This is a genomic window from Streptomyces sp. NBC_01352 (genome assembly GCF_036237295.1).
Classification (GTDB): domain Bacteria; phylum Actinomycetota; class Actinomycetes; order Streptomycetales; family Streptomycetaceae; genus Streptomyces; species Streptomyces plumbiresistens.
In genome coordinates this window covers 10,566,167-10,681,509 of sequence record NZ_CP108354.1, presented here as the reverse complement: position 1 = coordinate 10,681,509, position 115,343 = coordinate 10,566,167, and the positions used below count along the sequence as shown (strand labels likewise).

Here is a 115,343-nt window from a genome sequence, read left to right as displayed (position 1 = left end):
CCCTGGATGGTGGTGAGGCGGATACTGGTGCCGTACATGATCACGAGGAACGCGAACATACCGATCAGGGTGACCACCGAGTTCATGGCGAACGCCCGGTTCCTGAACACGCTCAGGAGAAGCAGCGGTTCGGCCGCACGGCTCTCGGCGAAGACGAACAGGACGAGGAAGACGACCGCGACGAGGAACGCGATGACGATCTGCGGGCTCCCCCAGCCACTCTCTGGGCCCTGGATCACGGCGTACATCAGAGCGAACAGGCCGAGCGCGGCAGTGATCTGACCCGGCCAGTCGATGGATCGGCCCTCCGGCGAGGCGGAGTTCTGGGCGCGGGCCAGCGACAGGGCCGCGCTCACCGCGGCGATGACAAGGACGCCGACGAAGGCCCAGCGCCAGTTCGCGTTCCCGGACCAGCCGAGTTCGATCTTGGCGGCGACACCTGCCAGCAGCGGTCCCAGGAAGCCGCCGACCGAGAGCGCGGTGGCCCAGATCGCCACGCCACGCGCGCGGGTGGCGGTCGTGTGCGTACCGGCCGCCACCATGGCGAGGCTCGTCGGGAAGATGGCCGCGGCCCCGATGCCGTTGAGGACCTGGGCAAGGATCAGCAACGTCACCCGAGTGTCGGTCGAGGATCCCTCAGCCGGCACCAGGACCGCGAGAGCCGAGCCCACGACAATGAGCGCGGCGCCCCCGATGAGCAGGCGCTTACGGCCGAACAGGTCACCGAACACACCGAAGCCCAGCCCCAACGCGGCGACGGGAAGCATGAAGGCCTCGGTGATCCAGGTCAGTTGGGCCGAGGACGGCGCGAGATCCTGCTGGATCAGCCCGTTGATGAGCGAGGGAACGGACAGGGCGATCTGTGCGAGGCACACGGCGAGAACCACCGCCGCGAGAGTGCCTGAGCTCAGGGTGTATCTGCCGCCCTCTCCCTTTGACGCACTGGGTGAATCGATCTGGACCATGGACGACTCCTTGCGCACAAAGCGCTGCCATCGGACCGGCGTTCGCCGCCGGACCCAGCTGTGGGTGCTTCTGTCTCGGTCGTCCGGCAACACCGCTGCCGAACGACCCAGGAGCCTTCGCGGACCGCCTCCGCGTGACTCTTCGACCGGACCTGATTCAGGACGCGCGGCCTGGTGGCCAACCCATCGAGCAGCGACAAAATAGGGTGTGGTCCCCGTCACGCCCAATGGGCATGTTCATTGGACGAACAGGTCACCACTCATCCGCAGCTCCGATACCCAAGGTCCATGAGCCACGGCTTCGCCGGGGCGGGGCCGGGCTCGGTTGGTGCCAAGAGGCACTTCGCTTCAGAAGGGCCACCGTTGAATGACCAACGGGCCTCGACGAGCTCCAGCGTCGGCCGGCGCACCGTGGCATGGGGCAGCCCGGTCCCCAGGGTCAGGTCGGCGAGGGGGATTCGGGAGCGGGCGGGCCGGAACGCGAAGCGAACCTTGAACATCCCTGAGCTCACGCTGCGACCGGCGTGACCGGCGTAACCGGGCTGACCGGAACGGGGCGTCGGACCTCAGCTCCTCGTGGCGGCTGCCCGAAGAAGGTGTCCATTGAACGAACATAGCCGTTCTCGGCTGTACCGGACATCGGTCAGGATCGAGGTCTGACCAGGTTGTTCCCTTCGAGACAGAGGAGTGGGTCCATGCCCGCCCTTGTGCACGGCCCGCGGATCGCCATCATCGGGGGTGGCATCGGTGGTCTCGCCGCCGGCGCCTTCCTGCGCCGCGCCGGGCTGACCGCCACCGTCTACGAGCAGGCGCCCGCACTCGCCGAGGTCGGCGCGGGGCTGGTCGTGGCTCCCAATGCCGCACGGCTGCTGCGTCGGCTCGACGTCATGGAGCAGTTTCTGCGCCGGGCCGTGCCGCTGGACTGGGGCTGGGAGTTCCGGCGCTGGACGGACGGCAGCGTACTGTCGGTGGAGAAGCTGAGCGGTGTGTGCGAGCGGCTCTACGGCGAGCGCACCTACGTCGTTCACCGAGCCGATCTGTTCGACACCCTCAGAACGGCCGTGCCCGGCGAGTGGATTCGTCTGGGCGCCCGGTGCACGGCGGTCGACCCGGGCCCGGACGGCGCGCTGCTGCGCTTCGCCGACGGCAGCCAGGTCGAGGCCGACATCGTCATCGGTGCCGACGGCGTGCACTCCGTCGTCCGCGGCGCGGTGGCCGAACCCGAACCGCCGGAGTACTCCGGCATCTGCGCCTTCCGCACCATCGTGCCGGCCCACGCGGCGCCCGACTTCGCCCTTCGCCCGGCCCAGACCCTCTGGCTCGGGCCCGGACGGCACTTCGTGCACTACCCGATCGGCGACGGGAGCGCCGTCAACGTCGTGGCCTTCACCCCCGCCGGCGATTTCACCGACGAGTCGTGGAGCACGACGGCCACGATCGAGGAGTTCCACGCCGAGTTCGCCGACTGGGACCCGCGGGTGACGGACCTCATCGCCGCGGGCAGCGTCCCCGGACGCTGGGCACTGCTGGACCGCACACCCCTGCGTCACTGGAGCCGGGGCAGGATCACGCTGCTCGGCGACGCCGCGCACCCCATGTTCCCCTTCTTCGCCCAGGGCGCCGCCCAGTCCATCGAGGACGCCGCCGTACTGGCGCGCTGCCTGGCCGGTTCCCTGGACGACCCCGAGCAGGCGCTGAAGCAGTACGAGTCGGCACGCATCGAACGCACCACGCGCCTCCAGCAGGTCAGTCGTGCCCGCAGAGACGTCAACCATCTGCCCGACGGGCCCGAGCAGCAAGCTCGTGATGCGGCGCTGGCCGGGTCCGACCCCCTGGTGAGCAATGGCTGGATCTACGGTCACGACGCCGAGGAGGTCTCCGCCGCGTGAACACCCATGCCGAAGCCAGGAAGAACCTGAGGATGACCACCACCACTTCCGCAGTGTCGGACGAGCAGCGTCAGATCGAGGACGAGCTGGTCCGCACGGTGCTCGCATCGTTTCGGAACACGCCTGACCCCCGGCTCAAGGAGGTGATGCAGGCACTGGTGCGGCACCTGCACGCCTTCATCCGTGACGTCCGCCTGACCGAGGCCGAATGGCAGCATGCCATCGACTTCCTCACCGCGGCCGGACACATCACCACCGACCGTCGCCAGGAGTTCGTCCTGCTCTCCGACGTACTCGGCGCATCCATGCAGACCATCAACATCAATCACGAAGCCACCGCCGACGCCACCGAAGCCACAGTCGTCGGCCCCTTCTTCGTCGAAGGCTCCCCCGAGATCCCCCTCGGCGGCGACATGGCCGCCGGCGCCCCGGGCGAACCGTGCTGGGTCGAGGGCACCGTCACCGACACGGACGGCAATCCCGTCCCCGGGGCGCGCCTGGAGGTCTGGGAAGCCGACGAGGACGGCCTCTACGACGTGCAGTACGACGACGGCCACCTGGCCGGCCGGGCACATCTGTACACCGACGACAAGGGCGGCTACGCCTTCTGGGGCCTCACTCCCACGCCGTATCCCATCCCCCACGACGGTCCCGTCGGAGCCCTGCTCGACAAGACCGCACGCTCGCCCCTGCGCGCCTCCCACCTGCACTTCATGGCCACCGCACCCGGCCTGCGCACCCTCGTCACCCACATCTTCGTCGAGGGCGACAGCCTGCTGGACTCCGACGCCGTGTTCGGCGTCAAGGACTCGCTGATCAAGCGGTTCGAACGGCAGCCGGCCGGCACCCCGACCCCCGACGGGCGCGATCTGTCCGGAAAGAGCTGGTCCCGCGTGCGATTCGACATCGTGCTCCCTCCGCAGCAGACCTGACCGCCAGCAGACATGACGGCCCGCACATCCGGCCCCGCAACTCCGGTCAATCTGGCTGGGAGGGCAGGATCACGTCACGCTGGTCGACGATCCCGTCGCTCTCCAGGCGTCACCCCGTGGCGCGGCGCGGTGGCCTCGTACGGTCGGTTGGATGGTTGCCGCTCATCCCGGAACGCCAGGCCCTGCGGACCGTCGGCGACTACGTCAGCGGGACTCATGCGTCCTCCGGGTGCGGATTCAGCCAGGGCCATGCAGCTCCTCCAACTGGCTCGGTAGGGCCCGGCCGGCGGGGCCATGGGCGAGGAGGACCAGGCCGTTGGAGGAGGCGTGCAGCGGGAGGCGGCCCGCGATGCGGGTGTAGTTGACGATCGCGCCCGGTGCCGTCAGCCGCTCCAGGAACAGCGCCTCGTCACCGTCCAGCACGCCGAGCTGGACATGGTGGCCGACGACGTCGTGGACGCCTTCCATGAACGGCATGGCCGCGTTGCGCAGGGACAGGGTGGGCGAGGCCCGGGTGGCCAGTTCCCACATGCGCATGCCGATTCGGATCCGGCGGTCGGCATCCCGGGTCAGGAACCCGTACGGGGCTGCACGTGGCCACCAGCCGCGACGCGGTGGCCACGTGCAGCCCCGTACGCCGGGAGATCTCCGAGACGGTCAGCGCCGATTCCTCCGGCGTGAACGCCTCGAAGATCCGTACGACCCTGGCCAGAACCGACTCGCCGTTCCGTGTTCTCACCTCGCCATCATCTGATTCCCTCCAGGTACGTCAAGCTTGCGGTTCGCTGTCGCCATCAGGCGCGGAGGTCGGCAGCGGCCTCAGCGCCGACGTCGGCACCGGCACCGGCACCGGAGCAAGCGGTCTCGTCGGCCGCGGCACGGTATTCGCCAGTGCCGGCGGCCATACGGCGGCTCACTTCACCGAGAACGTCGGCGAGCGCCCGCACCTGGTCGGGCATGAGCACATCGATGAGCAGGTCCCGGACCATCTCCACATGGCCGGGCGCCGGCTGCTCCAGCAAGCCCGAAGCCCTGGACGCCCGCCCGGTCCGCGCAACCGTCCGACACCACCGCACCCGAGCGCACGTTCGGACTGGAGGTGGGGAACGCGGTCACGCTGACCAATGAACCGGCCCAGCCCGACGCCTTCCTGAACGCACCGGCCGAGTGGTGGCTGCGCCTCACCACCGGGCGTCACGCACCCGCTCGTTCTCTCAAGCGGGCGCGGGCGCCTGCTCCCGTAGGACCGGGAAGACCACATCGACGCGCGTGCCCTTGCTCGACGTACTGTCGAGTTCGACGCGCGCGTGATGGACTTCGGCGATGGCCGCGACGATGGCCAGGCCGAGGCCGCTGCCGCCGCCGGCTCGGCTGCGGCTCTTGTCCGCCCGGTAGAAGCGGTCGAAGACGTGGGGGACGGCGTCCGAGGGGATACCCGGTCCCTCGTCCTGGACGCGGAGCGTCACGTCGTCGCCGCTGGTACCAAGTGTCACGACGCATCGCGCGGTGGCGGGGGTGTGCATGCGCACGTTGCCCAGCAGGTTGGCCAGCAGACCGTGCAGTTGTGCCTCGTCGCCCAGCACACTCACGCCCGGGTCGACGTGTACCTCCAGCGGGCGTTCCGGTTCGGCCGCGGATGCGTCGCGGCAGGACTCGCCCACGATCCTGCTGAGATCCACAGGCTCCAGGTCCGCCGTGCCCTCTTCGTTCTCCTCGTCGAAGCGAGCGAGCATGAGGAGGGCCTCGACGAGCCGGGTCATGCGGTGCACCTCGGACAGGATGCGGGCCATGGCTTCGTCGACTGCCGCCGCGTCCGGCAGGGCACCGCGCTGGTGGAGTTCGGCGTAGCCGCGCAAGGACTGCAAGGGGGTACGGAGTTCATGGGAGGCGTCGGCGACGAACTGGCGCATCCGGGATTCCGAACGCTCGCGCGCAGTCAGGGCGGCCTGGATCTGGTCGACCATCCGGTTCAGGGCTTCGCCGAGGCGGCCGACTTCGGTGGTGGAGGCGGTGACGGCTTCGGGCAGGCGATGGGCGAGGTCTCCGGCCGCGATCGAGTCGGCCATCACCGCCGCCTGCTCCAGGGGCCGCAGCTCACGACGTATCAGCGACGTGGTGACCAGTGCCACCACGCACAGCCCCACCAGCTCCGCGGTCACGATGGCGACAGGATCGGCCCCGCTCGCGAGCCAGGTCAGGGCGACGACGGCGATCGCCCCCGCGCACAAGGCGGTGACGATCACGCCGACCCGGGTACGCAGCGGCCACCGCCGCGGACGGCGGCTCATCGGTGCGGCTCCCTGATGCTGTAGCCGACGCCCCGCTGCGTGTGGATGAGACCGGGCCCCAGGGCGTCGATCTTCCGGCGCAGATAGCTGATGTACGTGGCCACCACCGTGTCGTCGCCGTTGAAGTCGTACGACCAGATGTGCTCCAGGAGTTGGGCGCGGGGTATGACCCGCCCGCTGTGCAGCATCAGGTAGCGCAGGAGGCGGAACTCGGTGGGCGAGAGGTCGACCGGTGTGCCGGAGCGCCGCACGGAGTAGGTGGCCGTGTCGAGTTCGAGGTCGGCGACGCGCAGGACCGGGTCGGCGTTCCGGGGGCGGCGCGTGCGGCGCAGTACGGCACTGATGCGGGCGGCCACCTCGTCGAGCCCGAAGGGTTTGGTGATGTAGTCGTCTCCGCCCTCGGTCAGTCCTCTGACCAGGTCCTTGCGGGTGTCGCGGGCGGTGAGGAAGACGACGGCGTGCGGGAGCCCGTCCGCGCGGAGGCGGTGCATGACCTCGAAGCCGTCGCCGTCCGGCAGCATCACGTCGAGCAGGATCAGGTCGGGCAGGAAGTCGCGGGCAGAGGCGAGCGCTTCGTGAGCGGTGGCCGCCGTGCGCACGTCGTATCCGATGAACCGCAGGAACCGGCTGACGGTGTCCAGGATGGCCGGTTCGTCGTCGACCACCAGCAGTCGGTCGCGGACCGTGTCGGCGCTGCCAGGCGTCGTGGGGGGCTCGTCGGCCATCCGGCTGTTCCAGTCCTTTCCTGGTCCGTCACTCGATCATGGCCGACGCGACGCCCTTCCTCCATGGGAGTTCCATGTGAACATCCGCCGCCAGGGCGCTTTTCGTCGGGCCGGGTGTCAGGGCGTTCCTAGCGTGGGCGTTCCTCCGTTTCCCTGTCTCTCTCGGGAGTCTGTGCGTGTCCACGCTCTTGTATCGTCTCGGCCGCTTCTCCTACCGGCGCAAAGGGACCGTCTTCGGTGCCTGGTTCATCGTGCTCCTCGTGGCAGTGGCGGCGGCGGTGGGGCTGATGAAGCCGTTCGAGTCCTCCACGACCATTCCCGGCACGGAGGCGCAGCGCGCCCTCGACGTCGTGGAGAGCAGGTTCCCGACCGACGACCATCTCGCCGGGAAGATGGTCTTCCGGGCGCCGGACGGGGCGACGATCGCCTCGGGGGCTCCAGGGGACGCTGTCGCGAAGGCGGTCGCACAGGCCGAATCCGTGCCGGGCGTGAGGTCGGCGAGTGCTCCGTCGACACGCGCCGGCACGGTCTCGTCCGACGGCCGGACGGGGATCGCCCAACTCGCCTTCACCGTGGACAAGGGCGAGAAGATCACCGAGGGCACGAAGCACCGCATGGAGACGATCGCTGAGCAGGCCCGGGGTGCGGGGCTGACCGTGGAGCTCGGCGGTGACGCCTTCCCGGGCGCCGAGGTCAAGGTGCTCGGTCCGGGCGAGGCGGTCGGTGTGCTGATCGCGCTGGGCGTGCTGGTGTTCGTCTTCCGCTCGCTGCGTACGGCGATCGTGCCGATCGCCACCGCGCTCGTCGGTGTCGCCGTCGGTGTGCTCGGCCTGATGGCCATGACCAGTGTCGTCACCATGGACAGCACGTCGATCATCCTCGCGGTGATGCTGGGCATGGCCGTCGGCATCGACTACGCGCTGTTCATCGTCTCCCGCCACCAGACCCAGGTGCGGGACGGGATGGAACCGGAGGCGTCGGCCGGGCTGGCGACCGGTACGGCGGGCGGCGCGGTGGTGTTCGCCGGCGCCACCGTGGTGATCGCACTGGCCGCGCTGGCCGTGGTGAACATCCCCTTCCTCACCGTCATGGGTCTGGGCGCCGCAGCCACGGTGGCGGTCTCCGTACTGATCGCCGTCACACTGCTTCCGGCCGTGCTCGGCCTGCGGGGCCGCAAGATCGCCGGCAGTTCGATCCCCGTACTGCGCCGCTCCGCGGAGCGGGGCCATCTGCGCGCCTCCGGTCAGGAACAAGGGACCACGGCAGGCCGGCGCTGGGCTGCGATGACAGCGCGGCGACGCTGGAGCGTCCTGACCGTGACCGTCCTCGGGCTGGGCCTCATGGCCGTTCCGGCGGCCGACCTGCAGCTCGGGCTCGGCGGCGGGAAGGACCCGGACACCTCGGCGGCCCGCGCCCAGAAGATGATCGACGACAGCTTCGGCCCCGGCTACAGCGGCACCCTGGTCGTCCTGGTCCAGGGCGCGCAGCAGGACGTGATGCCCGCCGCGAAGGAACTCGCCGCCACCGTGAAGGACCTGCCCGGCGTGGCCTCCGTGGCCCCTGCGGTCACTGCCGCGTCCGGTGACGCGGCTCTGGTCGGTGTCACCCCCACGAGCGGCCCCGAGACCGAGCGGACCAAGCAGGTCCTGGCAGAGATACGTGACGCCCGGGGCGGAGTCGAGCAGCGCACCGGCACGCAGATCGACGTCACCGGCACCACCGCGGTCAACATCGACGTGGCCGACAAGCTCTCCGCCGCGTTGCCCGTGTACTGCCTGCTGGTGATGGGCTTGGCGCTGCTCCTGCTGGTCGTGGTCTTCCGGTCGATCGCCGTGCCGGTGAAGGCGGCGCTCGGGTTTTTGCTCTCCGTCGGCGCATCCCTGGGGGCGATGGTCGCGGTCTTCCAGTGGGGGTGGCTCTCCGGTCTCCTCGGCATCAAGGACACCGGCCCGGTGCTCAGCTTCCTGCCGATGCTCCTCGTCGGCATCCTGTTCGGCCTGGCCATGGACTACGAGGTCTTCCTCGTCTCCCGGATGCGCGAGGAGTACGCCCACGGTGCTTCCCCGACCGACGCGATGGTCCGGGGCTTCGGGCACGGCGCGAAGGTCGTCACCGCCGCCGCCCTCATCATGATCGCGGTCTTCGGTTCCTTCGTACTCGCCGATATGCAGGTCATCAAGGGCATGGGCTTCGCACTGGGCATCGGCGTCCTCCTGGACGCGTTCGTCGTCCGAATGGCCCTGGTACCCGCCGTCATGGCGATCCTCGGCGAGCGGGCCTGGTGGCTGCCGCGCTTCCTCCATCGGGCGCTCCCCAACGTGGACATCGAAGGCGAACGGCTCACCCGTCACTTGGCCACCACGCAGGCGCCGCCCCGGACCGTGCCGGAAAGCGCACTCGCCGGGCACCGGTCGGACGCTGTCTAACCAGTGGGTCAGTCATGCGTGAAGAGTGCCCGGTCTGAGCCCAGCTCCCACGCCGGGCTGTCAGGGCAGCGGCCATGACCGGCACACCGCACTGTGCCGAGCACAACAGCTCGGCACAGTGCGGTCGTTCACGCAGTCAGGTCGTCGTCAGGCGTTGAAGCGGTACGAGCCCGCCCGTGCGCGGTAGACCTCGTAGGCCGCACCGCCGGAGGCGTCGTCACGGACGTGAGCGACGTCCCGGGGCGCGCTGACGGGCTTGCCCTGGGTGGGCACCCAGATCTCGGCCTCGGTGTTGTACGGAATGGTGACCGCGAGGTCGATCCTGCCGTCCGGGCGGCGGCGCCATTCCGAGGAGACCGTGCCGCGCACGGTGTCGATCGAGGCGCTGACGTGGTCGAGGGTCGCGGGCGCCAGGTCGGTGTCCTCGGGGTTCTTCGGGACTTGACTGTTGACGGCGGCCGAGGGAATGTACGGGCGGATGCGCAGCGACTCGTAGGCGGTCGAGGTCGGCTTGATGCCGGCCAGGCCCTGGTAGAACCAGGTGGCCACGTTGGAGCGGTAGTGGTGGTTGACCGAGAGCCGGTCGGTCCACTGTTCCCACAGCGACGTGGCGCCCTTGGCGATCTGGTGGACGTAGCCGGGCTGGCCGGTCTGGGTGACGGCCCTGAGCGCGATGTCCGTGTAGCCGTATTCGCTGAGGACGTTGAACTCGTAGCGCGAGCCGTACATGTCGTTCTGGATGTGCTGGTCCGCTGCCACGATGCGGTCGGCGAGCAGCTTCGCGAGGGCCTTCTTGTTCTCCTCGACCGTCTTCGTGCCGGCCAGGTAGCGGGGGTCGTTGGACTTCAGGTCCGAGCCGGGCACCAGGTCGAAGGCGATGGCCAGGGCGTTCTCGCTGGAGATGCTGCCCTGGGTGAAGTGGCCCTGGGACGCGTCCCAGTAGTTGGCGATGAACGCCTTGCGCAGGGTGCGCGCCAACTTGGCGTAGTGGGCTGCGCGTTCGGTCCGGCCGAGCCTGCGGCCCGCCTCGTCCATGTAGTCGCAGAAGTGGATGTAGAAGGCGAGGCTGATGACGGCGTTGCTGCCGGGGCTCTCGGCGCCGGAGTAGGCGCCGAGGGAGGCTTCGAACTTGTAGTCGTTCTCGGCGGTGAAGAGTGTCTCGTAGTACTTCAGGAGCGTGTCCTGGTGGTCGTAGAGCTCGGCGAACAGGCTGCTGTTGCCGTAGTACGTGTACAGCTCCCTGGGCATCACGAAGTACGCCGAGTCCCAGGCGGGCACCGCCTTCCAGGCGGCGTTCCAGCCGGGGGTGTGGTCGTAGCCGTAGCCGCCCTTGGCGATGGGGACGAACATGGGCAGCTGGCCGGTGGAGATCTGGGTGTCGGGGAATTGGCGCAGCCAGTTGGTGAAGACTCCGTTGACGTCCCAGGTGAGGGACTCCGACTCGGAGCTGGCCATGGCGTCGCCGGTCCAGCCGTTCTTCTCCCGTGACGGGGTGTCGGTGGGCTTCTGCACGAGGTTGTTCTGCTCGGCCCACTCCAGGTTGCGCTGGAGGCGGTTGAGCAGCGCGTTGTCGGTGGTGAAGGTGCCAGTTCGGGCAAAGCCCGTGCGGGCGACGCCGACCGTCAGCAGGTCCTCGTCCCGCTTCCGGTCGGGGGCCCGTCCGAGGACGGCCTCGAGGTTCATCACTTCCAGGTAGCGGAAGCCGAAGTGGCTGAACTGCTGCTCCCAGGTCTGCGTCGACCGCCTGCCGAGGGTGTAGTAGTGCGTCTGGAGGTTGGCATCGTGCTGGAAGTTCTCCTCCTCGACCGAGAGGGGAGAGGCAGCCGTGCCGTCACCGCCGACGATGCGGTTGCCGCCGCGGATGCGCAGGGTGAGGCCTTCCTTGTCGGGGCGTATGCCGGTGAGCGCCAGGCGGACCAAGCCCGTCATGATCTGGCCGTAGTCCAGGACCCAGACACCGGAGCCGGGAGCCGTCTCGGTGAGGGAAACCGGGCGCAGCGTCTGGTTGACCAGCACCGGCTCCGCCTCATGAGCCCTCAGGACGGCCGGCCTGAAGCCCTCGGGAACCGTCGTGGCGGGCAGCGCGCCGTGGTACTTCGGCGAGGGGCCCGCGCAACTGCCCGGGGGAATCAGCACGGTGGCCGGCCGCCACTCGCGGCCGGTCCTGTGGCCGACCGAGCGCCACTCCCCCAGCTCGTCCGCGCGCCGGGCGTCGTACTTCTCCCCCGAGTACACGGAGTCGAACGTCGTGGGTCCGTCCGCGCTGAGCCACTCCTTGTCCGTGACGAGGGTGGTGGTGGAGCCGTCGGTGTAGGTCACCACGAGCTTCGCGCGCATGCGCGGCTGGCCGGCGTACGGGGCGAGCTGCCAGTACCACTCCTGGGGTGTGGTCACCCCGTACCAGCCGCGGCCCAGCTCGGCGGCGACGACGTTCTCCCGGCCGGCCTCGAGCAGCGCGGTGACGTCGAAGGTGTCGTAGAGCACCGTGCGGTCGTACGTGCTCTGGTCGGTGAGCAGCCGGGGCACGTTGGTACGGCCACGGTTCGCCTGCTTGCCGTCGACGGTGATCGGGGCGCCGTTGACGCTGAAGGTGACGTTGCCGGCGGCGCTCAGGTGCAGGCGTGCCTTGGCGATGCGGCGTCCTCGGGGCAGTGTGAACGCGCGGCGCAGCACCGGGGCCGGGTTGGCGATGGGCAGCACGGCGTTCCTGCCGGGGATGTAGGGGTTCTTGGGCGGGAAGGTCAGGCCGTCGAGGGTGGCGATGCCCGCCTCGAAGGGGTTGGCGCCGGTGGTGAGGTCGACGGAGAAGTCGGGGGCACCGGTGCCGGTCACCTTGGCGCTGCGGACGGTGGCGGAGGTAGCGCCGCCGAAGCCGAAGCTTCCGTGGCGGCGGATCTGGTCGCCGGTGAGCGTGCGGCTGTCGACCTCGACGCCGTTGATGGTGGTGGTCACGGTGAGCCCGTGGGCCGCGACCCGCACGGTGTGGTCGCGGGTGGCCCAGGTGTCCTTGGTCAGTCCGGTCGACGCCGGGAGGGTGACCGTGCCGACCGGGACGCTACGGGTACCGGCGGCGGTGGGGTTGGTCTCGCTCTGGGGGTCGTAGTAGTTGACGCCCCAGTTCGGCTTCGAGGTCCCGTCGTCCACCCATGTATTGCCGGCGTAGTGGCTGGTCTTCATTACCAACTGCATATCGTCGCCGGACTGCCGGACGGTCCAGTTGAGCCCCTCACCCCAGGTCTTGCCGATGGGTTCGGCTCGGAGCAGCAGGGACAGACCACCGGCGGTGTCGGGCCCGCCGCGGAAGACGACGGTCGCGGTCAGGTCCTTCCAGTCGTGGCCCTGCGCCTCGCGGCCGCCGATCCACCGTGCACCCGACCAGTCCTTCTCTCCCTTCAGCAGGCCGGTCTCCCACATCGCGGGCTCGCTCCAGGGACCGGCCGCGCCCTTCTCGTCCCAGGTCCGCACCCGCCAGAAGTACGCCCGCTCCGACCGCAGCGCGCCGCCGCCACAGGCCACTTCGGTGCTGTTGGAACCCGCCGCGCCCGCCACCTTGCCACTGCGCCAGACGTCCCACGTTCCGGGTCTGGTGCCGACCTGGATCTCGTACGCGGTCTGCCTGGCCACCGGGGGCACCCAGCTGAACGCAGGAGCGGTCTCCGTGCCCAGGGGTTCGACCCGGGAGTTGACCTGCAGATGCGTGGGAGTGGAACCGTGTCGGCCGGATACCGCACCGCTCGCCGCCACGGCGTTCGGCGCGGCCGCGAGCGGGAGGGAGGCCCCGGCTGTCGCCGCCGTCATGATGCCGAGCATGTGTCGGCGGCTCAACGCACTTCTGTTCGCCTCGGCCACGGCTCTTTCCTTTCGTTTGCGCACAACGAGATGCGCAGGCAAGGGACAGCGATTGACGGTCCCGTGAGGTATTGCCGCGCCGGAACGGCCGGGGGTCCCTCCCCACCGCATCAAGCGAGTTGAAACGTTTCAATACCTTCCAAGTGGAAAGCTTACGAACAACCTCGGTGAAAGCACAATGGTTTGGACTGAGGGCGACGCCCGCCGGAAGGATCCGTCCTGGTCAGCGCCCCGCCGGAACCGCGGAAGCCGGTCAGGGCGTCGGCCTCGTGGCACCACAGGGCGGAGCAGACGTCGTACGCGGGCTGCTCCACTGCGGCTTTGAAATACGCGGCTGCGTGCCTACCCTTTCGGGGTGCCTTGGCCGGCGAGGTGGTCGGTGAACCAGTCTCCGGTGAGCGCGTCGCGTGCGGCCGCGCGGTTGTAGATGGTGTGCTCGCCGTCGGGCCGGATCCGCACCGTGGAGGTGGCGGGGTCGGCGGCGCGCAGGAACGGCTCCTGGTCCTCGTAGCGGGCGAGGGGGTCGCGGCCGCCGTGCAGCAGGGGCAGCGGGCAGGTGATGCGGTGCTTGTCCGGGTCGAAGCGCAGGCCGTCCATGACCTCGGCAACCCGGTCCAGGTCGTCGGTGCCGGCCACGGCGGCCAGAGGGTGGAGTGGACGCGCTCACCGTGGCTGCCGTCGCCGAGCGGGCCGGGTATGGCCGTCGGCAGCATCTACCGTCGGTTCGGCGGCAAGGAAGGACTCCTGCTGGCCATCCAGCACGCCTTCACGGGAAACCTCCAGGCCGAGATCACGGAGCGCATGGCCGTGGAGCGGTTGAGCATCCTGCGCCGACTGCCGACGCGGCCGCGGGCTCGGGCTCGGGCTCGGGCTCGGGCTCGTTCAGACTCCAGGCTGTTCTTGGTCTTGCGGACAATGTCGGCGCCGGTCCTCGGCGAGCGCGAGCGCCAAGTCCAGGATCAGGGAACGTTCGGGAACCGTCACGGCGATGCTGCTGAGTCGAGGGCGTCGTGCCGGCGCTGGGTCTTCTGCTTGTCGGTGCTGACGTTTGATGAACGAGGTAGGGCTGTGGCACTCATCCGGCCGGTCCGGGCTGGGACCGGGCTGTGCTGTGAACGGCCGCGGGCCCGGCCGTAATTCGCTTGCCTTGTCCACGAGTCAAAGCATGCACTGTGGCCGGACACCACGAGTCGTGGTGCCGGTATTTCGAGGAGGCAGCGGCGCAATGGAGATCCGTTCCACGACCGATGAGGACCTTGACGTCTTCGTCGACACAGTCCATGCCGCGTTCGGGCACTTCCGGGAAACTCCGGTCGAGGGCGGCGGTCTTTGGTGGTCGGCGCTCGAAACGGACCGCTGCCTGCTCGCCCTGACGGAGGACGGGCGGCCCGTGGGCACCGCCGCCGCGCACTCCTTCGAGCTCACCCTGCCCGGCGAGACCCTCGTCCCGGCCTCCGGGGTGACCGCCGTCGGCGTCCTGCCCTCGCACCGGCGCCAGGGCGTGCTCAGCGCGATGATGCGTCATCAGCTCGCCGAGCTCCGGGCCCGCGGGGAGTTCCTCTCCGTGCTGTTGGCCTCTGAGGCCCCGATCTACGGCAGGTTCGGCTACGGACCGGCGACCTACACGGCGCGGCTGACGGTGCCGCGCCGCGTTGCCGCCCTCGCCGTTCCTCGGGCGCGCGGAGTGACCGACGCGCCGGCGACCGGCTCGGGCAACGGCTCGGTCGAGGTGCTGCGACGTGCCGAGTGCGGCGAGATTCTGGAAGAGGTCTACGACAGGTATCGCCGCGCACAGCCCGGCGCGCTGTCCCGGCCGCACCGCTGGTGGGCCTTGCGCGCGGGGCAGCCCCCGATCTCGCCGGCGCCGCGCTATGTCGTCGTTCACCGGGACGCCGACGGCGTCCCGGACGGGTACGCCAGCTACTCGATCGAGTCCGGCACCCTGACGGTCGACGAGACCATCGCCACCGACGACTCCGTCTTCACGGCCCTGGCCCGGTTCGTACTCGGACACGACCTGGTCTCTCAGATCGTGTTCCAGCACGTCCCGCCCGAGCACCCGCTGCGCTGGCAGCTTGCGGACTTCCGCGCCGGCGAGGTGAGCGGTGCCATGGACTGGCTCTACGTGCGGCTGCTGGACGTCCCGCGAGCGCTGACGGCACGCGGCTGGTTCACGGACGGCGAGCTCGTCCTCGACGTCGAGGACCCGTTCCTCGGCGAGCACGGCCGCTACCTGCTGACCGTCCGGGACGGCAAGGCGGAGTGCGTTCCGACGGATCGGGAGCCCGACCTGTCCCTGGACACCAGCGACTTGGGTTCGGTCTACCTCGGCGGCACCGCCCCGAGCACGCTCGTGCGTGCCGGACACATCCGGGCCCACCGCCCGGGTGCGGCCACCCTCGCTGACGCACTCTTCCGCGCCGAGCGTTCCCCGCACTGCCTGCACTGGTTCTGACCGCGCGCTCGCCGCCCCTGGACAAGTCTCGTCAGCCGGGCAAGCTGGTCGCCCTCCAGGGGCGCGAGGTGCTCGCCGATCATGAAGTTCAAGCACCAGGACCCGACTTCGAGGAAGTCGAGTGCCAGGTCGCGCTCCGGGCCGATGGCCTCACGGACCGCCGAAATCCCGTCCACGATGGCGTTGATCGCGGCGGGCGTGGCGAGGGGCTCCAGCCGGCCGCAGGGGTTGAGCTTGACCGCCGTCATGCCCTTGGCGACCTGCGCGGCCGCCAATTCGGCCAGTTCCTCGGGGGTTTCGCCGCCGACCAAGCCGTAGACGCGCACCCGATGAACTCCTCCGCGCCGCGCTTGAACCACTCGTCCCCATTGCCGGGACCGAGTGTGTCGTGACGGTCATCGGAGCAGGTTTCGCATGCGCAAATCCCAACCATATGGTAACTTTTCTTGGCTCAGCCGCCGCGCAGGACCAGCCGGGACCGGCGTCGTCGAGGAGAGTGAGCGCACCGTGGGTCAGGACAAGGCGCGTGGGCCGTACGCCAAGACGCCGGCCCGCAAGGCGGAGATCGTACGGGCGGCACGCGACAGTTTCGCCGAGAACGGCTACGCCAACGCCTCCCTGCGCGACATTGCGGAACGAGCCGGCATTACCCACGCCGGCCTCCTGCATCACTTCCGCAACAAGGAAGAGCTCCTCACCGAGGTACTCGCCGAACGCGACGCGAAGGAATGGCAACAGGGCCTGGAAGAGGTGGACAGCCCGGATCAGCTCGCCCCCTACCTCGGCGAGTTGATGCGTCACCACCAGAAGGCACCAGAGCTGATGCGCCTGTGGATCGAACTCGCCGCCGCGGCCTCACGGCCGGATCATCCGGCCCACGCCTACTTCGTCGAACGCTATGAGCGCGGGCGCACCCAGTTCGCCGAGGGTATCCAGGAGAAGGCAGAGCGCAGCAGGCTGCGTGAGGGCATCAGTCCCGAGAGCGCCGCGGTCCTCTTCCATGCCGTGCTCAACGGGCTCCAACTGCAGTGGGTACTCGACCAGGACCTCGACATCGTCGGACCCGTCACCGACTTCGTAGGCCTGCTCTTCGACCAGCGCGCCGACGAGTGAGCGGATCGTCGCCGGGCGGCCTCAGGGGAGCGATCACGGACGACGGCGACGAGCCGTTCGTGTTCCTCGCACCACCAGCGGTGCCGTCCGGGCTGAACGTGCGCGACGGCGAAGCTGCGGTGCAGGTCAGGAACTGGACCCGCACGTCATGAGCAGTGCCATGACGCAGACTCACCGGTGTGGCCGGCAGCCGGCGACAGCCCGGTGACCTGGCACTCCGCCACGATCAAGGGGCAGCCAAAGGCCACGGAGGCGAAGCCCATGACAGGCGATCGCAGCGGCGAGGCCGAAACGTGAATCCCCGCCTGCCACCGCGACACACCCCCGGACGACTGCGGCCCGTCATTCACCACTCCTCAACTCCCTTTCCACGTAAGCACCGTTGTCCGGTAGACGGACTCGTGTTCCACTGATTGTTTTCTGGCGCATTGGTCACCGGTCATCCGCTCACGGGCGGGAGAGTTCTTCCATGGGGGGTCCGTGGGTGAAGACCTGGGGTTCGAGAAACTCCTCGACGAGGACGGCTTCTTCGCGCACCTGTTCGCGCGGTCGCCGTCGGGAGCCGACCGGAAGCCGCTGTACGGCCCCGACCTGCCCGTGGTGCTGCTCACCGGCGGCCCGGGCATGGGCAAGGGACGGCTGCTGCGTGCGGTGCGGGACGGTTTCGCCGCCAAGGTGCCGGTGATCCACCTGGACTGCGCCTCCCCGGTGTACGCGGACCGGGCCGGGCCGGAGCCGGACGCCCGCTCGGATGCGACCGAGGCCCTGTTCGAGATCGCCCAGCGGCTGTACACCTGGCAGGGGACGGGCGGCTCGTTCGCCTTCCCGCGCTTCTTCACGGGCCTCGCGATGATCGCCACGGGGGCCGGGGAGGGCGCCCCCGAAGCTGTCGCGACGGAGGTCGAACGGTACGAGCATCTGTCCCAGAAACCGCGCCTCCGCGGCCTGGGCGCGGGTGACTTCTGGCGGGGCGTCCTCCATGGAGCCGTCCGCAACCTGCTGTCGACCCTGTTCGGGCAGACGCTCGACCCGTACTCGGCGGCCGTGAGCAACGCACTCCTGGACGCCCTCTTCGCACGCCTGGCACCCCGGGGCAGGGCGGAACTGGAGCGGCTGTACGGCGCGTATCCCGGCGCGGCCGATCAGCCCAGGCACGGACTGCGCAATCTCGCCGCCGACTTCCTGGCCGGCGACGAGGGCCGGGAGCTGGCGGAGAGCTTCCTCTTCCGGGCGCTGCGCGAGGACCTCGAAGCGGCATACGCCGGGACGGCGGGCTGGCTGTTCCGGGTCGGCCGCCCGGGGCTGCTGCTGGACCACGCCGAGTCGCCCCTGGGCGAGCGGCTGCTGAGCGCCGTACTCGACGATCGCAGGGGCGGACAGCGCGACCGCGTGGTGATCGTGGGCACGGCGCGCCGGGCGGACGGCGGCGCCTTCCTGCACGGCGGGCTGCCGGCCCAGGCTCCCCCGGCGGAGTTCCGGCCCGCGGACGGCGGCCCTCCCGCCTGGTCCCGGCGCACGGGCTCACGAGCGGACGGGGCACCGCTGGCGGACGGGGTGCTGCTGCTGCGCATGCCCCTTCTCACCGGCGACCAGCTCCGCGACGAGACCCAGCGAAGACAGCAGCGCGGGGAGCCGGAGGGCGGCGCGCACCGCCGCCGTATCGATGCCGCCGTGGCCCGGCTGAGCGGCGGACGGCCGCACATGGTGATCCGGCTGGCCGCTGCTGCCGCCGCCTTCCGCATGCCGGCGGACGCCAACGACCGGGACCTCCTGGACGCCCCGCTGCGTCTGCCCGGCGGCGACCCCGAGCGGCCGGTGGCGGACGTACTGCTTCAGGATCTGGTCCTGGATCAGTTGCCGGTGCGGCTCCCGGATGTGCACCACGACCAGTGGCTCGATCTGCTCACGCATCTGTCGGTGGCGCACGACGAGGAGTGCGCCGGCGTCCTGCTCCGCCACCATCAGGCGGACCGCACCCACCACTTGACGGCACATCAGGTCTCCCAACTGCTCACCGACACCGGGTGGCCCGGCTGCGAACGGCACTTCATCGGGGACTTCGGGCTGCGCCAGCTGCTGGTGCACCGGCTGTACGGCCTGCGCCCCGACGGCGCCGCCTGGTACGCCGACCACCACCTGCTGCGGGACCACTACACGACCCGCACGGCCGACGAGGAGGCGCCGCACGGCGCGGCGTTCCGCTCGGTCACGGCGCACCGGATGAACCACCACCTGGTCTCCGGCGGCGTGGACGACGTGGTCCGCCATCTGACCGCCACGCTGCCCGGCCGCCCCCAGGAGTGGTGCGCGGAGCTGCTGGAGATCGCCCAGGCGCCGTATCCGGGCGGAGCGGACACCCGGCGGGCACGCGCCCAGGGATTGGTGCCCGTGGCCGGACCCGCGCTGCGCCGCACCGTCGACCAGCTGCTGCACGCGGTGTGGCTGTGCGAGGAGCGGACCAGATCGACCGGCAAGACGGCCGAGACCCTGTCCACGTTGCTGGAGCGACTCGTGGCCATGGACTTCGACGGCGCCGGACAACTCGACAGGACCGCCACGGAGTGGAAAGCCCTGGCGGCGAACGAGCAGCCGTTGCTGCACTGCACCTGTACCCGACGGCTCGGGCGACGGAGGTAACGGGGATGCCCAGATGGAAGAAGTTCCTCATCGCGCTGCTGGGTCTGGGACTGATCGGGGCGGCCGTCTTCACCGGTTGCCGAATCTCCCAGCAGGAGGACACCTGCGCCGACGGCGTCGAGCGGACCGGCGGCGAGTGCATCGGCCTCAACGGTGAGGGCTACGACTTCGGCAACCCCGAGATCGGCGACGTCGCCCGGGCCATCGCACGCGAGAACGAGCGGATCGACGGCCAGCCCCACGTCACGGTGGCGATGATGCTGCCGCTGCAGTCGGACAAGGCGGCGCTGCGCCGGCAGATGCGCAGCGACCTCCAGGGCGCGTACCTGGGGCAGCGGCAGGCCAACGAGGGCGAGGGAGAACCGCCGAAGATCCGTCTGGTGCTGGCCAACCCCGGGCGGAACTACGAGCAACAGGAGAAGGTCGTGGACACCCTGCTGCGGATGGCCGACTCGCCGGACGACCGGCTGCGCGCCGTCACAGGGTTCAACCTCAGCCTCGACACGACAGAAGCAGCCGTCAAGCGACTGACGGAGCACAAGATCCCGGTGCTCGCCTCCCGGATCAGCGGGGACCGGATCGCCAACGAGGACACATCGGACGGGATGGCCCGACAGCGGTTCCCCGGCCTGGCCCGGATCATCCCCACCAACCACGACGCGGCCCAGGCCCTGGCCAACTTCAACGGCGAACGGGGCCGGGAGAACCTCAAGACGGTGCTGGTCTACGACAAGCGCCCCGACAGCTACAACGAGTCGCTGGCGAAAGCGTTCAGCGGGATCGACGAGAAGGGCCCGGCCGGGCCCGCGCCGATGCCCTTCGAGTCCCCCGCGATCGACGAGGCCGGCTCGACCGGCAACCAGTTCACCCAGCTGGCCAACAACATCTGCGACTCCCGGGCCGACATCGTCTACTTCGCGGGACGCACGCTGCACCTGCGGATCTTCGCGCTCCAGCTGGCCCAGGTGGGCTGCAAGGACCGGCACTACACCATCGTCAGCGGTTCCGACGCCGCCTCGCTGCGGCAGGACATGACGGAGCAGGACTGGGCGCAGCTGCGCGGCGAGGACGGCACGGTGAAGGTGACGGTGCAGTACGCCGCCCCCGCGCACCCGGACGCCTGGAACACCGAACTGGCCCGCTGGAACAAGCAGTGGGACACGGACCACGACCGCAAGCCCACCGCCGAGGAACTCCCCCAGTACCTCACCGAGCCCAAGACCGCCCTGGACACCCTGAAGAAGCGGATCGAGACCACGCGCAGCGAGGGAACGAGCCTCGGCTCGGCCCCGGACCTGGAGGACTCCCGGACGATGCTCGTGTACGACGGCCTCGTCACCATCGGCAAGGCACTGCACCAGACGCAGAGCGGCGGTCCCGAGGCGGTGCCCGGCCTTGAGGACGTCGGGGGACAGTGGTCGCTGCTCCAGTCCCGGCACCGCGTGCAGGGCACGAGCGGCCTGATCTGCCTGACCAGCGGTGGAAACGCATACGACAAGCCGGTCGCGGTCGTCGACCTGGACCCGGGCCTGGCGGGCGCCGGCAAGCTGAGGTTCGTCGGCCTGGGCTGGCCCACCGGCCGGGAACAGCCGAAGAACTGTGTGATTCCCAGCAGTACGCCCTGACCGGCCCGGGTCCTGGAGATCTCCACCGTCGTTCCCTACGTGCTGCCGTACATCATCACCAGCCGACTCCTGGCCCGCCGGAATACGCAACTGCGCGGCCGCGACCTGGAATCCGGCGAAGAGCGCACGTCACTGGCTGCTCCGTGGACGGTAGGGCTGGAGGAGCTGGTCGACGGGTGCGTAGTCGTCGGTGAGCAGTTGGGCATCGCCGATCCAGGAGGTGAGGTCGTCGCCGCCAGTGATCTTCCAGCCGATCTGCCGGGCGTCCAGCGCCTCCTGGGTCGCGCGTAGGTCGACTGGTCGGTCGGAGGCGACGACCACCAGATTGCCGCCGTCGGAGCTGGCGGTCGGGTCGAGACCGATGTCGGCGGGAGCGCCGACGAGGGCGACGTGCTCGAAGGTCTCGCTGAGGGTGGCTACTTCGGCACGTGCGAAGGCGAGACCACCGTGATCGATGAGGTTGGCGACGTACAGGCCGCCCTCGTTGAGCACCCGCCGTACGTCTGTCAGCGCCTCCACCGTAGTGAGGTGCCACGGCACGCTGACGCCCCCGAAGGCGTCACCGACGACGAGGTCACGGCTGCCGGCGTCCAGTCGCCGCAGGCCGAGCCTGCCGTCCTCGGCACGTACGTCGATACCGGCTTGTGATCTCAGACCGAGCTGGTCGCGGTCGATGCGTACGACCCCGCTGTCGATCTCGGACACCAGGCTGCGCGTCCCGGGCCGCGTGGCGGCGAGGTAACGGGGAAACGTGAGCCCGCCGCCGCCCAGGTGGTGAGCGGCAAGTGGCTCACCTTCGGGAAAGGCAGCATCCACCACCGACGCGATGGCGCGCACATACTCGAACTTCAGGAAGGTCGGGTCGTCGATGTCGACGTAGGAGTGCCGCACGCCGTCCAGCACGAGTGTCCGGCCGCTGTCCCGGTCGGGGTCTGCGACGACCCGTGCGCAGTGGTACCTGGTCTCCGCGTCGCAGCCGCCGGGCGCGACGGTGATGGCGAGGCTGCCGGCCACGACCACGAGTGTCAGGGCAGGGGTGCCGCTCCATCCGCGCGTTCGCCACTCGACCAGCGCCGCGCCGACCACCAGCAGTGTTCCGAGGCCGATCAGGATGCCGCTGACCGGCAACCGCGATACGAGGACGAAGCCGGTGAGGACGGTGCCGACGATGGCACCGACCGTGCCGACGCCGGACAGTCGGCCGACAACCGTTCCGGTCTCGGCGAGGCTGGTCAGACGCAGCTTGGTCACGATCGGCGTCACCGCGGAGAGCAGCGCGCCCGGCACCAGGATGGTCAGCGACGCGATGAACAAGAGAATCGGTGGTGCCCACTCCCCAGTGGTGCGCAGCACGGCAGGGGTGAGCGCCACGACCGCTCCTGACACGCCGAGCGAGGGGCCGATGAGCCTGCGTGGATTGACCTGGTCGGCGAGACGCCCACCCAGCCAGGAGCCGGCTGCGATCGCGGTGAGGGCGATGCCGATCACCATGGTGCTGGTCTCGAGGGTGAGGCCGAGGTAGGGGGCCAGCAGCCGCAGAGCGACGATCTCGACCACCAGGACTGCGGCCGAGGACCCGAACACAAGCACGGCAGCGGCCCGGGGACCCAGTCCGTGGTGGTGTTGCGTGCCGTCGGCGGCGGGCGACGAAGACGATCTGGTCACGGGCAACATCCTTGCATGCAAGCCGGGTTCGGCCGAGTGGCTGGAGCAGTACACCGGCCGGGCACGACCCCGCCCCTGTCGCACGACCGGCGTTTCGTCAGGGAGCGGTGAGTACGGAGATCGTCTCCACCACGAGGTCCTCGGATGTGACGTCGACGTCGACGTGGGCGTGCAGGTCGCCGCCGATGTCGAGGGATGCGGCTCCGTGCACGACCGACCAGAGCGAGCCGGCGAGTGCGCGGGCGTCCTTGGTCCGCAGCGCCCGGTCGAATCTGGCGGCGTCGACCGCCTCGAGCAGGACAGCGAAAGCGACCTCGGCAGCGCGGCCGAGGCCAGGATGGCCGACCCGCTGGACCTCGGCGCCGAACAACACACGGTAGAAGTCGGGGGTGTCGAGCGCCCGGCGCAGGTAAGCGCCCCCCGACTCGACGACGTGGTCGCGGCCGTTGTGGCCGCCCACAGCGGGCAAGAGGCCGTCCCGCAGACGCTGGAAGCCGAGTTCGGCCACCGTCGCCACCAGTTCCGACCTGTCGGCGACGTGACGGTAGGGCGCGGCCGTGCTCACCCCGGCGCGCCGCGCGACCTCGGGGAGCGGCGTCGGTCAGCGCCCGTTCGCAGGTCGCCATGGTGATACGAGGCCGATTTCCCGGCCCCGGGCCGGTCGGCGGATGAAGAGCGAACGGTGAGTGGCGAACAACCCCCGAACGAGGCCCTGCCGTTCGGATCAGCCGGCATAACGGCGCGGATGGAGCACCGAGGGCAGTGGCGCCGGATGCGGCAGCTGTGGGTGGCGGTCCCGTCGCCGTGCCGGTTTCATCGGGACAAGGGGCCGGACAGCTCCTCCGTGGCCCACCTACCGCTTCGACGCCACTGTGTCAGTCCCTGCCTCTACCGTTTGCCCATGACTCCTGAGACGTGGAACCGGTTAGGTCCCTTCCGTGACGAGGCGATCGCGCGGGGCATACCAGCCGAGGACGTGGAGCGGTGGCTGGCCACCGCCCGTCCCTGCGCGACGCTGACGCAGGACGGGGACGGGCCGGTCGTGGGCCAATTCGGCGGTCCGCTCCTGCTGCCGGCCGATGCCCCGGACCCCGCCCACCCCTTCGTCGCCTCCATCGACCTAGCGGCCCTGCCCTCCGACGCGACGGACCTGCCCCTGCCTCCCGACGGCCACCTGCTGCTCTTCGCCTTCCCCGAGACCGCCGACTATGACGAACCCATGGGCAGTGTGGTGTACGTCCCCGTGGGCACTGCCGTGACGGAACGGGACAGGCACGCTTGGAACTCCTCCGAATTCCAGGACTACGAGGCGATGTTCAAGGCGTTCCCGCAGGGTCCGCTGCGGGCGACGACCAATGTGTCGCTGCCCTGCCACGAGGCGGTCGAACTCCCCGGGAGAGCGGGGAGCGGGCCGCTTTCCGGGCATCCCCGCTCGGAGGAACTCGTCGAGGTCTGGGAGAGCACCCATGACGACATCGCCCCCGAGGGGCCGCTGCAGATCGGGGGATACGCCGATGAGGAGGCCGTCTACTACGACCCGGTCGCCGTTGCCGTGTCCACGGCCGTGAGAGCGGCGGAAACGGGCCGGTGGGACGGACCGGTTTCGGACGACGTCTCGGACTGGGTGCTCCTGGCGGACTGGCATGCCGGCATGGACGTGCAGGGCTGGGAGAGCGCCACCGTTCATTGGGTGATCCAACGCGAGGACCTGGCCGCGCGGCGCTTCGACCGTGCGTTCACTTCGGTCTACTGGAACCCCTGACCTGTTCCTGGGCAATTTCTTCGGGGCAGTCGGACGTAGGTCCGGATGTGTCGTCGGCTGAGGCGCAGTGAGCGCGGATTCAGCACAGGCCAGGTCCTCGTCGGCATCGGCCTGGGCCATCAGCACGCGGCCTGGGCCCGAACAGAACGGCTCCGGTCGGCGAACCGGACGACCACGCAAGCCGCCGCTCGCGCGGCGGGCTGCCGAGTAGCCGGGCGTGCCCGCACGACGGTCGGGCCGGTCGCTCGCCCTCGGATCGCCGGCGGCAGACCCACCTGGCAGGTCTCGCCGGGCGATCTTGGCGCAGGTCTTGCAGGATGGTCCCGGTTGCCCGGCCACGGAGGCTGCTGAGGGCAGCCGCTTCCCCTGCGCGGCGGACCGCCGCCCCATCGTTCACTCAGGAGCCCGCATGGCAGTTGTGGCGGAGGAACTGGAACCGGCACTGGAGGACGCACGCCAGGCTCACACGGCGGTCCTGGACCGGCTCCGGGCGGATGCGGCGGTCACGCCACCGGGTCCGTACCGGCAGATGCTGGAAGGCCAGGCGGCGCAGGTGCAGGTCGGTCTCCAGCGCATCCAGCACCGGGTTGACGATCTGCGGCCCCGGGGGATTCTCGGCAACGCAGCCGACGTGACGCGGTTCGTCTCGCATGGTGCGATGCGCACGGTCATGCTGCCGCTGACGATCGGGACGGGGATCGTGCGGCGCGTGCTGCCCGGCGGCGGCCCGGCCGATGCGCGGCAGCTGCTGAGGAACGCGGAGGACGAGTACGCCGCTGCGGCACGGGCGCTGGCCGCCTGCCGGGCCGGAGAGGTCCTCGCCGAGCAGGTGGACGACGAGGGCACCGCCGAGTTGCTCGGCTCGCTGCGCCGCCAGGACGAGGAACTGCTGCAGGCGCTGGAGGACAGCCTCGCCGAACAGGCACGGGCCGTCGTGGCATCCGCCAACGGTTCCGGCCCACCCGAGAACCAGCAGGGCGGTGTGGCCGACGCGGCCGGCCGGACCATGCGGACCGCTGTCGATCGGGCACGTCATGTCGCTCGCAGCGGCGTCCGATACGCCAGAGGCGGCGACTCCGGGGAGACGCTACGGGGTGTGCCCGAGCCCGGCCCCATGGCCGAGGAGGTCCTGGGGGCGGTCAGACGGGAGGAGGACCTGCCGATTCCCGGGTTCAGCCAGCTCAGCACCGAGCAGATCCAGCGCCGGCTGCGCTCGCTGTCCCAGTTGGACCTGACGGTGATCGAGGGCTACGAGCGCGCCCATGCGCGCCGCAGGAGAGTCCTGGACGCCATCGAACAGCTGCGCGGAGCCGAGCCGTGGACCGGCTATGACGCCATGAACACGGGCGATGTCGTCGCGAGCCTTCAGGACGCTCCCACCGACCAGGCCCGTCAGGTTCTGGAGCACGAACAGCGTCATCGCCGGCGCCAGGAGGTCATCTCCGCCGCGAAGGCACGCGTCTCCGGCTGACGAGGAACCGTCCCGGACCTGGTGCAGCGGGGCGACGCCTATGCGGTAGGAGCCGCCTAGGGTGGAGTTGTGGGCGACGGCGTGGTGACGCTGTTCCTGTGCGGGGACGTGATGCTCGGGCGCGGCGTCGATCAGATTCTCCCCAACCCCGGTGCCCCGGTGTTGCGGGAGGGCTACGTCGTGGACGCCCGGTCCTACGTCCGGATGGCGGAGGCGGCCGGCGGCCCGATTCCGGCTCCGGTCGATCCGTCCTGGCCGTGGGGTGAGGCGCTGCGGCTGCTGGAGGAGGCCGACCCGGACGTCCGGATCGTGAATCTGGAGACGTCCGTCACCTGCGCGGACGCGTTCGCGCCGGGCAAGGAGGTCCACTACCGCATGCACCCCGACAACCTGCCCGCCCTCACGGTTGCCCGGCCGGACGTCTGCGTCCTGGCCAACAACCACGTGCTGGACTTCGGCCGCGGGGGCCTGGACGAAACGCTCGGCTCGCTGGACCGTGCGGGTCTGCGGACGGCGGGCGCGGGCCGGAACACGAACGAGGCGCACGCACCCGCGGCGGTCCCGCTCTCCTCGGGTGGCCGTGTCCTCGTCTTCGCCCTCGGGGCGCGTTCCAGCGGCATCCCGTCCGACTGGGCGGCGACCGCGGACCGCTCCGGCGTCGCCTACGTCCCCGACCTGTCGGCCTCCGCCGCCGACGCGGTGGTCCGGCACGTGGGCGCGACCAAGCGTGCGGGCGACCTCGTGGTGGTCTCCGTGCACTGGGGTTCCAACTGGGGTTACGTCGTCCCCCGCGACCAGATCCGTTTCGCGCACGCCCTGGTGGACGGTGGTGTCGACATCGTCCATGGACACTCCTCGCACCACCCGCGCCCCGTCGAGGTGTACCGGGAACGGCTGATCCTGCACGGCTGCGGCGACTTCATCGACGACTACGAGGGCATCTCCGGCTACGAGGACTACCGCGACGACCTCCGGATCGCCTACCTCGCCACGGTGGCGGCGGGCACGGGACGGCTCACCGGCCTGCGCATGGTCCCCCTACGCGCCCGCCGCATGCGGCTGGAGTCCGCGCCCACCGAGGACCGCACCTGGCTCCGCACCACCCTTGCCCGCATCAGCCGTGGCGTGCGCATCACCCCGGAGACCGACGGCACCCTGTCGGCGGAAACCGGACCATGACCCCAGCCCGCCCGCTGACCCTGCTCGGCGTGTGCGCGAGGAACCCGCCGCGCTTCGCACCGGCGGGCCGGCTCCGGGATCACGTAACAGAGTGCCGCTCGGGTCGGCCGCCCTTGTCCAGGAACCGTCGCAGCCGGGTGTGCGGCCAGGCGTTGATCACGTCCTCCTTGGTGAGCCAGCCGCGCTGGGCCGTGCCCACGCCGTATCGCATATGGGCCAGGTGGAGGGTGGAGTGGGCGTCGCTGTCGATCGCGAACTTCACGCCGTGCCGCCGGGCCCGCAGGATGTCCTCGTCACGCAGGTCGAGCCGGTCCGGATGGGCGTTGACTTCCAGGGCCGTGCCGGTGCGGGCGCAGGCGGCGAAGATCTCGTCGAGGTCGGCGTCGATGGCGGGCCGCTTGCCGAGGATGCGGGTGGTGGGGTGACCGATGATGTTGACATACGGGTTCTCGCAGGCCCGGACGATCCGCCGGGTCAGCGTGCCGCGGTTCTGGTTGAAGTGCGAGTGCACCGAAGCCACGCACAGGTCGAAGCCCGCCAGGAAGCCGTCCGGCCAGTCCACGCCGCCGTCGGGAGCGATGTTCAGCTCCACACCGTGCAGCAACTGCATGCCGCCCCCCTTGCCGTACGCACCGTCGAGCTGCCGTACCTGATCGCGCTGGGCCAGCATCCGCTCGTCGGTCATGCGTTGCATGTACAGGTCCGGCCCGTGGTCGGTGATCGCGTAGTAGTCGTAGCCGCGCTCCGCCGCAGAGCGGACCATCTCCTCCAGCGGGGCGAGGCCGTCGGTGAGGTCGGTGTGGGTGTGCAGGTCGTCCCGGATGTCGGACTCCGTGACCGGGTCGGGCAGTTCACCGCGCTGCCCGGCCTCGATCTCGCCACGGTCCTCGCGCAGCGTGGGCTCGATCCACGGCAGGCCGAGCCGGGCGTACACGTCCTCCTCCGTCGCGGAGACGATCTTCTCGCCGCTCTCGGCGTCGAACAGCCCGTATTCGGAGAGTTTCAGTCCCTGATGCACGGCGATCTCACGGATGCGGATGTTGTGGGCCTTGGAGCCGGTGAAGTAGAGCAGGGCGGCGCCCCAGGAGTCTGGCGGCACGACGCGCAGGTCGATCGCCAGCCCCTTGCCGGTGCGGACCGACGTCTTCTTCGCGCCGTGGGCGATGACTTCCGTGACGTCCGGCAGCTCGGTGAACGCCCGCATGACGGGCATCGGCTTCGTCGCCGCGACGAGGACGTCGATGTCACCGATCGTCTCCCGCAAGCGGCGCAGCGACCCGGCGTATGCGCACCGCAGACAACCGGTCACCCGGGACAGCCCGGCGACGGTCTCCTCGGCGAGGTCGAGGGCCACGTCGAGCAGGACACGGTCCCCGGAGGACTGCAGGAGCTCGATGCCGTGGAGGATCTTCTCCTCCGTCCTGGGGCCGAAGCCCTTCAGGTCGCGCAGCCGCTCCGCCTGGATCGCGTCGGCCAGTTCCTCGACGGAGGAGATCCCCAGCTCCTCGTGGAGCGCCAAAGCCTTCTTCGGACCGAGCGTGGGGATGGCCGTCAGCTGCCGGACCCCGGCGGGGATCTTCGCCCGCAGATCCGCGACGGCGGACACACTGCCGTCGCGGAAGTACTCGACGACCTTCTCGGCGATCGACTTGCCGACACCCGGGATCCGCTGCAGGCCCTTCACGTCGAGCGTCCCGACATCGGCGTGGTGACCGCCGATCGCGCGGGCAGCCTTCTCGTAGACACGCGCCTTGAACGCGTCCCCGCCGGTGATCGAGATCAGGTCCGCATACTCCTGGAACAGTGCGGCGACCTCGTCATTGGACCGAGCCACACCTCCAGGGTAGGCACGGAGCCACCGGTCAAACCCGGCCGGACCGGTTCCATGGCCATCGAGGTCCCGGTTGCTCGGCCCGCCTGCTCAGGCTTCTCGTCCGGCGCCGGCCTCTCTGTGCATGCCCATGCACAGAGCCCATACGACGAAGACGTTCACGGCGACCAACGTCAGGGCCCATAGGGGGTAATGCGGCACCCACAGGAAGTTGGCGATCGCGCCGAGCCCTGCCACCGCCACACCGAAGAAGCGCGCCCACAGCGCTCCACTGAGCACGGCGCCCCCCGCAAGGACGATGACGACGCCCAGAACGAGGTGCACCCAGCCCCAGCCCGCCAGACTGAACTCGAACACGTAATTGCGCGTCGCGACGAACAGGTCGTCCTCGGCGATGGCCGTGATTCCTTCGAAGACCGCCATCACCCCGCCGAAGATCATCAATGCTGCCGCGAAGACGGTGGTACCCGACGTGGGCGCATGCCACGGGCGCGGATCGGCATGCGCCGTACTGGATTGAACGGCGTCTCTGGCCATGTCGGACTCCTTGGCGGGCAGGGCCAGCCTGTCGGCCGAACTCCCGAGCAACGTGATCCCTCTCAGCGTGGCACGACGGCACTCCGTCGGCACTCCGAGCTGTGGATGGCGCCGGCCGGGCCGTTTCGGGGCCGCCGGTGGGCGCTCAATCACATCCAGGAGTTCGCCGACATCGCGTCGACCGAGTACGCCAGACCCGCAACCGTACGTGCGTCACCTGCCGTCCCACCTCGGGAGCCCGGATGATCGCCGGGCGTGCACTTCCGAGTGGAGGACAGATGACGGACAGTGCCGTCGGCACCCCACGTGCCGCCGACCGGCATCGGCCCAACGACCGTGGCGGCCGACGCGGCCGACGCGGCCGGACGTTCGGGCTGCTGGGCTGTGGCGTCGTGCTCGCCGGACCGTTCGCTCTGCTCGTCGTACGGCTGACGGGGCTGGACGCGGGAACTCAGCTCGCCGTGCCCATGGTGCTCTTCCCCTACGCGGCCGTACTCAGCGTGCTCGTGCTCAGCGTCATGCTCGCCGTTCCCGCTCTCCGCTCGCGATGGGTGGTGACTGCCGCTGCACTACTCACGGCAGCTCAAGTCGCGCTGCTGGTACCGCGCTTCATACCGGACCAGCAGCATGTCCCCGCCCAGTCAGCCAAGTTGCGCGTGGCCAGCCTCAACGCCGACCTCGGCGGAGTGGATCCGCGGGCCCTGGTGCGGCTCGTCCGGGCCGAGCGGATCGACGTCCTGGCCGTGCAACAGCTGCCCTCCGCCGGCGTTGCCGCGCTCGCCAAGGCCGGTCTGAGTACGTTGCTGCCGTACGACGAACTCCACCCGGAGTACGACTCCTCGATCTACTCGCGGATCCCGCTGACCGACGGCGGCACGCTGCACGCGGACACCGCCTGGCCGCAGACCACCGCCGACGTGAGAGTCGGCGGACGCACCGTACGGCTGGTGGCCGTCCACACCTACTACCCGCTCGGGGACGCGAAGCGCTGGACACAGGACATGACCGCCCTCACCTCCGTCGCCCGGCGCAGCGGCCCGGACACCGTCTTCCTGGGCGACTTCAACGCCTCCCTCGACCACGCGCCCATGCGCAAGCTGCTCGCGTCGGGCCTCATCGACACCCACGCCGAACTCGGTCGCGGATGGGCCCGCACCTGGCCTGTCGGCATGCCGCTCATACCGCCACTGGTCCAGATCGACCACGTGCTGCACGGCTCCGGCCTGGCGGGCGTCTCCGTCGGCGAACGGACCGTGCCGGGCACGGATCACCGCGCGGTCGTCGCCGTGCTGGCCCTGCTCCCGACGAAGGAGCGTGCTGACCAACTCGTCGGCGAGTGAGCCGACGTCGTCAACGCAGACCGTTGACCAGAGCGAACGCATCCACGGTCTTGGGGTGCGTCTTGCCCAGTCGGGTGTGCAGGATCTGTGCGCCCCGGCGCGCGAGGTCCGCTGCGGACGGGTCGTTCAACCTGTGCACGACTCGGGCCTTGAACAGCAGGACGTACCCGATGTACAGGTGGTCCGGCGCGTATCGGGCCTCGCGGATCTGCAGCGCCCGCGAGATCAGCGGCGCGGCCGTGGCGTAGTCTCCGAGGTCGACGTGGACGTTCGCCAGTGCGATCAGGTCGAAGCTCACGAACGGGTCGTCCGGCCCATACGCCGTCTCGTCGATCTGTAGCGCCCGCTCGGCCAGGGGCTGTGCCGCCCTGTGTTCGCCGAGAATGCACAGTAGCCGCGCGAGCGTGGCCAGGTCCGTCGCGATGGCGGGACTGTCCGCCGGCAGGCAGGACTCGTGCAGGCGCAGCGCGCGTTCCGCCAGTGGGCGTGCCGTCTCCGGCGCGTTGAGGTCTTTGTGGATCTGGGCCAGGGTGATCAGGTCGAAGCCGGCCTCCGCATCCCGGCCCTCGAGCGACTCGTCGATCGCGAGGGCACGTTCACACAGGGGCAGCGCCACCGAGCAGTCCCCGATCTGGATGAGGAACTCCGACGCCAGCCTCAGCAGCACCGCCGTCTCCGCAGCGCACTCGGCCGGTGGATCGTCCTTGGTCACCGCAATGACGTGCGGGAGCAACTCCTGCCACCGCGGCCGCGCGTCCGGGTCGCCGTGGATGTCGTGCGGCACAGCCGCGAGCAGCGCACGACACAGCTGGACCCGAGCGCCAGTGCGCACCTCGTCCGGCATCGGGGCCCGGATGGCGGCCTGAACCAGCCGGTGCAGCACCAGGGACGCGTTCTCGCGTCTCGCGAGGCCCAGACCAGCCAGGGCGCCGACCGTCGTGTCCCACACCAGCGCGTCGGCTGCCGCTCCGTTCAGCGTTTCGGGGCTGCCGGTGAACAGGTCCAGCGGGATCGGCTCCGGGGCGAGCAGGGCACACAGCTCCAGCAGCCGCACCGCCTGGGGCTGGTCCGTGTTCAGCCGTTCCACGCTGAGGCTCCACAGGCTCGCGACCACCACCTCCTCCGCCTCCGGCCGGTCGGTCAGCTCGCCCCGCGCGATCATTTCCTCCAGCCGCGACGTCAGCAGAGTCAGGTACTCCTCGGGCGCCGCGTGGTTGTAGCCCATGTACCCGGCCGCCTGCTCCAACGCCAGGGGCAGGTCCCCCAGTTGCTCGGCGATCCGGTCCGCCACCGCCTCGGTCATTCCGGGCACCCGCCGGACCAGCAGCTTCACCGACTCCTGCCTGGTGAACACGTCCAGGTCGATGACGCCGGCTCTGCCCGACCAACCGCTCACCCTGGTCGTGACGATGACATGGCCGTTGCTCGCCAGGCCACCCGACGGCAGCGCGTGCGTGAGCGTGCCCGGTTTCTCCCCGTTGTCGAAGATGATCAGCCATGGCCTGTGGTCCAGCAGCTTGCCGTACACCCGTGGGATGGCCTGGTCGGAGCTGACCTCCGTCAACCCCAACTGCCCGGCCAGCGATACGAAGTGCGACGCCACCAGATCGGAGTCCTCGGCGCCCACGAACGCGACGAACCGGTACTTCGACAGGTAGCGGTAGGCGTACTCGATCGCGAGTTGGGTCTTGCCGACGCCACCGAGCCCCTGCACAGCCACCATCGCGACCCCGTTCCGCGAGGTGAGGCACTGCCGCACCTCCCGCAACGTGGCGTCGCGGCCGGTGAAGTTGGTGTTGCGCGGCGGCAGCCGGTAGGCCGGGGGCGCGAGCCGGTCCTGCGCACGGTCGCGCCGCGGCACCTGCCACACCCCGATGAGGACACCGTTGGCGAATTCGGCGGTGGTCGCCAAATGACCTTGTGGCAGCGGGATGATGGCCGGAACGGCGTGGGGGCGCGAGCGTGAGGTGATCGAGGTGTCGCTGCGTCCACGTCTGCCAGGTGAGGTTCCGGCCCAAACCGCTGAGGTGGCCCGGCTGGCGTTCCCGAAGGGCTGTCTGTGCATGCAGATCCGGGAAGTGATCGGGCCGCTCTTCACCGACAAAGACTTCGTGGATCTGTTTCCGCAGCGTGGTCAACCCGCACGGCCACCCCATCAGTTGGCGATCGTGTCGGTGCTGCAGTTCGTGGAGGGCCTGTCGGACCGCCAGGCGGCCGCTGCCCTGCGCGGCCGCATCGACTGGAAGTTTCTCCTGGGGCTGGAGTTAACCGATCCTGGGTTCGATCATTCCGTGCTGAGCGAGTTCAGGGACCGTCTGGTGGCTGACCGGGCGCCACGGCGTGTGCTGGACCTGGTCCTGGACCGGCTGCGAGAGGCGGACCTGTTGGTGCGGCCAGGTGGCCAGCGCACCGATTCCACGCATGTCCTGGCTGCGGTGCGCCGGCTGAACCGGCTGGAGAACACCGCGGAACACTTGCGCGCCGCGCTGAACGCACTGGCCGCCGCGGCCCCCGAGTGGCTGCTGGAGACAGCGTCGGCGGACTGGTTCGACCGCTACCAGCGGCGCATCGAGGACTACCGGCTGCCGCGCGGCGAGGGTCCGCGCACGCAGTACATGGAGCAGGCCGGCCAGGACGGCATGCGGCTGCTGACCGCGGTATTCGCTCCCGGCGCCCCGTCATGGCTGCGGCAGATTCCGGCCGTTGAGGCGCTTCGCCGGTGTTGGATCCAGGAGTACGTCATCGCACAGGACCGGGTGCGGATGCGCGATCCGAAGGACATGCCGCCGTCCCGCGACCGCATCGAGTCCCCCTACGACGGCGAGGCCCGTTACTGCATCAAGAACGCCACCGAGTGGAGCGGCTACAAGGTCCATCTGACCGAAACCTGCGACCCGGACTATCCGCACCTCATCACGCATGTCGCCACCACCGAGGCGACCGTTACCGACGTCGAGATGACCGAGACAATCCACGTCACTCTCGATCAGGCCGGGCTCCTGGCCGGCGAGCATTTTGTCGACCGGGGCTATGTCAACGCCAAACTGCTGGCCACCAGCGTCCCCAGCCACGGCATCGAACTGACTGGCCCGATCCGCCACGACATCACCTGGCAGGGCAAGGCCGGCGACGGGTTTGCCATCGACGGCTTCCTCATCGACTGGGACGCCCACACCGCCGTCTGCCCGCAAGGACACCGCAGCGTCCGCTGGAAACCCCACCAACAGCGGTCCGGCTACTGGCAGTCCGACGTGTTCTTCGACCGCCAGGACTGCGCCGCCTGCCCAGTACGCTCGAAATGCACCCGCTCGGCCACCGAGCCACGCAAACTTTCCCTGGCCCCACGCGCAGAACACGACGCGATCCGTGCCAGGCGACAGCTGCAGGAAACCAAGCAGTGGCGACAGCACTACGCCACCCGCGCCGGCGTCGAAGGCACCATCGCCCAAGGGCTACGCCGCTGCGGCCTGCGCAAAAGCCGCTACACCGGCCTTGACAAGACCTGCCTGCAGCACGTGCTCACCGCCGCCGCCCTCAACCTCATCCGCACCGATGCCTGGCTGACCGGGACCCCACTCGCCAGCACCCGCACCTCCCGCTTCAGCCGTCTGAGCCCCGCATAGACACCGTCGAATTCGCCAACGGTGTCCGATGAGGGAGATGGGTATCAGGATGAGGAGCACCACCCACGGGTGGACACGCACGTAGTCGAGCGGCCCCGGCCAACGACTCTGCCCAGACGCCGCGTTGAAGGCGAGACTGCCGACGAACAGTACGAGCAAACCGGCCACCGCGCTGGCCAGCGTTCGCCACATGGTTCCCTCTTCGGTAAGACGGCGACCGCAACAAACAACAGTCGGCGCGATCTTATCCCAGGAGCCGCACCGCCCAAGGGGAATCGACCAGCGTCAGCGGACCGTCAGCACGGGACGGGGACCGGAACATCATGCGAAAGACGGCCACCGATCGGCGGCCCACTCGAGCCAACCCGGCCACCCAGGAGGCGGATCGCCCATCTCGTGCGCCCCGAGTTCCCTGGCGTCGGGCTCCTCGAACAGCGTCCTCCAGTGCGAGTTGGGTCTCATGGTCCACCGGTACGTACACGCGAACAGCGGGATCATCCACTCATCAGGCGTCAGCCGCAGCGCACTGTGCTCCTTGGCCAGTTGCCGAGCCCTGGTGGTCCTTCCGGCCCCTGGTAGGCCGACTGTCAGGAACAACGTGGTCACACCCGGATCGTTCAGGGAAACCACGGGAGGACAACTGCTTTCTCTGGCTGTCGCTGCTTTCGCCACCCGCTGAACCCCGCTCGCGCCGCGGCCGGCCCCGGCCGTGTTCCGTACTGGATCAGGCGGCGCGACCGGCCTTCAGGAAGGCCGCAGTGTCGACGACGCGGCGGGCCTGGTAGCGGGCCGCCTGCAGGGCCACTTCGCCGGGTGGGCCGTCGCCGGCCACGTGGGAGGTGCCGTAGGGGTTGCCTGACTGGAACTGGATGGGGTCGGTGTAGCCGGGGGGCACGATGATGCCGCCCCAGTGGTGGAACGTGTTCGCCAGCGCCAGGAGGGTGGATTCCTGCCCTCCGTGGGCGGTGTTGGAGGCGGTGAAGGCCGAGTAGACCTTGTCCGCGAGCTTGCCCTGGAACCACAGCGGGCCGGTGGTGTCGATGAACGCCCTGAGCTGGCCGGCCGGGTTGCCGAAGCGGGTGGGCGTGCCGAACAGCACCGCGTCGGCCCATTCCAGGTCGTCGTGGCCCGCCTCGGCGACGTCGGCGGTGTCCGCGAGGTGTCGGGCCCACTCCGGCCTGGCGCTGACTGCCTCCGGTGGGGCCGTTTCGGCGACCTTGCGCAGTCGCACGAGGGCGCCGGCCTTCTCCGCGCCCTCGGCGGCGGCTTGCGCCAAGGTATGGATGGTGCCGGTGGAGCTGTAGTAGATGATCGCGACGTTGACGGGTTCCATGATCGGTTTCCTTCCTGTCGGGTCTGATGGGTACGACGAGACAGCCCTGCGGGATGTGAGGCGACGTGCCGGCCTCACACTTCGATGCGTCGGCTCGTCGTAGAGGGTGAAGCACAGCGTCCAAGGGAGGCGGTGACACCATGACCAAACCGTCCGAGCCGGGACATGGCCGGCCCGATCCGGATCTGAGCGCGATCGTGAGCGAGCGGCGTCAGCTGACCAACCTCGCGTACCGGCTGCTGGGCTCCCTGGCCGATGCCGAGGATGTCGTGCAGGAGACCTACGCCCGCTGGTACGCCATGTCCTCACGGCAGCGGGAGGCCATCGACTCCCCCGGCGCCTGGCTGACGACCGTCGCCGGCCGTGTCTGCCTCGACCTGCTCGGCTCGGCGCGGGCCAGGCGCGAGCGTTACGTGGGCGAATGGATCCCGGAGCCGCTGCCCGACCGTACGGAGTGGATCGGCGGGCGGCCGGACGTCGGCGTCGTGGACCCCGCCGACCGGGTCACCCTCGACGAGTCGGTCAACATGGCCTTCCTCGTCGTACTCGAGTCCATGACCCCGGCCGAACGTGTCGCCTTCGTCCTGCACGACGTGTTCCGCTACCCCTTCGCCGAGGTGGCCGAGATCGTCGGCCGGACCCCGGCGGCCTGCCGCCAGCTGGCCTCCTCGGCCCGCCGACGCATTCGCGCGTCGCAGCCTCACGCGACTCCGGCAGCCCAGCGCGCCGACCTCGTCAGAGCCTTCAAGCAGGCCTGGGAAGCCAAGGACATCGACGCCCTCATCGGTCTGCTGGCCCCCGACGTCACGGCGACCGGTGACGGCGGCGGACTCGTCACAGCCGCGCTCCACCCGGTCGAAGGTGCCGAGCACGTCGCACGCTTCTTCGCTGACCGGCCCGTTGCGGCGCCCGGCCTCACGCTGGTGGAACGTACGGTCAACGGCCAGCCGGGGCTGGTGGCTCGACGGGGCGGCGTCACCGTATCGGTGATGGCGTTCGACGTCACGGGCGACCGGATCCATCGCATCTGGGCCGTCCTCAATCCCAACAAGCTCCGCTCGTGGGCGCTCACCACCAACCACCTCGCCTCCGACACGCCTCCATGCGCAGGCCGACACGCCTTCGGATGACATGTCGGAGGCCGTGAGGTCGGAGCTCATATCCAGGTCTCGAGCCACATTCTGGTGTGCCAACTGGGATACGGAATCGTCTGACCCGTGTAGACGGGGAAGAAGTAGATGAAGTTCCAGGTGATGAGCAGCACCAGCGCGCCTGCGGCCACCGCACCGCGTTTGCGGCGTCTTTCCTGCGTGCCCGGCGGGCCCAGCACCGCGCCCAGCATCATCGCCACGGCCAGACACAGGTACGGCACGAAGACGACGGCGTAGAAGGAGAAGACCGTGCGGTCCTGGTAGAGGAACCAGGGCAGGTAACCGGCGCCCGCGGCGCACAGGACGGCGCCGGCGCGCCAGTCGCGGCGCAGCGCCCACCGATAGAGCAGATACACCAGGGCGCAGCAGGCCGACCACCACAGGAGCGGTGTGCCCAGGGCCAGGACGGTCTGTGAGCAGTCGGCAGTCGTGTGGCAGCCGTCGGACCCGGGTTTCGGCGATTCGTAGTGGAACAGCACAGGACGGCCCAGGACCAGCCAACTCCAGGGGTTGGACTCGTACTTGTGCGGAGTGTGCAGCCCCACGTTGAACTGGAAGACGCCGTACTCGTAGTGCCACAGGCTGCGGAGCGGGGCCGGGATCCACGACCAGGTGCCGCCGCGGCCGTCCGCCCAGTGTCGTCCGTAGCCGTTGTCGGACAGGAACCAGCCGGTCCAGGTCGCCAGATACGTCACGACAGCGACCGGGACCAAAGACATCACCGACCAGCCGAGGTCCTTGCGCAGCACCGCCCGATAGGGGCGGCGCGCCCCGGCCACGCGGCGGGCGCCGACGTCCCACAACAGGGTGAGGATCACGAAGAAGGCGAGGAAGTACAGGCCGTTCCATTTGGTCGAGGCCGCCAGTCCCAGCAAGAGGCCGGCGGCTAGCCGCCAGGGACGCAGTCCAGTCCCGGCATGGTCACCGGTGTGCGCGTCCGGACGGCCGTCCGCGTCAGCCGGGAGGGCTGCCGCGAGCCGGGTCCGCGCCTGGTCGCGGTCGATGAGCAGGCAGCCGAACGCCGCCAGTACGAAGAACATGACGACGAGGTCGAGCAGAGCGGTGCGGCTCATCACGTAGTGCAGCCCGTCCACGGCCATCAGGGCGCCGGCCAGGCAGCCCAGCAGTGTCGAGCGGAACAGGCGGCGTCCTATGCGGCACAGCATCAGCACCGACAGCGTGCCCAGCACCGCCGTCATGAAGCGCCAGCCGAAGGGGGTGAGGCCGAACATCCACTCGCCGAGGGCGATCACCCACTTGCCCGTCGGCGGGTGCGCGACGAAGGCCCCGGTGTCGGAGAGCGGGATCACCTGAGGGTCGGTCAGGATCTGCGGGTCGGCGATCTTACGGTCCGGCCAGCTGCTCTCGTAGCCGAGCCGCAGCAAGGACCAGGCGTCCTTGGCGTAGTACGTCTCGTCGAAGACGAGGTCGTGCGGCCGGCCCAGACGCCACACGCGCAGCAGCCCGGCAAGGAGCGCCACCAGCAGCGGCCCGCCCCACCCCGGCCGGCGCGCCGGCCGGCCCGACGCCGCCGGGGACAGCCCCAGCGTGCGCCACACACGTGACCCGGTTTCGGGAAAGGGCACCACCAGGCGGTCGCGCACGGACGTACGCGGACGCTCCACATAGCCGAACAGGCGAAGCCGCCGCTCCCAGGAGGTCGGCCCGCGATTCGCCGCCTTCCGCGGTACGTCGGCAATGGCCGGCGCGTTCTCACGGATCACGTGGTCAGCTTTCAACTCGTCGAGAGCAGGACAAGCGGGGATCAGCTGCCCGGCGGTCGGGGGTAGTCACGCCGACTCAAGCAGCCCCGACCCATCGAGGACCGCTTGACCGGCCAAGGCGCTTACCTGGTGGTTGAGGTCCGTGAGGGCATCGGGACCGGCTCTGGCGTTGAGGGGCGGTACGGCATCGGCACCGGCCTGGTGGTCGACGTGCAGGTCGGCATCGGCACCTCCTTGGCAGTGGAGGCGGGTCGGACCGTCGACGGCATAGGCACCGGCTTGGTAGTCGACGTGCAGCTCGGCATCGGCACCCCCTTGGCAGTGGAGGCGGAGCGGGCCGTCGACGGCACCGGGGCCGACTCGGCGGAGGCGACGGGGCGATGCTGAGGGTCGGCAGACCCACCCTGGGCGAATGAGCTCGGCATGACCATGAGTCCGACGCCGAGTCCGGCAACGGTCAGCACGGATCCGGTGGCCATCCAGGCCGTCCGGGCCCGCTGCCGGGCGCGAACACCGGCTTGCAGCCGGTCTCGGTGCCGGTCCTCATAGGGCGTGTCCTTGTGGCTGTCACGCATCATGCGTGCCAGGTCCTGCTCGAAGTGATCCATGGCTCCTTCTTCACTCCACCGGCTCGACTGCCTCGGCCAGAAGCTGCCGCAACCGTGCGACGCCGCGTGCCGTGAGGGAACGGGCGGTGCCCACCGGACACCCCAGCACCTCCGCGACGTGGCGCTCGGGCAGATCCTGGTAGTAGCGCAGCACCACCGCGGCCCGCTGCCGCGCCGGCAGCAGCGCCAACATGGCCTCCAACCGGGTCCGTTCATCCACCGCGGCGGTCTCGTCTCCCACCTCGGGCGGGTCGGGCAGCTGGTCCACGGGGTGCTCGCCCCACCAACGACGCCGTGACGAACGAGCCGCGGCACGGGCCAGAACCCTGCGCACATACGCCTCCGGCGCCTGCTCGCCCACCTTCGGCCAGGCAAACCACAGCTTGACCAGCGCCTCCTGCAGCAGATCCTCGGCCCGGTGCCGGTCTCCACCGGTGAGCAGCCGCGCCAGGTGAAGCAAGGCCGACCACCGAGCCGTCACGAACCGGTCGAACTCGTCGGCCCGCAACTGCCCCATCAGCGTCGTCCCTTACCTCAACACGCCCCTACACCTTCATAAAGACACTGACCCCTACCCCGCTATGCACCTCCGGCGTGTGGTCTGGCTCACACAGACCTTCCATGACGGTGCCCCCGATGCGACTTGCCTGCCCACCTCCCCCCTGTGCAGCCGTCGAATCCTGACCAGCACCGTCGCCCAGCCGGCAGCGGACCTCGGTCTGCTCGGCCTGGGTGATCAAACGCTCGGACAGCGAGGACCCCTTGGGCTCTGGCGACTTGCCGCGAGCTGACCGACGACTCCCTCCAGGACCGCCAGAGGAGCATCGTCGGTCATGTCGTCCCCGTCTGCCAGCTGAGCTCGCGGGCGCCGCAAGCGACCATGAACACCAGACCTCGAAGACCAGGCCCACGGCCGGGCACCGCAGGTACCCCGCTCACGCCGCGAAGACGCGACAGGGGCCGAAGTGCCTCGGGGGAAGGCACTTCGGCCCCTCTTCGCCGGGTTCAGACCCCGACGGGAACCGGCTTGTCGGTGTCGGTGGCCACGTCGCCCTCCTTGATGCCGTACCGCGTGTAGAAGCGGGCCAGCGGGCCCGGAGCCCACCAAGCCGCCCTGCCCATCAGCTTCATGACGGCCGACCCCAGCAGGATGCGCACCACCAGTACGTCCACCAGGACCGCGAACACCATGCCGACGCCGAAGAGCTTCATGGTCAGCACATCGCTCATCCCGATCGCCGCGAGCGGCACGCACATCAGCAACGCGGCGCTCACGACCAGGCGGCCGATGGACTGCAGCCCGGTCGCCACGGCCTCCGTGCTGTCGTTCAGCTGGTCGTACTGCTCCCGCATCCGGGACACCAGGAACACCTCGTAGTCCATGGAGAGTCCGAAGATCAGCGCGAACAGCATGATCGGCATGTTGGGCTCGATGTTGCCCGTCGGATCGAAACCGAGCAGGCCGTTCAGATGGCCGTCCTGGAAGATCCAGACGAGCACGCCGAAGGTCGCGGACAGCGACAGCAGGTTCATCGCGATCGCCTTCAGCGGCAACAGCACCGAGCCGAACGCGAGGAACAGCAGGATGTACGTCATCACCGCGATGTAGAGCAGCATCCACGGCAGGGTCTCGCCGAGTGCGTCCAGGGTGTCGTCGTAGACCGCCGACTCACCGCCGAAGTACGCGTGGGCGCCGGGCGGTTCGGGGACGTCCTTGAGCCGGTTCACCAGGTCGCGCGCATGGGTCGAGATGGCGTTGCCGTCGAAGGTGACCGATACCCGGGCCGTGGTGCCCTCGGCGCCGGTGATCCGGGCGGTCTTCGCGCCCTCGGTGGCGCCGAGCCGCTCGGCGTACGCCTTGAGCGCCGTGCCCTGCTCCTTCGAGGTCGCGTCGGACTTCAGCACGAGCAGCGAGTCGATGGACTTCACCGCGTCGCCGTCGAAGTCGCGCTCCATGGTGTTGAAGACCTGGCGGCCCTCGGAACTGCTCGGCAACTGCTGTGCGTTGATGGAGCCGAATTCGATCTTGGAGAACGGCAGGGCGAGCGTCAGCAGCAGGCCCACCGCGCCCACCATCACGACTCCCCGCCGCCGCATCACACCGTGCCCGAACCGGTACCAGGCACCCTCGCCCGCCGCCGTCGGGCGCACGGCCTTCTTGCGGCGGCGCAGCGGGAGGGCATTGACCTTCGGGCCCAGCACGGCGAGCACCGCGGGCAGCGCGACCAGCGAGAAGAGCACCGACAGCACGACCGCCGCCACACCGCCGTACGACATCGACTTCAGGAACGTCGACGGGAAGAGGGTCAGACCGGCCAGCGCCGCCGCGACCGTGGTGCCGGAGATCACCACAGTGCGCCCGGCCGTGGCGATCGTGCGCCCGAGCGCCGCTTCGCCGGTGTAGCCGCGTTCCAGTTCCTCGCGGTAGCGGCTCACGATCAGCAGGCCGTAGTCGATGGCGACCGCGAGACCCAGGATCGTGACCAGACTCATGGCGAACACTGACACATCGGTGATGTTCGAGATGACCCGCAGGACGGCCATCGAGCCCAGGATGGAGAGCACGCCGACGACCAGCGGAAGGCCGGCCGCGACCAGGCCGCCGAACACGACCAGCAGGAACAGGAAGAGCACGGGGGCCGAGATGATTTCCGCGTGCCTCAGGTCATGTTCGATCTTCTCACCGGCCTGATAGCCGGTGGGCACGGTTCCGCCCTGCAGGGTCTCCAGGCCGGGTGCCGGGATCTTGTCCTTGATCGCCTTGTACGAGTCCTCCTTGGCCTTCTCGCTGTTGCCGTGGAGGTTCAGCGCGACGTAGGTGGCGTGCCGGTCGTGGCTGACCTGCGCCGGCATCTTGGTCTGCCAGAAGTGCAGATAGCCGGTCACGTCCGCCTTCGGCAGGGACTCCACCTGCTGGACGACCGCCTGCTGGAACGACGGGTCATCGACGGTGCGGTCCTCGTCGCGGTAGACGATCACGGCATCCGGTGTCCGCTGCGGGAACGCCTTCTCAGCGATCTTTTCCGCCTGCCGGCTGTCGGATCCGGGGTCTTGGAAGCCGAGCGGTGTCAGGGAGCCGAAGACACCGGCACCGTAGGCCCCGGACAGGACGGCGAACAGCAGGGTCAGTACCAGCAGGGGCTTTCGTCTCCGGTGAAGCAGACGCCCAAAGCTGTCAAACATGGTTTCTCCTGGATCGTGGGCGAGCGTCGGGCAGGACTGTGGCCGGCTCGTGGCGGAGTGCGTTCAGGTCGCCACCGGTCCGCCGCGACACCGCGCTCGAAGTGGTGGGTGGGAAGTTGGAGCCGGCCGAGTTCGACAGGGCGTGGCGGCTCGGGAAGTTGATGAGCGTGGGCTCATCGGGCGCAAAGGAGACACCTCTGCGCTGGTCGTACGCTCGTCGGCGGTTCGGCTGGCTGCCGGGCGAGGACGCTCTCGCCGGCCGCGAGGGCAAGTGCCGGAAGACGAGGGTCTGTCGGGGCTCGGCCCAGCCCCGAGGTATCGGCAGGGCTGCCGACCGACGCGCTGCTCGCGGGCGTGGTGGGTCGTCGCGAGGACCGGCTGTCAGCCGAGGCCGAGGATGGCATCGACCAGCAGGTCCGGCTGCTGCTCCTGCAGGAAGTGACCGGCGTCGGGAACCGTCACGTGGTCCCGCCCCTTCGCACCCGGGACGCGGGCGTGGAACAGCTGCTTGTAGATGAGCGTGATGTCTTCGTGATCGGCGAAGGCGGTGAGGAACGGCTTCTCGAAGGCCGCCAGCCCGGCCCAGGCGCGGCGCAGCATCGAGGCGGGCGGGTCTGTGGCGTCGAGCGACACCAGGTGCGGGAACTGCCGCACACCGGCGAAGTGCCGCTCGGACGGAAAGGGGGCATCGTAGGCGGCCGCTTGCTCCTCGGTGAGGAGGTGGGCGGTCTGGTTGAGGGCGCTGTCGGGGCTGCCGACCGCCCACGAGGCGGTCAGGTCGGGCGACTCGGACTGCTCCCGCCAGCGCAGGAATGCGCCGGCCGCATGCGCGAAGTTCTCCGGAGTGAACGCGGCCATGACGTCCGGATCGGTCAGGCCGGTGTTGGCGGCGACCACGGCCGCGAAACGGTCGGGTGTGACCCCGACGTGCACGAGGAAGACGAACCCGCCCCAGTCCTGACCGAACAGGGTGATGTCCGCCAGGTCGAGCTGGTCCAGCCAGGCGCCGGTCCAGCCCACGTGAGACCCGTAGGTGTACGCGGCCCGGTCGACCGGCTTGTCGGAGCGGCCGAATCCGATCAGGTCGGGAACCAGGACGCGTCGGCCGGCTGCCACCAACCCGGGAATCATCTTGCGGTAGAGGTAGCCCCAGGTCGGCTCGCCGTGCGCGAGGACCACGACCGGGCCGTCGGCCGGCCCCTCGTCGATGTAGTGCATGCGCAGGCCCTCACCGACCGTGGCGTACCGAGGCGCGTACGGCCAGTCGGGGAGGCCGACGAAGCGCTCGTCAGGTGTTCGTTCGTAGTCCATGCGAGGAACCATAACAGTGTTTTGATTGCTCGCTCCAAACCCGTCTGCGTACCACCTGGCCGGATGGGCGTTGATCACCTTGCGCTGACCAGGCACTATTCAAGGACAACCCGTTCAAAGTTGGCGCGGCCCCTGGGTGGCCAGTACCAACCGACCGCAGGTCGATGCGCCACCGGGGAGGCATTCGTAACGCTGTTGCAATATGCTGGCGCCATGGCCAGGCTCAAGACACATGACGAAGCGCTCCGACTCCGGCTCCTGCACCGCGCGGCCGCCACGGTCTTCGACCGCGGTACGGCCGCGCTGAGCCTGCGACAGCTCGCGGCGGACGCGAAGACCTCGACCACGGCGGTCTACTCGCTGTTCGGCAGCAAGGCCGGCCTGCTCAGCAGCCTGTACCAGGAGGCCGTGCGGCTCTTCGTCGAGCGCCTGGCCACCCTCCATCCGACGGACGACCCGGCCGGCGACGTGATCCGCATCGGGCTCGCCTATCGCGAATACGCCGTCGCCAACCCACATCTCTACGCGATCCTCTTCTCCGACCGCAGTGTCCAGTGCCCGTCCGACTCGGACAGGCCGCTCGAGACCGTCGAGACGTACCGGCCCCTCGTCGACGCCGTGAGCCGCGGACAGCGGGCCGGGCAGTTCAGTTCCGCGTCCGACCCCGAGGTCATCGCACTGTCGGTCTGGGGAATGGCCCACGGCCTGGTCTCCCTGGTGCTGTCGGGCAACGAGCCGCAGGGGCTCGCGGTCGCCGACTGCTACGAGCGTGCACTGCGGGCGTTGGTGACGGGATGGCGAGCCGGCGAGGAGCCGGTTGCGGGGTTCGCGAATGTGACGTGACCCCGGAGCGGATTGAAGCGGGATCAGGGCCGGACACCCTGCCGCCGACGTGAGTACCGGCTACGGGCCTCTTGCGGGCCTCTTGCGGTACCGGACGAAGGGGCGCGGGTCGGGGAGGGCCCGCCGTTTGAGCTTGCGTGCGAAAACTGATCGGTTTACGGTGGTGAAACTGATCGGTTTTTCGCCCAAGAGGCGAGCCTCAAAACCCGAATCCCTAGGAGTATCGGATGACTGCCGCGCGCGATGCCGAGGGGCAACCGAGGGATCCCAGGCTTCCGGCGAAGCTGGCTGCCCACCCGTCGGTGCAGGCCGTACTCGCCCGGCGCAGGGCCGGTGACGCGGTGAACCCTCCGGCGGTGATCGACGCGGCCTGGCTGCGCGAGTTGTGCCTGGCGGCCGGTGCGGACGACGCGGCCGCGGTCACCCTGGACCACCCCGACCTGGCCGGCGAGCGCGAGCACGCGCAGTCCGCACTGCCCGGCACCCGCACCCTGATCGCGATGGCGGTCCGGATGAACCGCGACAACTGCCGCTCCCCCGCCCGCAGCGTGGCCAACCAGGAGTTCCACCAGACCGACGAACAGGCCAACCACGCCGCCCGCAGCGTCACCCAGGCCCTGCAGGACGCCGGCTACCGCGCGCTCAATCCGTCGGTCGGCTTCCCCCAGGAGATGGACCGCTTCCCCAGTGAGCGGATCTGGGTGGTGGCGCACAAGACGGTCGCGGTGGCCGCGGGGCTCGGTGTGATGGGCCTGCACCGCAACGTCATCCACCCGCAGTTCGGCAGCTTCATACTGCTGGCGACCGTCCTGGTGGACGCGGAGGTGAGCGAGTACGGGCAGGCGCTGGACTACAACCCCTGCATCGACTGCAAGCTGTGTGTCGCCGCCTGCCCGGTCGGCGCCATCAGCAAGGACGGGGCATTCGACGCGCTGGCCTGCACCACGCACAACTACCGCGAGTTCATGAGCGGTTTCACCGACTGGGCACAGACCGTGGCCGACAGCGAGGACGCCGCCGACTACCGCTCCCGGGTCACCGATTCCGAGAGCGCCTCCATGTGGCAGAGCCTGACCTCGCCCCCCGGCTACAAGTCCGGCTACTGCCTTGCCGTCTGCCCCGGCGGCGAGGACGTCCTAGGCCCGTACCTGGACGACCGCAAGTCGTTCATGGACACCGTGCTGCGACCGCTCCAGGACAAGAAGGAAACCCTGTACGTCCTGCCGGGCTCACACGCGCAGGAGTACGCCCAGCGCCGTTTCCCCCACAAGCCCGTCAAGGAAGTAACCGGCGGCTGGCATCCCCCGGCGAAGCGCTCCGCATCCCACTGAGCCGGCGCCCTCGTGGCCACCTCCCGCTCGCCCTGTGCGGAGGCTGTCGCTCATGTCTGCTACCGACCGCCCGCACCCGTACTCGGTCGTGACTCGCCATCGCGGGCGAGCACGGGAGCCTGCTCGTACCACCTCCTCCCGCTGTGCCTCTGTAGTCGAGACCGGAGTAAGTCATGAGTGGCATTCCCCCCTTCCGCGTCCTGCGCGCCAAACCTCTGTGGATCGCCAATGGCGTCATCACGGGCGTACTCGCGCTGCTGTTCACGGTGTTCTACGTCGGTGCCAACATCGACCCGGTCGACCATCTGAAGAAACTGCCCGTCGGCCTGGTCAACGCCGACGAGGGAGCCGCTGTCGGCGGCAAGCAGGTCAACCTGGGGGCGCAGATCACCGAGTCGATCGGGAAGTCCACCGCGAGCGGGGACAGGATCGACTGGAAGGTGATGGACGAGAAGGCGGTGAAGGAGGAGCTCGGCGAGGGCAAGCTGTACGGCGCGCTCGTCGTCCCCGCCGACTTCACCTCCGCCACCACCGCACTGACCGGCAGCGCGACCACCGGAACCCTGGTCCGCCCGACACTGACGGTGCTGACCAACCAGTCCGCCGGCAGCATGGGATCCAGCCTGGCCCGGACGGCGACGACGCAGGCGGCCGAGAACGCCTCGCTCCAGGTGGGCAAGGAGCTGACCGCCCAGAGCGGGACCGGGCAGACGAAACTGCCCGCCGCGGCGCGTCTCCTGCTCGCCGACCCGGCCTCCGTCACGGTCGAGGACGGCCATCCGCTCGACTCGCACAGCGGCCTGGGCCTGACGGCGTTCTACTACGCGCTCGTCCTCGTCGTCTGCGGCATGCTCTCCGCCAACGTCATCAGCGGCCAGGTCGACCACGCCCTCGGCTACACCCACAACGACATGGGCCCGCTGCGCCTGCACCGCCCGCTGATCCGGGCGACCCGGGTGCAGACCCTCGCCATCAGCAGCACCCTCATGGCCGGTCTGTCCCTGCTGATGGGGACCCTGGTCATGGTCGGCGCGATCGGCATCATGGGCATGGACGCCGCCCACCTGCCGCTGCTGTGGCTGTACTCGGTGTGCGCCATCGCGGTCTCCGGGATCGGCGCCCTCACTCTCCTCGCCGTCTTCGGCACACCCGGCATGCTGGTGGTCACGCTGGTCTTCATCGCGATGGCGGTGCCGACAGCAGGTGCCACCACTCCCATCGAGGCGCTGCCCGCCTTCTACCGCCTCCTCTCGGAGTTCGAGCCGCTGCGGCAGATCACCGGTGGCATCCGCTCGATCCTCTACTACGACGCCCAGGCCGACGCCGGCCTGACCCGGGGCTGGGTGATGATGGCCGCCGGCCTCGCGGCAGCCGCCCTCTTCGGCTTCGGCGTGCTGGGGTGGTACGACCGCAAGGGACTGCACCGCATCCCGGTCGAGACGAAGCCCGAGAAGACCGCCGTCCAGGCGTAGCGGAACGCAATGGGAGGCACGCACACCAGCCGTCCCGCCCCTGCCCCTGAAAACCGATCGGTTTTGATTTCGTCCGCATCGAGTTAACCTCGCAGTATGACCACCGAAGTAAAGCCAAGTACCAGAGAGCGACTGCTGGAGGCGGCGGCCACGCTCACCTACCGAGACGGTGTCGGCATCGGCGTCGAGGCGCTGTGCAAGGCGGCAGGCGTGTCGAAGCGCTCCCTGTACCAGCTGTTCGACAGCAAGGACGATCTGCTGGCCGCCAGCCTGGAGGAGCGTGCTTCCGGCTTCGTGGCGACACTCCTGCCCGCGGCGGACGACGGCCGGTCACCCCGCGAGCGGATCCTCCACGTCTTCGAGCGAGTGAAGTCGCAGGCGAGTGCGCCCGAGTTCCGAGGCTGTCGGTACCTGGCTGTGCAGATCGAGCTCAAAGACCAGAGCCACCCTGCGAGCCGGGTGGCCCACGGGATCAAGGCCAACCTGACGGCGTTCTTCCGTTCCGAGGCCGAACAGGGTGGGGCGAGCGATCCCGATCTCCTGGCCCGGCAGCTGATCCTGGTCTTCGATGGCGCCAACGCCCGCGCCGGGATCGGAGCCGACACACTGCCGGGGCTCGTCGAGCCCACCGTGATCACCCTGCTCGATGCGGCTGGCGTCGATGCGGCTGGCGTGCGCTGACGACGTATCGCCTGTTCCAGAGGACTCGGGTGACTGATGCGCTCCCCGAGTTGACAGTTCATCGCGCCACGCCTCGGCGGCCGCCACGGTGTCGTATCCCTGCATCTGCTGCAGGAGCGCCTCGGGGCACGCCGAGGTCAGCCGCGTGGACCCCTACACGCTGACCCTTTCATGCCGTCATTCTCGCAGGCGCCGGTCAGCGTCCCGCAGGCAGCAAGCCGCGTGAAGCGGCGCGAGCCGCAGGGCCATTGACCCAACACCGCCCGGAGCCTCGCACGGACGCGCCTTGCCGCCGACGTCCTGGCGGCGGATCGATCCGCAGGTAGCCGGTGACGCGTCCCGGATCATTTCCCGCCCGAACTTGCACCCGGAAACCGATCGGTTTACGGTGAGACGAAACCGATCGGTTTCTCAACGGATGCGGGAGTAATCATGACGACAAATCGACCGGTGGCACTCGTGACGGGTGCGTCATCCGGCATCGGCAAGGAAACCGCGCTCGCGCTGGTCGCAGCGGGTTTCGACGTGGCCGGCACAGGCCGCGACACCTCACGCGTCACCCCGCTCCACGGTGTGACCTTCCTCGACCTCGACGTGGCCAGTGACGCCTCGGTCACCGCCGCGGTCCAGCAGGTGATCGAGCGGTTCGGGCGGATCGACGTCCTGGTCAACAACGCCGGCATCGGATCGATGGGTGCGGCCGAGGAAACCTCCATCGCGCAGGCCCAGGGCGTCTTTGAGACCAACGTCATCGGGGTCATGCGCATGGTCAACGAGGTCCTGCCCCACATGCGCGCCCAGCGACGCGGGCGCATCATCAACATCTCGTCCGTACTCGGGTTCCTGCCCCAGCCGTTCATGGCCGCCTACGCCGCCTCCAAGCACGCGGTCGAGGGCTACACCGAGTCCCTGGACCACGAGATCCGTGAGCTCGGCGTCCGGGCGCTCATCGTCGAACCCGCCTACACCAGGACCGGATTCGAGGCCAACAGCGCGAAGCCCGACACGCCCCTGGAGGTCTACGCGAAGGGGCGACAGACCGTCGACCGCGTGATGGCGCAGGCGATCAGGGACGGCGACGCCCCCACCGTCGTCGCCAAGGCGATCGTCGCGGCAGCGACCGACGCCACACCGAAGCTGCGCTACACCGCCGGCCCCCTGGCCGGACGCGCGAGGGTACTGCGCCGCGTCGCCCCCGCCGGGGTCTTCGACAAGCAGATCCGCAAGATGAACCGGCTGGCCGGCTGACGCGCAGTCCCACGCGGAGGCGGCGGCCACCGAGCTCAGCCCCTTCGCCTCGCAGGGCGCCATCCAGCGGACCGTCGCACCCCGTGCAGGCCACTCAGTGCACACCGAGCGGCCCAAGACCGTCGCCGACCACCTCCTGGGCTTTCTCAACAGCAGACTCCCACCACCACCACCCCACCACCACCACCACCACCAGACAGAGGACAGACACCTTGATGTCAGAGGGCAACCCCATCCTGATCACCGGTGCCGCCGGCGAAATCGGCGGTGTGAGCCGAACGATGGTCGACATGCTGCTTGAACAAGGGCACCCGGTGCGCGCGTTCGTGCGCCAGGACGACGAACGCGCGCACTCGCTTCGCCAGGCCGGGGCCGAGGTCTTCGTCGGTGACCTGCTCACCATCGCCGACGTGACCGCCGCGCTCAAGGGCGTCCGCTGCATCTACTTCAGCATGAGCCTGTCGCCGTACTACACCGACGCCGTCAGTCTGATGGCCGCGGCGGCACGGGCCCAGGGCGACATCGAGGTCTTCGTCAACATCTCCGAGTACGAGCAGTCGTTCATGACGTTCGACAAGATGACCGCGCCGGAGGAAGAACGGCGTGCGTGGCTCGGCGGACTCATCGCCAACTGGTCGCCGCAGCAACGGGCCCACTGGGTCGCCGAGCAGGTGCTGGACTGGTCCGGCCTGCCGACCGTCAACATACGGGCGGCCATGTTCGTCGAGAACCCCCTGATGACCTGGCTGGCGCTGGAGCCGCTGAGCAACGGTGAACTGCGCCTGCCCTTCGGCCACCACCGGCTCGCGCCCATCGCCGGTTACGACGTGGCGGAGCTGTGCGTCAAGATCCTGGCCGACCCGGCGCCGCACATCTCGAAGTCCTACGACCTCAACGGCCCGGAGCTGAAGGACATGCACGGGTTCGCGCAGGACTACGCGGCCGCGCTGGGACGCCAGGTCACGTACGTTCCCGAAGACGTCGAAACCTGGAACGCGAAGTACGTCGACACCGCCCTGGCCGCGTTCCCGCACACCGCCGAGCACCTGAAGACCCTGACCCGGCTGATGGGCGGCGGCGGGTACCGCGGCGCCACCGACCAGCTGGAAACCCTGCTCGGACGCCCGCCGAAGACCGTGCGGTGGGCGCTGGAGAACCATCCGCGCATCCGGAAGCTGGCGTCTGCCTGAACCGCAGAGCGATCCAGCGCAGGCCAGTGGAAGCGGTGATCCTGGCGGAGGCGCGCGCCACAGTGCCGAGGATGACCAAGGAGAGAGAGCCTGGGTCGAGTGTCAGCCTTGCCCTGGACAGTGGGAGAGGCCGGGGCTCAACTCCCGCGTACGCGTGGTGCGGCCCGCGGCACTCGCCGACGAACCAGCGGCTGCCGGGCCGGCGGGCGGCACCTGCCGAGCGTCACGACGTGTGCGCCGGGCCCCTGGTCATGGCCGGCGCGGGCCGAAAATTCCGGGAGCGCTGATCTCCCCTCCGAAGGCTCCGACCCGCGCCGTGAACCAGTAACGCGACCAGGGGCTACACCGAGTTCCGGTTTCCCAGAACCCGCTGGGTCACAGCCTGTTCAGGGACGCTGCGCCGGTACGCCCTCATGGACGAGATGCGGATCCGTCACTGCCACCGGAAGCACGATCTCATCGATGCGCGCCATCAGATCCGCGTCCAGCCTCACACCGGCCGCCTTCGCGTTCTCCGCCACCTGCTCCGGCCGGGAGGCGCCGACGATCGCGGCAGACACGTTGCTGTTCTGCAGCACCCAGGCCACCGCCAGCTGAGCCAGGGTCAGGCCGGCTTCGTCGGCCAGCGGCTTCAGCTGCTGCACCGCCTCGAGCACCTCATTGCGCAGGAAGCGGCTGATCATCGCCGAGCCCTTGTCATCCGTCGCCCGCGATCCGGCCGGCGGCTGCTCCCCGGGAAGGTACTTGCCCGTCAGCACACCCTGGGCGATCGGCGACCACACGATCTGCCCGATGCCCAACTCCTGGCTGGTCGGCACGACCTCACCCTCGATCACCCGCCACAGCATCGAGTACTGGGGCTGACTCGACACCAGCGGGATCCGCAACTCCCGTGCCAGAGCGTGCGCCCGCCGGATCTGATCGGCCGTCCACTCGGAGACACCGATGTACAGGGCCTTACCGGAGTGGACCACGTCGGCGAACGCCTCCATGGTCTCCTCCAGCGGCGTGAACCGGTCGAACCGGTGCGCCTGGTAGAGGTCCACGTACGAGGTCTCAAGCCTGCGCAGGGAGTTGTCGATCGACTCCATGATGTGCTTGCGCGACAGCCCACGGTCGTTCTTCCCGGACCCGGTGGGCCAGTACACCTTGGTGAAGATCTCGATTCCCTCGCGACGCTCGCCCTTCAGCGCACGACCGAGCACCGACTCGGCGCGTGTCTCGGCATAGACGTCAGCGGTGTCGAACGTCGTGATACCTGCGTCAAGAGCAGCTCGCACACAGGCGAGGGCAGCTTCCTCCTCGACCTGCGAGCCGTGGGTCAGCCAGTTGCCGTAGGCGATCTCACTGATGATCATGCCGCTGTTGCCGAGATGACGGTATTCCATCGTCGAACCTCCCATTGCGTAGGTGTGCTCTCATGATCCTCCCCCCTGTCCGATCGCTGATGTCACCGGCCCCGGCAGATAATCCACTGAGGGAGAGGCCGGGCGCGAGAGCGGCTTGCACCTCGGACTTGAGGGAACCCGCTCACCCGTTCCTCCTCGTCTTCGCCCGCCTCCGCACGCCGGGCCGGGCGGCCCGGGCCCGCTATGTGAACAGCTCGACCGAGGTGTCGAGAGCCAGCTCCGGAAGCGCGCACCCCACCCCTGTCACGGGCGCCCGGCGCGACGGCTTTCCGCCTCCTCCTTGAGGTTGTGGAGCCAGGCGTCCAGCGACGCGTCGAGTGCCGCCTGCAGCGCGGGAGTGTCGGCCTCGACCGGATCGCCGGACCACGACTCCTCGGTGTGGACGTGCACGCCGTCGGGCTTCTGGTGGAAGGTCCACACATGGACGGCGGTGATGCCCTGGGCCGGGCCGCCCCAGACGATTCGGCGCTCGGGGCTGACCTGCTTGACCGTTGAGGTGATGTCCTGCAGGCCGTGCACCGACCAGCGGAACACGGAGCCCGCTCGCAGCGGACCGGGAGTCTCCTTGGTCACCTCGGTGACGTCGGGCTGCCAGGCGGGCCAGGCCTCCACGTCGGTCTGGATCTGCCAGATCCGGTCCAGCGGCGCATGGATGACGATGTCGTCCCGGGTGATCACGGGGGCGTCGAGGTCGATGCCCGCCTGCTGGTGGGCGGCGGGGGTGCCTCCCGAGAGGCATGTGACGAGCGCGACCGGTACGGCGGCGGCCTTCGCGAGCAGAGTGGTGAGCATCGTGATTCTCCTTCGGACAGGACAGGACAGGACAGGACAGAACGGGGCGGGGCGGGGCGGACCTGGCCGGGCACAGGGCGTGGCCGCCTGGATGAGCGGGAGTTCGGCGGCGACGGCCGGACTGATGGATTGCGCGGCCCAGGAGCTTGAGGACGGGCCCCGCCGGCGGCGAGGAGGGATAGGAAGCGGTCAAGCTGCGGCCGTCGACGTGGTCGAGGACCGCGTCCGCGCCGCAGAGGGCCAGGTGGCGCGCTCGTGCGGGGACGTTGTCGGTGCGGTCGTCAACGGGTGACGCTCAGGGCGCGCAGCGTGCCGTGGTGGCAGGCCGAGGCGGTGCCGATGATCGGGCCGGCCAGGGCGGTGGGCGCCAGTTGGGCGAGCATCAAGCCCACTCCCCCGCGGCGCGGTGTACGAGGATCGTCAGGCCGGCCCGTGCGCGCCTTGCGGTGCAGTATCTGCCAGGCGGTGATGCCGTTGACCACGCGGCGTCCGCCCGCTTCGCGCCGACGCCGTCGGGACCTCGATCACGTCCGCCGCGTCGAGCAGGACGTGGCCGGCCCTGCCGCCGGCCTTCATCAGGGCCGTCGCCCGGACCACCTCACGGCGCTCCTCTGCGTTGGTCTGTATCGCGTTCACAGCACTCCGTTACAGGTAATCGTGTTCGTTATATGTTGTAACTAGCTTGCGGGACGGAGTGAGTCACGTCAAGGAGGTGCCGGAAGTTTTTTAGAGGGGATGCCGTTAGTGATAGCCTCTAACGATAGGTCGGCCGTGCCGGCCCGCGGAGAGAAAGTGGTGAGTATGGCGCCGAACACGGCATCCCCCCGGGACCGTTACCGGGCCCAGGTGCGTGCGGAGGTCAAGGAGCACGCGTGGGGGCAGATCGCCGACGCGGGAGCTTCCGCGCTCTCCCTCAACGCCATCGCCAAGCAGATGGGGATGAGCGGTCCTGCGCTCTACCGCTACTTCGGCAGCCGCGACGAACTGATCACCGAACTCGTCACGGACGCCTACCGCAGCGTGGCCGACACCTTCCGTGCCACCGCCTCGGACGGCCCCGACCTCGCGGGACTCGCTCACGCCATGCGCCGCTGGGCGCTCGAATACCCGCAGCGGTACTTCCTCATCTACGGCACACCCGTCCCCGGATACCACGCGCCGGACGCCGTCACCACGATCGCCGGCGACATCATGGCGACCCTGCTCGACGCCTGCGCAGCCGAGGCGACCGACGCGACCGAGGCGACTGACGCGGACAACACGGCGGAGGTCGGTGAAACGGCGTTCGACACCCACCTCGCCCACCACCGCCAGTGGGCCGGCGGCCACCCCGCCCCCGCTCCAGTCCTACGCCACGCCCTCACCTTCTGGACCCGCCTGCACGGCGTCCTCTCCCTGGAACTCGCCGGCCACTTCACAGGCATGGGCTTCGACCCCGCCCAGCTGTTCGCGGCCGAGCTGGACGGCCTGCTCGGCCGCTGACTCCTCCAGGTCCGCCGCTGCTCGGGGTGCAGCGGGGCACTTCTCGATGCTGATACTCACTGCCGGGCGACCTCGGGCGACCTCGAGCGACCTCGGGTGACGAGAGGATGGAGGCCCGGCCTCGGCGGATACTGGGCGGAGAGGGACGAGCACAGCCGAGCGCAGCTGGGAGGATCGAGATGCCGAACCTGCCCGAGGTGGTGTCACGCGAGGAGTGGCTCGCCGCCCGCAAGGAGCTGCTGGCCAAGGAGAAGGAGCTCACCCGGGCGCGCGACCGGGTCAACGCCGAGCGGCGGCGGCTGCCCATGGTGCGCGTCGACAAGCCGTACACCTTCGAAGGCCCCAACGGGACGGTGGGCCTGCTCGACCTGTTCGAGGGGCGGCCTCAGTTGGTCATGCACCACTTCATGTGGGTCTTCGACATCGATGCCGACGGCGTCGAGCACCCCCGCGACACCGGCTGCTCGAGCTGCTCCTCCGCAGCTGACCAGATCGGCAACCTGCGGCAGCTCCATGTCCGCAACACCACGCTGGTCGCGGTGACCCGGGCGCCGTACGAGAAACTCGCCGCCTTCCGCGAGCGGATGGGCTGGACCTTCCCCTGGTACTCCTCGTACGGAAGCGACTTCAACTACGACTTCCACGCGAGTGTCGACGAGCGGATCGCGCCGGTGCAGGTCTTCCACCGTACCGAGGCCGAGCTGGCCGAGGCCGGGATGCCGTGGTCGGAGAGCATGCGCGGCGACTGGCCGGGCATCAGCGCGTTCCTGCGTGTCGAGGATGAGGTGTTCCACACCTACTCCACGTTCGGCCGTGGCATCGATGAGTTCCACAACGGCTACCCCTATCTCGACCTCACCGCGCTCGGCCGCCAAGAGGCGTGGGAGGAGCCGAAGGACCGAGCAGTCCCCCTCGGCCTTCACCTCGGCGGCCCCGCCTTGCGCCTCCCCGACGAGTACGACGCCTGACGATGTGGCCGTACGGCAGCGGACCTTCACGGGCTCTCGGTGATCACACGCGGAGGTGGCTCGGCCCGTGGCAGGATGACGGGACATTGACCCGCACGGCCGATGCCGCGTAGGCGTCCGGAGGAGCTGCGTGCAGAGCGACGGGTCGGAGAGCTGAGACATGGTCGCCTTCTACTCCTCCGCGCTGGACGGCGTCGCCGCCAACCCGGCCCTTCCCACACCGCTGCTGCTGCGGCTGATCGCCTTCGACGGCGGGGGCCACGGCCCGCCCTTCCAGGCCCTCCACCGGCCGGGGTTGCCCGAATCGACCGTGGCGGCCGTCCTCACCCACCCGGTCCTGGACACGCGAGTCCAGTTCGCGATGAGCAGCCAGGCGGATGCCGGGCAGCGGGCCCGGCTCGCGGACGACCCCTCGCCAATGGTGCGGGCCGCCGTCGCCGGCGGACCCGAGTGGACCCACGATCACCGGAGGAAGGTCCGTCCGCTGCCGGACGCAGTGTGCGGGCGTCTCCTCGAAGACCCCGAACCGTCGGTACGGAGCGCGCTGCTGGGCTCGCGCCACTTGGCGCCGTCCTTCCTCGCTTCGCTGGTCCGACATCCCGATCCGGCCGCACGACGTGCTGCCCTGCGCGTCTGGGACGAACTGACGGCGGACGGGCGCGCCGCGCTGCTCGACGACCCCGACCCTGAGGTACGGCGGTCGGCCGCGCTGTGCGCGTGTCCGCACGACGCACAGCTCACTGCAGCGCTGCTCCGCGACCCCGCCGCCCTGACCGAGGCGCTGCGCCGCGGGCTCCTCGACCACGCGGACGCCGGCCGGTTCCTCGCCGAAGGCGTCCACCTGGTCGAACTCGCCGGCAATCGGTCCCTGCCGGCCGATCTCGTGGACCGTCTCGCCGTCGACCCCGACGACGACGTGCGGCTTGCCGTCTCGCTCCGACCCGAGCTGACCGAAGCCCGACGCGCCGCGATCCACTTCACCGTGGCCCCGCACGCACGGAGTGACGTGGACTGGGTGGCGGCCGGCATCGCCGATCAGGACGTGCTGCACCGGGCCGCGACATCCGCCCATCCACTGCTGCGCCGCGCCGCGGCCCGCAGCCCCCATCTGCCACCCGATCTCCTGCGGCTCCTGGCCGAGGACACGGACGTCCTCGTGCACACCCACCTGGCCGTGTACCACCCCGACACCCCGGAGGAGGTCCTGATGAGCGTGTACGCACGGCTCGGCGGGACGTTCTCGGCCTGGATGGCGACCGGCCATCCCCGCTTCCCCCGCGAAGGCCTCGCCGCCCGCTACTCGGACCACCCGGACGGCATCTACCGACAGCTGGCAGTCCGCGACCCCGCCGGCGGCCCCGCCCTGATCGAGCGGCTCAGCCACGACCCGGACGTCTGGACACGCCAGGCGGCAACCCGCGACCCCCGCCTGCCGCTCCCCCGCCTCCTCGAGGCTCTCACCCTGCCCGAGCTGGCCTCCAGCGCGGGTGCCAACCCGGCCCTACCCCCGAGCGAGATGGCCGCGGTCATGGACCAGGCCGGGGTGCCCGCATGACGACAGGCGCCTGAAGCGACGCGGCTGAAGCACCAAGAGCCGGCACCTTCGCGCCGACGGAGACCTCCGCTGCTTCGCAGCCCGCCCGCCCATCGACCCAACCGTCTGCCGAGCCACCCGCATATCGATACCCGCCGTCAAGCGACCGACTCTTCGGTGCTCGGGGTGCGGGTGAGTAGGTCGGCGACCCGAGCGATCATCTGGCTCTCCTCGCCGTTGCGGGCGGTCGTTGGGTGGTACGCGAGCACAAAGCGGCGTCGCTGGTCACGGGTGGAGAACGCGGCGTTCTTGTAGCCGTACGTCTCGCCGGTCTTGCCCCACCAGGTGATGCCGTTGACGGTGGCCTGCTGCAGCCCGGTGCTGTAGCGGGCCGGGCTGCCGTCCAGCATCCGCACGTCGTCCGGCGGCAGGGTGAACATCAGCCGAAGCAGCCCGGGGGGAAGTAACTCGCCGGAAAACAGCGCAGTGAGCATCCGGTCGACATCACCCGTCGTGGAGATCATGTCGCCGTCGCCCCGGACGGACGAATTGTCGTACACGGTGATGTCCCGCAAACCGCCGTCGGCCATCTTGAGGTAGCCGTGCACGTGCCGGCCACGGATGCGCGGGTCGTCGCCCGGTACGACGGTGTTCGCCAGGCGCAGCGGGCGCAGGATGCGGGCTTCGACGGCCTCCCCGTACGGGCGGCCGGTCACCGTGTCGATGATCAGCGCAGCGAGGACGTAGTTGATGCCGCGGTACTCCTGCCGGGTGCCCGGCGCGAACTTCAGCGGCCCGTGCGTCGCCGTCGCCACCCACTCCCGCGGCGTCCAGTGGTCGAAGCGGTGCTGGAACACCTCCTCCGCAGTCTCCGGTTCCGGTATGCCGACGTGGTCGGGCAGCCCGCTGGTGTGGTTCAGCAGGTGCGCCACGGTGACAGCCGCGTACCGCTCAGGCAGCAGCCCGGGCAGGACCCGTCGCACCGGCGTATCCAGCTCGATCCGGCCCTCCGCCACCAACTGCAGTACCACCGGGGCGACGAAGACCTTGGTGATGCTGCCGACCCGGACCTTGTCAGCCGCCCTTACCGGCCGCCGCGTCCTGATGTCCGCCACGCCCGAGGTACCGCGCCAGTGGCCGGCTGTGCCGCCGATTCGCAGTTGGGCAGCGGTCGACGGCGGGTTCTCGAGGTCGTCGATCGCGGCCTGCAGAGCGGTGGGGTCCAGCGGCGGGAGCGGCATGGGCGAGGCGGCGGCGCGAGGCGCGGGCAGTGCTACGCCAGCGGCCAGCGCGGCGGTCCCTGACAGCCCGGCTCTCGTGAAAGTCCTTCGTGACATGGGCTTTGAGATCATGCCCTACACGCTGTCAGCAGGCAGGCACCGTGGGCATCGGGGGCACCCCCGAGTGATCCCTGATCCCGCCCTGAGCCTTCCGCACAGGAAAGCACCTTCTGTTGCCGCCGACTTGCCGTTGGGCCGCAACCGCCCGACCAGGTACGGGCACGCACCTCACGTTCTGGTGCGCGCGGGCCCAAATCCTGGCAGGCGCCGGCCAAAGATTCGGCAAGCCTTTGGGATGTGCCCCGTCGCGCGTGATCAGGTCTGCCCCGACGGCTGTATCAATGCCCGTTTGGGAGGACCTGGTGTCAGCACCAATCCGTAAGAGACGATGGTTCACGATCTGTGCCATCACCGCATCCGCCGCGCTCGGCGCCCTACCCGCAAGCGCCGCGCCCGGCCAGCACAGCAGCCCGTTCGGGGCCCGTACCCTTGCCCAACTCGCCGACCAGCGCGCTCAGTCGACAGGCGGCATCACCGCCAAGGCTGTCACGCAGGACGGTGACGGCGATGACGGGAACGAGGCCGACGAGATAGCCGAGGGCGCCGACCAGTACGCCGAGGCCCGGACCTCGCCGGGCATCGTGGCTCCCGGCGCGTACGGCGCCGCCTGGAGCAGCCTGAACAAGCTGCCGAGCACTGGCGGCAGTTGGCGCAACGTCACCGATCTGCCGTACAACTCCGACGACGCGCGCTACCGCGACTACGACTCCAACTCCAGTGGTGGTTCCGGATATGTGACCGGCCGTATGGCGGCGATGGCTGCCGACGACGACGGTTATGTCTACGCGGGCAGCGCGGGAGGCGGGGTGTGGCGCTCCCGTAGCGGCGGCGGGCACTGGCAGCCGATCAGCGACAAGCTGTCCTCGCAGTCGACCGGGGCACTCGCGCTGGACGGCGGCGACCGGCTGTGGCTGGGCACCGGCGAGGCGACCACCAATGCGGACGCCTATCTCGGCAGCGGCGTATACGTCCTGTCGAACCCGCACCACGGCACCTTCTCCTCCCGCAGCCGGGTCGGTGGCGACGAGCTGGAGAGCACCACCATCCACCAGCTGCGCTTTGGCGGCGGCAAAGTCTGGGCGGCGACCAGCGCGGGAGTGTGGAGCCACTCCACGAAGGAGCTCAGCGGTGCCTGGAAGCTGGAGTTCGCACCCAACCCCGGCTATCTGCCCGGTGGTTCGCTGGCAAGCGACCCCGACGCCGCGTACAAGAACATCGCCAATGACATCGCGATCGACCCGAAGGACCCCTCGAAGGTGGTCCTGGCGGTCGGCTGGCGCAGCGGAGACGACTACAACGGCTTCTACACCAAGGATTCCCACGGCGCCTGGACGCGGATCAGCAGCGGACTGGGCGACCTCCCCGCCGACGCGGACGACGTCGGCAACGTCACCTTCGCCCGCTCCGCCGACGGATCACGCTACTACGCGATCGACCAGTCGCCGGAGCAGCTGAACACCAACCCGGACAGTGGCCTGGAAGGCATCTACGTCTCCAAGTCCGGCTCCCCCACCGGTCCGTGGACGAAGATCGCCGACTACAAGGGCCTCGCCGCCGACGGCTCGGCGCTGACCTCCAGCGGCTACATGCCCGGCGTCCAGGCCTGGTACAACCAGTTCCTGACCGTCGACCCGGCCGACGCCGAGCACGTGTACGCCGGACTGGAAGAGGTCTACGAGACCAAGGACGGCGGCAGCACCTGGTCGACGGTCGGCCCGTACTGGAACTTCGGCTTCTCCTGCTGGAACATCGACCCGGCCAAGCAGACCGGTGACTGCCACCAGACCACCCACTCCGACCAGCACGGGGTCGCGATCGGCAGCTACCACGGCAAGCCGTACGTCTACGTGGGCAACGACGGCGGTGTCTACAAGCGCCCGGTCGACGGCCGTCAGGACGCCTCCGGCCACGCCACCGACTGGACCTCGCTCAACGACGGCACCATCGACACCCTCCAGTACTACTCGGTGGGCATCGGCAAGGACGTCGACCACGGCGGCGTCTCGGTCACCGGGGGCCTCCAGGACAACGGCCAGTCCCTGCTGCGCAGCAACGACACGGTGATGGGCTCCAACTTCGGCGGCGACGGCGGTGACACCCTCACCGACCCGGCCAACGGCTGCAACATCGCCGAGGAGTACGTCTACCTCGCCGTCCAGGTGACCCAGAACTGCGCCGTCAACGACGGCTCCTGGGCAAACGACCCCAGCAAGATCACCTCGTACTCCGTCGCCCCGCCGGACAACGAGACGGGCGAGGCCCGCTTCATCGCCCCGCTCGCGGCCGACGCCAAGAACAGTTCCACCTGGATCGCGGGCGGCCGCCATGTATGGGTGCAGACCCATGGCTACGCCATTCGCAGCGGCGACGAGTGGACCAGCGCGTACGACCTCGGCGAGGGGCACACCGCCACCGCGGTCGCCGCCAGCGGCGGCAAGGTGTACGCGGCATGGTGCGGCCCCTGCAACAACCAGGGCTTCACTCGCGGCATCGCCGTGGGCAACGCGGACGGCACCGGCTGGCACGACATCACGCTTCCGACCACCGGTGCGGCCGGCACCGTCCCCAACCGCTACCTCAGCGGCTTCGCCATCGATCCCACGAAGCCGGACCACGTCTACCTCACCGTCAGCGGATTCTCGCGGCAGTGGACCGAAGGACCCGGCGCCGGCGTCGGCCACGTCTTCGAATCGAAGGACGGCGGCACCACCTGGACCGACATCTCCGGCAACCTCCCGGACGTGCCCGCCGACTCCGCGGTCGTCACGGCGGGCGGCGGCCTGGCCGTCGCCACCGATCTCGGCGTCGTCTACCGCGCCCCGGGCCGCACGAAGTGGCAGCGCGTCGGCTCGCTTCCCGCGGTCGCCGTCCTCCAGCTGAAGCTCAGCCCGAACGGAAGGACCCTCTACGCGGCCACCCACGGCCGCGGCATCTACACCATCGGCGTCAGCGGCCTCAGGTAAGCCACACGCCACGAGGGAGGGGGATCCCGGAGCCGGCTTCGTCGGACTCGGGATCCCCCTCCCTCGGCCTCGCTGGTGGCGGCGCTCGGCATGTCGTTGGCCTGCATGCCGGCGATGATGGCCGCGATGTCCGGTGTACCCCAGCAGCAGGCCGGCCTGGCCTCCGGGATCGTGAACACCATCTACCAGGTGGGCTCCGCCCTCGGTCCGGCCGCGCTCACCGCGCTCGCCACTTCGCGGGGCGCGGGCGAGCTGGGCAACCTGTCGGCACTCACCGACGGGTTCAGCGCCGCGTTCCTGGCCGCCGCTGCCATCGCGGCCACGGGCGGCCTGCTGACCTCACCGCTCATGCGTGGCAGCCGGTCCGCGAACAGCCGGGCGACCCAGGAGGCCGCTCCCCAACGGCACGACGACCCCGCAGCCGCGCAGGGAGTCGAGAACCTGTGTCATCCCGTCACAGAGGACCGCGACACGGCGGCCATCGCATCCGGCCGGTCACCCTTGAACTGGCTTGACCTGGTCGTTGCGTCCCAGGAAGCGGAAGGCATCTCCCTTCGCCTGGAACAGGAAGTACAACGCGCCGCGCGGGTCCAGAGTGTGGGAGCCGTCGGTGAAGCGGAGGGTCTTGGCGAGTCCCTGGTAGGTGCCCGTGAAGATGCGCTGGGCCACGGCCCCCGCCTCGATGTCGGCCGTTCCGCCCAGTCTCTCCAGGGCGCGCGTGACCAGCCCCACGGCGTCGTACGCCTCCGGCGCCCAGCGCCCGGGCGCCGTGCCGTATCTGGCGCGGTAGGCGGTCCTGAAGGTGCGGGACACGCTGCCGGGGTCGGTGAAGGGGGTGCCGAACAGCCAGTCCTGGCCCGCGGTTCCGGCCTCCTGGAGGAAGGTCGGGCGCATGATGCGCCAAGTGGCCAGGCGCGGTCCGGTGAAGCCCGCGTCGGCGAGTGCGCGGGCGCAGCGTGCGGCGCGCTCGGGTGAGGTGCCGCTGAAGACGACGGCCTGCGCCTTGGCGGCGAGGGCGGCACGGACGGCGGGAGCGAAGTCGTCACTGCCGGCCGCAACGGGGTGGACGCTGGTCGTGCCCTCATCGGGCGGCTGCAGTCTGAGCCGGTTGGTGAGTTCCCAGCCCGTCCGGCCCGCCGACCGGTCGTCGATGACGGCGGTGCGGTCCACCGGTCGTACATCGGTCAAATATGAGGTCAGCGGAAACGCCTGGAACGACTCGGGCGCCCGGGTGACGCGCAGGGTGCGCAGATTCGCCGACAGGACACTGTCGTCACCGACGGAGATCAGCACCATGGCGGTGCGCGCGTCCTGGTAGAGCGGGCCGGCGGCGAGCGCCGCGACGGCCGTGCTGGGGCCGAGGACCGCGCTCACCTTGGCCTCGGTGAAGCGCCGGGCCGCCTGCTTGGCTCGGGCCGCCTCGCCCCGGTCGTCGACCGTGTCCAGAGCGAGGCGGAACGTGATGCCCGCGCGCGCGTTGTGCTGCTCCACGGCAAGCCGCGCCCCGCGCTCCTGCGCCACGCCGTCCGCCTTGTTCGGGCCGCTCAGGTCGGCCTGGAAGCCCAGAGTGTGCACGGGAAGAGCGCCGTCCGAGCCGCCGTTGGATCCCCGCCCGGCGAGATAGGCGGTGACCCCGCCGCCGACGGCGACCACGGACGCCGCCGCGCTCCCCATCAGCAACACGCGCCGTCGGGTCGGAGGGCGGGCGTCCTGGGAGGCCGAGGGCGCGGGGTCATCGTCGGCCGCGTCGCCGGACGTCGGTTGCCGCGGGGAGCGTTGGGGGGTGGGTACGTCCAGTGCTCGTGCGGAGCGCTCGGCGACCATACGCAGGACCGCGGGCGGCAGCGAGCCCTCCTCCCGGCCTTCGGAGATCTGACGCGAGAGCGAGACCCGCGGGTCACGGAGCGCGGCCGCGACCTCCCTGGCCGTCGGCCGCTCGGCCGGGTCCTTGGCCAGGCACCTCCCGGCCAACGCCCGTAGCTCGCCGGGGACGTCCGTCAGGTCCGGCTCCTCGTGCACCGTACGGAACAGGACACCCGCCGCGGACCCGCTGCCGAACGGCCGTCGGCCCGAGGCCGCGTACGCCAGGACGCAGCCCAGCGCGAAGACGTCGCTCGCCGGGCCGACCTCCCCGGCGCGGGCCTGTGCCTGTTCCGGCGCGAGGAAGCCGGGCGTGCCGACGACGGCGTCCGGTGCGGTGAGCGCGGTGGCGCCCGCGGCGTGGGCGATGCCGAAGTCGATGAGGCGCGGGCCGTCGAGAGCGAGCAGGATGTTGCCCGGTTTCACGTCGCGGTGCACAACTCCCGCGTCGTGTACGGCGGTCAGCGCGTCGGCCAGCCGCGATCCCAGGTTGCGTACGGCGGCGACGGGCAGCGCACCTAAGCCGTCGACCGCCTCGGCCAGCGACGGCCCGGGGACGAACTCCGTGGCCAGCCAGGGCTCCCGGCCCTCCGTGTCGGCGGCCACGACCGGCACCAGCCAGCGGCCGGTCAGACCGCGGACCGCCGTCACCTCGCGTCGGAACCGGGTGCGGAAGACCGGGTCCGCCGCGTGCTCGGCGCGGATCGTCTTGAGGGCGACGAGCGCCCCACCCGCCGTGCGGGCGAGGTAGACGACGCCCATGCCGCCCGCGCCGAGCCGGGCCAGCAGCCGGTGTCCGCCGATCTCCTCGGGGTCGTCGGAGGTCAGGGGCCGCATCAGAAGTCGACCTGGCCCACGTAGGAGTACCGGCCGCCCTTCACCTCGTAACGGAAGATCTCGTACCCCTTGAGCGACCCGTACTCCTCGTCGAACGCGTACGGCCGGACGAGTCCCTTGTACGTTCCCTTCGCCAGCAGGTCGTACAGCCTCTCCCGGGAGGGCCGGCCGCCTGCTTCGGTGAGGCGGGTGATGACCATGCGGGCCACGTCGTATGCCTCGGCCGCCCAGTACGGGGGTGCGGAGCCATAGCGCTTTCGGTAGGCGGTGGCGAAGGCGCGGACGGGGGCGGCCGACGGGTCGATGTACGGGGCGAAGACCTGCCACCCGTCGGCGGCGGCGCCGGCGGTGGTCAGGAACTCCGGTCCGGCGGCCGGATAGCCGAGCACCCGCAGACCGTTGAAGTCCGTCTGCGCGAGGGCGCGTGCGACGGCCGCGGCACGGGCCGGGGTGCCCGTGTAGACGAAAGCGTCCGGCCGGTTCGCGGCCATCTCGGCGACCACCGGGGCGAGGTTCCCGGCCAGCCGCGGTGCGACGCGCGGCTCGCCGGCGATCTTGAGGACGCCGAGGTTCTGGAACATCGTGTGGCCGAGCTCCCAGGCCGGAATGCCGCCGTCGCGGTCGATCAGCACGCCCACACGCCGCGCGCCCTGGGTCCGGACGGATACGGCCGCCGTGGCGGGCAGGATCGTGTAGCCGGGGACGGCCTGGAGGAAGTGGCGCGGCTGCGCGGTGCCGTACACGGACTGCGCGGACGAGGCCGTGAGCTGGGGGACGAGTTGTTCGTCGTAGCTGTCGAGGCTCGCCCCGGTGGTCGCGTCGCCGGTCGAGCCGATGACGGCGAGCAGGTCGCGGTCGGCGGCCAGGGTACGGGCCACCTTGGCGGCGCGGGTCGCGTCGCCCTGGTCGTCGACCGTATTGAGGGTGAGGGTGAAGGGTTTGTCCTCGCGGGAGTTGAACAGTTCGACCGCCAGCCGTATCCCCCGTTCCTGGGCCTGCCCGACGGTCTTCTGCGGGCCCGTCAGGTCGGCCTGGACACCGAGAATCCAGCGGCGGGCCCGGGCCGAGGCGGCGGGCGCGGTGCCGTCGCCACGTCGGGCGGTCCAGAGGGCGGCACCACCACCGGCCGCGAGCAGGGCCGCGCCTCCGGACAGCAGGAAGCGGCGACGACTCGGGGTCCGTGGCGGTGTGGATGCGTCTGCGGGTACGTCCCTCGGCTGCCCGTCCGCTCCGGCGTCGAGGGCCGTGGCGTCGATGTCCGGGAGGGCGAGTATCGCGGCGGAACGGTCCGCGACGAGTCGTACGACGGCGTCGGGCAGCCAGTCGACGCTGTCGTGGGGCGTGTCCTCGACCAGTGTCTCGTCCACCTCGCGGGCGGTGGGCCGGGCGGCCGGGTCCTTGGCGAGGCAGCGCTCCAGGAGCGGGCGCGTGTCGTCGGGGACACCGTCGAGGTCGGGCTCGTCGTGCACGGCGCGGTAGAGGAGGGCGTCCACGGCTCCGGTGCCGAAGGGCGGGCGTCCGGTGGCGGCGTAGGCGAGGAGACAGCCGAGGGCGAAGACATCGCCGGCGGGCGAGGCGGGCTGTGCCTGGGCCTGTTCCGGCGCGAGGAAGCCGGGTGTGCCGACGACCATGTCGGCCGTGGTGAGCGCCGTCTCCTCGGTGGCGCGGGCGATGCCGAAGTCGATGAGCCGAGGGCCGTCGATGGCGAGCAGCACGTTGCCGGGCTTGACGTCGCGGTGGACAAGTCCCGCGTCGTGCACGGCGGTCAACGCCCGGGCCAGCATCCGGCCCAGGACGCGCACACCGCGCGACGGCAGCGGGCCGCAGGTGGCGACGGCCTCGGCGAGCGAGGGGCCCGGCACGAACGCGGTGGCGAGCCAGGGCGCGGCCGCGTCCGGATCGGCGGCGGTGACGGGCACGGCCCAGGGGCTGTCCACGCGCCGGGCGGCGGCGACCTCGCGGCGGAAGCGGGCGCGGAACTCGGGCTGGTCGGCGTACTCGGGCAGGATCACCTTGACGGCGGCCAGCTCCCCCGACTCGGCGCGGCCGAGATAGACGACGCCCATACCGCCGGCGCCGAGCCGACCGAGCAGACGGTGACCACCTATGCGGGCCGGGTCGGAGGGGGTGAGCTTCTCGGTCATCAGCGGGCCCCCGTCGTGCCGGTGGACCGGGAGGCGGAGGGCGAGGCCGTGGCTGGAGTGTTCCGTTCGATCGCGGCTCTGAGGCGGGCACGCATGCCGACGTGCGGGTCCCGCAGCCGGTCGAACAGGTCTGCCTGGGACCAGCCCTTGGCTCCCTTCGCGGAGACGGCGAGGGTGAACTGGCCGATGCGGGTCTGCTCCCAGAGGTACGGGTGCGGGCCGCCGACTTCGGCGCTCGTGTACGTGCCGAGTTCGTTGAGAACGTCATCGGCGTACTCGTTCCCGGAGTCCCCCAAGGAGTTCGGGACGTCGTTCAGAGAGGTGATCACCTCGTCGGAGCGCAGCTGCTGCGAGGGGCAGCGCATCATCTCCTCCAGGACCTCGGCGTTCTCCCAGTCGGCCTGCTCGGCACTGCGGTGCACCGTGACGACGGCGCTCAGCCGCAGCGGGCCCCTGGCGGCGCTCGCCGGTATCTCGTAGGAGCGGGTCAAGGTGGCGAGCACGTCCTTCGGGAGCGCCTGCTGGTGCCAGACGCAGTCGTCGCCGAGGACCGGCCAGCGCTGCGGGTCGCTCTCGTACGGGGTCCGGCGGACCGCGCCGGGGTCGAAGGCAGAGGGATCCGGGAGGACGTCACGGATCAGGGCGGCCGCCCGCGCCTTCGTACCCGGGAGTCTGGCAGGGTCTATGTCGACGACCTCGGTCGGCGACGGGTCGGCAGTCGTCGCGGCACCGGCCTTTCTCGCAGGCGCCGATCCCGACGGTTCGCCTCCGCCGGAGGTACAGCCGACAAGCACTGACCCGCACACCGCGACGGCGCAGCCAAGGCGCACCGCTCCCCTGATCAAGACGACCACAAGCCCCCCTGGAATCACCGGTTCACCATGCGTCCGCCGTGATGCTAATCGGTAACCGGCTTCATACGGCAACCAGTTGACGATCACGTGGCACGGCCGTGCCTCGGCTGTCACACACCCGGCACAGAGCCGACACCGGCTCTGATCCATCGCGTGTAGCGCTACGCGCCAGGAGCGCGGTACTGGACTTGCCCGGCTGTGCGCAGGGCCTGCAACGTTTCGTCGACGGTCAGGAGAACGGTCGTCTCGAACGAGCTGAGTGCGCCGCCTCCGCTGATCGCCAGCGCAACCGCGGCCATGGACACGTTGTCCGGCGCCTCCCACAGGTTGTAGCCGTCGTGCGTGCCGAAGGCGTACCAGAAACCATGGAGCTTCCCGCCGACGGACTCGATGTACGACTGAGCGGCCTGTGCGCGGTCCTCCGGGTGGTCGATCAGCCGCGCCCAGGTCTCCGGCGCGTAGCTGAACCTCGACAGGTAGAGCGGCATCATGTCTTCCTTTCGTCCCGTCAAGGGATGCCACCGCGGGGCGGAAAGCGCGCCGGCGGCGGCCCGCATATCCCCCGAACGGCCGGAACGATGACCGACACGGCGGTAGTCCGCGGATGGATGAGAGACCGACCGACCCTGCGTCCATGGGCGGCCGACTCTGCGCATCCGGTTCGCCGACCAGGCGTCGGCCTCGCGTGGACGGCCTGGACGGCTTGGACGGCTTGGACGGCTTGGACGGCTTGGACGGCTACGGGCGCAGTCGACTGGGTCAGCCGACCGTTTCGACGTACGCCGCCAGGTTGGCCAGCGAGGAGGCGATCCCGGCCTCGTGGGCCGCTTGGTCAATGCCGGGGGGCACGTCCGTGGCGGTGACGGTCACCTTGGTCCCCTCACCCGCGGCAGCGAGGTGCCAGGTCATCGTCATGGTGCCCGCGAACGACGGGTCGTCGGCCTCGAACACCGCCCGCTGCACCACGCGCTCCGGTGGCACCAGGTCGGCGAACGCGACGTCGACGACATCCGTCGCGTCTGAGGTCTTGCCGGGGCTGTCGGAAGCGTCGAGGTAGGTGAGGACCATCCGAAACCCTCCACCGGGCCGAGGATCCCACCGCTCGATCCGCCCGCGCATTCCGTCCGGCGGCAGCCAGGTCTCGAGCGACTCCCTGTCCAGAAGGGCGCCATAGACGGTCGCCGGTGGTGCCGCGATCACCCGGCTGGCGCGGTCGGTCCTGCTCATGAGCCGATCCTAGGGCCGAAGAGATCCCGCAAGGCAGAGAACCCTGCCGACACATCGCCCCGGACGACCCCGTCGCCCCCGGGAGGCGACGCCAGAGCCAGAGCACCAACGCGACCAGCCGCCTGGACAGTGCGCCTAGTCCAGCTGACAGCCGGTGAGCAGTGTCGCGGAGTCCGCTCCGGGCGGGCGCTGGACGGTGTGGTCGGCCGGGGGGACGCCCTGTCCGGTCAGCCACCGTTCCAGCGCTGTGAAGGCGGAGCGATGGCAGGGGACCATCGGGCGGAGTTTTGCGGGGAAGGCGTCGACGAGTGAGTCCGTATGGGTGCCGTCCTCGATGCGGTAGTAGCGCAGCAGTGCGCCCCGTCCGGCCTCGCGCACCATGCGGGCGTAGACATCGGAGTCCTGGCTGATGGGCAGCAGCACGTCGAGAGTGCCGTGCAGGGTGATCAGCGGTTTGCCGATGCGCCCGGTCAGGGCGATGCGGTCGACGGCACGGTGGACCGCGGGCGGCCGGGTGCCGTAGTCGTAGTCGGCGTCGCAGCCCGGGGTCCCCGAGGCGCAGAACGGGCTGCCCGCCTCGATCGCCCCGTCGAAGCCAGGGTCCAGCTCCTCGCGGTAGATGCGCTGGGTCAGGTCCCAGTAGACCTGGTGGTGGTAGGGCCACAGGAATTCGGAGCCCGCCGGATAGCCGGCCTTGTGCATGGTCTTCAGGCCGTCCTCGGCGCCGGGACCACCGGCCGCGTAAGCAGGGTAGGCGCGCAGCGCGGGCGGCAGGAAGGTGAGCAGGTTGGGGCCGTCGGAGCGCCAGAGCGTGCCTTCCCAGTCCACTCCCCCGTCGTACAGCTCGGGGTGGTTCTCCAGCTGCCAGCGCACCAGGTAGCCGCCGTTGGACATGCCTGTGGCGATGGTGCGGGCAGGGGGCCGGTGGTAGCGCTGCGCGACGACGGCGCGGGCAGCCCGCGTGAGCTGGGTGATGCGCGTGTTCCACTCGCTGATGGCGTCGCCGGGCCCGCGGCCGTCGCGATGGAAGGCGAGGCCGGTGTTGCCCTTGTCGGTGGCGGCGTAGGCGTAACCGCGCGCGAGCACCCAGTCGGAGATCGCGCGGTCGTTGGCGTACTGCTCGCGGTTGCCCGGGGTTCCGGAGACCACCAGTGCGCCGTTCCAGTGGTCGGGCAGCCGGATGACGAACTGTGCGTCGTGGTTCCAGCCGTGGTTGGTGTTGGTGGTCGAGGAGTCGGGGAAGTAGCCGTCGATCTGGATTCCGGGAACGCCGCTCGGCGTGATGAGGTTCTTGGGAGTCAGGCCCGCGAAGTCGGCCGGATCGGTGTGCCCGGAGGCCACCGTGCCGGCCGTGGTCAACTCATCCAGACAGTGGGCCCGTTGGAAGGCAGCGCCCGGCACGTGCACCCGGGCCCGGCCGGCGCAGTGACCGCCCGTGCTCCCCTCCGCACCGACCGCCGGCACCGCCACGGCGAGAAGCGAGAAGGCGGCCGCGAGCGACAGCGCACCGGACACGGCACGCCGCCCGGTCCGTCTACGGGGCGGTGCGGTGACGGCACGGGGTGGCTGCATCCGAGACCTCCAAGTCGAGTGGTTGACAGGCCGCAGGCTAGGGGCCGATCACCGCACGGGACATGTGCCGGCCCGCCATGACAGCGGTCCGAACAGAGGCGTCACACACCATGGCAGGCCGTGTCGCCCCACACGGCAAGGCCGAGGGGGGACAAGGGTTGTCAGGTCACCGGATCGAGGAAGGTCAGCACTGAGGCGTCCTCCTCGATCAGCGGGGCGAGTTCGGCGTTGAACGGGCCTCCGTAGGGGGCCTTCAGGTGTGCCTGGAAGGCGTCCTCGTCCCGGTACACCTCGAAGATCCAGAAAGCGCGCGGGTTGGAGGCCTTCGTGTAGACGTCGAATGCGAGGTTGCCGTCTTCCTCACGCACTTTCTGGGCGTAGTCCCGCAGCAGGCCGGCGATGTGGGCTTCGGCGCCTTCGCGGGCGGTGAACTCGGCGAGCAGGGTCTTGTTCACGGTGTGGTGTCCTCCATGATTCTCCGTGGTTCTCCACGGGTCTGGGTCGTTCTCCGTGGTTCTCCGTGGTTCGGGGTCAGTCTCGGTAGGAGTCGAGGTGCCAGACACCGGCCCGGTCCAGCTTCACCGAGCCGTTCTCGGCGAAGACCTCGACTCCCTGGCTGGCGGGGTCGGGGAAGATCTGATCGGTGATCACCGCTTCACCGCTGCCGCCGAAGACCTCGACGGACGACCAGTCGACGAGGATCCGCAGCTTCACCTTGCCGTTCCTGGGCTGCAGCGGGGCTCGCTGGACGCCGGGGAAGGTGCTGTTGAAGTCCACGGCGCCGGAGCGGGTCCGGTCGACGTACAGCTCCTGTGTCGTGGTGTCGTAGCCGATGACGGTCTCCTCGCCGCCCGCGCCGGTGCGCACCTTGAGGCCGAAGCGTTCGGCGTCCTTGAGGGAGAAGGTCGCTTCGATGTCGAGTGCCTTGCCCTTGGCCGCGGGGCCGATCAGGGGCTTGGTGGTGTTGTTGACGGTGACGCCGGTCGCCGTCGCCGGGGTGTTCCGCCGGAGAGTCTCCAGTCTGTCGACCGGCTTGCTGGTGAGCCGGATCCGGCCGTTGATCGTGCGTAGGGCCATCTCGCGGGGGATGCTTTGCGTACCGCGCCAGGGGGAGGTGGGAACGGCGCCGCTGTAGTCCCAGTTGTTCATCCAGCCGATCATGTACCGCTTGTCGCCCGGTGCGTTCTCCCAGGACACCGCCGCGTAGTAGTCCTTGCCGTAGTCGGCCCAGTCGGCGCGCTGCACGACGGATTTGGCGGCCGTGTCGGCGATGGTGAACTGGTCGGCCATGATGTGGCCCCAGCCGGCGGTGTTCATGTCGACGATCTGGATACGTGCCTGCTTGCCGGCGTAGGGACGCAGGTCGAAGGAGGCCCAGTCCAGGGTCTCGCTGTTGGAGCCGGTGGCGCTGCGGACGATCTCGCCGTCGACGATCAGGTTGACGGACGTCTCCTGGGAGACGGGCTGGGCCTCGGTGTCGGACAGCATGATGTGGTCGACGTTGAGGTGGCCCCAGCCGCCGGTGTTGTCGTCGACGATCCTGATCCGCCCCTTCTTGCCGGCGAGGTCGCCGACGTCCCAGGACGCCCAGTTGAGCGCCTCCGCGTCCTTTCCGGTGGCGCTGCGCACCACCTGGCCGTCGACGAGGAGTTCGACGGCGGTCGGGCCGGCGGCACCGACGGGGTGGTTGCCGCCGCCGATGAGGAAGTTCAGGTGCTTCTTGTCGATGGTGAATTCGGGCGAGGTGAGGGTGCCGGTGGTGGAGTCGCCGTTCAGGTAGGTGTTGACCAGGCCCTCGCCCAGGAACCCGGAGACCTCTTGCTGGTTGGGGAGGGTGCCGGCGGCCGGTGCCGGGCCGAAGGCGTCTCCGGTCGTCGTCCAGTCGCCGTAGCCGGCGCCCTCGAAGTCGGCGAGGACCGTGCCCTCGGGCGGCGGTCCCTGCTCCACGACGGTTCCGGGCTCGTGCGGGTGCCGTCCGCCGCCCACCTTGAAGTTCAAGTAGGGGCTGCCGACGGTGAATTCGGGTGAGGTGAGGGTGCCGGTGGCGCCGTCACCCGAGTGGAAGCTGTTGGCGAGGCCCTTGCCGTCGAACCCGTCGACGGTTCCCTGCCCGGCCAGTGCCCCGGCCGCCGGTCCGTCGCCGTACGCGGTGCCGGTGGTCGTCCACGTACCGAAGCCGGTGCCCTCGAAGTCCTGGACCACCGTGCCGCTGGGCGGGGTGTAGGTGCCCTTGTCGTCGGCGGTGAACTTCTTGCCGTCGAAGTCGCCGATGAAGTACTGGGCGGCCGAACCACCGGCGATACCACCGGGGTTGATGTTGACGACCAGGACCCACTTGATGGTGTTCTCGTCCCCGTCGACCGCGAGAGGGAACAGGTCGGGACACTCCCACACGCCGCCCGTCGCGCCGGCCGGCCCGAACTCGCTGAGCAGGTCCCAGTCCTTGAGGTTCTTCGACGAGTAGAACTGCACCTTGTGCTCGGTGGACAGCGACACCGTCATCAGCCAGCTCTTGGTCGGCGCGTACCACTGGACCTTGGGGTCGCGGAACTCCTTGGAGCCGATGTCGAGGACGGGATTGCCCTGGTACCTGGTCCAGGTGCGGCCGCGGTCGGTGCTGTAGGCGAGCGACTGCGCCTGGGTGCCCGTGTCCTTGGCAAGGCTGGTGTATATCGCCACCATGGGCGGGTTCTTCTTCGTGCCGAACCCGGTGGTGTTGTTCCAGTCGACGACCGCGCTGCCGGAGAACACCATCTCCTCGTCGTCGTGCGACAGGGCGAGCGGCAGCTCCTTCCAGTGCACGAGGTCCTTGCTCACCGCGTGCCCCCAGGACATGTCGCCCCACGAGTTGCCGTTGGGGTTGTACTGGTAGAAGAGGTGGTACTCGCCCTTGAAGTACACAAGGCCGTTGGGGTCGTTCATCCAGTTCTTCTCCGGCGTGAAGTGGAACTGGGGCCGGTAGGTCTCGGAGTACGGCGGGGTGTCGGCAGCGACGGCCTGGGGCACCGGCGGGGCTGCGGACAGGGCGCAGACGGTCGCCACCGCCGCGATCATCCGTGTGCGGGCATGCCGGGATACGCGTACAGAGCTCATGGTGTCTCCTCTGCCGCGGCCGTCCACGCAGCGGAGCCTGCTGCCGGCGTGGACCGACCGGAAAGTGACGCCTCGCCGACGCCGTCGTCCGCGGCGCCGACAAGGAGTGTCATCGTTGACTTGTGTCATCGATGACATCGAGTGGCCCGATGATGGGCGCAACTCGGCCGGTGCGTCAACCGGTTCGTGGTTGATACGCCCCAACGCGGCGCGCATTGCCTGACATACGCCGCCAGCCGTGGCGAGCCGCGCCAACCGGCAAAGACCCACGGGCGGACAACGACCGCGGGACGTTGCCGATTTGTGACGCGCACAGGGCATTGACGTTTCCAGAAGCCGGAGTCCATCATCCTCGCCATGCGGTGTCAACGATGACATAAGTCAACGATGACACCTCGGGACGGCATGCTCCGATGCCGACCGCGCCGCTCGCAATCCCGCAGGAGTCGTTCATGCCTCGCACCGCTCGTCTGCCCCTTTCCCTCCTCAGAGCCGCTGCGTGCACGGGCATCGCGGCCCTCACCCTGACGGCCTGCGGATCCGGCTCCGGATCGACGTCCGCCGGCACCGGTTCAGGCGACGTCAAGGTCGGTCTCATCACCAAGACCGACACCAATCCGTTCTTCGTGAAGATGAAGGAGGGCGCGGAGAAGACCGCGAAGGCCGAGGGCGTCACACTCATGACCGCGGCCGGCAAGTTCGACGGCGACAACGCCGGTCAGATCACGGCCCTCGAGAACATGGTCGCCTCCGGCGTGAAGGGCGTCCTGATCACCCCGAGCGACTCCAAGGCCATCGTGCCCGCGATCGCGAAGGCACGCGCCAAGGGCGTCCTGGTCATCGCCCTGGACACCCCGCCCGAGCCGGAGAGCGCGGTCGACGCCCTCTTCGCCACCGACAACCTCAAGGCCGGCGAGCTGATCGGCGAGTACGCCAAGGCCGCCATGAAGGGCAAGACCGCCAAGATAGCCACCCTCGACCTCGCACCGGGCGTGTCCGTCGGCGTCCAACGGCACGACGGCTTCCTGAAGGGCTTCGGCATCGACGAGAAGGACCCGGCGGTCGTCTGCTCCCAGGACACCGGAGGCGACCAGGCCAAGGGCCAGACGGCGATGGAGAACTGCCTCCAGAAGGAGCCCGGCATCAACGTCGTCTACACCATCAACGAACCGGCCGCACTCGGCGCTTACACCGCGATCAAGGCCAAGGGCCGGGAGAAGGACGTCCTGATCGTCTCCGTGGACGGCGGCTGCACCGGGACCCAGGCGGTCAAGGACGGCACGATCGCCGCCACCTCCCAGCAGTACCCGCTGAAGATGGCCGCCGAGGGCGTCAAGGCCGTCGTGACGTACGCCAAGGACGGCAAGAAGGCGTCCGGTTACACCGACACGGGCGTCACCCTGATCTCCGACAAGCCGCAGGACGGCGTCACGTCCAAGGACACGGCCTACGGCCTGGAGAACTGCTGGGGCTGAGCCGCCTTCGAGGCCCGTACGCCTCCGCCTCTCCCCTCAGCGGGGCGGCCGTCCCTTCCTCCCTGACCGGGGGACGGCCGCCTGTCCTCTTGTCCTCCGACCAGGGCGGGCAACGACCTCCGTCTTCCGACAAGGATTTCGCATGACAGCCACGACCACGCCGTACGCCGAGCTCAAAGCACCGACCACAGCCCGCAGACTGCTCACGGCACCGACCACCGGCCCGTTGGTCGCCCTTCTCCTGGCCTGCGCCTTCTTCTCCCTCTCGACCGACCAGTTCCTCACGGGCGGCAACTTCTCGCTCATCGTGCAGCAGGTCATGGTCGTCGGCACCCTCGCCATCGGACAGACCCTGATCATCCTCACCGCGGGGATCGACCTGTCGTGCGGTGCCGTGATGGCGTTCGGCAGCATCGTGATCGCCAAGATGGCCGCCGAAGGATCCCTGCCCCCGCTCGTCGCCATCGCCCTGGGCCTGGTCGTCTGCGGCGGGTTCGGGCTGCTCAACGGGCTGCTGGTGCAGAAGATCCCGCTGCCGCCGTTCATCGTCACCCTCGGCATGCTCAACGTCGCGTTCGCGCTGACCCACATCTACTCCGAGGAGCAGACGGTCACCAACCTGCCCGGCCCGCTGACGGCCCTCGGGCAGACCTTCCCGCTCGGCCGCACCGACATCACCTACGGCTCCCTGGTCACCATCGCCCTGTTCCTCCTCCTCGCCTACGCGTTGAGCAGTACCGGCTGGGGCCGGCACGTCCACGCGCTGGGCGACAGCCCGGAAGCGGCGCGGCTGAACGGCATCCGCACCTCCCGGCTGACCATCGGCGTCTACACCGTGGCCGGCCTCCTCTACGGCATCGCCGCCCTGCTGCTCATCTCCCGCACCGGAGTCGGCGACCCCCAGGCGGGACAGACCGACAACCTCGACAGCATCACCGCCGTGGTCCTCGGTGGCACCAGCCTCTTCGGCGGCCGCGGATCGGTCCTGGGCACCTTCATCGGCGTCCTCATCGTCGGCGTCTTCCGCAACGGCCTGCAGCTGATGGGCGTCGCCTCCATCTACCAGACCCTGATCACCGGAGTCCTGGTGATCCTCGCGGTGACCATCGACCAGCTCTCCCGGAAGAAGGCCCGATGACCGCCACCTCCTCCCCCGCCCCCGTCCTGCAGGCCCGCGGGCTGGTCAAGCGCTACGGCCACGTCACCGCCATCGACGGCGCCGACTTCGACCTGCTGCCCGGCGAGGTCCTCGCCGTCATCGGCGACAACGGAGCCGGCAAGACCAGCCTGATCAAGGCCCTCACCGGCGCGCTGACCCCCGACGCGGGCGAGATCCGCCTCCACGGCGAACCCATCACCTTCTCCGGGCCGCAGAGCGCACGCGCCCACGGCATCGAGACGGTCTATCAGGACCTCGCCGTGGCCGCCTCCATGGACATCGCCTCGAACGTGTTCCTCGGGCGCGAGCTGCGCCGCCCCGGCGTCCTCGGCAGCGTCTTCCGCATGCTGGACAAGAAGCGGATGCGCCAGGAGGCCGCCGAGCACATGGCCGACCTGAAGATCGGCCTGCGCTCGCTGACGCAGTCGGTCGAGACGCTCTCCGGCGGACAGCGGCAGGCCGTCGCGGTCGCCCGTTCCGTCGCCTGGGCCCGCAGCGTCGTCGTCATGGACGAGCCCACCGCCGCCCTCGGCGTCAAGGAGTCCGGGCAGGTCCTGGACCTCATCCGCCGCGTCCGGGACAAGGGCATGCCGGTGGTCCTGATCAGCCACAACATGCCGCACGTCTTCGAGATCGCCGACCGGATCCACGTCCACCGACTGGGCCGACGAGCCGCCGTGATCAAGCCCTCCGACTACTCCATGGCGGAGGTCGTCGCCATCATGACCGGCGCGCTCACCGTAGACGAGGCCGGAGATACTGTCGTAACGGACTCCGAGGCGGCGAAGGCCGCGGGCGTCCGGGCCAACTGACGTACCACTGAAGCACGCACGGATTCCGGCCGAGGCCGCGGCCGGAACCGACGAGCACAGGAGACCGTTTCCTCCATGGCAGCGAACCGCCGCCCCACCCTGACAGACGTCGCCCGAGAAGTCGGCGTCAGCGCCAAAACCGTCTCCCGCGTCCTCAACGAGGACGGGCCCGCCTCGACGCGGACCAGAGAACAGGTCCTCGCCGCCGTGGCCAAGCTCGGCTTCCAGCCCAACCTCATGGCCCGCAACATCCGCGTCGGCGGACCCGACACCACCGTCGGACTGGTCATCCCCGACCTCGGCAACCCCTTCTTCGGAGCCGTGGCCCGGAGCATCGAGGACACCGTCCGCGATCGCGGCCTGACCCTGCTCATGGGCTCCTCCGCCGACGATCCCGACCGCGAACGAGCGCTGACGGACAAGTTCCTCGCCCGCCGCATCAGCATCCTGATGGTCGTGCCCTCCGTCGGCGCCGACCACTCCCACCTCAAGACGCACCGCGCTGCCGGACTGCCCGTCGTGTTCCTCGACCGCCCGGGAGTAGGCCTGTCCACGGACAACGTCGTCAGCTCCAACCGCGCAGGCGCCCACGACGGCGTCGCCCACCTGATCGCCCACGGCCACCGGCGCATCGGCTTCATCGGCGACCTTCCCACCAAGCTCTACACCCGCCGCGAGCGCCTGGCCGGATACCGCACGGCCCTGCAGGAAGCCGGCCTTCCCTACGACCGCTCCCTGGTCACCAACGCCCACGACCGGCACGGGGCCCGCGCCGCGACCGACCAGCTCCTGGACCTGCCGGATCCTCCCACCGCCCTGTTCGCCGGCAACAACATCGTCGCGCTGGGGATCATCTCCGAACTCGCCCGCAGCAAGCGCAGGGACGTCGCCGTCGTCGCCTTCGACGACGTGGAACTCGCCGAGGCACTCGAACCGGCCCTGACCGTCGTCGCCCAGGACCCCGAAGAAATCGGCAGAGCGGCGGCGACCACAGCCCTGGCCCGCCTGGACGGCGACCGCTCTCGCGCCCGCACTCTCACCGTCCCGACCCGCCTGATCGTCCGGGGATCGGGAGAACGGCCTGCTCCGGTGCTGCAGGAAAGCTGACCCTCTCGGCGGACTGCCACTGACCAGACGCGGGTGTCAGGTCGGCCCCTCGGCGCGACTGGATCAGCACCCACGCGCGATCTCGGAGCGCGTCCGTGAACCTGTCAGCCCGAGGTGGTCCGCGCAGTCGCGGCGAAAAGTCACCTGCCGCGATGAGTTCCGGCCGGGTCGCGAGTCTGTTGTGGTGAGCGTCGTGGCACGTCGTACGACACTGCCCGACACGAGCCACCACGGAGGACACCATGACGATCACGCCGAGCGATCCGACCACCGCGCTGCCCGGCCGCCCGCCCGTCGTCGACCTGGCCACCTGGCAGGCCGCCCGTGACGAGCTTCTGGTCCGCGAGAAGGCGCACACCCGTGAGGGCGACGCGATCGCCGCGGCCCGGCGGCGGCTGCCGATGGTCGAGCTCGACGGGACGGTCGAGCTCGTCGGACCCGACGGCCCGGTCCCGTTCCTGGACCTGTTCCAGGGCCGCGACGAGCTCGTGGTCTACAAGCACATGTGGTACGACGGCGCGCCGCACCAGGGGCAGTGCGAGGGCTGCACCACCACGGCCTGGCACGTGAAGGACGCGGTCTACCTCAACGCCCGGGACGTCTCGTTCGCAGTCCTGACCACCGGCCCGTGGGACGAGGTGGCCTCCTACGTCGAGTTCATGGGCTACACCCAGCCCTGGTACTCGGTGCGCGACGTGGACGCGCCGGTCGGCGGCGACATGGGCTACCTCGCCTGCTTCCTGCGCGACGGCGACCGCGTGTTCCTCACCTACTCCACGACGGGCCGTGGCAACGAGCGGGTCAACGGGTCTCTCGGCCTGCTCGACCTGACCCCCTACGGCCGCGGCGAGGCGTGGGAGGACAACCCCGAGGGCTGGCCCGAGGGGCGCGGCCCCTGCTGGTCCTGGCGCTCCGACGTGGACGGGAACGCCGCCTGGGGCCCGACCAGCCGCCCCGTACCGCAATGGACCCGCCCCGGTGCGACCCCCGTGGAGACCCTCGGCCGACACGGCCACCACCACTGACAAGCCTTACCGACGGCATCGGCACGAGGTGTCAGATGGTGCGTGAAGGTGCCGTCCAAGGCCGGTACTCATCAAGCCCTGCTCACCGCCGGGGAGATGATCGTCCCTCGCGGCGGCACTTTCGTGGCCGTCAAAAGCCGTCCGGGAAGAGGGAGTTGCCGACACGCGCGTCCTTCCCCGGCCGCCCGCGGTGCGGGATCATGCCCACCAGTGGCAGCGACCGGTGTCACCGTGGGGCTGGGGCGCGAGAACGGGGTGCACGAAATGAAGGCGCTGGGGCGGAGACTGAGACGGGGGCTGGGGCTGGGGCCAGGTGCTCCAACGGCCCTGGAGCCGCCGTCGGATGGCGTACAGGTCAGCGGCCCGAACATCGTGAGCGCCGGCCCGGCGAGGCAGCTGTGGGTCTTCTCCCCGGGCCGACGGAACATGTCGACGCCGGCCGTGGCGGACGGCGGCGTGCACGTCAGCAGCGGATCGGGACTCTACGCCCTGGACGCGGCCACCGGACAGGAGCGGTGGCGGTTCGTCACCAGCGGCGATCGGATCAAGGTCTTGGCGCCGACGGTGGCCGATGGGGTTGTGTACTTCGGAACCGGTCACGCGGACGGTCTCGCCTACGCGATGGACGCGCTCACCGGGCGTCAGATCTGGCAGGTCGCTACGGGTGCCCCCGTGACCTCGCGCCCGGCGGTGGTCGACGGAGTGGTGTACCTCAGCAGTGAACAGGGCCTGTCGGCTCTCGACGCCGCCACCGGCGAACGGCGGTGGGTGCTGGCGGGCAACCCGGTGCTCGGGAGTCCAACGGTGGCCGCCGGTGTGGTGTACGTGCACATCGGTGGGTCGAAGGAGGACAAGGGCGTCCATGCCCTGGACGCTGCCACCGGAGAGAGGCGCTGGAGATTCACCACCGGCCGCGAGTGGAACGAGGCCTCCAGACCGGCGGTGGCCGACGGGAGCGTCTATGTCACCAGCCATAGCAGCCTGCACGCGGTTGACGCGCTCAGCGGCCGGGAGCGGTGGGCATTTTACGCGGACCACTACATGACCTCGACTCCCGCGGTCCGGGGCGACAGAGTGTACGTCGGCAGCTGGGACCACCACTTGTACGCGGTGGACGCCGACATCGGGGAGCCGTACTGGAAGTTCCCCACCGAGGGGGCGGTGGCGTCCTCGCCGGTCCTGGCCGACGGCCTGGTCCACTTCGGTTGCTGGGACAACACCCTGTACACGTTGGACGCCGCCACCGGCGCGTCACACGCCACGTTCACCGCCGGCGACTGGGTGGGCTCACCGACGGTCGCGGACGGCGTGGTCTACGTCGGCACCCGCGACGGTCACCTCTACGCTCTGCGGTCCTCCGCCCCCGAACAGTCCCGGGACGCCGCGAACTGATTCCCCATGACGCTTGTCATCGGGCGGGCATAAGGTTCCGCGCATGAAATCGTTGATCACTGCCGTCCGCGAGCATGACGAAGCCGCGAGTTTCCTCGCTTGGCCGGGCGACTTCGACCTGGCCCGAGGCGACCATGTCGAGGATGTCCACCTCGCCTCGGGCGCCGCGCTGGAGGGGTTCGCCGGCGACGGCGCCGGGGGCACCTTCTTCTTCTGCGGCGAGGGCGGCGAGGAACGTCCCGTCTTGTATGCGGACTCCGAAGGAGGTGCGGCGCTGGTTGCGGTCGGCCTGCCCGAACTTCTGCGGCTCCTGCTGGTCGCCCCTTGGTGGCGCGACTGCCAAACGTTCACCGCGGAGGAAAGCCGCAAGCTCGCGGCCGAGTACCTGGAGGACATGCCAGACCTCGTGCCCCGACGGGATCGTGCTGCCGCGGCCCTTGGCCTTGCCCTTGCCGCTGAAGGAGACGTCTTGGCCCGCTTGCGGGAGGTGGCGCTCGGGATCGGAAAGGACTTCACCCTCATCTTCACGCCGGAGGGCGAGCCCTACGATCCTCTCTTCGAGGGCTGAGACGCGTCGTGGTGGCAGACGGCAGAGGCCGTTCACGACCAATGTCGGAGCAGTTCCGATCGAACACGAGCGGTGGCCGCGCTCGGCGCGGCGAGCCCCGAAGATGATCACAGCCGGAAAATGAGTATGCGACTGCGCGGCCTCAACCGATCATGTGGGTATGACCGATCAACTGGCGATCAGTATCTTGACTTTGCAGCACAGGATTCCCGATGACTGGGCGGCGGATCCCTGGGCCGAGGTGCGGCCTCTGATCGACGGCGTGGATGTCCTGAAGGAGGTCCACCCGGAAGGGCTGGCACCCAGTTGCCGATACTGGAAGGGGCCGGCCGAGAGCTGGCCGCTGGCGGTCACGGAGGAACCCCGCAGAGTCATGATCGCCGAGCCGACCTGCACGGCCGGCTGCTGCGGCGCTCTGTACGTCACCATGCGCCGCGAAGGCGATCGGGTGATCTGGGACGCCTGGGAAAACACCAGCAACATCACTGCCGTGCCGACGGGCTTCCGCTTCGATTCCCTCCAGTACGAGACTGAACTCGCCCGGGCCGCAGCGGATATCAGCTGGGAGGAGCCGGTGGACACCGTCGCCCGGCTCCTTGAGCAGACCCTTGCGGACAGTGGCTGGTTCGAACGCTGGGACTGCGTCCTCACGAGTGTTTCGCCACGACGCGAGGAGCCCGACATCCCTGCGGAGCTCACCAGCCCCGAGGGTGTTGACGTCGAGTTCCACCAGGTCCGGGGACCGGGCGAGCGTACAGATTCCTACGAGTACGAGTTGTTCGTCACCCGCGACCAGTCCCTGGACGAGCAGGTCCGGCGGCTCGCGGACCACATTCTCGCGGACGATCCGCGGAGGACTGCTGAGATCCGAGACTACTGAGGACCAACTACCGCTGCGACGCCCGCCCTCGTTGGGAAGCCAAGTGGCACGACAGCGACGCCGAGACGTCGCTCAACGAGCTGGTGTACGGCCGGCCGATGGGGTTCGCCCGGTTCAGGATCGAGGTGCTCTGTCCGCGCACCTCTCCTCGCGGTGAACAGTCCGGAGGGGAGCCTCACGCCATCACGCAAGGCGGCGCGCCTTGCGTATGGAGCATACGGTGTTGCCTATGACGCAAGACAATGGTGAACTCGACAGCCTCGTACGCAAGCGGATCCGCGCACTGCGCGTCGCACAGGGCTGGTCCCTCGACGAGCTGGCCACCCGCGCCCGGCTCAGCCCGTCCACGCTCAGCCGTATCGAGAACGGTCAGCGCCGCCTCGCCCTGGATCAACTCGTCACCCTCGCCCGCGCGTTGGACACCTCACTCGACCAGCTGGTCGAGACCGCCAGCGACGATGTCATCTCCAGCCCGATGATCGACGCGGCCCGGCGGCGGATGCAGTGGCCCATCCGTGCGGACCCGGGGATGACCGTTGTACGTCAGCGCATGACAGACCCGCCGCCCGACAGCCCCTCGCGTCTGCGTGCCCACCCCGGCCGTGAATGGCTCGTCGTTCTCTCCGGTACGGCCGTCCTGCTGTTGGGCAACCGGCGCTTTCGCGTGGAGACCAACCAGGCCGCGGAGTTCCCGACGATGCTCCCGCACGCCATCGGCGCCGAGGGCGGGCCGTGCGAGGTCTTGGGCATCTTCGACCGGGACGCCCGCCGCGGCCACCAGCGCGACGAGGGCACCGATGACGCAAGCCGACCGTCTCCATGAGGACACCGCCCTCAGCCGCGTCTCCGTGCGGCAAGGGGTCGTATCACGCCGCAGCGTCGAGGGCTTCTTGCGCAGCCGGCACGCCACGCGGCCATCGTCTTGCTGTTTCGGGAAGCAGCAGCGCCGCACGCCCGTGAGTCTTCTAGCGTCGTCGGCATGACTCACACACCCCCGCGTGCATCGCACGACCACGATCCACACGCGGCCCACCAGCACGGAGCGGACCACGACGCCGACGGCCAGGCGGAGATCCTCGACCTGGACGCTGAAGTGCTCGCCGAGCACATCGCCTCCATCACCGCGTGGCTGCCCGTCGGAGCCGGCCCCCGTCACATCGTTGATCTGGGCTGCGGGACCGGGACCGGCACCTTCGCACTGCTCGAGCGCTTCCCCCATGCCGAGGTGACCGCCGTCGACACCTCGACCAGCCACCTGCATCGCCTGTTCGAGAAGGCCACGAAACTGGGCCTGGCCGACCGGGTGCACCCCGTCCAGGCCGACCTCGACGCGACCTGGCCCGACCTCGGCACGCCCGAACTCGTCTGGGCATCAGCCTCCATGCACCACATGGCCGATCCCGACCGCACCCTGCGCCAGGTCCACGACACGCTCGCGCCGGGCGGGCTGTTCGCCGTCGTCGAACTGGCAGGCTTCCCGAGGTTCCTGCCCGAAGACGCCCCCGAAGACCGCCCCGGTCTCGAGGAACGCTGCCACGCCGCACTCGACCGGCACCACGCCGAACACGTGCCGCACCGCGGCGCCGACTGGGGATACAAGCTCACCGCCACCGGCTTCACCGTCGAGGCCGAACGCACCATCACCGTGCACATCGGCCCACCCCACACCGACGCAGTCGGCCGCTACGCGCTCAAGAGCCTGCACCGCATGCACAGCAGAGTCGCCCGGACACTGACAGCCGAGGACCTCACCGCCCTCGACCGGTTGCTCGACACCGACAGCCCTCACAGCATCCTGCGCCGCGGCGACCTGACGGTCCGCACCGAGCGCACCGTGTGGGCCGCGCGACGCACCTGAAGGCGCCATGCCGAGCTCAGTAGACGAAAGCCGCGGTCCGACGTGTCACCACCATGGGCAGAGAGCTCGGCCTCATCGTTCCCTTGACCAGGGGCGTGACGCCGGAGCACCGTCGCCACGATCAGCGGAATCTCCGTAAGGCGGTACACATCACCGATGCACTTACGGGTTCGACCCCGAAGGGCATCTGTGCTTGCTTCTGCTCGGCCGTCACCCGGTCGGGCAGCCACCGGTCGGCTGAACACCACATCCGCGTGAGCGGGAATCCGATACCCGCCGATCGTTGCCGGGCGGCTGGTGACACGGCTGAGGAACCAGAACGGCGGGTACAGGCGCAGGACTTCGGTTGTGCAGCAGCCACGCGGCCGCGCACGGTTTGAGGCGTCGTCACCGTGCCGGCGCGAGGTATCTCCTGGGCGGCACGACCGACGGTAGTGACCGAGCTGAAGTCGAGGAGATGGGTGGCGGGTCGCCACCCACGGCCCCGGAACAACAGATCCGAGGCCGTGGGTTGGCACAATGCTGTTGTCACAGAGCGGCAGTGTGGACGCTCGCTCCCGTCGCAAGCCCTTCCGTCGAAGCGACGGCCATGAGGTCGGCACAGACGTCCGCGATCGGTGTATCAAGGAAGAGACCGCCGGAGCCAACGACCGCGAGGCCGCCGGAGACGCTGTCCAGGTCGGCGTCGGAGATCTCGGCTGTTGCAACCGGTGATGCAAGGTTCACTGCGTGGTTCCCTTCGAACAGGCGCTTCGGAACGGAATAGGCACTTCGGAACGGCAGAGTTCGCCCGATTCACGAAAACGGGAATCCTCTCCGGCGACCTACGCCACGCGCAGGATCAAAGCACGTCGACAAAGGCGCGGCCAGCAGTTCGAGGCTCGACCGGTGCACACTGCGAAAGGCGACTTCACCGGTGTGACAGCGCGGTGACCGAACACACCGACTCCTTCACAGGGCCTGCTTCTTCGCTGCACCCACGACGGTTGCCAACGATTCCCAAGACGGACACTCTCGCGCCGAGGCCGCCCAATACCGTTTGGTCGCGGCTACTGTTCAGGTTCCGCACGGCCTGTCAGTGATCGGTGTGCAGTTTTACGGGATCTTCGGTAACCGGCCAAGAGTGCAAGCACCCGAGAGCGTCCACCCGAATTCGGGTTCATGACGACAGCTCGGCCCTCGGCCCTCGACCCGGAACTCGACGCACAGCTCCAGCCTTCCCCTTGTCGTAGGGAAGGTGGAGCGCCACGCGGGTCCGCTGCTCGTCGGTCAGCGGGCCCATGCGCCCGCTCGTGGTCACCGAAGTCGGTAGGCGGTGGCAAGCACGGAGACGGTGACCTGGTGTGGCAGGAGGCCGTCATCGTCCAGGTCTGCACGCTTCACGTGGCGTGCACTCGGCGTCATCCCCACCAGATCGAGGGCCTCCATCCTGGTCAGGGACATGGCGTACTCGACGTGCTCGGTCTCGGCGGCCTCGAAGAAGGGGGCCAGCGCCTGGTGCAGGCGCTGTTCTTTGGCTGGGTCGATCGCGACCATTCCGGGCACCTGGCCGCGCAACTCGGCCAGGTGCCGCCCGGTAGGACGCACCACGACCAACCGGCCGGTCGGACGCAGCACCCTGCGGAACTCGGATGGGTTGCGCGGGGCGAACACGTCCAGCACGACGTCGGCCACCCCGTCGGCCAGCGGGAAGGGACAGAAGACGTCCCAGGTCGCCGCGGCGGCTCGCTCATGGGCTCGGGCCGCTGAGCGCAGTGCGCGCGCCGAGGTGTCCAGGCCCAGGCCACGGGCGCCGGGCAGCTGGTCGAGTACGTCGGCCAGGTAATAGCCCGTGCCACACCCGACGTCCACCACCGTGTCCTGCTCGGGCACGGCGTCGGCCGCCAGACGGGTCACGGCCTGACGGATGGGGTCGTACCTGCCGGTGGACAGGAAACGGTCCCGGGCCCGGGCCATGGCCGCGTCGTCGCCGCTGGTAGCGCGGGTGCCCGTGAGGAGGCTGACGTAGCCGTGTCGGGCGATATCGAAGGTGTGGCCCGCCGCGCAGCGCAGCGTGCCGCGGTCGGGGTGCAGGCCGGTGCGGCACGTCGGGCAGCGCAGCAGGTCGAGGAACGGTTCGAGGGCAGGGGGAAGCAACACGGGCACGAGGCACTCCTGGCAACGGTGACGGGAAGGGACCGTGCCTGCGCACGCTCAGGAAGTCGCAGCCCCCGGAGGGGACGGACCCGGCGCCCGGGCCGCCTCGTACGGGCAGCACCGGCAAGGAGGTTCACGCAGCAGGCACGCCAAGGAGGGCGACGCCGTCCGGCATCGCCCTCAATGCCGCCCGGTCACAGGAAGCAGTAGTGCGGGGTGCTCAGGAATGCCACGCCGCGATTCTACGAGCTTCAACGCGGGTGCGGGGCGCCGCCGCCGACGTCAAGAGGACACGGCCCAGGGCCGGATGGAGCCTCAACGCCGGGCGTGGCGGATCGTCAATCGTCCGAATTCCATGGCCCCAGAGATTCGGATCATCGGTCCGCCCGGGCGGGAATGCAGCCGGACCTTGTAGCGCACGTCCTTCCACCCAGTGCGCAAACCCTCGACGTCAACGACCGCGTCGCGAGGCACCGTGATCTTGGCCCTGCCGGTGCCGAGCTGCAAAATTCGATGTCTTGATCCGCTTGCCGGCGACGGTGATCGTTGACGTGGCGCCCGGCTGCTCTTCAGGGAGTGAGGCCAGAGCCGACACGAGCTCGCTGAACGCCGGCCACTTCGACGTGCTCGCCTCCCAGCGCAGAGCACGCGCCCGCATCCGCAGCGAAAAGAGGGCCGGCCCCGGGCGAGGGGCGAGGGGCGAGGGGCGAGGGGCGAGGGCCGAGCGGCCGACGCCAAGCGGTCACTCCGGAGCAGCTCACTACTGACGCGGGAACGTCTCTCCAGGCAACACGGGACAAGCTCGTCGGACGCCCCGCGGACTCTGCTTGACAAGGCCGCCGACAGCCACCCGACACGCCGGTCTCATGCTGGAACCTTGGCTTCGCCCACGCTGAACCACCCAGGCCGGACCTCGGCCAGCAGGGGCTTCAGCGACTCCACCGCGGACCGCAGATCAACGTCGGTGGGGTCAAAAGGCTCAGGCAGACTCTGCGCATAACGGCGCAGTCGCCAGAAGTCGAAGATCTCCGCTCCGTCGGCCGCAAAGTCCACATCAATCTCAGTGCCGTCCTGATTGACGAAGCGACAGCCTGCTCCGTGGACGCTGTAGGAGCAGGTGCCGATTTCGCCCCTTCGGCTCATCCGGTGCGAACGGACCAGGCCGAGCACGTCCGCAAGCCGCTCGAGCGAGGGGAACGCCGCCCGCATGGCCGCACCAGCCGAGTCGAGAGCATCGACGTACCCGATCACCAGGTCACGCGCTGTTGTCACGTGCGCCCCTCCTCTACTGCGCCACCCCGGCGTACGTGTGCGGCCGATTGTTCCACGTGGGCTCCCGACGTCTCCGATGAGGACGGCCGCGCAGCGGGAGCCCTCACAAGCGTCTTTCGGAGGCTCAGCTGCTCGCCCTGGTTCGGTGACCCACGTCACACCCGCCTCCTGTCAGCAATCGGAGCGCCGTCTCGTTCAAGGGGCACGCGAACGAGACAGGAGCAACGCCATGAAGCACCGCATCGTCGTACTCGGCGCCGGATACGCCGGGGCCTTCGCCGCCGGAAACCTGGCCCGTCGGCTCTCTCCCGCCGACAGCGAGATCACCGTCGTCAACGCCGTGCCCGACTTCGTTGAGCGGATGCGGCTCCACCAGCTCGCGATCGGCCAGGACCTCACCTTCCGCAAGCTCGCCGACGTGTTCGCGGGCACCGGGGTGCGGCTCCGCCTGGCGCGCGTCACCGGCGTCGACCCCGAGCGCAGGACCGTCGCCGTGACCGGCGAGGACGGCGACGGCGAGCTCACCTACGACACGCTTCTCTACGCGCTCGGCAGCTCCGTAGCCCACCATGGCGTCCCCGGCGTGGCCGAGTACGCCTTCGATGTGACCGGCCGGTCCTCGGCGCTGCGTCTTCGCGAGCGCCTGGCCTGCCTGGGCGAGGGCGGCACCGTACTGGTCGTCGGTGAGGGGCTGACCGGCATCGAGACCGCCACCGAGTTCGCCGAGTCCCGGCCCGACCTCTCGGTCGCGCTCGCCGCCCGCGGCGAACTGGGCGCCTGGCTCTCCCCGAAGGCCCGCCGCCACCTGCGCCAGGCCTTCGACCGGCTCGGCATCACCGTCCACGAGCACACCGCTGTCGAAGCCGTCGAGCCGACACGGGCGATCGCCGCCGACGGTACGTCCATCCCGGCCGACGTGACCGTGTGGTCGGCCGGGTTCGCCGTACACCCCATCGCGGCCGCCAGCGGCCTGGAGGTCGCCGAGACCGGCCAGATCGTCGTCGACCGGACCATGCGCTCGGTCTCGCACCCGGACGTCTACGCCGCCGGTGACTGCGCCTACGCGATCGGCGACAACGGCCGGCCGCTGCCGATGTCCTGCGCCTCGGCCGGCTTCACCAACATGCAGGCGACCGCCGCGATCATCGCGCGCCTGACGGGCAGCGAGGTCCCGGCCACCGGGCTGAAGTACTACGGCAACCACATCAGCCTCGGGCGGCGGGACGCGATCTTCCAGATGGTGGACGAGGACGTCCGGTCGAAGTCCTGGTACCTGGGCGGCCGGACCGCCGCGCGGCTCAAGTCGGGCGTGCTCAACGGGGCCGGGTGGGGCATCGCCCACCCGACCTTCGGCATGCCGAAGCGCAAGCGTCGCCTGGCCAACGCCCCTGACCGGGCCGGTGTAAGGGTCGCCGCATAGGCTGCTTCGCATGGACAGCGCAGCCATCGATCGGTTCGAGGCCAGCCGGGGCCGGCTGGCCTCGCTGGCGTACCGTCTGCTCGGCTCGGCCGCCGACGCCGAGGACGCCGTGCAGGACACGTTCCTGCGCTGGCAGGCCGCAGACCGCGAACGGGTCGAGGTGCCGAAGGCCTGGCTCACCAAGGTCGTCACCAACATCTGCCTCGACCGGCTCCGCTCGGCGCAGGCGCGCCACGAGCGAGCGGCCGGTGCCTGGCTGCCCGAGCCGCTCCTCGAGGGCGACCCGATGCTCGGCCCTGCCGACACCTTCGAGCAGCGCGAATCGGTGTCCTTGGCCGTACTGACCCTCATGGAGCGCCTCTCGCCGGTCGAGCGGGCCGTCTACGTCCTGCGCGAGGCCTTCTCGTACAGCCACGCCGAGATCGCCGGGATCCTCGACATCACCGAGTCCGCGAGCCAGCAGCATGTCCACCGGGCCCGACGCCGGGTCGCCGCCGAACGCCGCGGCGGCGACGAGGTGGACCCCGCGTCCGCGCGCCGGGTCGTCGAGGAGTTCCTCGCCGCCGCCACGTCGGGGCGCACCGAACGGCTGGTGGCGCTGCTCACCGACGACGTGACGATGGTCTCGGACGGCGCCGGACTGGCCAGGCGGCTGTTGCGGTACAAGACGCGCGAGCGGGTCGCCTCCTACGTGCGGGCCGGCTTCAAGGCCACGCCGGCGAAGCGGCGGCTGGCCGGCGGCTCGCCCGCGATGCATGTCGCGTGGGTCAACGGCTCCCCGGCCGTCCTCGCCGTGGTCGACGACCGGGTCGTGGGCGCCGTGGCGTTCGAAGTCAGCGACGGCAAGGTCGCGTCCCTGCGCGGCATCGCCGCCGCAGACCGGCTCGTGCGCCTCAACGAGGCCTGGCGGCAGCAGGAACCCGACGCGCCGGTCATCAACGCATGGTGACGGGAGCCAGCAGCGTGTCAGCGCCCTGCAACGGCTGCGATCCGCCTGCTGGAGACCGAGGGCGGGACGGCGGTAGGAGCTGCCGACATCGGACGGCCTTCCCACTCTGGCCCGGCAGACAGAGCCCGTGCCGGCGCGCCCGGGCCGGAGCGCCGGCCGGGCCGCTGTCGTTCAGCGGGCGTTCTGCGACTGTTCGAGGGGTTCTCGGAACACCTGGTCCTTGTCCGGTACGCGGTCGATGATCCATATGTTGCGACCCCGGTCGACCAGGAATGCCCAGAGGGCGAGCAGGAGCGCGCCTGCTGCCACGACGAGGGCAGTCAGGAGGGCGCCTTCGACGCCGTGAGTTTCCGCGAAGCCGCCGGAGACCGCCTGTCCGGCGGCTGTCCCGAGGGGGCCGCCGGCGCACAGGATGGTCATGGCGATCGCGGCACGGGCAGCGGGGGCCAGTCGCTCGGTCAGGGCGTAGATGCTGATCATGTAGGGTGCGACGGTGAAGCCGGCCAGCGCGACGGCGACCGGAAGGGACACGAGCTGGGCGCCGATGAAGAGGATCAGCATGCCGACGAAGAGTGCCGCAGTGAACGAGACGTAGCGGGCGCGCAGGGAGAACCGCTGTGGGAGCCAGGCGCAGGCGAGGCCGGCCAGGGCACTGCCGATGCCGAACTCGGCGTACAAGAGCCCGGAGGCACCGGGCTTGTCGATCGTGCCGGCGTACACGGTGACGGCCGTCTGGACTGCGCCGAAGGCCGCCCCCATGGCAACCATCGCCAGGAACATGACGGCCAGGGGACGTCGTGGCAGGTGCGGCTTCCCATGCTCGCCTGAAGAGGGTCGGTGCGTGGTGCGGTGGGCGTAGAGCAGTGCGAAGGGAAGGGTGCTTCCCACGATCAGGAACATGATCACCACGGCGGGGGCGAGGGGGCTGAGGGCGGCCAGCAGCCCGACGAGCGCGGGGCCGGCGACGAAGCTCAGCTCATCCGCGGACGCCTCATAGGACAGCGCCACGGGCAACAAATGGTGCTCGTCGTGCGAGCGCACCAGATGGGACCAGTGCACTCGTACGAGAGGACCGACTTGAGGTTGCGTCAGGCCCACCAGAGTGGCCGCCGCGAACATGCCCTCCCGGGTGCCGTGGCTCGCGACCAACAGGGCGGCCCAGGCAGCGAAGTTGGCGAGTGCGGCAGCAACGCCGACGGATCGGTGGCCGTAGCGATCCGCCAGGGCCCCGACCAGGGGGCCGCCGATGGCAATGGCGATGCTCTGGGCCGCGCTGGCGAGGCCGGCGAAGGCGTAGCTGCCGGTCGATGCCTGGAGCAGGATGAGAGTGGAGAGGGCCGAGGCCGCGTATGGCAGGCGGGCGGAAAATCCCAAGGGGAAGAAGCCGGCGCCCGCAACGCGCAGCAGGGAGCGGTATGACACTGATGTCTCCATCGGGCACGTCGAGGAGACGCGCCTCCCAGCCACCAACGCGTCGACGAGCCCGATTCTGATCGTCAACGTAGCGGAGGCGACTGAGGGCTGTACACGCACCAGCCTCAAGGACTCCCACAGCCGCTCCTGTCAGCGAGCGAACTCCGAGTCGTAGTCGAACATCGCGACCGCGTCCTCACGCCGCTGGGCCGTCGCGGAGTACGCCGCGCACGGCGTCGAGCCGTACACCCGGTTCGAACTCCGCCAGCCGCCACGTCGCGCCGGCCTGCGCGTACGGCTCGGGATCGACACCGGGCGGCAGACTGACGGCGATGTCGTACGAGGACATCTCGCCATGGCGCAGTTCGGTGAGGGCTCCGACGGCCTCGGCGAGCTGATCCGGGTGCTCGAGATTGACCGGGAAGAAGCCGTCGAGCCGGGCGGCCCTGCGGATCGGCTTGACGTTGCCCGGGAATCCGGCGGCCCACACCGGCACACCGGGCCGCTGAACCGGCCGCGGCAGGAACGTCATGTCGTCGACGGTGTAGTGCTCGCCGCGGTGGTGCACCGGCCCGCCGGACCAGGCGGCTGCCAGGATCGCCAAGGACCCGTCGAGCATCTGACCGCGTCGCCGGTCGTCGACCTCCTCGCCGGTCTTGGACAGCTCGCCGGCGAACCGGTCGCTACCGAGGCCGACGCCGAGGGTGAGGCGGCCGTCGCTGAGCCGATCCAGCGTCGCGGTCTCCCGCGCGACCTTGGCCGGCCGTCGACGGGCAAGCGCCGACACCATCGGGCCGAGGCGGAGCCGCTCGGTCGCGGTCGCGATCGCCGCCAGCGCGATCCACGAGTCGGCGACCTGTCGGACCGGCTCCCGCCAGCACAGGTGATCCCACACGAAGCAGCCGTCCCACCCGGCTTCCTCCGCGTCGGCGGCCAGGCGCGCCACCACCCGCGGGTCGGCGAGGTCGTCGAAGAGGGGCAGCCAGAGGGCCGACCGTAGCCGGTTCATGAGCGGCCTCCTTCCGTGTGCCGCGCCAGAGCCGACACGAAGTCATCCCACACCGGCCTCGGCAGGTCGTGCCCGGCCCCCTTGAGGACCAGCAGCTCCGCACCGGGGATCGCGTCGCGCAGCGCCTCGCCGTGCGGCAGCGGAAGGAGTGGGTCGTGGTCGCCGTGGACCACGAGCGTCGGCGCCGTGATGTCGCCGAAGCCGCCGCGGGCCGGCCCGTCGAACTCGATGGCGTAGTGGTTGACCAGGGTCGACGCGTAGTTCCTGGCGCGCGCCACGTCACGTTCGACCAACGCTCGGACCGCGGCCTCGTCGAAGTGCGGCGAGCCACCGGCGTACGCCCTCGAGCCGGCGACCACGTACTCGACGACCGCGGCCGCGTCGGAGGAATCCGGCTCGGCCGGCATGGCCAGGTCGCTCGACGGCGGCGGCAGGTCGTCGGCCCCGGTCGAGCTCGAGACGAACGTCAGCGACGCAACCCGATCGGGATGGTCCACCCCGAGCATGAGTCCGATCCCGCCGAACATCGACTGACAGACCACATGGGCGCGTTCGATGCCCAAGACGTCCTGGATGCCGAGCACGTCCAGGGTCAGGTCGGTGAACGAGTACGCCGGCTGTCCCGGTGGGTAGCAGGCCGAGCAGCCGGTGTCCCGATGGTCGTAGCGGACCACGAACCGGCCACGGGCGGCGATCTGTTCGCACAGTTCGGCGTCCCACCACAGCATCGAGGCGGCCGACCCGGCGACCAGCATGATCGGCGGGGTCGCACGGTCGCCGAAGGTCTCGACACACAGCTCGGTGCCGTTGATCTTGAGGAGTTGCTCGCCGTGAGATTGATGTGGGGTCATGTCTGGCACGCTAGAACCCGCGCATCGATTGTGAAAAGCGATGATTTCCGATTGATTCGATCGCTTGTGGCAATGGGCGTCGCTACTCTGGAGCACGTGAGCAACGTCGAGCTGCGCCATCTGGCGGCGATGGCCGCCATAGCCGAGGAGGGCTCGTTCGGTCGGGCGGCCACCCGTCTCGGGTACACCCAGTCGACGGTGAGTCAACAGATCGCCGCGTTGGAGAGGGCCGTCGGCGGTCCGGTGTTCGACCGGCCGGGCGGCCCCAAACCGGTACGGCTCACCCCTCTGGGCTCCGTGGTCCTCAACCAGGGTCGCGAACTGCTGGCGAAGGCGGAGGCATTGACCGACGCCGTGGACCGGTTCAAGGCGGGAGACGGCCGGATCGACATCGGCACCTTCCAGAGCGTGTCCAACGTGATCCTGCCGTCGGTCGTACGTCGGCTGCGAGACGAGCACCCCGGCTGCGACATCAGGTTGTCCGAGGAAGAGCCGGAGCAGCCGCAGATCGGTGACCTCGACCTGCTGTTCTACGACGGCCGCATCGACGGCGACGTCGAGCACCGCAAGCTGCTCGACGATCCGTACCTGCTGGTGGCAGGCGCCGGCACCTTCCCCGACGGTCGGGTCCCGCTGGAGCGACTCGACGGGGCACCGATGGTGGCCTGGCCGCTGACCTGCGACCAGCCCTTGATGGAGCAGGCCCTCGCCCGCTGCGGTGCCCGTCCGCAGGTCGTGTTCCGCAGCGCGGTCAACGACACCCTGTTGTCGATGGTGCGAGCCGGCCTGGGATCAGCGGTGCTGCCCTGGCTCGCCATCCGCGGTGCCGATGTCCCGTCCGACGACAGGCTCCGCGTCCACGAGCTACAGCCGTCCCTGCCGTCGCGGGAGATCTACCTGCACTGGCGAGCCGGACGTACCCACTCGCCACTTGCCCGCCGGGCCATCGAGATCGCCGTCGAGGTCGCGGCCGATCTCGCGCCGCCGCCGGCCAGTGCTTGATGCGCTCGTAAGCACCATGCTGCCGTTCGCGGCGGGTTCCGTCCGGCGCGGTGGCCCGGATGCGCGACGACACTGTTGCGGGTATCTCTTCCTTCGTCAGCACCACACACCGCGGACGACCCACGATCACGGTCACCGGTCCCCTGCGGTCGACGGATGGACCGCAGGTGCGGAGAGTGCGCCGAAGGCCCAAGATGCCAAGGTGTCCGGCCCTCAGCTCGTCGGCGCATCCGTGGGACGCACCAGGAGGGAGTGACTCTGTGCGCCAGGGAACACCAGCCGCACGCCGAGCAGCGTTCGCATGGGCGCGCCGGCGGCCGACGGTCCTGTCGGCGGGTTCTGGATGCGGTAGGGCGGACCACCAGTTCGGCGCCTCACGGCACACGGGAAGGAACGGGTCGAGCAACCGCCCGCGGGCAGCAGGGGTGGTGGCGCTAGCCGTCGGGGCACTGCTCACCGGCGCTGTCGGGGCGTGCGGTGCTGCCGACCATGACAGTGCTGTGCACTCAGCGGTCGACCTTGCCGACCGTGACCGCGTGCCGGCCCCCAGCCCGATGATGTCCGCACTCGACGATACGACCGGGACCGGGCCGGGAGTGCCCGTTGGGTCCAGCGCTCACGGCGTCCAGTCGCTGCGGGCCCAGGTTCGGGAGACCTTTCCCCACGATCCTCTGGCCTTCACCCAGGGCCTGGAGTTCCGCGGCGAGACCCTGTACGAGAGCACGGGACTGGTCGGTGAGTCCTCTCTGCGCGCCGGGCCGCCAGGCAGGCCGCCCACGCTGTATGCCGAGCTGCCGGCGCCACTGTTCGGCGAGGGCATCACCCTGGCCGGCGACAAGCTGTGGCAACTCACCTGGCGTAACGGCATCGCCATCGAGCGCGACCCCACCACACTCGCGGAACGCCGCCGGGTCACGTACGAGGGCGAAGGCTGGGGTCTGTGCCACCAACGCGTCGCCGATCGGGAACGGCTCGTGATGAGCGACGGCACGAGCCGGCTCACCTTCCGCGACCCCAAAACCTTCAAAAGCACGGGCGGCATCAGCGTGCGCCAAGCCGGCCAACCGGTGACGCACATCAACGAATTGGAATGCGCGCCCGACGGCTCCATCTACGCCAACGTCTACCTCACGGACACGATCGTGCGCATCGACCCGCACACCGGCGCCGTCACCGCGCAGATCGACGCCGCCGGACTCCTGACGGCATCGGAAGCCGACCGAGCCGAGCAACTCAATGGCATCGCCGCCGTACCAGGAACGAACGAATTCCTGATCACCGGCAAGCACTGGCCTCGCATGTTCCAGGTCGCCTTCGTCCCTGCGTGAGCCGCCCGACCTACCACCCCGTCTGGTCGCTGGCCTTGGCCCGACACAGGCCCGGATGACCCGCATGGTGGCTGCCTTCTCCCTCAGCCTGTCGGCTATGTGAATGCGGTCGGCCGCACCTGACGGCGCGAGCCCGGTTGGGCAGACAGCCGGCGTCGGCGGGTCCTGCTCCATCGCGTGCGGAGAGGACCCGTTCCCGTTCCCAGCAGGCGATGACCGTCCGTGCGTAGGTCTCAGCCCCAGGCCCGTGGACGAAGTTGCCCGGAACGCTGTGTGTGCGTCCCGGGCAGTGGGTGGCTTCGCGATGTTCTTGGGGAGTTGCAGGCTTCAGCCGTCTCAGGCCGCGGCCGTCGGGTTTGCTGATGCGGCGGCGTCGCGGTACTCGGCGTTGATGCGCTGGGCTTCTTCGAGCTGGTCTTCAAGAATGATGATGCGGCACGCGGCCTCGATGGGGGTTCCGTGGTCGACGAGTTCCCGGGCGCGGGCGGCGATGCGCAGCTGGTAGCGGGAGTAGCGGCGGTGTCCGCCCGCGGAGCGGAGCGGGGTGATGAGGCGGGCTTCTCCGATGGCGCGGAGGAAGCCTTGGGTGGTGCCGAGCATTTCGGCGGCCCGGCCCATGGTGTAGGCGGGGTAGTCGTCGTCGTCGAGTCGGCCGTACGTGTCGTCTGCTGTCACTTGCACCTCTCTGTGGAACGCGTGGAGGGGCCCTGGTGCCGTATGACACCAGGGCCCCGAAGGAACAGCTACACCATCTGCCGGCCCCGGTACTGCGCCGGCCTTCTGTCTCCGCAGACCCGACCCAGATGCTGTCGGGGATGCTGGGATCGCGGTTGCTTGACCGGAGACCACCTCACTATCGATGTCCTGCGGTACCCGGGCTCAAGACTTCCGCCCGGGCGATCCTGATGGCGCTCGGCTCCTCCGTTCTTCCCTCAATGATCAACTGCTCGCCAAACGGGGAACTGCGTACTGCTGATACTGCTGGTACTGCTCTACTACGCACTGCTGGTGACGCGAACTACACATGCGGGTACTGCCACTGCGTCAACCGCAGTCCTCACGGCGGCCCCTGATCACTGCGGGCCACCCAGTCCGGCAGTCAGTCCCGTCACCGTCCTGCAACCACCCTGGCTTCGGAACTCCACCACCGCACCGCACTACGAATCACAACTGCCTACTACCGGCCGGCAGTTCGTGTCTGCCAGGCCCTGCTGTCTCTCTGGGCTACGAGGAAAACCATAACCACACCACCACCCAATGTCTACTCCAGCAAAAACAGATTTCCGCGCGTTCACCACTGAAGAAATCAGTTCCGTGCGACCGTCTCCCTCCCCCGCACCGGCTGCGCTTGCCGCCGCGGCTGCCGATCGTCCCAGCGGCAGAGCGGAGCTCAGCAGGGCAGAAGCCGTGGCGGTGGCCTTTGGGTGTATTGGCCCTGCTAGAACAGTCATCGTTGGGCATCCAGGAGCGCGACCGCAAGGTGCGCCGGCCGCTGCGGCGGGCCGGCCTTGAGGTGATCCCGAACGCGGTGCCGGACGGCACGATGCCGTTCGTCCACGGATACGGTGCCGAGGAGGTGGGCAGCGGGTTCTCCCACCGGTACGACACCCCACGGCTCGTCGAGCGGCTCAATGAGGACTGGTACGACCTCGCCGTCTCCTCGGGTCTTCTCGACCAACGGCGCGAGTTCCTCGTCCAGCTGCCGCAGGGCACTCGGACGCACCGGGCTGCCCTGCGGAACATGCATGGTGACGGCTGCACCGCGCCGGCCGTCTGGACCCGGGTCCGGCTCTTGGAGCGCTGGGACATCATGGGGCGGGGTGCGGCATCAGCGTTCCTCGGCGTGCACGCGGGCCACCCGGGCTTCGCCATGATGGCGCTCGACAGCAGCGTGTACGTCCATGCTTCGACGGGCGAGATCGGCGTCGATGTGCTCGCGGTACCCCACCCGGACCGCTCGGAGAACATTCTGCGGCACCTGGAGTGGATCACACTTCACGACAGTCCCTACGTCAACCGCGAGTTCAAGGAGCGGATCGCCGTCTGGCTCGGGGCCCGCGCCCGGAGCGCTGTCAACCCTTCAGAGTGTTGACGACGCGGCCCGGCGGCAGGCACGAGGAGGACAACAGCGAGGCCGGCGAGGCGATCAGGTTCTTCGTCACTGACATACGGCGGTCACATCGACGGGCGTCAGCACCGCGGCCGCCGCCCTCGCCGTGGTCTTGAAGCTCGCCGAGTCCGCCCAGCAACGGTGGCGGGCCGTCAACGCACCCCGCCTCGTCGCCCTCGCCCGTGCCGGAGCCCGCTTCGAACGAGGACACCTCGTCGAACGCCCCCGAAGCTCCCGCGGCGTGCCGCACCTCAACCGTTCATGTGTCCGGGCCAACGCTGTGCAGATCCTTCGCCGGCGCCCTCGGTCGTCAGTGCCCTCAGCGCCGTCAGGCAGGTGGCCAGCTTCGCAGGGCCATGTCGGCCACCTGCTGGAGGTCGGCACGGGTGGCGCCGCCGACGGCTTGGACAGCGATGCCGTTCGCGACGGTCATGAGGTAGCGGGCGAGCAGTCCGGGATCGGTGCCGGGGAGCAGGTCGCCTTCGTCGACGGCTCGCTGGAACCGGTCGCGCAGGAGGGAGGTGGCCTCGTTGCGCCAAGCGATGAGAGCGTCGCGGGCGTTGCGTCCCGAGTCGCCCGCGGCGAGGGATCCTTGGACGCCGAGGCACCCGGCGGGACAGCCGGGGCTGGTGGTGGCCCGGACGGAGCCGCTCAGGAATGCGATGGCCACCTGCCGAGCGGTCGGCTCCCGCACGGCCCGGGCCCCGTACGAGGCGGGACCTTCCGTGTAGCGCTCCAGAGCCTTGCGGAACAGGTCCTCCTTGTTGCCGAAGGCCGCGTACATGCTGGTGCGGGTGATGCCCATGGCGCTGGTCAGGTCGGTGAGGCTGGCGCCTTCATAACCCTGTTCCCAAAAGACGTGCACGGCACGCTCGAGGGCTGCGTCGGCGTCGAAGCCTCTGGGCCGCCCGACCGGCGCCCTGCCCTGTGTCTCCATGCGATCAATCCTACCTGTTCCGCACCGAGCGGTACAGATATGCTACGGTCCCCTTCGGTACCGATCAGTACAGATCAGTGCAGATAATCGTGGAGGTCGTTCGCATGGGACAGCTCGCAGGCAAGACCGCCGTCATCACCGGCGGCAGCACCGGGATCGGCCTGGCCACCGCCATCAGGCTGGCAGCCGAGGGCGCGCACGTGTTCATCACCGGCCGGCGCAAGACCGAACTGGACGCGGCCGTGGAGACCATCGGGTCGACGAGGGCCACCGCGGTGGCGGGTGACATCTCCGACCTGACCGACCTGGACCGTCTGTACGACGCGGTTCGCGCCCGGGGCCGGGGGCTGGACGTCGTCTTCGCGAACGCCGCCGCCGCGTCGTTCGCGACACTGGAGCAGACCACCGAGGAACACTTCGACCGGACCTTCGGTGTCAACGTGCGGGGCACGCTGTTCACCGTGCAGAAGGCACTGCCGCTACTCAACGACGGCGCATCGGTGATCCTGAACTCCTCGGTGCGCGCCGATGACGGGGTCGCGGCGTTCGGCGCATATGCGGCCTCCAAGGCGGCCATCCGGTCCTTCGCCCGGACCTGGGCCAACGAGCTCAAGGCCCGGAACATTCGGGTCAACGCGATCTCCCCGGGGACCATCGAAACTCCTGGGCTCGACGCCGTGGTGGGTACGGGGGACACGTCCGTCACCAAGTCACACTTCGCCGCAGGTGTCCCACTCGGCCGGATCGGCCGCGCGGACGAGGTCGCCAACATCGTGGCCTTCCTCGCTTCCGAACAGAGCAGCTTCATCCTTGGAGCCAACCTGTACATCGACGGCGGCGAGAACCAGATCTGACCCCTCGGCCGGGTGACCATCGCGCGCGTTTGCGGCGGAGACGGTCGACGGGTTCTCCGTACGGATCAGCGGCGATGGGGGCAAGTGGATGTGCGCGGGCTGCCGATGGACGGGCAGCGCACGTCGGTGGAGGGCGATGGCCACCCGCCTCGGCGGGGACGGTAACCGGGAGGCGCTGACGCACTGCAGCACCTCCAGCCCGTGGGATCCCGCGTATGTGCGGGCCCGGCCGGCCTGGATGATGCACGTGGCGATCGGTCCGGAGGCACTGATCTTCGACGACACCGGCTTCGTCAATGACGAGGCTGCCTCGGCGTGCGGGTCCAGGCAGTACACCGGCCCCGCGGGCAAGGTCACCAACTGCCAGGTGGGCGTGTCGCCGCACCTGGCGCACGATCATGGCTCGGCGGCGGTGAACTGGCTGCTGTTCCCGCCCACTTCGTGGGATCCCGCCTCTGCGGAGGCCGATGCGGCCAAGGTCGCCCGCCGCACCCGCCGCGGCATCCCCGACCATGTGGGGCATGTGGAAAGTGGCAGCCGGCCCTGGACATGATCGACGAGATCCGGTCGTGGGGCGTCGATGTTCCCCTGGCCGTGGCGGATGCCGGATACGGTGATGCCGCCGCCTTCCGCCGCGGCCTGGAGGAGCGCAAGTCGCCTTACGCGGCGGGGATTCCCTCCCGCTTCAAGCGCATGTACTCGCGGTTCGTCGTCCTGCGCCTCCGCCCCGCCGGCCACAACATCGGCCGAGCCACCGGCAAAGTGGAATTGCCCGAACGCTGGCTGCTGGCGAAATGGTCGGCCGGCGAGAGCGAGCCGGTGCGGTTCTGGCTCTTCAGTCTGCCCTCCGGGATGCCGCCGGCCACCCTGGTGCGGCTGGTCACGCTGCGCTGGACCACCAGGAACTCCATGGCCACAGCGGCCCTTTGCTGCGCCGACCCCATTGCGGCCCTGCTCGCCGACCGACCGGACGGCGTACCTGTGGCGGCCGTGTCGCGATCGCCGTCAACGCGATGAGGCCCGCCGCCGCGGTGTCCGGCGGCCAATTGCCTGTCTGCGTCCCCTGCGTGGGTCATCGAATGCGGCAGGACCGGCCCCATCCTGCGCCAGTGTGTGTAGGCCTTCCACGCTGCGGGTTTCAAGTTGCGCGCGGCGCGCGCTCACCGGGAGGCAACTGCGCGGACGCAGCAAGCACCGAACGGCAGTCGAGCCAGGCGTCAGCACTTAGCAAGTCCTGAAGTCGAGTGAACAAGGCGAGCAGCTCAGAGCTCCACTTGTCGCGGAAAACAGCATCGACACGGGCAAGGTCGATTTCGTTCGCTGCCGACAGTTCGGCGAAGTCCCGGCGCGACTGTGGTCCTGGAATGGAGGAGCAACCGGTGAACCTGTCATGGAAGTTCGCGTCGCCCTGACTGAGAGACGGGTAGGTGGCCTTCCGGTCACATGAGGCGTACAGGTACACGATGGCCTCAGCCTCGACGCCGATCACCGCGGCAAGGTCCTCACGGCGGTCCAGCGGCAGCAGGACTGTGGGGAAGCCGTCCGTGCCGTAGAACGCGTGACAGAGTCCGGCGAGTTGGAGGGCCGGGCGGGCTTTCCATGTTGCGAGCTGGGCCTGTACGCGCTTGAGGTGGGCAAGGAGAGTGCCACCGGGGTGCGCGATACCTTCGGCGCCGAGCTCGCGCACGAGAGCAACTGCCCGGTCGGTCGCGGCAGGGGGAGCAGGCACGGTGTCCGTCTCCTTTCGGCGAAAGGGTGGTCGGCACCCGCACAGCGCCTTCGCCCGGTCCGGATCCGCGTGAAAGCACCGGGCGGGTTGCCGCCTGGGCCCTGGAACGATCCTCCGGCAGGGCCAGCACCCCAGTCAATCCTGGGAATTGCTCGCTTGACCTTAGGGATAGCTTGGGTGCCGTGACTCTGGACGATCTCCGCGTGTTCGTTGCCGTGTGCCGAGCGGGAAGCCTCAGCGCTGTGGCCCGGGACCTGTCCTGCACACAGTCAGCGGTGAGCCAGCACGTGAAGCGCCTGGAGCGAGAGACCGGCGTGAGCCTGCTGGAGCGCCAGCCGCGCGGAGTCGTGCCGACAACGGCGGGGCGGATCCTGTGCGACGCCGCCGCCGAGGGGATCGGCGGGCTCGATCTCGCGCTGCGCCGCCTCGGCGATCTTGTGAACGGAGAGAGCGGCTCCGTGCGGATCACCACGGGTGGAACGACAGTCCGGCATTTCATGGCCGAAGCGATCGTCTCCTTCCGCCGGCGCTACCCGAGGGTGAGCCTGGAGTTCCAGACCGAAACGTCCAGTCGCGGCTGCTTCGACGCCCTCCTGGCCAGCAACCTCGACCTGGCCTGGATCACGATCGGCGGTCCCGTGCGTGGCATCGAGCAGCGACCCGTCGTCGATCTGCCCTGGGTGCTGGCCGTGCGACCCGACGACCCACTCGCGGCTCGCACGCATATCGACGTCTCCGACCTCACGGGCATTCGCCTCGTCCGACTGCCGCCGAACTCCACCTCCGGCGCCCACCTGGACGCCGTGTTCGCTGAACTGGGCATCCGGGCCGGCTCGGACACGAGTGTCGCCGACTGGGATACGGCTCTGCTGCTGGCCGAACTCGGCTTGGGTCACGCCGTCGTACCCGCCGTACCGGGTCTAGCCACACCTGACGATGGTGGCCTACGCCTCCTCCCCATTCCCACCCTGCCGCCACTGTCCGTGGGCTGGGCGGTACGCCGCTGGGACGCGCTCTCCCCGCTCGCTCGGGCCTTTGCCGACACGGTCGCCGACCAAGGTGCAGAGACATCCATCATTACGTGAGTCGGAGCCAGGCAGACCGGCCCCACGCCGTGGCCTCTCCCCCGGCCGGGGGAGAGAGCTCCCTCGCGCGCGGGATCTCCCTGGTGCCCTCGCCCGGTGTACTGAGGCAGTCGGCACCGGAAAGGACTTGCATGCGCACCCTCACCAGACGACGTCTGCTCACCACTGCCGCCTCGGCAGCCTCGGCGGCGGGCCTGACCGCCGTACCTGTGCGCGCCGCGGACCGGACCCACGCAGGGGCCGATGACCTGGTGGCCGCCCTGCGGGCGCTCCCGGGCCTGCGGGTCATCGAGGAACGGCCGGGCGCCGAGCCCGGATACCGCTTCTTCGTGCTCGGCCTGCGCCAACCGGTCGACCACAACGACCCCGGGGCCGGGACCTTCGAGCAGCGCCTTACCCTGCTCCATACCGCCGCCGACCGGCCCACCGTCCTGTTCAGCACCGGATACGAAGTGCCGCTCATGCCGCGGCGGACCGAACCGGCCGTCCTGCTGGGCGGTAACCAACTCGGCGTCGAGCACCGCTTCTTCGGCACCTCGCGTCCGGCGGCCCTCGACCTCACCCATCTGACGATCCGCCAGGCCGCCGACGACCACCACCGCGTGGTCCGCCTCTTTCGCCTGCTGTACCCCGGCGCATGGATCTCCACCGGCGGCAGCAAGGGCGGCATGGCCAGCGTGTACCACCGCCGTTTCCACCCCCACGACGTGGACGGCACCGTCGCCTACTCCGCCCCGAACAACGTCGACGACCGCGAGGACTCCGCGTATATACGGTTCCTGGAGCACGTGGGCACCGCCGCCGCCCGCGACGCCCTGAAGACAGCCCAGCGACAGATGCTGCTGCGCCGCACACACCTGGTCGCCCGCTACGAGGCCTGGGCAGCCGCCACCCATGACACCTTCCGCATCATCGGCAGCGCCGACAAGGCACTGGAGATCGCCGTCCTGCGAGTGCCGTTCATGTTCTGGCAGAACCACACCGCTGCGGACGCCCCCGCCATCCCCGGCCCGGACGCCTCCACCGACGTGCTGTACGCATGGCTGGAAGAGACGGCCGCCCTGCCCGTCTACGCCGACTCCACAGCCCGGAACTACATCCCCTACTGGTACCAACTCGGCACACAAATGGGCTACTTGAGCGTTCCCACCGACCATTTGGACGGACTCCTGCAATACCCGGACGGCATCGAACCCCGCAGTTTCGTGCCGCGCGACGTCCCGATGCACTTCGACGCCGAGGCCATGCCCGACATCGACCGCTGGGTGAGGCGGCGCGCCAGCCGGCTGCTCTTCGTGAACGGCACCCAGGACCCGTCCGTCGCGGAGCCCTTCCGGCCCGGTCCCCGCGACGCGCGCGTGCTGTGGGTGCCGGGTGGCAACCACCACGTCTCGATCGCGGACCTGTCCCCCGCCGACCGCGCGGAGGCTGTCACAGCGCTTCGCCGGTGGGCCACGGGCAGCGGCTGAAGTCGCCAACGTCGCCAGGTCCCGCTCAGGCACATCGTCCACCGAAGTGCTGGAAGTCGCGCCACTCCCGCTGCGCGGGCTCGCGATACGCCTCCTGCGGCCGGTCGGCCCGGCTCCGGTCCAGGAAGCCGCGGTAGGTCGTCCTCGCGGATGGCGACGTACGAGGTACGCCTGAGTCGCGGTCAGCGCCTTGTGCCGAGGATTCGCGACGCGATGTGGACGGACAGGCCGCCGGTGACGGGCTCGGTGGCGAACATCCCGGCTTGTGCCCGCGCAGAGGCTGTGTGCGGGTGACGTGACCCCATGTGGGGATTGAGCAGGAAGGGTCGCATTCCGAGACCGCCAATGTGACGCGGATCACTCTGCGGGTGCTTCGGGGGAGGCATGCGCGATCATGACCGGAATGGACGCTCGTTTTCTTGGCATCACCGAGCTGGTCGAGGCCCCGCCTGTGGCGGTCGTAGTCGACGTGATGCGTGCTTTCACGGTGGCTGCCTGGGCCTTTGCCCAGGGGGCGGAGAAGATCGTTCTCGCTGAGTCGCTGGACGAAGCCCTGGCGCTCAAGGCTCGCCACCCGGATTGGGCGGCGCTCAAAGACGGTCCGCCCGCGCCCGGGTTCGACATGGTCAACTCGCCGGGCCTGCTGCGCTCTGTCGACCTTGGCGGACGGACCGTTGTGCAGAAGACCACGGCAGGGACGGTCGGCGCCCTCGCGGTCAAGGAGGCGTCGCTGGTGCTGTGCGCCAGCTTCGTGGTGGCGGAGGCAACGGCCCGGCTCCTGCGGACGCGCAAGAGTGACAGTGTCACGTTCGTGGTCACTGGCGACGATGGGCAGGCCGATGAAGATCTGGCGTGTGCTCAATACATCGCTCGCAGTGTCACGGAGGCCGGAACAAATGCTGCTGAGTTCATCCGCCGCGCTGCCGAGTCACGCGCCGCCGCCGAGTTGGCGGAGGGTGTGCGTCAAGGAGTCCATCCAGATGACGTCGCACTCTGTCTTGAGCTCGACCGGTTCCCCTTTGCCATGGTGGCGACCCTGGAAGGTGCGCTCATGGTCCTCCGTCCGTGCGCCACACTTTCGCTGACCGACGATGCCCCGATCTGATCCGGATCCCTGGTGCGGTCCAACTCGCACCATGCGGGAGCCGGCACCCAGTCGGGCATGCGGCGCCACTGCATGTCCCGACGACGGTGGTTCTGGGTGGAGGCACGCGGCTGACCCAAGGGGTGCCGACGGCGGCTTCGCGAAGCCCGATGTGCGGCGAGCCGGGCCAGGGACCGACCGCGGCAGTCGGTGAGTTCTTCGACCGTCTGCCCGACTGGGCCAGCGTTTCCGGAGCTTGGTGATCTGTTCCTTGAGCCGGGCGATCTGGGCCGGGTGGTGATCCCGGTCTGGGACTGCGCGCGGCGAACTTCCCACCGGCAAGACTCTGGCCTCCTGGCGGGCCGAGAAGCTGCTCTCCCGGGTCGGTGCCTGGGACGAGTGCTTGTCGTTCGCGTCCGTCCCCGTCGGCCAGCTGTCCGCGCCGGTCCTCGCTGCGGCGTTCGGGACGGCGGCGGTCGCCGTCACCGGCGGCGGGGTGGCGGCGTTGGCAATGCTGATGCCGTTGCTCGTGCCGTCGCTTCGGCGGATCGAGGTCAACCGGGACGTCGACTGAACGGTACGCCGTGGCGGTTGCCGTGATCCTCCACCACCAGGCGTTCGGGACGAGGACGGACTGGCCTGGCTGCTCACCGACGACTGACCGAGCCTCCGCGCCATCACCGCCTGCGCCTGATGCCGCTGCCGCTCAGTCCCGCGGCCGGCGCGCGAGCATGCCACCGCGTTTCAGCGAGCTGAGGACGAGCGAGACGTCCACGGAGGCCACGTCCCGCAGCCACGGGGCGCTGGTGACGAAGTCGTACAGGGCCGACTCGCTGGGCAGCGCGGCCAGCACCAGGATCTGGTGCTCTCCGGTGACGAAACTGGCGTACCGGACGTGGACGTTGTCCGCCAGCGCCGCCGCCACCGCCTCGGCCCCGGCCGGAGCGGTGCGTACCCGGAGCATCGCCTCCACCGGCAGCCCGAGCAGCGCGGGCTCGATCACGGCGCGGATGCGCACCCTGCCCTCCCGCCGCAGCGCGCCCAGGCGCCGCCGCGCGGTGGCTTCCGAGACGCCCGCGACGCGGCCGAGTTCCTCGTAGGTACACCGCCCGTCCTCGGCGAGCGCGTTCAGGAGCAACCGGTCCGACCGGGAGAGGTCGTGTGCCACGTCGGCGGGCGGCATCACATCCCCGTCCGTCGGCGAGGGTGCGGGCGCCCCGGACGGGCCCTCCAGCGTGGCGATCTCGTCGTCGGTGAGCAGACCGGAGTGCCACTCGCGGATCGTGCGGATGTGGCGCAGCACCGGCAGCGTGAAGGTCTCCAACATGCCGGGCAGTCCCGGCAGTTCGTCCATCACCAGGCTCGCCAGCCGGTCCCGGGGGCAGAGCAGCTCCGCGACACAGTCCGGGGAGCCGGTCAGCACATGGGTGAAGACACAGTCGGGCCGGCGGGCCAGCGCGCTCGCCACCATCCGCGCCTGCCCCGGGGCGCAGCGCACACCGACCACCGTGCTGCGGCCGTGCAGCGTCATGGCGCCGATCCGCACCAGCCCGGAGTCCAGCAAGCGGGTTCCCCGGCGGACGACTGTGCGTTCGGCCTCGCCGAGCGCCGCCGCGATGCGGTGCCACGAGGCCCTGCCGTCGATCTGCAGTGCGCTGATGATGCGGCGATCCAGCGAATCCGCCACAGGACCGGGCTGCTGTGCGTTCATCGCACCAAGTTTATGGCCGATTCCGTCATCTTGGCCGAGATTCTTGTTCCCTTCCGTCAGGGTGCCCGAACCTGCACGTCATGAGCCGCACGAACCGATGACTCCCCGCTCTCATCACCACGTACGGAGATGGTCGACGTGACCACGACGCAAGGAACTCCCCTTCGGCCACAGGCGGTCGAGCCCGCCCAGGCCCCCACCACGAGGCGCGGCCGACTGGCGCTGCTGGGCCCCGGCCTGGTCCTGGCAGCCGCGAGCGTGGGCGCCGGCGACATGGTGACGTCCCTGGCGGGCGCCTCCGGGTACGGGATGGCGCTGCTGTGGGCGATCCTCATCGGCGTCGTCCTGAAATTCGTCCTCACCGAGGCGGTGGGACGGCTCTACATGGCGACCGGCCAGACCGTGATCGCCAGCCTGCGGTCGGTCGGACGCTGGCTTCCTCCGGCGTTCTTCCTCTTCGTCCTGGTCATCGGACTGCTGTACGGAGCCGCCCTGAGCTCGGTGGCCTCGCTGGCCTTGTCCACACTGTTCCCCGTGCTCCCCGCGCGGTCGCTGGGCATCGCGATCGCGTTGGCGTCCGCCGCGCTCGTGTACGTCGGCCGGTACGCGCTCTTCGAGCGGGTGATGAGCGTCTTCATTCTCGTCAAGTTCCTCGGCATGGTCGTCCTGGCGGTGGCCATGCTCGCCACCATGGACGATCTGCCGGGCCTCGTCTCCTCGATGCGCCCGAGGCTCCCGGAGGGAGACGTCGTGACGGTGCTCGCCCTCATCGGCGGTGTGGGCGGCACGGCCGGGATCGCCTCGTACAGCTACTGGGTACGGGAGAAGCGCTGGCAACACCGGAGCTGGCTGCCCGTCATGCGGGCGGACTCGGCGGTCAGTTACGCCGTCACCTTCCTCTTCGTGCTCTGCACGACCATCGTGGGGACGGGCCTGCTCTACGGCACCGGCAACACCATCAGCGGCAACGACGGGCTGGCCGCGCTCGCCGACCCGCTCGGCGCGGACCTCGGGTCGGCGGCCCGCGTCCTGTTCCTGCTGACCTTCTTCTTCGTGACGCTCAGCGCCCTCGTCGGCGGGTTCAACGCCCTGTGCTATCTGCTGGCGGACTCGCTGCGGACGATGCGCGGCATTCCGGAGACCGACGCCGAGCCCCACATGGCGCAGAACAGCCGGCCCTTCCGCGCCTTCGTGGTCTATTGCGCGGCCGCGTCGATCGCCGTCACGTTCATGGGGAAGCCGGTCGCCCTGGTGCTGACCTACGCCGCCTTCGGGTCCCTGATCCTGCCGCTGCTGTCCGGGGCACTGCTGGTGCTGCTCAACCGCCGGGGCATCGAGCCGCTGTACCGGAACAAGATCATGTCGAATGTGCTGCTGTCCGGCGCCTTCCTCCTCTTCGGGGTGCTGGCCGTCGTGCAGGTCAAGGAAACGTTCTGAGAGGCGTGAAGCCCGCAGTGAACCCCATGGATGAACTCTGCTTCCGGAGTGCCACCGATCTCGCCGCCGCGATCCGGCGCCGCGAGGTGTCCGCCCGGGAAGTCGTCACCGCCCACCTGGAACAGATCGAACGCGTCAATCCGGCGGTGAACGCCATCGTCACCCTGGTCGCCGATCAGGCGCTGGAAGAGGCTGCCAAGGCCGACGCGCGGCTGGTGTCGGGTGCGGAGGTGGGCCCGCTGCACGGTCTGCCGGTCGCGCACAAGGACCTGCACGACACCGCGGGCATCCGGACGACGTACGGTTCGCCGATCTTCGCCGACCGTGTCCCCGACCGGGACCACCTGGTCGTCGAGCGCCTGAAGAACGCCGGGGCCATCACCCTCGGCAAGACCAACGTCCCCGAACTCGGCATGGGTTCGCACACCGTCAACAAGGTGTTCGGGCCCACCCGCAATCCGTACGACCTCTCGCGCAGCGCGGGCGGCAGCAGCGGCGGTGCTGGGGCCGCGCTCGCCTGCGGAATGCTGCCGATCGCCGACGGCAGTGACACGGGAGGGTCGCTGCGCAATCCCGCCTCCTTCAACAATGTCGTGGGGCTGCGCCCCTCCCCCGGGCGGGTTCCGTCCTGGCCCGACAAGGCGCCGTGGGCACAGCTGTCGGTGAAGGGGCCGATGGCCAGGACCGTGCCGGACGTGGCACTGCTCCTGTCCGCGCTCGCGGGCCCCGACCCGCGCAGCCCGCTCGCCCTGGAGACGCCGGGTTCCGCCTTCATGGGACCCCTGGACGGCGAGGTGCGCGGTCTGCGCGTGGCCTGGTCGCCCGACCTCGGCGGGACCGTGCCCGTCGACGCCGAGGTACGGGCCGCACTCGAGCCGGCGGTCGAGGCGTTCGCCTCCCTGGGCTGTGAGATCGAGGAGGCCTGCCCGGATCTGTCCGGGGCCGACGGGGTCTTCCTCGTCCAGCGCGCCTGGCAGATGGAACTCGCCTACGGCCCCCTGCTCGACGAGCACCGCGACCGGATGGCCCCGGACGTGGTGTGGAACATCGAGGAGGGGCGAGAGCTCACGGGCCCGGACCTCGGCCGGGCGCAGCTGCTGCAGGCCGCCCTCTTCCACCGCGTCCGGGAGTTCTTCGAGACGTACGACCTTCTGTTGCTGCCGGTCAGCCAGGTCGCCCCGTTCGACATCCGGCTCCCCTACCCCGCCTCCGTGGACGGCACGGCCATGGAGACCTACCTGGACTGGATGCGCTCGGCCTACTTGATCTCCGTCACCGGTTGTCCCGCGCTGTCGGTGCCGGCCGGTTTCACCCCCGAGGGTCTGCCCGTCGGGCTTCAGGTGGTCGGCCCGCACCGACAGGACCGGGCGGTGCTGCAGGCCGGATACGCCATCGAGCAGGCGCTGCGGACCGGCGAGCGCAGGCCGCCCGTCGCGCTCAAGGACAGGAGCACCGTATGACCCCGCGCAAGACCGTCGTGCCTCCGCGCACCGCCCTCGTGATCGGCGCCGGCATGACCGGACTGGCGACCGCCTGGTTCCTCCAGGAAGCCGGCGTCGAGGTCACCGTCGTCGACCGCCGGCAGGTCGCGCCGGCGCGTCCTGGGGGAACGCCGGCTGGCTCTCGCCCGCCCTCGCGGTACCGCTGCCCGAGCCGGGCGCCCTGCGGCTGGGGCTGCGCACCCTGCTCTCGCCGGCCTCGCCCCTCTACATCCCGCCCCGCGCGGACCCGCGGCTGGCCCGGTTCCTGCTGTCGTTCAGCCGCAACTGCACCCCTCGGCGCTGGCAGGTCGCGATGAGCGCCCTCGCCCCGCTGAACCGGCAGGCGCTGGCCGCGTACGACGAACTCGCCCGAGGCGGCGTCGCCGAACCGACTCGGGCGAGCGACCCGTGCCTCATCGCCTTCACCACCGAGGCCGCCCGCCAGCCGTTCGTTCACGAGCTGGAGGCCGTGCGCGCGGCAGGCCAGAGCGTCGACTACGACCTGCTCTCCGGCGCCGAGGCCCGGGACCAGGAGCCGGCGCTGTCGGAACGGACGGGCGCCGCCGTACGGCTGCACGGCCAGCGTTTCCTGAACCCGGGGGCCTATGTGGCGGCGCTCGCCGACGCGGTGCGCGAGCGAGGCGGCAAGGTCGTCGAGGGTCTGCGGGTCACCCGGGTACAGGATCACGGGAGCGAAGTCGCCGTGGTGGGCTCCGACGGCACGGATGTGCGCGCCGACGTGGCCGTCCTGGCCAACGGAGCCTGGCTGAACCGGCTGGCGGCACCCTTCGGCGTCCGCGCCGCCGTCCAGTCCGGCCGCGGCTACAGCTTCACCCTGCCCGCCGAGGGACTGCCCACGGGGCCCACATACTTCGCCGCCCAGCGCGTGGTCTGCACACCGCTGGGCGCCGATCGGGTACGGGTCGCCGGAATGATGGAGTTCACCGCCCCCGACCGGCCCGCGGACCCCCGCCGCGTCCAGGCCGTCGTCGACGCGGCCCGCCCCATGCTGCCCGGCGCCGACTTCAGCCGCCGCAGCGACGTATGGGCGGGCCCACGCCCCTGCACCGCGGACGGGCTGCCACTCGTCGGCCCGACCCGCTCACCGCGCGTCCACGTCTGCGGCGGCCACGGGATGTGGGGCATCGCCCTGGGGCCGCTGAGCGGCAAGCTCCTGGCCGAGTCGATCGTGACCGGGCGAAGCGCCACCGAGCTCACTCCGCTGCATCCGCTGCGCTGACCGCTGGATGGGTCTCCAGTGCCCCGACAGGCAACGCTCGCCCCGTCGCGACGCACGGCACGCTCCCCCCATTGCCTCAAGGGCGTGGGCGGTGCCCCCACTCGCCGCACCGGGACGTTCGGCGGCCTGAGGGCTCGGCCGCATCTCAGACGGTGCGGTGCATGCCGATCGAGGCGGGCATGGTCGGTGTGAAGCCGAACTTCTCGTACAGGAAGCGGGCATCACCGTCCGCGATCAGTGACACATACGCACCGGCCGGTGCTCGATGCTCCAGTTCTTGCATCAGTTCGGCCATGATCCGCTTGCCCAGGCCTCGGCCCTGGTGCTTGGGCGCGACGCAGATGTCGACGATCTGGAAGAAGCAGCCTCCGTCGCCGATGACGCGTCCCATCCCGACCGGCTCGTCCCCGCAGAGCACGGTCACGCCCTGCCACGTGTTCGGCAGCCCGGCCCGAGCCGCCTCAGCCGTCTTGGCGCTCAGGCCGGACACGGACCGGAGTCGGAGATAGGTCTCCACGGAAGGCGTCATCGCACACAGCACGTAAGGACTGATATCAGCTTTCACCTGCTACAGGTTAGAGATGGAGGCAGGCGGAGGCAATGCCCGTGGAGATCGCGGGGCGCTGAAGCGGCGAAGACGCCCGAGCGGGGACATGCGCGCCGCCCTTCACGCGCGCGGGGTGTAGGCCGCCAGGACGATCTCTGTGACGAAGCGCGGGGCGTCCTCCGGATCCAGCGTTCCGTTCGCCACGTCTGCCGCCGCACCCTTGAGGACGTGATGGAGGGCGCTCGCCAACCAGCTCGCGGGGAGGTCGTCCCGGAAGACGCCTTCCGCCTGGCCGCGAGTGATCAGGTCGCGGACACGCTGCTCGGGCCTGGCGTGCAGGGCGTGAATCCGCCCTGAGGGCAGCACCGCCTGCGCCGCTTCCAGGACGGCACTCGCCTGCGCGATCAGGAGCCAGCTCGACCTGATGAGGGTGTCCAGCGCGGTGCGCGGATCACCCGTGAGGTCGAGGTCCTCCAGCACCTCGTCGCCTTGGGCGAGCAGGCGGGTCAGCGCCGCCTCGATCAGGCTGTCCCGGGACGGGAAGTGGCCGTAGAGGGTGACCCGGCCGACCCCTGCGGCGTGTGCGATCTGGACCACGCTCGCGTCTGAATTGCGGCTGAGGCAGTCGATGGCCGCGTCGAGGATCTTCTCCACGTTCTGCCGGGCGTCGGCTCTGCGGGTGGCTCCGGGCACTGAGCGAGACATGCAACCCCTAACTCAAACAGTGATGTACGGGTTAGAGTAGCGCCTACAACTCGAACACTGGTGTTTGACTTACCGTGAAGGGGTGACCGTCATGACCGAATCGATGGCCTCCACCAGCTCCACCGTCAGCCCCAACCCACGCCGTTGGAAGATCCTGGGACTCGTCGGCGTCGCGCAGCTGATGCTGATCCTGGATGTCACCGTCGTCGCCATCGCGCTGCCGCACCTGGGCGCCGACCTCGGCCTGGAGCGCGAGGCGCTCACCTGGGTCGTGAGCGGCTACACCCTCGCGTTCGGCGGCCTGCTCCTGCTCGGAGGGCGCGCCGCCGACCTGTTCGGGGCCCGGCGCCTGGTCCTGGTGGCTCTGCTGCTGTTCGCCGGCGCCTCGCTGCTGGCGGGCCTGGCCACCTCCGGCCCCCTGCTGCTGGGGGGACGCGTGGTGCAGGGCCTTGCGGCGGCCATGCTCTCCCCGGCGGCCCTGTCGCTGATCGTCACGCTCTTCGACGGCGAGGAGCGGAACAAGGCGCTGGGAATCTGGTCGTCACTGGGCGGCACCGGAGCGGCGTTGGGCGTGCTCCTGGGAGGGCTGCTCACCGCGGGCCCCGGGTGGCCGTGGGTGTTCTTCATCAACGTCCCCGTGGGCGTGGTGGTCTTCGTCGCCCTGCGCACACAGCTCCCGCCGCAACCGCGCACGGCGACGCGGGAACGGCTCGACGTGGTGGGCGCGGTGCTGGTGACCGCCGCCACGGGCACCCTGACGTACGCCCTGATCAGGGCCGGCGACAAGGGATGGCTGACGATGGCGACAGCCGGTCTGGTCGCCGCCGCGGCGATCCTCTACGCAGCCTTCGTCGTCCGTCAGCGCCGGGCGGCGTCGCCGCTGATGGACGTCAGGCTGCTGGTCCGCCGGCCGGTCGCGACGGGAACGCTGCTGATCCTCGTGGCCACCGCCTTGATGATCATGGTGTTCTTCCTCGGTACGTTCTCCCTGCAGGACCACCGCGGACACGGGGCACTCGCCACCGGTCTGCTCTTCCTGCCCGTCGCGCTGGCGACGATGGCCGGGGCGACCGCGGCGGGCCGCGTGATCGGCAGCACCGGACCCCGGACGCTGGGGGTGTCCGGTCTTCTCCTCGCCGCCGCCGGCATGCTGATCCCCGCGCTCTGGGACAGCACGCCCGCCCTGGTGACCGGCATCGCAGTCGCTGCCGCCGGCACCGGAGTGCTCTTCGTCGTCGCCTCCGCCACCGCGCTCGGGCAGATCGAACCGCACGAAGCCGGCCTCGCTTCCGGAATCGTCAGCACCTTCCACGAGTTCGGCGCCTCGCTGGGCGCCGCCGTCGTCTCCAGCATGGCCGCGGCGAGCATCGCCGGGACCGACGAGGCGGGCTTCTCACGCGGGTTCGCCACCGGCGCCGTCGTGGCCGCCGTGGCAGCGGTCCTGGCACTGATACTGACGCCGGGCCGCGCTCCCCGTGAGCTCGCCCAACAGCCCGACCCGGCGTGAGGGCACGGTTGAGCAGACGGCCGTGACAGCAGGCGAGGCGTTCGAGGAACTCAACTGCCGTCTGGTGGTGGACGCCTCGCCCTGTCTGCGTGTTCGTCGGCTCCGCCAACCACGGCTCCATCAGGCCCGGACCAGCACCGCCGTACCAAGCCAGGTGGTGCCGTCGTCGGCCCGAGCCGAGGCCCAGCACCAGGCACCGGTTGCCACCGGTCGCGCCACCAGGAACGAGCGGGCGGCAGCAGGATCTGGCAGGTCGACGATGTGCACGCTGCCGGTGGGCGTTTCACCGTCGCCGGCGAAGGTCGGACCGCGGGCGATCATCTCCGTCGCGTGCTGTCGTTGCCCAGGACGGGCGCCAGACGGTCTCGGGGAGCGGTGCCAGGCTTCCCAAGTGGTTGATGACTGCCCGGAGTCCTGGATGTGGGTTCGCTCGGGGGAGGATGAGAAAGAGCGGGTACGCGAGCGTCGGATTCACGATCGGGATGCGGCGCAGGTCGTGGTTCGTCGGCCAGATGTACCGGTCGCGCGAGCCCACGAGGGTTGCCACGTCCGCGGAGTCCGCGAGGATGTCGAGGAGTACCTCGTCACCGAAGTGCGGACCCGCGGCGTCGATGCGGAGGTCGAAGTCGGTGGCGAGCTGATCGTAGAACTCTGCCCATTCGCTTCGCGGCGCGATACCCGGCACCCAGATCCGGTGCCGGCGCAACTGGGACGGTGTGAGTGTTCGTGCGGAGGCGAGCGGGTGCCTCGGGCCGACGAGGAGTTCCAGCGGTGAGTCGAAGGCGTGGATCATCTGTACGTCGCGCGGCAGTGTGCCCGGGTCGGTGACCGAGCGGAACGAGGCGTCGATATCGCCTGCTTGGACGGCGGTGACCACCAGGCGCGGGTCGTTGACCCTGAGGGTCACCACGTCGAGGTCGGTCTGGGGATGCGACCGCCAGTAGTCGTGCAGGACGACGGCCTGCGCGGATCGCAGACCGAGAACGTCGATCCGGAGCGCCCGCGAGCCCGGCCTGATCGCGGTGATGGCGCGATCGACACCCGTGACGATGTTCCGGGCGTGCGGCAGGAAAGCCTGGCCGTCGAGTGTCAGCTCGACCCCTCGGGCGGTTCGGGTGAACAACCGGACGTCGAGTTCGCGCTCAAGAGTTGCGATCCGCTTCGACACGGCCTGTTGCGTTACGCCGAGTTCGTCGGCCGCGTGCCGCAGCTGGCCGAGCTCGGCCGCGCGGACGAACGATCGCACCGCCTCGGTATCCATTGATCGAGCATAAGCGTGCCCAACCGATGGTTGTGGCTCGCCCGGGAGTCGGTTGTTTGATCCCCCGACGCAGCGGCCGGTGTGATGCGGAGACCCGAACATCGGTTGTCGCGAGGGAGTCGCATGCGCGTGCAGTTGGGGCGCAGTTTTGGTTGGCTGTGGTCGGCCTACGCGGTCAGTACATACGGCACGTGGATTGCCTTCGGCGCGTTTCCGTTGATCGCGGTTCGAGTGCTGCACTCGTCGGCATTCGCCGTGTCGGTCCTGGAGGCGGCCGGGCTTGCCGTCGCGGCGCTGGTTGCGTTGTCGCTGGGGCCGTGGGTCGAGCACCGGGCCAAGCGTCCGGCGATGATCGCGATGGACCTGATCCGGTTCGTCGCGACGGCAAGCGTCCCGATCGCGTACGTCCTCGGCTTGCTCTCGTACGGCCAACTGCTGGTCGTCTCGGTCATCTCCGGGACCGCGAGCATCGCCTTCACCGCCGCATCCGGCGCGTATCTCAAGTATCTCGTCCGTGGCGATCACCTCCTTGTGGCGAACGGGAGATTCGAGAGCACGAGCTGGGTGGCGACCGCGGCGGGCCCGCCCCTCGGTGGTGTCCTCATAGCGTTGCTCGGCCCGGTCGTCACTGTCATGGCCGACGCCCTCAGCTACCTGCTGTCCGCGCTCGGAGTCCTCCGCATCCGCGGAGGCGACGTCGCGGTACCCCGCGACCGGGCCACCAGGTTGCGCGGAGCCGACCTTCTCGGCGGCTGGCGGTTCATCCTCCGCGACCGGGCACTGAGGCGCCTGTTCCTCAACTCGATCCTGGTCAGCGGCCTCATCATGGCCACCGTCCCGCTCCTGTCCGTCCTCCTGCTGGGCCAGTACCACTTCCCGGCCTGGCAGTACGGTCTTGCCTTCGGCATCCCGGCACTCGGCGGCTTCGTGGGCGCCCGCCTCTCCGCGCGCCTCGTGACCCGCTACGGCCGGCACCGGGTCATGATCGTCTCCGGCTGGCTGCGCTCGCTCTTCCCGCTGGGTCTCGCGTTCGTCCGTCCCGGCATTCCCGGACTCCTCACCGTGATCATCGTCGAGGGCCTGCTGATCACCTGCATGGGCATCTTCAACCCGATCTACGCAACAGAACGCCTGCAACGGACTCCCGTGAACCGCACCGCCCAAGTCCTCAGCACCTGGAGTGCCGTCAGCAAACTCCTGCAGGCCGCCCTGATGGTGATCTGGGGCGTTCTCGCCACCCTCACCAGCCCGCTCGCCGCGATCACCACGTCCGGCGTCCTCCTGCTGGCCACCCCGCTCCTGCTGCCCAAACGGATACATCTGTCCGCCCCTGAGCCCGCCTCGTCGGCCGAAGACGTCCGGGTCGCATGACTCACCGCAAACGCCCCGCTCACCCCGCTCACCCCGCTCACCCCGGAAGGGTGCGCGACACACGACGACGGTGCCGAGAGGTGATCGTGCCTCAGAACTGTGTGGTCGCCGCCCGACGGAGCATCGCACGGCAGTGCGCGGTGCCGAGCGCGATCACGTCTCCCGGTGGGCCACCTGGCCACCCGTCACGGTGAGGCGCACCGGGGCCTGCGCGAGTTCGTCCGCCGGTGCTTTCACCGGGTCGAGAGCGAAGGCCGTGAGGTCGGCCCTGAAACCGGGTGCGATGCGCCCGGCGGTGTCGGACTCGACCGCGGCGAGCGCCGCGTGTGTCGTGCAGCCCTCCAGTGCCTGCACCCCCGTGAGGCCGCCGCGCGAGGCCGCGGCGCCGAGGGGGGCGCGTGCGGTCGCCAGGACGCCGCGCACGTCGTAGGGGGCGATCGTCCAGTCCGGACCCAGGGCCACCACCGCACCCGCGTCCCGCAGGTCGCGGGTGCGCCATGCCCGACCGGCTCGCTCGGGGAGCCTGAGGCCGCCAGGGGTGTCGCCGGTGGCTGTCGGCGGACCGCCGTGCACAACAAGGGGGGCCGACTTCCGTCGTAGGCTGAATCCCGCCCGTGATGGACAGGGAGGCTGAGGTGCCCGAGACCACGCTCACCGAGACGATGGTGGCCGAGGTGATGGCCGAGCTGGCCGAGCT

93 protein-coding genes and 8 pseudogenes (2 of these 101 running past the window's edge) are annotated in these 115,343 nt (G+C 69.8%); 53 read left to right on the top strand and 48 right to left on the bottom strand.

What is annotated here, in order from left to right; translation table 11 throughout:
- Positions 1-965: the 5' portion of an MFS transporter gene (locus OG252_RS49065; protein ID WP_329344644.1), read on the bottom strand. 745 nt of this gene lie to the left of the window's left edge; the window shows 965 of its 1,710 coding nt (coding positions 1-965); the start codon lies at positions 963-965; its stop codon lies off the left edge, out of view.
- Between the two features lie 695 nt (positions 966-1,660).
- On the opposite strand from OG252_RS49065, the gene OG252_RS49060 reads away from it, so the two are divergent.
- Positions 1,661-2,854, top strand: a complete 1,194-nt coding sequence (locus OG252_RS49060) for an FAD-dependent monooxygenase (protein ID WP_329344643.1) — start codon at positions 1,661-1,663, stop codon at positions 2,852-2,854.
- Positions 2,855-2,886: 32 nt separating this feature from the next.
- On the top strand, positions 2,887-3,786 hold the full coding sequence (locus tag OG252_RS49055) for a dioxygenase family protein (protein ID WP_329344642.1): 900 nt from the start codon (positions 2,887-2,889) through the stop codon (positions 3,784-3,786).
- A gap of 237 nt (positions 3,787-4,023) precedes the next feature.
- On the opposite strand, the gene OG252_RS49050 is transcribed toward OG252_RS49055, so the two are convergent.
- The 5 genes and pseudogenes from OG252_RS49050 to OG252_RS49030 all read right to left on the bottom strand — a co-directional run bounded on the left by OG252_RS49050 (position 4,024) and on the right by OG252_RS49030 (position 6,799).
- Positions 4,024-4,323 carry an IclR family transcriptional regulator domain-containing protein gene (locus OG252_RS49050; RefSeq protein WP_329345444.1) on the bottom strand — a complete coding sequence of 100 codons (300 nt, stop codon included), beginning with the start codon at positions 4,321-4,323 and terminating at the stop codon, positions 4,024-4,026.
- A 112-nt stretch (positions 4,324-4,435) separates the two neighbouring features.
- Positions 4,436-4,525 (bottom strand): annotated as a pseudogene (locus OG252_RS49045) (IclR family transcriptional regulator); the annotation flags it as partial.
- 55 nt (positions 4,526-4,580) lie between these two features.
- Entirely contained in the window at positions 4,581-4,808 is a 228-nt protein-coding gene (locus OG252_RS49040) for a hypothetical protein (protein WP_329344641.1), read from the bottom strand.
- Between the two features lie 192 nt (positions 4,809-5,000).
- Entirely contained in the window at positions 5,001-6,074 is a 1,074-nt protein-coding gene (locus tag OG252_RS49035; protein WP_266446571.1) for a sensor histidine kinase, read from the bottom strand.
- Positions 6,071-6,799: a response regulator transcription factor gene (locus OG252_RS49030; RefSeq protein WP_266446568.1), complete on the bottom strand. Its 729-nt coding sequence runs from the start codon at positions 6,797-6,799 to the stop codon at positions 6,071-6,073. Before OG252_RS49030 ends, OG252_RS49035 begins: the two co-directional genes overlap by 4 nt.
- Before the next feature lie 176 nt (positions 6,800-6,975).
- Here OG252_RS49030 and OG252_RS49025 point away from each other — a divergent pair, with 176 nt between their 5' ends.
- On the top strand, positions 6,976-9,225 hold the full coding sequence (locus tag OG252_RS49025) for an MMPL family transporter (RefSeq protein ID WP_329344640.1): 2,250 nt from the start codon (positions 6,976-6,978) through the stop codon (positions 9,223-9,225).
- A gap of 147 nt (positions 9,226-9,372) precedes the next feature.
- On the opposite strand, the gene OG252_RS49020 is transcribed toward OG252_RS49025, so the two are convergent.
- Both OG252_RS49020 and OG252_RS49015 read right to left on the bottom strand, forming a co-directional pair.
- Positions 9,373-13,023 (bottom strand): family 78 glycoside hydrolase catalytic domain, encoded by a 3,651-nt coding sequence (locus tag OG252_RS49020; RefSeq protein ID WP_329344639.1) that lies wholly within the window; start codon positions 13,021-13,023, stop codon positions 9,373-9,375.
- Between the two features lie 393 nt (positions 13,024-13,416).
- Complete coding sequence (locus OG252_RS49015; protein ID WP_329344638.1) at positions 13,417-13,710, bottom strand: hypothetical protein; 294 nt, start codon at positions 13,708-13,710, stop codon at positions 13,417-13,419.
- 589 nt (positions 13,711-14,299) lie between these two features.
- Here OG252_RS49015 and OG252_RS49010 point away from each other — a divergent pair.
- The 4 genes from OG252_RS49010 (at position 14,300) to OG252_RS48995 (ending at position 20,904) form a co-directional block, all read left to right on the top strand.
- A complete protein-coding gene (locus OG252_RS49010) occupies positions 14,300-15,529 on the top strand; it encodes a GNAT family N-acetyltransferase (RefSeq protein WP_329344637.1) in 1,230 nt (409 codons plus the stop codon).
- Positions 15,530-16,036: 507 nt separating this feature from the next.
- Complete coding sequence (locus tag OG252_RS49005) at positions 16,037-16,642, top strand: TetR/AcrR family transcriptional regulator (protein ID WP_329344636.1); 606 nt, start codon at positions 16,037-16,039, stop codon at positions 16,640-16,642.
- Between the two features lie 480 nt (positions 16,643-17,122).
- On the top strand, positions 17,123-19,279 hold the full coding sequence (locus OG252_RS49000) for a hypothetical protein (RefSeq protein WP_329344635.1): 2,157 nt from the start codon (positions 17,123-17,125) through the stop codon (positions 19,277-19,279).
- Positions 19,280-19,284: 5 nt separating this feature from the next.
- Positions 19,285-20,904 (top strand): ABC transporter substrate-binding protein, encoded by a 1,620-nt coding sequence (locus OG252_RS48995; RefSeq protein WP_329344634.1) that lies wholly within the window; start codon positions 19,285-19,287, stop codon positions 20,902-20,904.
- Positions 20,905-21,033: 129 nt separating this feature from the next.
- On the opposite strand, the gene OG252_RS48990 is transcribed toward OG252_RS48995, so the two are convergent.
- Together OG252_RS48990 and OG252_RS48985 are read right to left on the bottom strand one after the other, a co-directional pair.
- Entirely contained in the window at positions 21,034-22,569 is a 1,536-nt protein-coding gene (locus OG252_RS48990; protein WP_406491072.1) for a fused MFS/spermidine synthase, read from the bottom strand.
- Positions 22,570-22,666: 97 nt separating this feature from the next.
- Positions 22,667-23,134, bottom strand: coding sequence for a TetR-like C-terminal domain-containing protein (locus OG252_RS48985; RefSeq protein ID WP_329344632.1), 468 nt, complete (start codon positions 23,132-23,134; stop codon positions 22,667-22,669).
- A gap of 336 nt (positions 23,135-23,470) precedes the next feature.
- Here OG252_RS48985 and OG252_RS48980 point away from each other — a divergent pair, with 336 nt between their 5' ends.
- The 3 genes from OG252_RS48980 to OG252_RS48970 all read left to right on the top strand — a co-directional run bounded on the left by OG252_RS48980 (position 23,471) and on the right by OG252_RS48970 (position 26,981).
- Positions 23,471-24,331: a DUF1963 domain-containing protein gene (locus OG252_RS48980; protein WP_329344631.1), complete on the top strand. Its 861-nt coding sequence runs from the start codon at positions 23,471-23,473 to the stop codon at positions 24,329-24,331.
- Between the two features lie 409 nt (positions 24,332-24,740).
- A complete protein-coding gene (locus tag OG252_RS48975; RefSeq protein ID WP_329344630.1) occupies positions 24,741-25,802 on the top strand; it encodes a hypothetical protein in 1,062 nt (353 codons plus the stop codon).
- Positions 25,803-25,871: 69 nt separating this feature from the next.
- Positions 25,872-26,981: a CapA family protein gene (locus OG252_RS48970; protein ID WP_329344629.1), complete on the top strand. Its 1,110-nt coding sequence runs from the start codon at positions 25,872-25,874 to the stop codon at positions 26,979-26,981.
- 79 nt (positions 26,982-27,060) lie between these two features.
- On the opposite strand, the gene polX is transcribed toward OG252_RS48970, so the two are convergent.
- Positions 27,061-28,815, bottom strand: coding sequence for a DNA polymerase/3'-5' exonuclease PolX (gene polX / locus OG252_RS48965; protein WP_329344628.1), 1,755 nt, complete (start codon positions 28,813-28,815; stop codon positions 27,061-27,063).
- A gap of 87 nt (positions 28,816-28,902) precedes the next feature.
- On the bottom strand, positions 28,903-29,349 hold the full coding sequence (locus OG252_RS48960) for a DUF7144 family membrane protein (protein WP_443068468.1): 447 nt from the start codon (positions 29,347-29,349) through the stop codon (positions 28,903-28,905).
- A 278-nt stretch (positions 29,350-29,627) separates the two neighbouring features.
- On the opposite strand from OG252_RS48960, the gene OG252_RS48955 reads away from it, so the two are divergent.
- Complete coding sequence (locus OG252_RS48955) at positions 29,628-30,689, top strand: endonuclease/exonuclease/phosphatase family protein (RefSeq protein ID WP_329344627.1); 1,062 nt, start codon at positions 29,628-29,630, stop codon at positions 30,687-30,689.
- Positions 30,690-30,699: 10 nt separating this feature from the next.
- On the opposite strand, the gene fxsT is transcribed toward OG252_RS48955, so the two are convergent.
- Positions 30,700-32,601, bottom strand: coding sequence for an FxSxx-COOH system tetratricopeptide repeat protein (fxsT, locus tag OG252_RS48950; RefSeq protein ID WP_329344626.1), 1,902 nt, complete (start codon positions 32,599-32,601; stop codon positions 30,700-30,702).
- Between the two features lie 64 nt (positions 32,602-32,665).
- On the opposite strand from fxsT, the gene OG252_RS48945 reads away from it, so the two are divergent.
- Positions 32,666-34,312 (top strand): IS1182 family transposase, encoded by a 1,647-nt coding sequence (locus OG252_RS48945; RefSeq protein WP_329345417.1) that lies wholly within the window; start codon positions 32,666-32,668, stop codon positions 34,310-34,312.
- A gap of 321 nt (positions 34,313-34,633) precedes the next feature.
- On the opposite strand, the gene OG252_RS48940 is transcribed toward OG252_RS48945, so the two are convergent.
- Both OG252_RS48940 and wrbA read right to left on the bottom strand, forming a co-directional pair.
- Positions 34,634-34,918 carry an AAA family ATPase gene (locus OG252_RS48940; protein ID WP_329344625.1) on the bottom strand — a complete coding sequence of 95 codons (285 nt, stop codon included), beginning with the start codon at positions 34,916-34,918 and terminating at the stop codon, positions 34,634-34,636.
- Positions 34,919-35,036: 118 nt separating this feature from the next.
- On the bottom strand, positions 35,037-35,648 hold the full coding sequence (wrbA, locus tag OG252_RS48935; protein WP_329345416.1) for an NAD(P)H:quinone oxidoreductase: 612 nt from the start codon (positions 35,646-35,648) through the stop codon (positions 35,037-35,039).
- A gap of 137 nt (positions 35,649-35,785) precedes the next feature.
- Here wrbA and sigJ point away from each other — a divergent pair, with 137 nt between their 5' ends.
- Positions 35,786-36,775 carry an RNA polymerase sigma factor SigJ gene (sigJ, locus tag OG252_RS48930; protein WP_329344624.1) on the top strand — a complete coding sequence of 330 codons (990 nt, stop codon included), beginning with the start codon at positions 35,786-35,788 and terminating at the stop codon, positions 36,773-36,775.
- Positions 36,776-36,801: 26 nt separating this feature from the next.
- Here the strand turns inward: sigJ and OG252_RS48925 are convergent, their stop codons facing one another.
- Complete coding sequence (locus tag OG252_RS48925; protein WP_443068467.1) at positions 36,802-38,520, bottom strand: dolichyl-phosphate-mannose--protein mannosyltransferase; 1,719 nt, start codon at positions 38,518-38,520, stop codon at positions 36,802-36,804.
- Between the two features lie 129 nt (positions 38,521-38,649).
- Here OG252_RS48925 and OG252_RS48920 point away from each other — a divergent pair, with 129 nt between their 5' ends.
- A complete protein-coding gene (locus OG252_RS48920; RefSeq protein ID WP_266446523.1) occupies positions 38,650-38,907 on the top strand; it encodes a hypothetical protein in 258 nt (85 codons plus the stop codon).
- A gap of 231 nt (positions 38,908-39,138) precedes the next feature.
- On the opposite strand, the gene OG252_RS48915 is transcribed toward OG252_RS48920, so the two are convergent.
- The 3 genes from OG252_RS48915 to OG252_RS48905 all read right to left on the bottom strand — a co-directional run bounded on the left by OG252_RS48915 (position 39,139) and on the right by OG252_RS48905 (position 43,622).
- Positions 39,139-39,645, bottom strand: coding sequence for a SigE family RNA polymerase sigma factor (locus OG252_RS48915; protein WP_266446521.1), 507 nt, complete (start codon positions 39,643-39,645; stop codon positions 39,139-39,141).
- Between the two features lie 488 nt (positions 39,646-40,133).
- Positions 40,134-42,311 (bottom strand): MMPL family transporter, encoded by a 2,178-nt coding sequence (locus tag OG252_RS48910; protein ID WP_329344623.1) that lies wholly within the window; start codon positions 42,309-42,311, stop codon positions 40,134-40,136.
- Positions 42,312-42,692: 381 nt separating this feature from the next.
- Entirely contained in the window at positions 42,693-43,622 is a 930-nt protein-coding gene (locus OG252_RS48905; RefSeq protein WP_329344622.1) for a haloalkane dehalogenase, read from the bottom strand.
- A 213-nt stretch (positions 43,623-43,835) separates the two neighbouring features.
- Between OG252_RS48905 and OG252_RS48900 the strand changes: the two genes are divergently transcribed.
- The 5 genes from OG252_RS48900 (at position 43,836) to OG252_RS48880 (ending at position 49,197) form a co-directional block, all read left to right on the top strand.
- Complete coding sequence (locus tag OG252_RS48900) at positions 43,836-44,465, top strand: TetR/AcrR family transcriptional regulator (protein WP_266446508.1); 630 nt, start codon at positions 43,836-43,838, stop codon at positions 44,463-44,465.
- Positions 44,466-44,692: 227 nt separating this feature from the next.
- On the top strand, positions 44,693-45,796 hold the full coding sequence (locus tag OG252_RS48895) for a 4Fe-4S binding protein (RefSeq protein ID WP_329344621.1): 1,104 nt from the start codon (positions 44,693-44,695) through the stop codon (positions 45,794-45,796).
- A gap of 173 nt (positions 45,797-45,969) precedes the next feature.
- The gene (locus OG252_RS48890) at positions 45,970-47,268 is read left to right on the top strand and encodes an SNG1 family protein (protein WP_329344620.1); all 1,299 of its coding nucleotides are present in this window, start codon (positions 45,970-45,972) and stop codon (positions 47,266-47,268) included.
- Positions 47,269-47,364: 96 nt separating this feature from the next.
- Positions 47,365-47,949, top strand: a complete 585-nt coding sequence (locus OG252_RS48885; RefSeq protein WP_266446500.1) for a TetR/AcrR family transcriptional regulator — start codon at positions 47,365-47,367, stop codon at positions 47,947-47,949.
- A 432-nt stretch (positions 47,950-48,381) separates the two neighbouring features.
- A complete protein-coding gene (locus tag OG252_RS48880; protein WP_329344619.1) occupies positions 48,382-49,197 on the top strand; it encodes an oxidoreductase in 816 nt (271 codons plus the stop codon).
- 94 nt (positions 49,198-49,291) lie between these two features.
- On the opposite strand, the gene OG252_RS48875 is transcribed toward OG252_RS48880, so the two are convergent.
- A complete protein-coding gene (locus OG252_RS48875; RefSeq protein WP_329344618.1) occupies positions 49,292-49,489 on the bottom strand; it encodes a hypothetical protein in 198 nt (65 codons plus the stop codon).
- On the opposite strand from OG252_RS48875, the gene OG252_RS48870 reads away from it, so the two are divergent.
- The gene (locus OG252_RS48870) at positions 49,488-50,387 is read left to right on the top strand and encodes an NAD(P)H-binding protein (RefSeq protein WP_329344616.1); all 900 of its coding nucleotides are present in this window, start codon (positions 49,488-49,490) and stop codon (positions 50,385-50,387) included. The two genes, OG252_RS48875 and OG252_RS48870, sit on opposite strands and share 2 nt — an antisense overlap.
- A gap of 386 nt (positions 50,388-50,773) precedes the next feature.
- On the opposite strand, the gene OG252_RS48865 is transcribed toward OG252_RS48870, so the two are convergent.
- The 3 genes from OG252_RS48865 to OG252_RS48855 form a co-directional block, all read right to left on the bottom strand.
- Positions 50,774-51,775 carry an aldo/keto reductase family protein gene (locus tag OG252_RS48865; protein ID WP_266446493.1) on the bottom strand — a complete coding sequence of 334 codons (1,002 nt, stop codon included), beginning with the start codon at positions 51,773-51,775 and terminating at the stop codon, positions 50,774-50,776.
- 264 nt (positions 51,776-52,039) lie between these two features.
- On the bottom strand, positions 52,040-52,588 hold the full coding sequence (locus tag OG252_RS48860; RefSeq protein WP_266446491.1) for an SRPBCC family protein: 549 nt from the start codon (positions 52,586-52,588) through the stop codon (positions 52,040-52,042).
- 281 nt (positions 52,589-52,869) lie between these two features.
- Positions 52,870-53,070 carry a hypothetical protein gene (locus tag OG252_RS48855; protein WP_329344615.1) on the bottom strand — a complete coding sequence of 67 codons (201 nt, stop codon included), beginning with the start codon at positions 53,068-53,070 and terminating at the stop codon, positions 52,870-52,872.
- A gap of 319 nt (positions 53,071-53,389) precedes the next feature.
- Between OG252_RS48855 and OG252_RS48850 the strand changes: the two genes are divergently transcribed.
- The 3 genes from OG252_RS48850 to OG252_RS48840 all read left to right on the top strand — a co-directional run bounded on the left by OG252_RS48850 (position 53,390) and on the right by OG252_RS48840 (position 56,593).
- Complete coding sequence (locus OG252_RS48850) at positions 53,390-54,070, top strand: TetR/AcrR family transcriptional regulator (protein ID WP_329344614.1); 681 nt, start codon at positions 53,390-53,392, stop codon at positions 54,068-54,070.
- A gap of 179 nt (positions 54,071-54,249) precedes the next feature.
- Positions 54,250-55,038, top strand: coding sequence for a DUF899 domain-containing protein (locus OG252_RS48845; RefSeq protein WP_329344613.1), 789 nt, complete (start codon positions 54,250-54,252; stop codon positions 55,036-55,038).
- A gap of 160 nt (positions 55,039-55,198) precedes the next feature.
- Positions 55,199-56,593, top strand: coding sequence for a Mucin-2 (locus OG252_RS48840; RefSeq protein ID WP_329344612.1), 1,395 nt, complete (start codon positions 55,199-55,201; stop codon positions 56,591-56,593).
- A gap of 137 nt (positions 56,594-56,730) precedes the next feature.
- Here the strand turns inward: OG252_RS48840 and OG252_RS48835 are convergent, their stop codons facing one another.
- On the bottom strand, positions 56,731-57,924 hold the full coding sequence (locus tag OG252_RS48835; protein WP_329344611.1) for a serine hydrolase domain-containing protein: 1,194 nt from the start codon (positions 57,922-57,924) through the stop codon (positions 56,731-56,733).
- A 290-nt stretch (positions 57,925-58,214) separates the two neighbouring features.
- Here OG252_RS48835 and OG252_RS48830 point away from each other — a divergent pair, with 290 nt between their 5' ends.
- Complete coding sequence (locus tag OG252_RS48830) at positions 58,215-60,875, top strand: glycosyl hydrolase (RefSeq protein WP_329344609.1); 2,661 nt, start codon at positions 58,215-58,217, stop codon at positions 60,873-60,875.
- 66 nt (positions 60,876-60,941) lie between these two features.
- Positions 60,942-61,244, top strand: a pseudogene (locus tag OG252_RS48825) (MFS transporter); the annotation flags it as partial.
- A gap of 126 nt (positions 61,245-61,370) precedes the next feature.
- On the opposite strand, the gene OG252_RS48820 reads toward OG252_RS48825, so the two are convergent.
- From OG252_RS48820 to OG252_RS48785, 8 genes are all read right to left on the bottom strand, one after another.
- Positions 61,371-63,572, bottom strand: coding sequence for a bifunctional serine/threonine-protein kinase/ABC transporter substrate-binding protein (locus OG252_RS48820; protein WP_329344607.1), 2,202 nt, complete (start codon positions 63,570-63,572; stop codon positions 61,371-61,373).
- A complete protein-coding gene (locus OG252_RS48815; RefSeq protein WP_329344606.1) occupies positions 63,572-65,716 on the bottom strand; it encodes a bifunctional serine/threonine-protein kinase/ABC transporter substrate-binding protein in 2,145 nt (714 codons plus the stop codon). Before OG252_RS48815 ends, OG252_RS48820 begins: the two co-directional genes overlap by 1 nt.
- Positions 65,716-66,510, bottom strand: a complete 795-nt coding sequence (locus OG252_RS48810) for a hypothetical protein (protein ID WP_329344604.1) — start codon at positions 66,508-66,510, stop codon at positions 65,716-65,718. Before OG252_RS48810 ends, OG252_RS48815 begins: the two co-directional genes overlap by 1 nt.
- Before the next feature lie 221 nt (positions 66,511-66,731).
- Positions 66,732-67,058: a GYD domain-containing protein gene (locus OG252_RS48805; protein WP_307680342.1), complete on the bottom strand. Its 327-nt coding sequence runs from the start codon at positions 67,056-67,058 to the stop codon at positions 66,732-66,734.
- 271 nt (positions 67,059-67,329) lie between these two features.
- Complete coding sequence (locus tag OG252_RS48800; protein WP_329344602.1) at positions 67,330-67,797, bottom strand: SRPBCC family protein; 468 nt, start codon at positions 67,795-67,797, stop codon at positions 67,330-67,332.
- 135 nt (positions 67,798-67,932) lie between these two features.
- Complete coding sequence (locus tag OG252_RS48795) at positions 67,933-69,369, bottom strand: 3-hydroxybutyrate oligomer hydrolase family protein (protein ID WP_329344600.1); 1,437 nt, start codon at positions 69,367-69,369, stop codon at positions 67,933-67,935.
- A gap of 161 nt (positions 69,370-69,530) precedes the next feature.
- Complete coding sequence (locus OG252_RS48790) at positions 69,531-69,824, bottom strand: putative quinol monooxygenase (RefSeq protein ID WP_266446454.1); 294 nt, start codon at positions 69,822-69,824, stop codon at positions 69,531-69,533.
- Positions 69,825-69,900: 76 nt separating this feature from the next.
- Complete coding sequence (locus tag OG252_RS48785) at positions 69,901-72,462, bottom strand: GH32 C-terminal domain-containing protein (protein WP_329344597.1); 2,562 nt, start codon at positions 72,460-72,462, stop codon at positions 69,901-69,903.
- A gap of 452 nt (positions 72,463-72,914) precedes the next feature.
- Here OG252_RS48785 and OG252_RS48780 point away from each other — a divergent pair, with 452 nt between their 5' ends.
- From OG252_RS48780 to OG252_RS48735, 10 genes are all read left to right on the top strand, one after another.
- Positions 72,915-73,937 carry a sugar ABC transporter substrate-binding protein gene (locus OG252_RS48780; RefSeq protein WP_266446451.1) on the top strand — a complete coding sequence of 341 codons (1,023 nt, stop codon included), beginning with the start codon at positions 72,915-72,917 and terminating at the stop codon, positions 73,935-73,937.
- Between the two features lie 142 nt (positions 73,938-74,079).
- Positions 74,080-75,075: an ABC transporter permease gene (locus OG252_RS48775; RefSeq protein ID WP_266446446.1), complete on the top strand. Its 996-nt coding sequence runs from the start codon at positions 74,080-74,082 to the stop codon at positions 75,073-75,075.
- Entirely contained in the window at positions 75,072-75,908 is an 837-nt protein-coding gene (locus tag OG252_RS48770; protein WP_266446443.1) for an ATP-binding cassette domain-containing protein, read from the top strand. Before OG252_RS48775 ends, OG252_RS48770 begins: the two co-directional genes overlap by 4 nt.
- 75 nt (positions 75,909-75,983) lie before the next feature.
- Positions 75,984-77,015 carry a LacI family DNA-binding transcriptional regulator gene (locus tag OG252_RS48765; RefSeq protein ID WP_329344593.1) on the top strand — a complete coding sequence of 344 codons (1,032 nt, stop codon included), beginning with the start codon at positions 75,984-75,986 and terminating at the stop codon, positions 77,013-77,015.
- A 242-nt stretch (positions 77,016-77,257) separates the two neighbouring features.
- Positions 77,258-78,040 carry a DUF899 domain-containing protein gene (locus tag OG252_RS48760; RefSeq protein ID WP_329344591.1) on the top strand — a complete coding sequence of 261 codons (783 nt, stop codon included), beginning with the start codon at positions 77,258-77,260 and terminating at the stop codon, positions 78,038-78,040.
- A gap of 96 nt (positions 78,041-78,136) precedes the next feature.
- Entirely contained in the window at positions 78,137-79,432 is a 1,296-nt protein-coding gene (locus OG252_RS48755; protein WP_329345412.1) for an outer membrane protein assembly factor BamB family protein, read from the top strand.
- A gap of 43 nt (positions 79,433-79,475) precedes the next feature.
- Positions 79,476-80,000 carry a hypothetical protein gene (locus tag OG252_RS48750; RefSeq protein WP_266446434.1) on the top strand — a complete coding sequence of 175 codons (525 nt, stop codon included), beginning with the start codon at positions 79,476-79,478 and terminating at the stop codon, positions 79,998-80,000.
- A 160-nt stretch (positions 80,001-80,160) separates the two neighbouring features.
- The gene (locus OG252_RS48745) at positions 80,161-80,880 is read left to right on the top strand and encodes a hypothetical protein (protein ID WP_329344588.1); all 720 of its coding nucleotides are present in this window, start codon (positions 80,161-80,163) and stop codon (positions 80,878-80,880) included.
- A 229-nt stretch (positions 80,881-81,109) separates the two neighbouring features.
- On the top strand, positions 81,110-81,703 hold the full coding sequence (locus tag OG252_RS48740; protein WP_266446430.1) for a helix-turn-helix domain-containing protein: 594 nt from the start codon (positions 81,110-81,112) through the stop codon (positions 81,701-81,703).
- A 156-nt stretch (positions 81,704-81,859) separates the two neighbouring features.
- Positions 81,860-82,738 (top strand): class I SAM-dependent methyltransferase, encoded by an 879-nt coding sequence (locus OG252_RS48735; RefSeq protein ID WP_266446429.1) that lies wholly within the window; start codon positions 81,860-81,862, stop codon positions 82,736-82,738.
- A gap of 528 nt (positions 82,739-83,266) precedes the next feature.
- Here OG252_RS48735 and OG252_RS48730 read toward each other — a convergent pair.
- From OG252_RS48730 to OG252_RS48715, 4 genes and pseudogenes are all read right to left on the bottom strand, one after another.
- The gene (locus OG252_RS48730) at positions 83,267-83,464 is read right to left on the bottom strand and encodes a hypothetical protein (RefSeq protein WP_329344585.1); all 198 of its coding nucleotides are present in this window, start codon (positions 83,462-83,464) and stop codon (positions 83,267-83,269) included.
- Between the two features lie 570 nt (positions 83,465-84,034).
- Positions 84,035-84,883: a putative RNA methyltransferase gene (locus tag OG252_RS48725; protein WP_329344583.1), complete on the bottom strand. Its 849-nt coding sequence runs from the start codon at positions 84,881-84,883 to the stop codon at positions 84,035-84,037.
- Between the two features lie 306 nt (positions 84,884-85,189).
- Positions 85,190-85,475: pseudogene (locus tag OG252_RS48720) on the bottom strand (hypothetical protein); the annotation flags it as partial.
- Between the two features lie 263 nt (positions 85,476-85,738).
- Complete coding sequence (locus OG252_RS48715) at positions 85,739-86,146, bottom strand: DUF6896 domain-containing protein (protein ID WP_329344581.1); 408 nt, start codon at positions 86,144-86,146, stop codon at positions 85,739-85,741.
- Positions 86,147-86,375: 229 nt separating this feature from the next.
- Here OG252_RS48715 and OG252_RS48710 point away from each other — a divergent pair, with 229 nt between their 5' ends.
- Both OG252_RS48710 and OG252_RS48705 read left to right on the top strand, forming a co-directional pair.
- Positions 86,376-87,566, top strand: a complete 1,191-nt coding sequence (locus tag OG252_RS48710) for an NAD(P)/FAD-dependent oxidoreductase (RefSeq protein ID WP_329344579.1) — start codon at positions 86,376-86,378, stop codon at positions 87,564-87,566.
- A gap of 10 nt (positions 87,567-87,576) precedes the next feature.
- Entirely contained in the window at positions 87,577-88,515 is a 939-nt protein-coding gene (locus tag OG252_RS48705; RefSeq protein ID WP_266446418.1) for a sigma-70 family RNA polymerase sigma factor, read from the top strand.
- A 171-nt stretch (positions 88,516-88,686) separates the two neighbouring features.
- Here the strand turns inward: OG252_RS48705 and OG252_RS48700 are convergent, their stop codons facing one another.
- The 3 genes from OG252_RS48700 to OG252_RS48690 form a co-directional block, all read right to left on the bottom strand.
- Positions 88,687-89,937: an MFS transporter gene (locus OG252_RS48700; RefSeq protein ID WP_329344577.1), complete on the bottom strand. Its 1,251-nt coding sequence runs from the start codon at positions 89,935-89,937 to the stop codon at positions 88,687-88,689.
- 187 nt (positions 89,938-90,124) lie between these two features.
- Positions 90,125-90,937: an LLM class flavin-dependent oxidoreductase gene (locus OG252_RS48695; protein WP_329344575.1), complete on the bottom strand. Its 813-nt coding sequence runs from the start codon at positions 90,935-90,937 to the stop codon at positions 90,125-90,127.
- Complete coding sequence (locus tag OG252_RS48690; protein ID WP_329344573.1) at positions 90,934-91,788, bottom strand: alpha/beta fold hydrolase; 855 nt, start codon at positions 91,786-91,788, stop codon at positions 90,934-90,936. Before OG252_RS48690 ends, OG252_RS48695 begins: the two co-directional genes overlap by 4 nt.
- Positions 91,789-91,884: 96 nt before the next feature.
- On the opposite strand from OG252_RS48690, the gene OG252_RS48685 reads away from it, so the two are divergent.
- Positions 91,885-92,790 carry a LysR family transcriptional regulator gene (locus tag OG252_RS48685; protein ID WP_425587657.1) on the top strand — a complete coding sequence of 302 codons (906 nt, stop codon included), beginning with the start codon at positions 91,885-91,887 and terminating at the stop codon, positions 92,788-92,790.
- 536 nt (positions 92,791-93,326) lie between these two features.
- On the top strand, positions 93,327-94,118 hold the full coding sequence (locus OG252_RS48680; protein WP_266446409.1) for a glutaminyl-peptide cyclotransferase: 792 nt from the start codon (positions 93,327-93,329) through the stop codon (positions 94,116-94,118).
- A gap of 336 nt (positions 94,119-94,454) precedes the next feature.
- On the opposite strand, the gene OG252_RS48675 is transcribed toward OG252_RS48680, so the two are convergent.
- Positions 94,455-94,793, bottom strand: a complete 339-nt coding sequence (locus OG252_RS48675; protein WP_266446407.1) for a MerR family transcriptional regulator — start codon at positions 94,791-94,793, stop codon at positions 94,455-94,457.
- 778 nt (positions 94,794-95,571) lie between these two features.
- Between OG252_RS48675 and OG252_RS48670 the strand changes: the two genes are divergently transcribed.
- Positions 95,572-96,210 (top strand): hypothetical protein, encoded by a 639-nt coding sequence (locus OG252_RS48670; protein ID WP_329344567.1) that lies wholly within the window; start codon positions 95,572-95,574, stop codon positions 96,208-96,210.
- A 94-nt stretch (positions 96,211-96,304) separates the two neighbouring features.
- Positions 96,305-96,460: pseudogene (locus OG252_RS48665) on the top strand (IS256 family transposase); the annotation flags it as partial.
- Between the two features lie 96 nt (positions 96,461-96,556).
- Here the strand turns inward: OG252_RS48665 and OG252_RS48660 are convergent.
- Positions 96,557-97,165, bottom strand: coding sequence for a TetR/AcrR family transcriptional regulator (locus OG252_RS48660; protein ID WP_329344565.1), 609 nt, complete (start codon positions 97,163-97,165; stop codon positions 96,557-96,559).
- Positions 97,166-97,269: 104 nt separating this feature from the next.
- On the opposite strand from OG252_RS48660, the gene OG252_RS48655 reads away from it, so the two are divergent.
- Positions 97,270-98,019, top strand: a complete 750-nt coding sequence (locus OG252_RS48655) for an SDR family NAD(P)-dependent oxidoreductase (protein WP_329344563.1) — start codon at positions 97,270-97,272, stop codon at positions 98,017-98,019.
- A gap of 25 nt (positions 98,020-98,044) precedes the next feature.
- A pseudogene (locus OG252_RS48650) lies at positions 98,045-99,036 on the top strand (IS701 family transposase); the annotation flags it as partial.
- Positions 99,037-99,157: 121 nt separating this feature from the next.
- Here the strand turns inward: OG252_RS48650 and OG252_RS48645 are convergent.
- Positions 99,158-99,748, bottom strand: coding sequence for a DUF6817 domain-containing protein (locus OG252_RS48645; protein ID WP_329344561.1), 591 nt, complete (start codon positions 99,746-99,748; stop codon positions 99,158-99,160).
- Positions 99,749-99,930: 182 nt separating this feature from the next.
- Here OG252_RS48645 and OG252_RS48640 point away from each other — a divergent pair, with 182 nt between their 5' ends.
- The 4 genes from OG252_RS48640 to OG252_RS48625 all read left to right on the top strand — a co-directional run bounded on the left by OG252_RS48640 (position 99,931) and on the right by OG252_RS48625 (position 103,960).
- A complete protein-coding gene (locus tag OG252_RS48640) occupies positions 99,931-100,833 on the top strand; it encodes a LysR family transcriptional regulator (protein ID WP_266446397.1) in 903 nt (300 codons plus the stop codon).
- A 131-nt stretch (positions 100,834-100,964) separates the two neighbouring features.
- On the top strand, positions 100,965-102,302 hold the full coding sequence (locus OG252_RS48635) for a S28 family serine protease (RefSeq protein ID WP_266446394.1): 1,338 nt from the start codon (positions 100,965-100,967) through the stop codon (positions 102,300-102,302).
- 403 nt (positions 102,303-102,705) lie between these two features.
- Positions 102,706-103,407 carry a 2-phosphosulfolactate phosphatase gene (locus OG252_RS48630; RefSeq protein WP_323186234.1) on the top strand — a complete coding sequence of 234 codons (702 nt, stop codon included), beginning with the start codon at positions 102,706-102,708 and terminating at the stop codon, positions 103,405-103,407.
- 382 nt (positions 103,408-103,789) lie between these two features.
- Entirely contained in the window at positions 103,790-103,960 is a 171-nt protein-coding gene (locus tag OG252_RS48625) for a hypothetical protein (protein ID WP_266446389.1), read from the top strand.
- Positions 103,961-104,092: 132 nt separating this feature from the next.
- On the opposite strand, the gene OG252_RS48620 is transcribed toward OG252_RS48625, so the two are convergent.
- Complete coding sequence (locus OG252_RS48620; RefSeq protein ID WP_266446387.1) at positions 104,093-105,097, bottom strand: Lrp/AsnC family transcriptional regulator; 1,005 nt, start codon at positions 105,095-105,097, stop codon at positions 104,093-104,095.
- A 129-nt stretch (positions 105,098-105,226) separates the two neighbouring features.
- On the opposite strand from OG252_RS48620, the gene OG252_RS48615 reads away from it, so the two are divergent.
- From OG252_RS48615 to OG252_RS48600, 3 genes and pseudogenes are all read left to right on the top strand, one after another.
- Positions 105,227-106,534 (top strand): Nramp family divalent metal transporter, encoded by a 1,308-nt coding sequence (locus tag OG252_RS48615; RefSeq protein WP_266446385.1) that lies wholly within the window; start codon positions 105,227-105,229, stop codon positions 106,532-106,534.
- A gap of 26 nt (positions 106,535-106,560) precedes the next feature.
- Positions 106,561-107,994 carry an amidase gene (locus OG252_RS48610; protein WP_329345409.1) on the top strand — a complete coding sequence of 478 codons (1,434 nt, stop codon included), beginning with the start codon at positions 106,561-106,563 and terminating at the stop codon, positions 107,992-107,994.
- A pseudogene (locus OG252_RS48600) lies at positions 107,991-109,255 on the top strand (NAD(P)/FAD-dependent oxidoreductase). Before OG252_RS48610 ends, OG252_RS48600 begins: the two are co-directional and overlap by 4 nt.
- A 145-nt stretch (positions 109,256-109,400) precedes the next feature.
- On the opposite strand, the gene OG252_RS48595 reads toward OG252_RS48600, so the two are convergent.
- Positions 109,401-109,784, bottom strand: a complete 384-nt coding sequence (locus OG252_RS48595) for a GNAT family N-acetyltransferase (protein ID WP_329344556.1) — start codon at positions 109,782-109,784, stop codon at positions 109,401-109,403.
- Between the two features lie 138 nt (positions 109,785-109,922).
- Positions 109,923-110,507 carry a TetR/AcrR family transcriptional regulator gene (locus OG252_RS48590; RefSeq protein WP_329344554.1) on the bottom strand — a complete coding sequence of 195 codons (585 nt, stop codon included), beginning with the start codon at positions 110,505-110,507 and terminating at the stop codon, positions 109,923-109,925.
- Between the two features lie 91 nt (positions 110,508-110,598).
- Between OG252_RS48590 and OG252_RS48585 the strand changes: the two genes are divergently transcribed.
- Entirely contained in the window at positions 110,599-112,014 is a 1,416-nt protein-coding gene (locus tag OG252_RS48585) for an MFS transporter (RefSeq protein WP_329344552.1), read from the top strand.
- A gap of 123 nt (positions 112,015-112,137) precedes the next feature.
- Here OG252_RS48585 and OG252_RS48580 read toward each other — a convergent pair.
- Positions 112,138-112,350 (bottom strand): annotated as a pseudogene (locus OG252_RS48580) (YciI family protein); the annotation flags it as partial.
- On the bottom strand, positions 112,298-113,275 hold the full coding sequence (locus OG252_RS48575) for a LysR family transcriptional regulator (protein WP_329344550.1): 978 nt from the start codon (positions 113,273-113,275) through the stop codon (positions 112,298-112,300). The gene OG252_RS48575 and the pseudogene OG252_RS48580, both read right to left, overlap by 53 nt.
- Positions 113,276-113,398: 123 nt before the next feature.
- On the opposite strand from OG252_RS48575, the gene OG252_RS48570 reads away from it, so the two are divergent.
- Positions 113,399-114,646 (top strand): MFS transporter, encoded by a 1,248-nt coding sequence (locus OG252_RS48570; RefSeq protein WP_329344548.1) that lies wholly within the window; start codon positions 113,399-113,401, stop codon positions 114,644-114,646.
- Between the two features lie 153 nt (positions 114,647-114,799).
- Here the strand turns inward: OG252_RS48570 and OG252_RS48565 are convergent.
- Positions 114,800-115,162: pseudogene (locus OG252_RS48565) on the bottom strand (amidohydrolase family protein); the annotation flags it as partial.
- Positions 115,163-115,263: 101 nt separating this feature from the next.
- Here OG252_RS48565 and OG252_RS48560 point away from each other — a divergent pair.
- Positions 115,264-115,343 carry the start of a DNA alkylation repair protein gene (locus OG252_RS48560; RefSeq protein WP_266446369.1) on the top strand. The gene runs 622 nt beyond the window's last position, so the window shows 80 of its 702 coding nt (coding positions 1-80); the start codon lies at positions 115,264-115,266; the stop codon falls past the right edge of the window.

Excerpts from the sequence above, each read along its gene's own strand:
- OG252_RS49060 (WP_329344643.1), top strand. The coding sequence starts at position 1,661 with ATGCCCGCCCTTGTGCACGGCCCGCGGATCGCCATCATCGGGGGTGGC.
- OG252_RS49055 (WP_329344642.1), top strand. The coding sequence starts at position 2,887 with ATGACCACCACCACTTCCGCAGTGTCGGACGAGCAGCGTCAGATCGAG.
- OG252_RS49050 (WP_329345444.1), bottom strand. The coding sequence starts at position 4,323 with ATGCGCATGTGGGAACTGGCCACCCGGGCCTCGCCCACCCTGTCCCTG.
- OG252_RS49035 (WP_266446571.1), bottom strand. The coding sequence starts at position 6,074 with ATGAGCCGCCGTCCGCGGCGGTGGCCGCTGCGTACCCGGGTCGGCGTG.
- OG252_RS49030 (WP_266446568.1), bottom strand. The coding sequence starts at position 6,799 with ATGGCCGACGAGCCCCCCACGACGCCTGGCAGCGCCGACACGGTCCGC.
- OG252_RS49020 (WP_329344639.1), bottom strand. The coding sequence starts at position 13,023 with ATGACGGCGGCGACAGCCGGGGCCTCCCTCCCGCTCGCGGCCGCGCCG.
- OG252_RS49010 (WP_329344637.1), top strand. The coding sequence starts at position 14,300 with ATGGAGATCCGTTCCACGACCGATGAGGACCTTGACGTCTTCGTCGAC.
- OG252_RS48995 (WP_329344634.1), top strand. The coding sequence starts at position 19,285 with ATGCCCAGATGGAAGAAGTTCCTCATCGCGCTGCTGGGTCTGGGACTG.
- OG252_RS48980 (WP_329344631.1), top strand. The coding sequence starts at position 23,471 with ATGACTCCTGAGACGTGGAACCGGTTAGGTCCCTTCCGTGACGAGGCG.
- OG252_RS48975 (WP_329344630.1), top strand. The coding sequence starts at position 24,741 with ATGGCAGTTGTGGCGGAGGAACTGGAACCGGCACTGGAGGACGCACGC.
- OG252_RS48960 (WP_443068468.1), bottom strand. The coding sequence starts at position 29,349 with ATGGCCAGAGACGCCGTTCAATCCAGTACGGCGCATGCCGATCCGCGC.
- OG252_RS48955 (WP_329344627.1), top strand. The coding sequence starts at position 29,628 with ATGACGGACAGTGCCGTCGGCACCCCACGTGCCGCCGACCGGCATCGG.
- sigJ (WP_329344624.1), top strand. The coding sequence starts at position 35,786 with ATGACCAAACCGTCCGAGCCGGGACATGGCCGGCCCGATCCGGATCTG.
- OG252_RS48915 (WP_266446521.1), bottom strand. The coding sequence starts at position 39,645 with ATGGGGCAGTTGCGGGCCGACGAGTTCGACCGGTTCGTGACGGCTCGG.
- OG252_RS48910 (WP_329344623.1), bottom strand. The coding sequence starts at position 42,311 with ATGTTTGACAGCTTTGGGCGTCTGCTTCACCGGAGACGAAAGCCCCTG.
- OG252_RS48905 (WP_329344622.1), bottom strand. The coding sequence starts at position 43,622 with ATGGACTACGAACGAACACCTGACGAGCGCTTCGTCGGCCTCCCCGAC.
- OG252_RS48900 (WP_266446508.1), top strand. The coding sequence starts at position 43,836 with ATGGCCAGGCTCAAGACACATGACGAAGCGCTCCGACTCCGGCTCCTG.
- OG252_RS48895 (WP_329344621.1), top strand. The coding sequence starts at position 44,693 with ATGACTGCCGCGCGCGATGCCGAGGGGCAACCGAGGGATCCCAGGCTT.
- OG252_RS48890 (WP_329344620.1), top strand. The coding sequence starts at position 45,970 with ATGAGTGGCATTCCCCCCTTCCGCGTCCTGCGCGCCAAACCTCTGTGG.
- OG252_RS48885 (WP_266446500.1), top strand. The coding sequence starts at position 47,365 with ATGACCACCGAAGTAAAGCCAAGTACCAGAGAGCGACTGCTGGAGGCG.
- OG252_RS48880 (WP_329344619.1), top strand. The coding sequence starts at position 48,382 with ATGACGACAAATCGACCGGTGGCACTCGTGACGGGTGCGTCATCCGGC.
- OG252_RS48870 (WP_329344616.1), top strand. The coding sequence starts at position 49,488 with ATGCTGCTTGAACAAGGGCACCCGGTGCGCGCGTTCGTGCGCCAGGAC.
- OG252_RS48875 (WP_329344618.1), bottom strand. The coding sequence starts at position 49,489 with ATGTCGACCATCGTTCGGCTCACACCGCCGATTTCGCCGGCGGCACCG.
- OG252_RS48865 (WP_266446493.1), bottom strand. The coding sequence starts at position 51,775 with ATGGAATACCGTCATCTCGGCAACAGCGGCATGATCATCAGTGAGATC.
- OG252_RS48860 (WP_266446491.1), bottom strand. The coding sequence starts at position 52,588 with ATGCTCACCACTCTGCTCGCGAAGGCCGCCGCCGTACCGGTCGCGCTC.
- OG252_RS48850 (WP_329344614.1), top strand. The coding sequence starts at position 53,390 with ATGGCGCCGAACACGGCATCCCCCCGGGACCGTTACCGGGCCCAGGTG.
- OG252_RS48845 (WP_329344613.1), top strand. The coding sequence starts at position 54,250 with ATGCCGAACCTGCCCGAGGTGGTGTCACGCGAGGAGTGGCTCGCCGCC.
- OG252_RS48840 (WP_329344612.1), top strand. The coding sequence starts at position 55,199 with ATGGTCGCCTTCTACTCCTCCGCGCTGGACGGCGTCGCCGCCAACCCG.
- OG252_RS48835 (WP_329344611.1), bottom strand. The coding sequence starts at position 57,924 with ATGATCTCAAAGCCCATGTCACGAAGGACTTTCACGAGAGCCGGGCTG.
- OG252_RS48820 (WP_329344607.1), bottom strand. The coding sequence starts at position 63,572 with ATGCGGCCCCTGACCTCCGACGACCCCGAGGAGATCGGCGGACACCGG.
- OG252_RS48815 (WP_329344606.1), bottom strand. The coding sequence starts at position 65,716 with ATGACCGAGAAGCTCACCCCCTCCGACCCGGCCCGCATAGGTGGTCAC.
- OG252_RS48805 (WP_307680342.1), bottom strand. The coding sequence starts at position 67,058 with ATGCCGCTCTACCTGTCGAGGTTCAGCTACGCGCCGGAGACCTGGGCG.
- OG252_RS48800 (WP_329344602.1), bottom strand. The coding sequence starts at position 67,797 with ATGAGCAGGACCGACCGCGCCAGCCGGGTGATCGCGGCACCACCGGCG.
- OG252_RS48795 (WP_329344600.1), bottom strand. The coding sequence starts at position 69,369 with ATGCAGCCACCCCGTGCCGTCACCGCACCGCCCCGTAGACGGACCGGG.
- OG252_RS48785 (WP_329344597.1), bottom strand. The coding sequence starts at position 72,462 with ATGAGCTCTGTACGCGTATCCCGGCATGCCCGCACACGGATGATCGCG.
- OG252_RS48780 (WP_266446451.1), top strand. The coding sequence starts at position 72,915 with ATGCCTCGCACCGCTCGTCTGCCCCTTTCCCTCCTCAGAGCCGCTGCG.
- OG252_RS48775 (WP_266446446.1), top strand. The coding sequence starts at position 74,080 with ATGACAGCCACGACCACGCCGTACGCCGAGCTCAAAGCACCGACCACA.
- OG252_RS48770 (WP_266446443.1), top strand. The coding sequence starts at position 75,072 with ATGACCGCCACCTCCTCCCCCGCCCCCGTCCTGCAGGCCCGCGGGCTG.
- OG252_RS48765 (WP_329344593.1), top strand. The coding sequence starts at position 75,984 with ATGGCAGCGAACCGCCGCCCCACCCTGACAGACGTCGCCCGAGAAGTC.
- OG252_RS48760 (WP_329344591.1), top strand. The coding sequence starts at position 77,258 with ATGACGATCACGCCGAGCGATCCGACCACCGCGCTGCCCGGCCGCCCG.
- OG252_RS48755 (WP_329345412.1), top strand. The coding sequence starts at position 78,137 with ATGATCGTCCCTCGCGGCGGCACTTTCGTGGCCGTCAAAAGCCGTCCG.
- OG252_RS48750 (WP_266446434.1), top strand. The coding sequence starts at position 79,476 with ATGAAATCGTTGATCACTGCCGTCCGCGAGCATGACGAAGCCGCGAGT.
- OG252_RS48745 (WP_329344588.1), top strand. The coding sequence starts at position 80,161 with ATGACCGATCAACTGGCGATCAGTATCTTGACTTTGCAGCACAGGATT.
- OG252_RS48740 (WP_266446430.1), top strand. The coding sequence starts at position 81,110 with ATGACGCAAGACAATGGTGAACTCGACAGCCTCGTACGCAAGCGGATC.
- OG252_RS48735 (WP_266446429.1), top strand. The coding sequence starts at position 81,860 with ATGACTCACACACCCCCGCGTGCATCGCACGACCACGATCCACACGCG.
- OG252_RS48710 (WP_329344579.1), top strand. The coding sequence starts at position 86,376 with ATGAAGCACCGCATCGTCGTACTCGGCGCCGGATACGCCGGGGCCTTC.
- OG252_RS48705 (WP_266446418.1), top strand. The coding sequence starts at position 87,577 with ATGGACAGCGCAGCCATCGATCGGTTCGAGGCCAGCCGGGGCCGGCTG.
- OG252_RS48695 (WP_329344575.1), bottom strand. The coding sequence starts at position 90,937 with ATGAACCGGCTACGGTCGGCCCTCTGGCTGCCCCTCTTCGACGACCTC.
- OG252_RS48690 (WP_329344573.1), bottom strand. The coding sequence starts at position 91,788 with ATGACCCCACATCAATCTCACGGCGAGCAACTCCTCAAGATCAACGGC.
- OG252_RS48660 (WP_329344565.1), bottom strand. The coding sequence starts at position 97,165 with ATGGAGACACAGGGCAGGGCGCCGGTCGGGCGGCCCAGAGGCTTCGAC.
- OG252_RS48655 (WP_329344563.1), top strand. The coding sequence starts at position 97,270 with ATGGGACAGCTCGCAGGCAAGACCGCCGTCATCACCGGCGGCAGCACC.
- OG252_RS48635 (WP_266446394.1), top strand. The coding sequence starts at position 100,965 with ATGCGCACCCTCACCAGACGACGTCTGCTCACCACTGCCGCCTCGGCA.
- OG252_RS48630 (WP_323186234.1), top strand. The coding sequence starts at position 102,706 with ATGGACGCTCGTTTTCTTGGCATCACCGAGCTGGTCGAGGCCCCGCCT.
- OG252_RS48620 (WP_266446387.1), bottom strand. The coding sequence starts at position 105,097 with ATGAACGCACAGCAGCCCGGTCCTGTGGCGGATTCGCTGGATCGCCGC.
- OG252_RS48615 (WP_266446385.1), top strand. The coding sequence starts at position 105,227 with ATGGTCGACGTGACCACGACGCAAGGAACTCCCCTTCGGCCACAGGCG.
- OG252_RS48610 (WP_329345409.1), top strand. The coding sequence starts at position 106,561 with ATGGATGAACTCTGCTTCCGGAGTGCCACCGATCTCGCCGCCGCGATC.
- OG252_RS48595 (WP_329344556.1), bottom strand. The coding sequence starts at position 109,784 with ATGACGCCTTCCGTGGAGACCTATCTCCGACTCCGGTCCGTGTCCGGC.
- OG252_RS48590 (WP_329344554.1), bottom strand. The coding sequence starts at position 110,507 with ATGTCTCGCTCAGTGCCCGGAGCCACCCGCAGAGCCGACGCCCGGCAG.
- OG252_RS48585 (WP_329344552.1), top strand. The coding sequence starts at position 110,599 with ATGACCGAATCGATGGCCTCCACCAGCTCCACCGTCAGCCCCAACCCA.
- OG252_RS48575 (WP_329344550.1), bottom strand. The coding sequence starts at position 113,275 with ATGGATACCGAGGCGGTGCGATCGTTCGTCCGCGCGGCCGAGCTCGGC.
- OG252_RS48570 (WP_329344548.1), top strand. The coding sequence starts at position 113,399 with ATGCGCGTGCAGTTGGGGCGCAGTTTTGGTTGGCTGTGGTCGGCCTAC.